Genomic DNA, 111959 nt, shown 5'->3' on the forward strand with positions numbered 1-111959 from the left:
CAGATCATCGGGCTGGACGACCTGCCGGCAAAACCCCTCACCATCGAGGACCTTTCGTCGCAGCGGCTGGGCGGCATGGCCGACAATTCTGGCAAAGGACACTTGGGCGACAAAGACCCCGTGGTGACCGGAGGCATCGTCCAATGATCGCCAGATTTCCATCGATCGCCAGACTGCTGAAGCGCCGCGCCAAGTCGGAAGACGGATCGATTGTGGTCGAAGGCGCCCGCAAGGCGACCGGCGGCAAGGGCAGGACCCGCATCGTGATGACGATGGCGGTGTTCTTCGGCATCTATTCAACCATCACCGGGCGGCTGGTCTATCTGGGTTTTCAGAACCCCGACCTGTCAGGCGGTCCGCAGAGCCGAGTGACGGCGTCACGGCCCGACATCGTCGACCGCAACGGCGAGGTGCTGGCGACGGACATCAAGACGGCATCGCTGTTTGCCGAACCGCGCCGCATTGTCGACGCCGACGAGGCGATCGAAAAGCTGGCGACGGTGCTTCCCGAGATCGACTACGAGCAGACCTACCACAAGCTCAAGAGCGGTGCCGGCTTCGTCTGGCTGCAGCGGCAACTGACGCCCAAGCAACAATCTGACATCATGCAGCTCGGTGTTCCCGGCTTCGGCTTCCGCACCGAAAAGCGCCGCTTCTATCCGGCTGGCGAAACTTCGTCCTACATTGTCGGGCTCACCAACATCGACAACCAAGGCATCTCCGGCATGGAGAAATACATCGACGAACAGGGGCTGAGCGATCTTCAGGCGTCGGGCCTGGCGGTGGCCAAGGATCTGAAGCCGGTGCAGCTCTCGATCGACCTGCGCGTCCAGCATATCGTGCGTGACGAGGTCGCCACCGGCATGGAGAAATACCGCGCAATCGCGGCGGGCGCCGTCGTTCTCAACATCAAGACCGGCGAAGTGATGGCGATGGCATCGGTTCCGGATTTCGACCCGAACAACCCCTACAATGCGCAGGACAAGGACCGCTTGAACCGCATGTCGGCCGGCCTTTACGAAATGGGTTCGACGTTGAAGAGCTTCACCACCGCCATGGCGCTCGATTCCGGCAAAGTGACGCTGGAAAGCCGTTTCGACGCTTCGCGCCCGATCAGGATCGGCCGTCAGACCATCCATGATTTTCACGGCAAGGCTCGGGTGCTGTCGGTGCCCGAAGTGTTCATCTACTCGTCCAACATCGGTTCGGCCAAGGAAGCCGAAGCGGTTGGCATCGAGGGGCACCGCGAATTCCTGCATCGCCTGGGGATCCTCGAGAAGATGCAGACGGAACTGCCGGAGGTCGCCCGCCCGACCGAGCCCAAGGTCTGGAAACAGGTCCATTCGATCACCATCGCCTTCGGTCACGGTGTGTCGACAACGCCGCTGCAGACGGCGGTCGGCTGCGCCGCGCTGCTGAACGGCGGCTATCTGATCCAGCCGACATTCCTGAGGCGCGCACAGGAGCAGGCGATGTCGGTGGCCAAGAAAGTGGTCAGCGACAAGACGGTCGAGGGCATGCGCTATCTCTACGCACTGAACGCCGAGAAAGGGTCAGGCAGGAACGCCAGGGTTCCAGGTTACCGCGTCGGCGGCAAGACCGGAACGGCCGAGAAGGTTGTCAACGGCCGCTATTCAAAGGACAAGAATTTCAACGCCTTCGTCGCGGCTTTCCCGATGGACGATCCGCAATACATCGTGCTTACGATCGCCGACGAACCGAGGCCGGAAAAACCCGGCATGGGTGCAACGGCCGCCTCGAATGCTGGCGTCATGGCTGCGAACATTGTCCGACGTTCGGCTTCCATGCTTGGCGTGAAGCCAGATTTCAGCCATGAAAATGGCGCAACGCTGGTTTCCTATCAGTGATTCTTAGGGCGCGCCGGCAACAGCGCGCTATTTTGTTGCGATGAACGGGGTTCGATGAAGCTGAAAGACCTAGCCGGTATCCTGCCTGTCGAGGGGACAGCTTCCTTCGATACGGAGGTTACCGGGATTTCGTCGGATTCCCGCCAGGTAGGACCGGGCGTGGTCTTCTTCGCGCTCATCGGTACCAGGGCCGATGGCGTGGCCTATGCCGCCGATGCCGCCAAGCGCGGCGCAGTGGCGATCGTGGCCGGCAACGGCAGTGCGGTCGCCGGACTACTGCCGGTGCCCGTTCTCGCCGTCGACGATCCGCGCCTTGCGCTGGCGCTGAGTGCCGCCCGCTACTTCGGCAGCCAGCCGCAAACCATGGTCGCGGTGACCGGGACCAGCGGCAAGACATCGGTTGCGGCCTTCACCAGGCAGATCTGGGAGCAGTCAGGCTTTGCCGCCGCCTCGATCGGCACGACCGGCGTGGTGGCGCCGGGCCGCAACGAATATGGCTCGCTGACCACCCCCGACCCGGTAGATCTGCACAGGCTGCTGCGGGAACTGGCGGATGCCGGCGTCACCCATGCATCGATGGAGGCCTCCAGCCACGGTCTCGACCAGCGCCGGCTTGACGGCGTGAAGCTTGCAGCCGGCGGCTTCACCAATCTCGGCCGCGACCACATGGACTATCATCCGACAGTCGAGGACTATCTTCGCGCCAAGCTGCGCCTGTTCGACACGCTGCTGCCGAAGGGTGCACCGGCCGTCATCTTTGCCGACGATCCGTGGTCGGAGCCGACGATCCGGGCGGCGAGGGCGGCGGGACTGGATGTGCTGACGGTCGGCCGTCACGGCGGGTTCCTGACACTGAAGCGGGTCGAGCACGAGCGCCACCGCCAGCGTGCCGAAGTGGAAGTCGATGGCGTTCTCCACGAGATCGACCTGCCGCTGGCCGGCGATTTCCAGATCGCCAATGCCCTGGTTTCGGCGGGCCTCGCCATCTCCACTGGAACACCTGCCGCCAAAGCCCTGATGGCGTTGGAGAAATTGAAGGGCGCACCGGGCCGGCTGGACCTTGTTGGCACCACTGCCAACGGTGCGCCGGTCTATGTCGATTACGCGCACAAGCCGGACGCGCTGGAAAACGTGTTGGCCTCGGTGCGGCCGTTCACCACCGGTCGCGTCATCGTCGTGTTCGGCTGCGGCGGCGACCGCGACCGGGGCAAGCGGCCCATCATGGGCGAGATCGCCACGCGGCTCGCCGATGTCGTCATCGTCACCGACGACAATCCGCGTTCGGAAGTGCCCGAAACGATCCGCTCCGCGATCCTTGCCGCTGCGCCCGGCGCCATCGAGATCGGCGACCGGCGCAAGGCGATCCACGAGGCGGTCGCCATGCTCCATGCCGGCGACACGCTGATCGTGGCCGGCAAGGGGCATGAAGAAGGCCAGACCATCGGCGCCGAGACGCTGCATTTTTCCGACCATGAGGAAGTCCGCGCCGCGCTCCAGGAGCGCGTCGCATGAACTTCCTGTGGACCTCCGAGGATCTCGTCGCCGCCATGGGGGGACGACCGCTCGGTCCGATGCCGGAAGGGATCAGCGGCATCTCGATCGACAGCCGCAGCCTTGAGCCAGGCGATGCTTTCTTCGCCATCAAGGGCGAGGCGATGGACGGCCATGATTTCGCGACCGCTGCCATCAAGGCCGGCGCCGGCGTGCTGGTCGTCGCCGAGGGCAAGCTGCCGTCGCTCGGGCGGCTGACGGCGCCGATGATCGTCGTGCAGGACGTGCTGGCCGCACTGGAAAAGCTAGGGCTGGCCGCACGCGCGCGCTCGAATGCCAAGGTCATCGCGGTGACCGGTTCGGCGGGCAAGACCACCACCAAGGAAGCGCTGCGCCATGTGCTGTCCGCGGTCGGCAAAGTGCATGCGTCGCCGCAGTCTTTCAACAACCACTGGGGCGTTCCGCTGACGCTGGCGCGGATGCCGGTGGATTGCGACTATGCCGTGTTCGAGATCGGCATGAACCATCCAGACGAGATCCGGCCGCTGGTCAAGATGGTCCGGCCGCATGTCGCCATCGTCACGCTGATCGCCGCGGCACATCTAGGCTTCTTCCGCAATCTGGACGAGATCGCCAAGGCCAAGGCCGAGATTTTCGAGGGGCTGGAACCGGACGGTGCCGCCCTTCTCAACCGCGACGATCCGCGCTGGAAGCTTCTGGACAAGTTGGCGAGAGCCGCCGGCGTCGAGTACATTTACGGGTTTGGCGAGAATGCCCGTGCGACCTTCAAACTGCTCAAATGCGCGCTGCATGCCGATCATTCTGTCATCACCGCCAAGATCGGCGGACAGGAGATCACCGCCAGGGTAGGCGCACCGGGCCGCCACATGGTGCAGAATGTGCTGGCCGTGCTGGGCGCCGCGCATCTGGTCGGGGCCGACATCGCCAGGGTGGCGCTGGCGCTGGCCGATCTTTCGGCCGAACGCGGACGCGGCAAGCGCCATGTGCTGCGCCACCCCAAGGGTCCGATCACGTTGATCGACGAGAGCTACAATGCCAATCCGGCGTCGATGAGCGCAGCAATGGCGCTGCTCAACGCGACGCCGGTGTCGGGCGAAGGCAGGCGCATCGCGGTGCTCGGCGACATGCTCGAACTCGGCGACCACTCGGCGAAGCTGCATGCAGCCCTTGCCGATCTCATCGTCGGCACAGACACGCGCACGGTCTTTCTCGCCGGCCCGGAAATGCGGGCGCTGGCCGACATCCTGCCTGATGAGATCGAGACGGAGTATCGCGCCGGCGCAGAGGATCTGAAACTGGTGCTTCTGTCGGCGCTGAAGCCCGGCGACGTGGTGATGATCAAATCGTCGAAAGGCATCGGGTTTTCCAAGTTGGTCGACGCACTGCTCAGCAAATTTCCGGCGGTAGCCACAACCGCCAAACAGACCTAGAGCCAGGTTTGGGGACCGAATCGCATGTTCACACTGCTCGTCGAATTCGCGGACAAGATCTCGGTCTTCAACGTCTTTCGCTACATAACCTTCCGTACCGGCGGCGCGCTGATAACAGCGGCGTTGATCGTCTTCATCTTCGGACCGGCTATCATCAATTCGCTGAGGCTGCGGCAAGGCAAGGGCCAGCCGATCCGCGCCGACGGGCCGCAGACGCATTTCAAGAAAGCCGGCACGCCGACCATGGGCGGGCTGATGATCCTGTGCGGCATCATCGGCTCGTCCCTTTTGTGGGCGAACCTGTCCAGCATCTATGTCTGGGTGGTGCTGCTGGTGACCCTGGGTTTCGGCTCGATCGGCTTCTACGACGATTATCTCAAGGTGACGAAGCAATCGCATCTCGGCTTTTCCGGCAAGGCGCGGCTGGCGCTTGAATTCGTGATAGCCGGCATCGCCGCCTGGGTGATCATGCACAACGGCCAGGCGCCGTTCTCGTCGTCGCTGACTTTCCCTTTCGCCAAGGAGTTCCTCGTCAATCTCGGCTGGTTCTTCATCCCGTTCTCGTGCTTCGTCATCGTCGGCGCCGGCAATGCCGTGAACCTGACCGATGGCCTCGACGGGCTGGCGATCGTGCCGATCATGATCGCGGCGGCGTCCTTCGGCGTCATCGCCTATCTCTCCGGCAATGCGGTGTTCGCAGAATATCTGCAGATCCATTTCGTGCCGGGCACCGGCGAATTGGCGGTGGTCCTCGGCGCGGTGATCGGCGCCGGCCTCGGCTTCCTGTGGTTCAACGCACCGCCGGCGGCGATCTTCATGGGCGATACCGGCTCGCTGGCCTTGGGCGGCCTGATCGGCACGGTCGCGGTTGCCACCAAGCACGAGATCGTGCTGGTCATCGTCGGCGGCCTGTTCGTCGTCGAGATCCTGTCGGTCATCATCCAGGTCGGATATTTCAAGATGACCGGCAAGCGGGTGTTCCTGATGGCGCCGATCCACCATCATTTCGAAAAGCTGGGCTGGACCGAAAGCCAGGTGGTGATCCGCTTCTGGATCATCGCCGTCATCCTGGCGCTGGTCGGCCTGTCGACCCTCAAGCTCCGATAGGAGGTCGCTTGATCCCCGCCGCATCTTTCGCAGGCAAGCGCGTTTCTCTCTTCGGGCTCGGCGGCTCGGGGATCGCCACTGCGCGCGCGTTGATCGAGGGCGGGGCGGACGTGCTCGCCTGGGACGACAATCCCGGCAGTGTCGCCAATGCCGCGGCCGTCGGTATCGCGACCGGCGATCTGCGCGGTGCAGACTGGGCGAAGTTCTCGGCCTTCGTGCTGTCGCCCGGCGTGCCGTTGACGCATCCGAAGCCGCACTGGACAGTGGAGCTGGCGCGCGCTTCAGGCGTCGAGATCATTGGCGACATCGAGCTGTTCTGCCGGCAACGGACCTTGCTGGCGCCGGCAGCACCCTTCATCGCCATAACCGGCACCAACGGCAAATCGACGACGACGGCGCTAACGGCGCACATCCTGAAATCGGCCGGACGCGACACGCAGATGGGCGGCAATATCGGCCGCGCGGTGATGACGCTCGATCCGCCGGAACCCGGGCGGCACTATGTCGTGGAATGCTCGTCCTACCAGATTGACCTGGCGCCCTCGATCAATCCGACCGCCGGCGTCCTGCTCAACCTGACGCCCGATCATCTCGACCGTCATGGCACGATGCAGCACTACGCCGCGATCAAGGAACGGCTGGCGGCCGGCAGCGAGACGGCAATCGTCGGTGTCGACGATTCCTGGTGCGCCCAGCTCGCCGACCGGCTGGAACGGGCAGGCCAGCACGTCATCCGCATTTCCAAGCGCCTGCCATTGACCGACGGCTATTTCGCCGATGGCACCGATCTGATGGAGGCGGTGCATGGCCGTTATAGTCGGATCGCCTTCCTCGAAGGCATCGGCTCGCTGCGCGGCCAGCACAATGCGCAGAATGCGTTGGCCGCTATCGCCGCCTGCCTCAAGGTCGGGCTCGAGCTGGGCGAGATCCAGTCGGGCCTGGAGAGCTTTCCCGGGCTGGCGCACCGTATGGAGCAGGTCGGCCGCAAGGGCCATGTGCTGTTCATCAACGATTCCAAGGCGACCAATGCCGATGCGGCAGCGCCCGCACTGTCCAGCTTTCCGCGCATCTACTGGATCGCCGGCGGGCTCCCGAAAGAGGGGGGCATCGAGCCGTTGCGCGGCCTCTTTCCGCGCGTCGCCAAGGCCTATCTGATCGGTGAGGCCGCACCAGCCTTCTCGGCGACGCTCGGCGAGGCGGTGCCTTACGAGATCTCCGGCACGCTGGCCGCAGCAGTCGAGCACGCCGCAAGCGACGCGGCCAGGGATGATGGCAACGGCGAGGTGGTGGTGCTGCTTTCGCCGGCCTGCGCCAGTTTCGACCAGTTCAAGAATTTCGAAGTGCGCGGCGAAGCCTTCAGGCAAGCTGCGAGCAGTATTGATGGCGTGAAGCTCATCGGAGGGACACGGTAATGCAAAGTCGTCTCGACAAAAGCCCGGTTGCCACCTGGTGGTGGACGATCGATCGCTGGTTCCTGGCTGCGTTCCTGTCGCTGATGGGGCTCGGCATCGTGCTGTCCTTCGCGGCAAGCCCGGCGGTGGCCCAGCGCATCGGCCTGGACAGTTTCCACTTCGCCACACGGCAGATCATCTTCACCATTCCCGCACTTGGCGTGATGCTGGCGGTCTCTTTCCTGGAATCGCGGCAGATCAGACGCATGGCCCTGGCGATGCTGTGCATCATGCTGGTGCTGATGGTGGCGGTGCTCTACATCGGCGTCGAGGTGAAGGGCGCGCGGCGCTGGGTGTCGCTCGCCGGCGTGTCGATCCAGCCGTCGGAATTCCTGAAGCCGGCCTTCGTCGTCATCTGTGCCTGGCTGTTTGCCGAACACAAGCGCCAGCCCGACATCCCGGGCAATCTGTTCGCCATGCTGCTGCTGGCCCTCGTCATCTCGCTGCTGGTGGCGCAGCCTGATTTCGGCCAGACAATGCTGGTGCTCGGCACCTGGGGGGTGATGTTCTTCATGGCCGGACTGCCATGGCTGTGGATCATCGCGCTGGGCGCTGCCGGCATCGGCGGCGTGTTTGCCGCCTATACGGTGTTCCCGCATGTCGCCGGCCGCATCGATCGCTTCATGACCGGCGAGGGCGACACGTTCCAGGTCGACATGGGCCGCGATGCGCTGATCAACGGCGGCTGGTTCGGCGTCGGGCCGGGCGAGGGCACCGTCAAGCGGGTGATACCCGACAGCCATGCCGATTTCGTCTACTCGGTGGCCGGCGAGGAGTTCGGACTGATCATGTGCTTCTTCATCATGACTATCTTCGCCTTCATCGTGCTGCGCGGCCTCAGCACCGCGCTCAAGGAGCAGGACGATTTCACACGCTATGCGGTTGGCGGCCTGGTCACGGTCTTCGGTCTGCAGTCGGTCATCAACATGGCAGTCAATCTGCAGCTGATGCCTGCCAAGGGCATGACCTTGCCGTTCATCTCCTATGGCGGCTCCTCGCAGATCGCCATCGCCATCTCGATGGGCATGGTGCTGGCGCTCACGCGCAAGCGGCCGGAAAAGCGCAAGCAGTTGGGATTCGCACCGTCGCAGCGCGCCATGCCGGCGGAATGAAATGTCGAAAGGCGCGATCCTTCTGGCGGCCGGCGGCACGGGCGGGCACCTCTTCCCGGCCGAGGCGCTGGCGCACGAGTTGATCAGGCGCGGCTGGACGGTGCATCTCGCCACCGATGATCGTGCCGAGCGTTTTGCCGGCCAGTTTCCGGCCGCAGGCATCCATCCGATCCAGTCGGCGACGATGAGTTCGAAAAATCCTTTTGCCGTGCTCGCCGCCTTCTGGAAAATCTGGGGTGGCGTGCGGCAGGCGTCCGCTGTGATCGGCCGGATCAAGCCAGCCGTCGTGGTCGGTTTCGGCGGCTATCCGACGCTGCCGCCGCTCTATGCGGCGACGCGGCGCAAGGTGCCGACGCTGATCCACGAGCAGAACGCGGTGATGGGGCGCGCCAACCGGGCGCTCGCCGGCCGCGTCGATGCCATCGCCGGCGGGTTCTTGCCGGAAGATTCAAGCGCTGCAGGCGCCAAGACGGTGACGACAGGTAATCCGGTCAGGCCGCAAGTGCTGGAGGCGGCAAAGACGCCTTATGCGATGTCGACCGGGGAGCAGCCGTTCGGCTTTCTGGTGTTCGGCGGCAGCCAGGGCGCACAGTTCTTTTCCGACGCAGTGCCAGCGGCGGTAGCACAGCTTTCCGACGCACAACGCAAGCGGCTGGTGATCACCCATCAGGCCCGCGCCGACGATATCGAGCGGGTGAAGGCGGCCTATGCCGCCCTTGGCGTCGAGGCTGAGGTGTCGCCCTTCTTCACCGACATGGCGGCGCGCATGGCTGCGGCGCATCTGGTGATGTCGCGATCCGGCGCTTCGACAGTATCGGAAATCGCGGTGATCGGCCGGCCGGCGCTGCTGGTGCCCTATCCGCACGCGCTCGACCACGACCAGGCGGCCAATGCCGCGGCATTGGCAGCGGCAGATGGCGCCGAAGTGCATCCGCAATCCTCGCTCTCGCCCGAGCGCATCGCTGCGCTCGTCGGCGCGCTGATGGACGATCCGGAGCGGCTGACCACAATGGCAGCGGCGGCGAAATCGGCCGGAAAACCAGACGCGGCACGGTTGCTCGCCGATCTGACAGAGGCTATTGCGTCGAAGAAAAGCATATCGGACTTCAGGAAGGAGACGCACGCATGAAGATGCCGCAGACGATCGGCCTCGTGCATTTCATCGGCATCGGCGGTATCGGCATGAGCGGCATCGCCGAGGTGCTGCACAATCTCGGCTACAAGGTGCAAGGGTCCGACCAGGCCGAAAGCGCCAATGTACAGCGGCTGCGCGACAAGGGCATCGAGTGCTTTGTCGGTCACCACGCCGACAATATCGGCGATGCCGAAGTGGTGGTCGTCTCGACGGCGATCAAGAAATCCAATCCGGAGTTGAAGGCCGCACGCGAGAAACTGCTTCCCATCGTCCGACGCGCCGAGATGCTGGCCGAATTGATGCGCTTCCGGCAGGCGGTGGCTATCGGCGGCACGCATGGCAAGACGACGACGACCTCGATGGTGGCGACGCTGCTCGAAGCCGGCGGGCTCGATCCGACCGTGATCAATGGCGGCATCATCAATGCCTACGGCACCAACGCCCGCATGGGCGACGGCGAATGGATGGTGGTCGAGGCCGATGAGAGCGACGGCACCTTCCTGAAGCTGCCGGCCGAGATTGCCGTCGTCACCAACATCGATCCCGAGCATCTCGACCACTACGGCTCCTTCGACAAGGTGCGCGAGGCCTTTCGCCAGTTCGTCGAGAACGTGCCGTTCTACGGCTTCGGCGTCATGTGCACCGACCATCCGGAGGTGCAGGCGCTGGTCAGCCGCATCGAGGACCGGCGCGTCATCACCTATGGCGAGAACGCGCAGGCCGACGTGCGTTTCACCAATCACCGCATGAACGGCCCGATCTCGGAATTCGACGTGGTGATCCGCGACCGCAAGAGCCGCGGCCAGTCGACGATCTCGGGCCTGCGCCTGCCGATGCCCGGCCGTCACAACGTCGCCAATGCAACGGCGGCGATCGCCGTAGCGCACGAGCTCGGCCTTTCGGCCGAGGCGATCAGGAAGGGCCTGTCGTCCTTCGCCGGCGTCAAGCGGCGCTTCACCCGTACGGGTTCGTGGAACGGCGTCGATGTGTTCGATGATTACGGCCACCATCCGGTCGAGATCACGGCGGTTCTGAAGGCGGCGCGCGATGCCACCAAGGGCCGCGTCATCGCCATTGCCCAGCCACACCGCTTCACCCGGCTGCACGACCTGTTCGACGAGTTTTCCGTCTGCTTCAACGATGCCGACACGGTGATGGTAGCGCCGGTCTATGCGGCAGGCGAAGAGCCGATCGACGGGGTGACGTCCGAAGCATTGGTGTCGCGCATCCGCTCCGGCGGCCATCGCGACGCGCGCTACATCGAAGGCCCCGCGGCGATTGCGCCGGTTATCCGCGATCTGGCGAAACCAGGCGATTTCATCGTCTTCCTTGGTGCCGGCAACATCACGCAATGGGCCTACGCGCTGCCCAAGGAACTCGGTGGTAATGCCTCATGATGCGCGGCCAGGCATTGATCGACAAGCTTGGCGGCCGGCTTGCCGGCCTGCGCGGCCGCATCACGCCCAATGCCGAGATGGACAAGATCACCTGGTTTCGCGCCGGGGGACTGGCCGACGCGCTGTTCCAGCCGGCCGACGAGGACGATCTCGCCGCGTTTCTGAGAGCAGTGCCCGAAGAGATACCGCTGACCATCGTCGGCATCGGCTCGAATCTGCTTGTCCGCGACGGCGGTATTGCGGGTTTCGTAATCCGGCTTTCGGCCAAGGGCTTTGGCGAGGCTGAAGTGATTGCGCCGACCACAATCAAGGCGGGTGCCGCCACGCCCGACAAGCGCCTTGCCGCTGTCGCCTATCAGGCTGGTATAGGCGGCTTTGAATTTTACCACGGCATTCCCGGTGCCATCGGCGGTGCGCTGAGGATGAACGCCGGCGCCAATGGCGTCGAGACGCGCGAGCGCGTCGTCGAGGTGCGGGCGCTCGACCGCAAGGGCAATGTGCATACGCTGAGCAACGCCGACATGGGCTACGCCTATCGCCATTCGGCAGCACCTGCCGGGCTGATCTTCACATCGGCTGTGTTCGAAGGGGTTTTGGCAGACAAGGCCGCGATCCAGGCGGCGATGGACGCCGTCCAGCATCATCGCGAGACCGTGCAGCCGATCCGGGAAAAGACCGGCGGCTCGACCTTCAAGAATCCGGAGGGCTCCTCGGCCTGGAAGGAGATCGACAGAGCGGGTTGTCGGGGGCTGATGATCGGAGGCGCGCAGATGTCGCCGATGCATTGCAACTTCATGATCAACACGGGAACCGCGACCGGCTACGACCTCGAATATCTCGGCGAGACGGTGCGCACGCGTGTGCTCGAAAAGTCGGGCATCCGGCTGCATTGGGAAATCAAGCGCATCGGCAATTTCCGGCCGGGGCACGAGGTCCAGGAGTTCCTCGGACAGTTGCTCTAAAGACTCACAACACAGTTTTCGCTGCCGTTTTTGCCGAAAGTGAATCTCTCGGAATCGTAAGGACTTGCCAGTGAATCAACTCTCTGATTCTCTGCCCTGAAGCGTTTCCTGATTTGAGTCGTTTCGACGCGTTGCCAGCGTTTTTCCGTCAGGGGCAACCTGCCGGGAGGCTCGGGGACTCGATGTTGCGGAACCATGAGAGCAGGGACTGCTCCGAGCGTTTGAGTGTGCGGCCCTTTCCGGGGCATGTGAGATGCAGACCCGCCGTGAAAGGGCCCGCCGTGAGAGGGAATGACGGGAAATGAAAAGCAAGCACGTGGCCGTCCTTCTGGGTGGGTTCTCGTCCGAGCGGCCCGTGTCTTTGTCTTCGGGGAAAGCCTGTGCTGATGCGCTCGAGAAGGAAGGCTACCAGGTCACTCGCGTCGACGTCTCGCGCGATGTCGGATCGGTGCTGGCTGAGCTCAAGCCTGATGTTGCCTTCAATGCGCTGCATGGCCCTTTCGGCGAGGACGGCACCATACAGGGCATCCTCGAATATCTTGCCGTCCCCTACACCCATTCCGGCGTGCTCGCCTCGGCGCTTGCCATGAACAAGGAACAAGCCAAGAAGATCGCCAAGTCTGTCGGCATCCCGGTTGCCGAATCGAAGGTGGTCAATCGCTTCGCCATCCAGAACAAGCATCCGATGAAGCCGCCCTATGTCGTCAAGCCGGTCAACGAGGGGTCGAGCTTCGGCGTCGTCATCGTGCACGAAGGTCAGTCGCATCCGCCGCAGGTCATCGGTTCGTCCGACTGGAAGTATGGCGATACCGTCATGGTGGAACGATACGTGCACGGGCGGGAATTGACCTGCGCGGTGATGGGCGATGTGGCGCTCGGCGTCTGCGAGATCATCCCGACCGGCCATTCCTTCTACGACTATGATTCAAAATACGTCGCGGGCGGATCAAAACACGAATGCCCTGCAAAAATTTCACCGAATATTTACCAAAAAATACAGACACTGACGCTCAAGGCTCACCAAGCTATCGGCTGCCGGGGCGTTTCCCGGTCGGACTTCCGTTATGATGATCGACACTCCGAGAACGGCGAAATTGTCTGGCTCGAGGTCAACACTCAGCCGGGCATGACGCCGACATCCTTGGTGCCTGAAATCGCCGCGCAGGCGGGACACTCGTTCGGCGATTTGTTGAGTTGGATGGTGGAGGACGCTTCGTGTCTGCGTTGAAGTGGGGACAGGGCAAGGGGAATGGCGCGGCCGGGCCGACGCTGTTCGGTGTTTCGTTCGACCATTTCGTGCTGCCGCGTCTGCTTCGCCGGCCGGCGCGCGTGCTGGCGCGTCTGGGCGAGGACGACTTCGAGGCGCCGCCTTTTTCCGCAGCCATGTTGTCGGCGGCGCTGCTCGTATCGGGCAGTGCCTATGGCGCCTATCTCGGTGGACATGTCGACGGCATCGTCCAGGGCATCACCGCCCGCACCGGCTTCGCCGTCGACCAGATCAAGGTCGTCGGCAACCGCGCAACCTCCGAGATCGACATTCTCGACAGGATGCAGCTCGATGGCTGGACGTCGCTGATCGGCTTCGACGCCGAAGCCGCGCGGGAACGCATAACCACGCTGCCCTGGGTCGAGGTTGCGGCGGTGCGCAAGGTCTATCCGCACACGCTGGAGGTGCGCATCGAGGAGCGTGAGCCCTTTGCGCTCTGGCAGCAGGGCAGCGAGCTTTCCGTCATCGAACGGTCCGGCGCCGTGATCGCGCCATTCTCCGGCGGCAGGCAGTCGCTGCTGCCGTTGATCATCGGCACCGGCGCGCCGGCCAAAGCGCCCGATTTCCTGGCCAGGATCAAAAAATACCCAGAGCTTGCCGCGCGGGTCAAAGGCTATATCCGCATCGGCGAACGGCGTTGGGACTTGAAGCTGGAGAACGGCATCACCGTCAAGCTTCCCGAGGATGGCGAGGACCAGGCGATCGCCGATCTGGTCAGGATGGACCGCGAGAACGGGCTGCTGACGCGCGACATCGCCGCCGTCGACATGCGCCTTTCCGATCGCCTCGTCGTCCAGTTGACGCCGGAAGCGGCGACGCAGCGCGAGGCTGCGCTCAATGAAAAGCCGAAAATGCCGAAGCGCAAAGCGGAGACGAAGATATGAGCTGGCTTGGCGGCAACAGCGATGCCTCGTCGCGCCGGTCCGGCATCATGACAGTGCTGGATGTCGGTTCGAGCAAGGTCTGCTGCGTCGTGGCCAAGCTCAAGCCGCGCGAGGACGGCATGCTGCTGCGCGGACGCTCGCATCGCATCCAGGTGATCGGCATCGGCCACCAGAAATCGCAAGGCGTGAAATCGGGTGTCGTCATCGATCTCGACAGGGCCGAGCACGCCATCCGTCTTGCCGTCGATGCCGCCGAGCGCATGGCTGGCCTGACCGTCGATTCACTGATCGTCAACATGACGGCGGGCCGGCTGAAGAGCGAAAGCTTCTCGGCAACCATCAATCTCGGCGGCCATGAGGCCGACGAGGCCGACATCAAGCGTGTGCTTGCCGCCGGCGCCAAGCAGGCGCTGCGGGCCGAGCGCGAGGTGATCCATTCGCTTCCCGTCGGCTTTTCGCTGGACGCCGAGCGCGGCGTGCGTGATCCGCGCGGCATGGTCGGCGACCAGCTCGGCGTCCACATGCATGTGCTGACGGGTGACGCGGCGCCGTTGCGCAATCTGGAGCTTTGCATCAACCGTTCGCACCTGTCGGTCGAGCGCATGGTGGCGACGCCCTACGCCAGCGGGCTTGCCGCACTGGTCGACGACGAACTCGAAATGGGTGCAGCCTGCATCGACATGGGTGGCGGCACCACGACGATCTCGGTGTTTTCGGAAGGCAAATTCGTCCATGGCGACGCCATCGCCATCGGCGGCAACCACGTCACGCTGGACATGGCCAAGGGCCTGTCGACCTCGCTCGACGCCGCCGAGAGGCTGAAAGTGATGCATGGATCGGCGCTGCCCGGCAGTTCGGACGACCGCGACCTGGTCTCGATACAGCCGATCGGCGAGGATGGCGAGGTGCCGCTGCAGATACCGCGTTCGGTGATGACGCGCATTATCCGCGCACGCATCGACGAGACGCTCGAACTGTTGCGCGACCGGCTGAACAGGTCCGGCTACGGCAACGCCGTCGGCAAGCGCGTCGTGCTGACCGGCGGCGCCAGCCAGCTTTCCGGCCTGCCCGAGGCAGCGCGCCGCATTCTCGGACGCAATGTGCGCATCGGCCGTCCGCTCGGTGTGGCGGGCTTGCCCGAGGCGGCCAAGGGGCCGGCTTTCTCGACGCCGGTGGGGCTTCTGATCTACCCGCAGATGGCGAATTTCGAGAGCCATCCGGCGAAAGGAATTTCTGGTCTCAGGATGACCGGAACGGGCGGAAAACTGCATCGAATGAGTCAGTGGTTGAGAGACAGTTTTTAAATTGACGGGGACAGCCCCATAGGCGGCCGCAGCGGCGAAGCGGCGGGAAAGGCAAAGGACGGAGACAATGACCATCAATCTGCAGAAGCCGGATATCACCGAGCTCAAGCCACGTATCACCGTGTTCGGTGTCGGCGGCGGCGGCGGCAATGCCGTCAACAACATGATCACCGCCGGCTTGCGCGGCGTCGAGTTCGTGGTCGCCAATACCGACGCGCAGGCGCTGACCATGTCCAAGGCGGACCGCCTGATCCAGCTCGGCGCGCATGTCACCGAGGGCCTGGGTGCGGGATCGCAGCCGGAAGTCGGACGCGCGGCGGCGGAGGAATGCATCGACGAGATCGTCGATCATCTCTCCAACACCCATATGTGCTTCGTCACTGCCGGCATGGGCGGCGGCACCGGCACGGGGGCCGCGCCGGTCGTTGCACGTGCAGCCCGCGAAAAGGGGATCCTCACCGTCGGCGTCGTCACCAAGCCGTTCCATTTCGAAGGCCAGCGCCGCATGAAGACGGCGGATCTGGGCATCGAGGAATTGCAGAAATGCGTCGACACCCTCATCGTCATCCCCAACCAGAACCTGTTCCGGCTGGCCAATGACAAGACGACCTTCGCCGACGCTTTCGCCATGGCCGACCAGGTGCTCTATTCCGGCGTCGCCTGCATCACCGACCTGATGGTCAAGGAAGGGTTGATCAACCTCGACTTCGCCGACGTCCGCTCGGTCATGCGCGAGATGGGCAAGGCGATGATGGGGACGGGCGAGGCTTCCGGCGAGGGCCGCGCCATGGCCGCCGCCGAAGCCGCGATCGCCAACCCGCTGCTCGACGAGACCTCGATGAAGGGCGCCAAGGGCCTGTTGATCTCGATTACCGGCGGCCGCGACCTGACCCTCTTCGAAGTCGACGAGGCGGCGACCCGCATTCGCGAGGAGGTCGACCAGGAAGCCAACATCATCCTGGGTGCGACGTTCGACGAGGATCTTGAAGGCGTCATTCGCGTCTCGGTGGTTGCCACCGGCATCGACAAATCGGCGGCTGAAATCGCCGCCGCGCCGATCGCCATCCGCACGGCTCCGCCAAAGCCGGTCAGTCGCCCGGCCGTTCCGGTCACGGAAAGCCGTCCGGCGCCTGTCCAGCAGGGCGGCTACGAGCCACGCGCCGCCGATCCTGTAGCCGAGGCGATCCAGCTTGCCGAGGCGAATGCCGCGGCGATGGCGCGTCCCGCGCCGGCTGCCCAGGCGGAAGATTTCCGTCCGCAGAGCAAGATCTTCCAGGCGCCGCCGGCGCAGCCGCAGCCGATGGTTCAGCCAATGGTTCAGCAAGCGATGCAGCCTGCGCCGCAGCGTGAAGTGCTTCAGCCGGCAGCGCCCCAGCGCATGCCGCGCGTCGAGGACTTTCCGCCAGTGGTGAAAGCCGAAGTGGAAGCCAAGGGCCGCCCGGCCGACCATGAGAACAGCGGCCCGATGGGACTGCTCAAGCGCCTGACCAACGGCCTTACCCGCCGCGAAGAAGAGCCTGCACGGCTGCAGCCGGCGCAGCCGCGCGAGCCGAAACTGCGCCAGGCGGCGCCCGAAGTGCGCCGCCTTGCCAGCCAGGATCCGCAGCTTTACGCGCCACGCCGCGGCCTGTTGGACGACCAGGGCCGGCTGACGCCGCAGAGCAGGGCTGTCCAGGAAGACGATCAGCTGGAGATTCCGGCATTCCTGCGCCGCCAGGCCAACTGACCTGTTAACGGTCCGTAACAGTTGTTAACAGGCAGACAAGAAATTGTTTGCCTGTTAATGTTAAAAGTGCTTGTAAAACAGGGAGTTACGAGACCGTATCCGCTTCGGATTGCGGTTACAGAGAGTAAGAAACCGTGATTTGGAGACTTTCTGCTGGACCACTATCTTCGCCCCGATCAATTTCGGTTAGCTGGGATTCGGGGAAGTGGCCCTGCTTGCCGATCAAAGAGCCGCGCCCTTGGGCTATTGAAGCGGACGTAGGCAGTATGGGCTATGGGGTTTGTTTTGCACGACTATCAGACGACACTTAAATCGCGTGCGACGCTGACCGGCACCGGCGTTCACAGCGGCAATCCCGTTACCGTTCATTTCCTGCCGGCAGACGCTGATACGGGTGTCGTGTTCCAGCTTTCGAATGGAACCGAAGACCGGGAGTTCCGTGCGCTCGTTTCCGAGGTCGGCGCCACCGATCTCTGCACCATGCTCGGCGATCCGGCAGGCGAGCATATCGCCACCGTCGAACACCTGATGGCCACGCTTTTCGGGCTCGGCATCGACAATGTCGTCATCGAGATCGACGGCCATGAGGTTCCGATCCTTGACGGCAGCGCCATGGCGTTCGTCGAGGCGATCGACCAGGCGGGCATCGATACGCTGCCGGTCAAGCGCCGCTATATCCGTGTGGTCAAGCCGGTTCGTATCGAGAACGGTGCCTCCTGGGCGGAGTTCAGGCCCTATGACGGCACGCGCTTCGAGATCGAGATCGATTTCGAAAGTCCAGCGATCGGCCGTCAGCTGTTCGCATCCGACATGAACGCCGACATTTTTCGCCGCGATATCGCGCGGGCCCGTACCTTTGGTTTCATGAAGGACGTCGAGCGGCTGTGGGCAGCCGGCTATGCGCTTGGCTCCTCGCTGGAAAACTCCCTGGTGATCGGCGACGACAACCGCGTGATCAATATGGGAGGCTTGCGCTATCCCAACGAGTTCGTGCGCCACAAGACGATGGACGCCATGGGCGACCTGGCGCTGGCCGGCGCCCGGTTCATTGGCTGCTTCCGTTCCTATCGCGGCGGCCACAGGCTGAATGCGGCAGCGCTGCGCCGCCTTTTGTCGGACCGTTCGGCGTTCGAGATCGTCGAGACGACACGCCGCGAGCGCGGTCGTACCGCCGAGATGAGCGCCGTCTATGCGCCTGTCTACGCGCCCTGGATGATCTGATTCTTAACGTTTTTCGGGTTTTATGGCTGCCGGCCGGTGTTGCATGAATGCATCATTGGCCGGCGAAATCACGCAAGTGTGCAGGCTGCGCCAGGCCGCCACAAAAATGTGCGATTGGCCGGAGATAGCGTTGCCGGGCACGGCGATTATGGTTATGCCTGCTGCCCCAGAGCGAAATGACGACTGAAATGACGCCGAAAGGGCGGAATCCAATCATGTTCTTCAAGCGAATTGGTCAATCGAAAACGCCGCATCGGGCTGTTTTCCTGGCGCTTTCGGTGGTTGTTCCATCGCTGTTCCTGTCGGCCTGCATGTCGTCCGAGAAGGATGTCGACCTGTCGACCTATGTCGAGCAGACCGAGCCGGCCGACGTTCTCTACAATCAGGGCCTCGCCAATCTGAATGCCGGGCGGCTGCAGGAGGCGAGCCGCAAATTCAGTGCGGTCGACCGCCAGCATCCCTATTCGGAATACGCCCGCAAATCGATGGTGATGGGCGCCTTTGCCGACTATCGCCAGGGCAATTATACCGAGGCGATCGGTTCGGCCAAGCGCTATCTCACGCTCTATCCGTCGACCGACGACGCGGCCTATGCCCAGTACATCATCGGGCTGAGCTACTACCGGCAAATCAGGGACGTCACCCAGGACCAGAAGGAAGCGCGTCAGACCGTGCAGACGATGCAGGATCTGGTGACGCGCTGGCCCGATTCAGAATATGTCGACGACGCCAAGGAAAAGATCCGCTTCGCCAACGACCAGCTCGCCGGCAAGGAGATGCAGATCGGCCGCTACTATCTCGAGCGCCGTGAATATATCGCCGCCGTCAAGCGGTTCCGCCTCGTGGTGGAGACCTATTCCAACACGCGTCATGTCGAGGAAGCGCTCGCGCGCCTTACCGAAACATATTATGCGATGGGGCTGACATCGGAAGCGCAGACTGCCGCGGCTGTGCTCGGCACCAACTATCCCGACAGCGTGTGGTACAAGGATTCCTACAAGCTCCTGCAGACTGGTGGGCTCGAGCCGCGCGAGAATGCCGGCTCGTGGATCGCCAAGGCCGGGAAGCTGATCACCGGCGCCTGAGCGGCGCCACCATGCTTTCCAGACTGTCGATCCGCGATATCGTTCTGATCGAGAAGCTGGACATCGATTTCTCGTCCGGTCTTTCGGTGCTGACCGGCGAAACCGGCGCCGGAAAATCCATCCTGCTCGACGCGCTGTCGCTGGCGCTTGGCGCCCGCGGTGACGCTTCGCTGGTGCGGCATGGCGCGGCACAGGGCCAGGTCATCGCCGTGTTCGACGTGCCGCGCAACCATCCTGCCCGCATGCTGCTTGCCGACAACGCCATCGAGGACGATGGCGACATCATCCTGCGGCGCGTGCAGACGGCGGACGGCCGCACCCGCGTCTTCGTCAACGACCAGCCTTCCAGCGTGACGCTGATGCGCGACGTCGGTCACGCGCTTGTCGAGATCCACGGCCAGCATGACGAGCGTGCCCTGGTCGACCCCGGCGCCCATCGCGAATTGCTGGACAGCTTCGGCGGTCATCTCGGCGCTGTCCGGGCGACCGGCGAGGCATGGCGGTACTGGCGGGCCTGCGAGCAGGAATTTTCGCGGCACCGCGCCAAGGTGGAGGCGGCGGCCCGCGAGGCCGACTATCTGCGCGCCGCGGTCGCCGAATTGACGAAGCTCGACCCCCAGCCCGGCGAGGAAGCCGACCTTGCCGAATTGCGCGCCTCGATGATGCGGGCGGAAAAGATCGCCTCGGAAATCCATGACGCGCAGGATGTGCTCTCGGGACCGTCCTCGCCCCTGCCGCAACTCGCCAGCCTGTTGCGACGGCTGCAGCGCAAGGTGACCGAGGCGCCAGGCCTGCTCGACGACGTGGTCAAATCGCTTGACGAAGCGATGCTATCGCTCGACGCGGCGCAATCGGGCGTGGAAGCGGCACTTCGCGCCACCGAATACGATCCGCGGCGGCTGGAACAGGCCGAGGAGCGGCTGTTTTCGCTGCGCGCCGCCTCACGCAAGCACAGTGTGGCGGTCGACGATCTGGCGCAATTGCGCGACACGATGGCGGCCGATCTCGCCGATCTCGACGCCGGCGAGGAGCGCCTGCACGGGCTGGAGAAGCAAGCCGCCGCCGCGCGCGAGACCTACGACATTGCCGCGGCACAGCTTTCGTCGCTTCGCCATGCGGCGGCGATCGGATTGACCAGGGCGGTGATGGCCGAACTGCCGGCACTGAAGCTCGAACGGGCCGCCTTCATCGTCGAGATGGCAAGTGAGGCCGAGAGCCGCATGGAAGACGGCATCGACCAGGTCGAGTTCTGGGTGCGCACCAATCCTGGCACAAGACCGGGCCCGATGATGAAGGTCGCCTCCGGTGGCGAGCTTTCGCGGTTCCTGCTGGCGCTGAAGGTGGCGCTGGCCGACCGCGGCTCGGCGCCGACCTTGGTCTTCGATGAAATCGACACCGGCGTTGGCGGCGCGGTGGCGGACGCCATCGGCCAAAGGCTGGCGCGGCTGTCGAAGCGCGTGCAGGTGCTTTCGGTTACGCACGCGCCGCAAGTGGCGGCACGCGCGGCGACGCATTTCCTGATCTCCAAATCCGGCGGCGCCGATCGTGTTGCCACCGGGATCGCCGAGATGGACCGCGCGGCACGCCAGGAAGAGATCGCGCGGATGCTCGCCGGGGCGACCATCACCGACGAGGCGCGTGCGGCTGCGGAGCGGCTGCTTCGCGAAAACACCGCAGCATAGCAGAGCTCATCCTTGGCGTTGTGGATCGAGTCAGGATGTGGCTCCATCCTGCTGCTCAGGAATGATTTTCCCAAAATCCTGATCTATTGTGACGCGCCACCACTACAGCGCCGCGCGTCCTTTCGGACGCGGGACGCTGAAGCAAGTTGATTTTTGCGCATGACCCCGAAAATCGTTCCGGTCTCCGGGTCAAGCGTCGAGGAGCAGTGCATGTCCGATAAACCAGTCGATTCGCTCAGCGAAAGCGAAGCAGCCAGCGAACTGAAGCGGCTGGCCGAGGAAATCGCCGGTCACGACCAGCGATACCACGCCGAGGACGCACCGACGATTTCGGACGCGGCCTACGATACGCTGCGTCGGCGCAACCTCGCCATCGAGCAGCGGTTTCCCGCCCTTGTGCGCGAGGATTCGCCGTCTCGGAAAGTCGGCGCGGCGGTCTCGGAAAAATTCCGCAAGATCGTCCATGCCATTCCGATGCTGTCGCTCGACAACGCTTTTGCCGAAGCGGACGTGATCGATTTCGTCGGCCGCATCCGCCGCTTCCTCAGGCTCGGCGCCGACGCGCCGCTGGCCATGACGGCCGAGCCGAAGATCGACGGCCTGTCGCTGTCGCTGCGCTACGAGGCCGGACGGCTGGTGACGGCGGCAACGCGTGGCAACGGTCAGGTCGGCGAGGATGTGACGGCCAACGCCCGCACCATCGCCGAGATTCCCAATGTGCTTTCGGGGGACTTTCCCGAAGTATTGGAAGTGCGGGGCGAGGTCTATATGCGCCTCACTGATTTCGCCGAACTCAATCGCCGCAATGCCGAGGCCGGAAAGCAGGTTTTTGCCAATCCGCGCAACTCGGCGGCAGGCTCCTTGCGCCAGCTCGATACTTCTATCACCGCCGGCCGGCCGCTGCGGTTTTTTGCCTATACCTGGGGCGCGGTGAGCGCCATGCCCGCCGACACGCAGATGGGCATGGTGGCCGCGTTCGAGCGTTTCGGCTTCAGGGTCAATCCGCTGATGAAGCTGTTCGACAGCGTCGAGGGGCTGCTCGAACAATACCGGCTGATCGAATCCAACCGGGCGACGCTCGGCTACGACATCGACGGCGTCGTCTACAAGGTGAACAGCCTCGCGCTGCAGCAGCGGCTGGGCTTCGTCTCACGCTCGCCGCGCTGGGCGATCGCGCACAAATTCCCGGCCGAGAAGGCGACCACGATCCTGACCGGCATCGACATCCAGGTCGGCCGCACCGGCGCGCTGACGCCGGTGGCGCGGCTGGTGCCGGTGACGGTCGGAGGCGTCGTGGTGACCAATGCAACGCTGCACAATGAGGACTACATCAAGGGCATCGGCAACAACGGCCAGCCGATCCGCGAAGGCCGCGACATTCGCATCGGCGACACGGTGAGCATCCAGCGTGCTGGCGATGTCATCCCGCAGGTCATCGACGTGGTCATGGAAAAGCGGCCGCCCGACAGTATGCCATATGCTTTCCCAGTGCTTTGCCCGGCCTGCGGCAGCCACGCCGTGCGCGAGGAGGGTGAAGCCGTCAGGCGCTGCACCGGCGGATTGATCTGCCCTGCGCAAGCGGTGGAGCGTCTGCGCCATTTCGTGTCTCGAGGTGCTTTTGACATCGAGGGGCTCGGTGAGAAGCAGATTGAGTTCTTCTTCCATGCCGAGGATCCGTCACTACGCATCTATTCGCCGGCCGACATCTTCACCCTGAAGGCACGGCAGGCAGAATCGCTGACCAAGCTCGAGAATGTCGACGGTTTCGGCGCGACCTCGGTACGCAAGCTGTTCGCGGCAATCGACGATCGGCGGCAGGTCGAGTTCTCGCGCTTCCTCCATGCGCTCGGCATCCGCCACATCGGCGAGACCAACGCCAAGCGGCTGGCCCGCCATTTCCTTTCCTTTGCCGCTTTCCGCGAAGCCGGGCAAAACGCCGTCATGCCGGCCGGCAAGGGTGACCCTGGCAACGCTGCCTGGCAGGAGTTGAACGGCATCAACGGCATCGGCTCGATCGTTGCCGAAGCGGTGGTCGATTTCTTCGCCGAAGACCATAACCGGCAGGCGCTCGATGCATTGCTGGCGGAAGTAACAGTGCTCGACGAGGAGCCAGTCGGTGGCGTGTCGTCGCCGGTCTCCGGCAAGACGGTGGTCTTCACCGGCGCGCTGGAGAAAATGTCGCGCGACGAGGCCAAGGCGATGGCCGAAAAGCTCGGCGCCAAGGTCGCCGGCTCGGTATCGAAGAAGACCGATCTCGTCGTTGCCGGACCCGGTGCTGGTTCCAAGCTCAAGCTCGCTGCCGAACTCGGCGTCGAGGTGATCGACGAAAATGCGTGGTTGGCGCGGATCGGCAAGGCGTGACGGTGGCATTTAACGGTTTCGGCCAAAAGGCTATTCCCTTCCTCAAGGCACTCGATTTTCATCAGAGCCGGGAGTGGTTTCTGGAAAACCGCGACCTCTTCGAACGCGAGTTGCGCGACCCCTTCGGCGATCTGGTCGAAACGCTGTCCGAGCGTTTCGCGGAAGCGGGGTTGGGTTTGCGCGGCGATCGCAAGAAGTCGCTGTTCCGGATCAATCGCGACGTGCGTTTCGCCAGGGACAAACGACCCTACAACCGGCATCTGTCGGCAATCCTTTCGCCCGACGGCACCAAGATGGAACAGGGCGTGTTCTTCGTCCATATCGGGCTTGAGCGCTGCTTTGCCGGCGTTGCCTGGTGGCAGCCCGGACCGCCGCTTTTGCTGGCGATGCGCAACGCCATCGCGACGCGGCCGGGTGAATTCCGGGCGCTGATCAAGGCGCTGAAGCAAAACCGTCTCGAACTCGATGCGGAAGGCTGCATGAAGCGAGCGCCACGCGGCTTCGAGCATGTTACGGAGGCCGATCTCGCGGCGGCCATCCGCAACCGGCATTTCGCCGTCCGGCACGAAATCGACCCGGCGGGAATCCACGGGCCGGCATTGGTCGACGAGCTCGTCGATTTCACTTTGCGCGCCAGGCCGCTGCTCGACTGGGGCAGGGTGATCGAAGGCAAGATCCCGGTAGACTAGCTCCGGACCGATGCGCAGGCCTGAACGTGCAACACGGCTGCGGCGATCATTTCCGCTGATCATTGGCTCAAGCGAATTGGTGTGACAAGGCAAGCGGCGCTCCCTACATACGACCGTTCCCTAGGAATGATCCCCAAGGAGTGGCTGATGTCGGCGGAAGCAATCTCCGAAAACCGCGCGAAAAGCGATTTCTGGCAAGGCGTGCGGCTCTCGATGCCCATCGTGGTGGCGGCGGCGCCGTTCGGGCTGCTGTTCGGGGCGCTTGCCGTCGACAATGGTTTTTCGGTGCTCGAAGCCGTCCTGATGAGCGCCATGGTTTACGGCGGCGCCAGCCAGATGGTCGGCATCGAATTGTTCGGGCAGCATGTCGCGCCATGGCTGATCGTGCTGTCGATCTTCGCCGTGAATTTCCGCCATGTGCTTTATTCCGCCGGTATCGGCCGGCGCATCGCGCACTGGCCGCTGGTCCAGCAAGCGGTAGGCTATTTCCTGCTCACCGATCCGCAGTTCGCGGTGGCTGAGCGTAAGGCGGAGGCCGGCGAGACGGTCGGCTTCTCCTGGTACATGGGGCTTGGCCTGCCGGTCTATGTGTTCTGGGTAACCGAAAGCGCGCTCGGCGCGTTGTTCGGCAAGCTCATTCCCGATACGCATGCGCTGGGCATCGATTTCCTGCTGCCGATCTATTTTCTCGGACTGGTCATGAGCTTTCGCAAACGGCCACTGTGGCTGCCGGTGGTCGTCGCCAGTGCTGCTGCCTCCATCATCGCCTACAAGACGGTAGGCTCGCCCTGGCACGTCTCCATTGGCGCCGTAGCCGGCGTGCTGCTCGCGGTCATCCTGCCGCCGCACCACAGTGGTGTGGAGGCGCGGCCATGAGCACAACCTTGTGGATCATCATCGCCGGTGCGATCGCCACCTATCTGACCCGCATCGGCGGCCATCTGGTGATCTCGCGCTTCGAAAACATCCATCCGCGCGTCGAGGCCGGGCTAAACGCCGTGCCTGCCGCGGTGCTGACGACGCTGGTGGCGCCCGCGGCGCTTGGCGCCGGGCCGGCGGAATGGGCGGCATTGATCGTCGCCGGGCTGGTCTCGATGCGCAGCGGGCTTATGGCGATGTTTTTGGCCGGCGCCGCTGTGCTGGTCCTCGCCCGCCAGTTCGTCGGTTAACCAGACCGGCTGAGTACGCCAGTCCTACTTGCGCATGATGTCGGAGATCGCCGGGTCAAATCGACCTCCTGCAAAGAGCGTGCGCATCGTCTCTTCCGGATCGAGACCAAACGTTTCGGCGGCCGTCACCGCAATCAGCGCGTCGAGGTCGAGCGTCGGTGCGAGGTCGCGTCCTTGGTAGAGCGCACCGGTAGACAGTCCCGGCCATTCGGCCAGCACCCGCCCGCCATTCACCGCTCCACCAGCGATCATCGCGGCCGATGCGGTACCGTGGTCGGTGCCGCCAGTGCCGTTGACGGCGGCAGTGCGGCCGAACTCAGTGGCGACCAGCACGGTCGTATCCTTCCAGATATCGCCGAGCCCAACGTGCAACGCATCGATGAGCGCGTCGAGCGCTCTGAGCTGGTTGGCCAGCCTGGCTTGCTGGCCGCTATGCGTGTCCCAGCCGCTGGTTTCGATCATGGCAACGCGCGGTCCGTCGGCCTTGGAGAGGAAGCCCGCGGCGGTGCGGCCGACGCTCGCTGCGTCCTTGGGGAATGATCGTGTTCAGCCCGTCCGCGGCGCCGCGCTGGATGATGAAAACGAAGCGGCGGTCGGTTTCCACATTGGCGAAGACGATGCGCGGCGCGATCAGCATCGAGCCGAGGCCGGCGCCGGCGAGAGTGAGGAATTGACGGCGTTTCATCTTGGTCATCTCCTCTGAAAGTCATCTTCGCTGGAAGTCTGGCGACACGAGCAGCAGCGCGATGCCGGTGCGCCGGCTCTCGGCGCGGTCGATCTCGGCCATCGTCAGCTCGCTGAGCGAGCCGGCAAAGAGTTTTTGCGCGAGATCTCGCGGATCGATGTCGCCACTCTGTGCGGCGAGGCGCTGCGCCGCCTCGACCCGGCGGACCAGTGCGTCGGGCGCGGCCCAGCTCCCGGCAACGTCGTCATAGCCGGCCGGCGAACGCGGCCGCCATACCGGTTGGCCGAGTTGGTTGAGCAGTTGCGCCAAACGCGGCTTGCCGATGTCGCCGCGGCCCAGCCCGCGCAGCGCCGAGATCGTCCATTCCCACGGCGTCTTGAACTTCGCGGCCGCCGGTTGCCAGGCTTCTGGACTGTCGATGAGCGCGCGGTAGACGGCGACGAGATCGCCGTTCGACCGGCGAAAGGCTTCGGCGAGCCGTGTCACGACCGCTGCCGGCGGCTCGTCGGCGATGAAGTGGCGCGCCAGCTTGGCGGCGATATGCATTGCGGTCGCCTCGGCCGCCGCGAGGTCGCCGAGCACGGCGAGCGCCTGTTTGTCGCCGCCCTGGTCGTAGGTCTTGCCCATGATCGTGCGTTGGCCTGGTTCGTGCAGCCCAGGTCGAAAGGTGAAGGCGCCGGCCTGGCCCCGCTCTCTGGCGCGTCCGGTGCTGAAACCGGTCAGCGCCAGCGCCAATTCGGTCACGTCGGCCTGGCTGTAGCCGGAGCGTGCACCGAGTGTGTGCAGTTCCATGATTTCGCGGGCCAGGTTCTCGTTGATGCCGGGTTTGCGCTTGGCGTTGCGTTTTGCTGCGCGGTTGGCAAATCTCGAGTTGGGACCGATCGAGCGCACCTGGTCGAGATAGAGCAGCATCGCCGGGTGGCGCTCCGCGGCGAGTAGCATATCCTCGAAGCGGCCGAGCACATGTGGGCGGATCGCCTCGCGCTCGAAGGCGCCGGCGATCAGGGTCACCTGCGGTTTCTCCGCCGAGATGGCGAAATGGTTCGACCAGAAATGCACGAGCCGTTCCACGAAGGGGGTCGATGTTGCGAGCGCTGCGCGTGCTCGCATGTCGACCTCGTCGCGATAGAGCGCTTGAGCCTCCTGGCGCGCCGCCTTGCGGGCGGCCATCTTTGCGGCCCCATCGGCGTCCTTGGCCTCGAGCTTCGCCTCGGCGTAGCCGTCACCGAGTGTGGCCGAGTCCTGCGCGCCGGAAAAGACGGCTGGGTTTGCATCGTAGTCTTCGAACTGCGCTATCAACCAGGATTTCGGGTCGGCCGGTGTCTCGTCGTCGGGCCGGGCGCCCAGGCCGAAGCGGTTGAGCGCAACCGCGACCTCGCTCGGACGTGCCAATCGTGCCTCCGTCAGCATTGCTTTCAGAGGCTTCAACGCGGCAGTGACCGGAATCCGTCCCTCTTTTCAGCTCTATTTTTCGTCCGCTCGGCGCAGCATGTTGCTGCGGCCGCGCAGGCCGTCGACAAGCCGCGCCCTGTCGGCTGGCGTCAGTGTCGTCGCGAAGCTCACGATTGCCTGTTCGAGCCGGCCGCGCAGCGCCATATCGGCTTGCCGGACCGAGGCGAGCGTCTCACTGACAGCCGCTGCGTCGATCGGCTCGGCCTTGATCAGGCGCGCGACCTGCTCGCGGCCGGCCCGAGCCGCTTCGATGTCGGCAGCCGACTGGCGCCGGGCATCGGCGAGTGTCTGGCGGAACGCCTTGCGCTGCTCGGGCGACAGGCCGGCCGCGGCGAAGCGCAGGCCGCGCTGGTCGCCCGCCCCGTCGCGCTGCGCCCCCTGCGTGCGCCACATATAGCCAGCGCCGGCGGCGGCGCCGAGCACGAAGATGTTCAGCGCCAGCGAGACGGCAAGCAGGATCCTGATGCTGCGTTCGCTCATTGCACGTCCCCCTGCATGTCGCCGAATGCGGTCAGCGCATAGGCGTCGCCATCGTCAGGGGCGCTGTTGAGTGACAACAGCACGGCGACTGCCAGCACACCGGCCAGCGCGCCCGCCAGTCCAATGCCGGCCAATCCGGCACACCGCCAGATGAGCCGTGTGCGGCGCCACAGCGCATGCGGCGCCGTAGCGATGATCCTTCGCGCGAGCGCGCCGTCCGGAGCTGCGACGCGATGGCGCGACAGCAGATCGTCGAGCTCCGCCGCCGGGGCAAGTGCGACTTCGGCTTGCACCGGATTGGCGGCGATGAAGTCCAGCGCCGCCGCGCGCTCGTTTTCAGGCCAGCGCTGCGGCGACCCGCCATAGGCGGCAACGAGCTCGGAAAACCTCTCTGGAGTCATGTCATTTCGTCCCTGTCTCGTCCGAGCCTGGAGCGCAGCTGCCGCCGCGCCCGCGACAACAGGCTTTCCAATGCCTCGATGCTGATCCCCATGACCTCTGCCGCATCGCTGTTCGAAAGCTCCTGATAATACTGCAGCACGATCGCCTCGCGCTGGCGCTCCGGCAACTCGGCCAGCGCGCGCCGCACCTGGTGCTGATCGTCGGCTGCGAGCATATCCGCTTCTGCGCTTGGGCGTTCGTCGGGGCGATCGGGAAGTTCCGCCACCGGCGTCTCCCGCCTGCGCAGCCGGTCGTAGCAGAGATTGAGTGCGACGCGATGCAGCCAGGTGTCGAACTTCGCCTCGCCGGCGCGCCAGCCCGGAGCCGCCCGCCAGATGCGCAAGAAGGTCTCCTGCGCGACATCCTCGGCCTCGCCGCGGTCGCCCAGCATTCGCGTGGCGAGACGGATCAGCCGCGGCAGCTTGCGCTCGACCATGGCTTCCACCGCAGCCGCATTGTTCTGAGCGATCAGCGCCAGCAGCCGCTCGTCGGTTTCGCCCACGTTCTGCCTTCTCGTTCCACCACGCCAGACCTTGTGCCGACACGACCGTCATCCTGCACCCGCCATGTGTCTTCAACGGGTTTCAATGCGAAATCCGTCGGCGACCCGTGCCAGGGCGATAGATATGGTCCTGATCTGGCGGGCACTCGGTTGGCGGAATGTTCGGTTGAAGGGCGCCCCGCCAATCATTCCTGGAAGGTCGCCTTTCTACGGTATCCTCCCGTCCATCTCCGGGAACAGGACGACGCTTTCCTGAGCGGTCGGTTCGTTGCGGGCGCCGATAAAGATGGCCGGCTTGCTTGCCCTATTCATGGCGACGTGGAGCACGTTGGCGGGAATATAGAGATAGTCGCCGGGATGCACGACGTCCCGAAATTGCAGGTCGTCCCCGCTCCACATCTCCAGTTCGTCTCCGCTCAGCATATAAAATGCTGTTTCGTGGCGCGCGTGGACGTGGGCCTTGGTCCGTTTCCCCGGAGGCATCGTGACGACGCCCAGCCAAAGCGCCTTCGCGCCGACGGTCTCAGCACTTATTCCCGGCAGATAGTCCGAGCCCTGTTCGGCCCGATAAGCCTCGCCACCCCCGACGATTACAGCCTTTCCGCCGCTGGGCGCCACACTGTCCGTTCCGGACGGTTGCTTCAACATCGTCATTTCGACCTCCGTTTATGTTAGTTTGTCCGAAGAGCGGCCAAAATGACCACACGCGTCCGGCCGAAGTCCTTAAAGGGGAGGCGAAAAGTTTCGAATTCTTCCGAAGCCGATAAGCGGAATGTCGCAGCACCGCGATGCTTAGCATTCGGCCCGTTCGTGCTCGACATGCTGCGCGGGGCGCTTGTTCGCGACGGCCGCCCAGTCGCGCTCGGGCAAAAAGGCTTGTCGTTGCTTCAAGCCCTGCTGGAGGCACCGACGCAAGTGCTGAGCAAGACGGCACTCATGGAAGCGGCTTGGCCCGATGCCGTTGTCGAAGAAAGCAATCTCTCTGTGCAGATTGCCGCCTTGCGTAAGCTGCTCGGGCCACAGCCGGACGGCAGCGCGTGGATCGCCACGATTCCGCGCACCGGATATCGTTTCGCCGGCAGCGTTCGTGTCCTGGATGGCGCTGCAGACGGCGTCCTCTCAAGTCCCGGCCAGCCGGCGGGACTCACCGAAAGACCGTCCATCGCGGTCTTGCCGTTCGCCAATGTCAGCGGCGACAGGGAACAGGCCTATCTGGCTGACGGCATCACGGAGGACATCATCACAGCACTGACGAAGTTCCGCTGGTTCCGGGTGATCGGCCGCAATTCCAGCTTCGTCTACAAGGACAAGCCAGTCGACTCCAAACAGGTGGCCCGCGAGCTTGGCGTCCGTTATGTGCTGGAAGGCAGCATGCGCCGGTCCGGCCAGCACATCCGGGTCTCGACGCAATTGGTCGATGCGGCCTCGGCCAATCAGATCTGGGCCGAACGATACGAGATGGAACTGACGGAGGCGTTCGCCGTCCAGGATGCCATAGCCGAGCGGGTGGCCGGCGCGATCGAGCCCGAACTTCTCAAGACGGAATCGCTTCCAGCCACTGCACGCAGCAGCGGAAATGCGACGGCCTGGGACCTGGTGCGGCAAGGTACCTGGCATTTCCACCACGTCGGCCGTCAAACTCACTTGAGTGCCCGCAAGCTGTTCCGGGAGGCATGCAGGCTCGATCCAGAACTCGCAGAGGCCCATCTCTGGCTCGGCCGGGTGAGCGCCGGCATCGTCGCTTACGGCTGGAGCGACAAACCGGAACAGGATATCCGGGAGGGCCTGGATGCAGCCTTGAAGGCGGTTCGGCTCGACGAGAAGAATCCCTATTCGCACTACGCGCTGGCCATCTGCAGCATCTACGCCAATGCACCGGAACAGGCCGTTCTTGCCGCGGAAAAGGCGATCGAAATCAGCCCAAGCTTCGCCCTTGGTCATCTGGTGTTGGGGATGGGACAGTTTTTTCGTGGCAGCGCATCCGAAGCGATAGCGCCGCTCGAACAAGGCCTTATGTTGAATCCTTACGATCCTCAGAACTTCGTCTGGTTCAATGTTCTGGCGCTCGCCTACTTGTTTGCAGGACAGGCAAACGAGGGTCTTGCCGCAGCCATCAAGGCGCGCAAGATCGCTCCCGCATGGCGCCCTACCCACGAAACACTCGCCTGCTGCTACGCTTCGCTCGGCCGCCTGCCGGAGGCTGGATCTTGCGTTGAGCTGATGCGGGAAATGGAAAACCCTTCAGGCGATGCCTTGGCGCCGCTCAGGCTGCGCAATCCACATCGGGCAGATGAGATGGCGCATCTGTTGCAGAAAGCCGGTCGGCAGCAATAAGGCTACAGGCCATTCCCTGCAGATTGGCATCGTCTGGGTGATGTCCTTCGCGCAGCTGTTTGGGTAGCACAAGCCAAAGTCCGCTTCGCACTCAGGGTGCTGGTCTCCGGCCGGTGCCGCCGTGCTGATCCTCGCCCGACAGTTCGTCGGGTAGCCAGACCGATGCGGCTGAGAACACACGCGCCGGTTTTCAAAAATCAGGCGATTCATGATATGCGGCACGTCGTCTATGGGTGGTTTCCTGCCGCGGACGACGCGGCCTTTTGCTACCGGCTACCGGAGCGGCCCCCGCAATCTACTTCAGAATCGCAGCGAGTTCGATCAGGTCGCTTGCCATGTATTCCCAGCCATCGAGCGGTTTGACAACGGCAGCCTTCGACGGGTCATTCGCATTTACGCGAACGACATACGCCGTTTTCAATCCGCATCGACGCGCGGCGTCCAGATCGTAGTCGTGGGCGGCAATCAGCATCGCCCTATCCGGCTCCACGCCCAGCAACTCGCAGGCACGAAGATACACCTGCGGCATCGGCTTATAGGCCTCGGAGACATCAGCGCCGAGGATCGTATCCCATGGCAGCCCGGCGTGTTTTGCCATGTCCACCAGAAGTCGGGTGTTCCCATCGGACAGTGGTGCGACGATGAAACGTTCCTTCAATCTGGAAAGGCCCTCCACCGAATCCGGCCACGGCTTGAGGCGATGCCAAGCCATATTGAGGTTTTCAAGTTCCGCGCTCGGTAAAGCTGATGGCGTCAACCCGAACCCTTTCAGGCACGCTTCCAGGTTCTCCATGTTGAGCAGATCGAGCGGAACAAAGGGGCGATGACCGCAGCGAACGGCTTCAACCGATGCGTCATAGCGTCCGACCCAAGCATCGGCAAAGGCACCAGCGTCGATATGCAAGGTGTCATGGCGCTTCAGAAAGGAACTCACCTCCGCCGCTATGCTGCCGCGCCAATCGACAACGGTTCCCAAAACATCGAAGAACAATACCTCAATTTTCGTCACTTCAGCTCTCCATGCTCGTCGATTTGGTGGCGGCCCCGTCAGTCACGGTAAGAGGGATCGATCTTATCGAGCTGCCGCTTGAGATAGTCGAAATGCGCGAAAGCCTGGTCGTTGTAGGGCAGCCAGCCATCCGCTGTTTTCTGCGCCAGATCGTCGGACATCACATTGAGCGGTTGCCCCGTCGAATAGGCGAGGACGAGGATATTTGCCGCCCGCTCCACGAAATACAGTTCCTCGAACGCCTCCGCGACAGTGTGGCCGGTGACGGTGACGCCATGATTTCCCATGATGAGCACGCTCTTGTTTCCGAAGGCCGCAGCCAGCCGCTGGCCCTCGGCCGCATCGTCAGCAATCCCGCCGAAGCCAAGGTCCACCCCGAGTTTCCCGAAGAAACGAGCCGTGTTCTGGTCAATGGGCTTTATGTCGGGATCCTTCAAGCTAGCTAGCGCCGTGGCATAGGGTGGATGGCAATGCAGCATCACACGGACCTCGGGACGCCGGTGATGCACCGACCCGTGAATCGTCCAGGCGGATGGATCAGGCGCGTCCGGCCGCGTCATCACATCCCTGTCTTCCGCGTCGAGGAGCAAGAGGTCGCTCGCGCGGATTGCCCCGAAGTGGTGCCAGCGTGGGTTCATGAGAAATCGCGTTCCGTCAGAGGAAACGGCGGCGCTGAAGTGGTTGCCGACGGACTCATGCCAATCGAACTGAGCGGTCAGACGAAAAGCCGCTGCCAAATCGACCCGCAGAGACTGTATCTTTTCTGCGCTCAATTCTGTGTCTGAGGTAGGGGCGTTCATTTTTCCTCGCGATTGCAGTAAGATTTATGTTGTGGTCGATGTCCAAGGACAGGCCTGCGCTTTTTATTGAAGAAAATACCGCATTATCAAAGTCTTAGAAGACCGAAAAAATTGATCTAGTATAAGTTTGGGATTATGTGATGCGCCGCGACCTGCCACCGCTCCGTCTTCTCACCACTCTCGAAGTCGTGCTTCGCACGGGAGGGGTGCAGAACGCCGCCGCCGAGCTGAATGTCACGCAACCCGCCGTCAGCCAGGCTTTGAAAAGCCTTGAGGATCATATCGGCGCAAAGCTGCTGGATCGTCGTTTGCGGCCAGCCGCCTTGACGGAAGCCGGGCAGATCCTGTTTCGGGCGGTGTCGAACGGGTTAGATCAGATCGAACGGGCCTTAGATCAGATCAAGGCGATGGAAAGGCTAGAGCAGAATGTCGTGACAGTCGCCTGCACGATCTGCACTGGCACGTACTGGCTGATGCCACGACTTGCCGCGTTCTACGGTCAGCATCCCGACGTGACGGTTCGGGTCGTAACCTCGTCTGGCGTTCCGCGATTTGCTCCCGAAACCGACCTGCTCATCCGTTACGGTTCCGGCGAATGGACCGACGGGGAGAGCGAACTTCTGTTCAGTGAGCGCCTTGTCCCCGTCTGCAGTCCGCAAGCCGTCGCGCGGTTAGGTGCTGGCGATCTCGAAACAGCGACCTTGCTGCACGTCGAGGCCGAGGACGATTGCTGGCCCGGCTGGAGCGACTATTTCGAGGCGGTCGGGCTTCCGGGAAACCGGCAAAGCGATCGGACCTTCAGCAACTATGTGCAAGCCACCCAGGCGGCCATTGCGGGCATGGGAGTGATGCTGGGGTGGATCTCGAACACAGGGGATCTCGTGAAGGAAGGCCGGCTCGCAGTTTTCCGGGACCAGCCTATCTTTCCTGATGGCGCGTTCTATTTGGTCAGCCCCACGCGCGCGCGGATGAAAGCAGCTTCCGCACTGCTGGTTCATCATCTTCGAGGTTGCGTCGCTAATCCTGATTTTCCTGATGGTCAGCCAAGGGTCGATAGCTGACCCCTCGCCTTGCCGAAATCAAATCTTCTGGTCGTGCGGCAGTGGCGCGGTTGCTTTTTCCAGCCAGGCCAGCGTTTCGCCGTCGAGCATCGGTCCGATCTCGGCCAGCACGCGGGCGTGGTATGTGTCGAGCCAATGCAGTTCGTCGCGCGTCAAAAGGTCGGATCGCACCAGCCTGGTGTCGATCGGCGCCAGCGTCAGTGTCTCGAAGCCATGCATGGCGATGTCGCCGCCCTCTATCTGCTCGGCCGGTGTCACCAGAATGAGGTTCTCGATGCGGATGCCGTAGGAGCCTTCCTTGTAGTAGCCCGGCTCGTTGGACACGATCATGCCTGCCAGCAGCTTTTCAGTGCCGGTCTTTGCGATGCGCTGCGGGCCCTCGTGCACGGCCAGATAGGAGCCGACGCCGTGGCCGGTGCCATGGGCGAAATCGCAGCCATGTTTCCACAGAGCCAGGCGCGCCACAGCATCGATCTCGGAACCGCGCGTGCCCGGGGGAAAGCGCAGCATGGAAATACCGATCATGCCCTTCAGCACCAGCGTGAAGCGTTCGCGCATTTCCTCGGTCGGCTTGCCGATCGGCACGGTGCGGGTAATGTCGGTGGTGCCGTCCTGATACTGTCCGCCCGAATCGAGCAGGAACAGCTCGCCAGGCTGAAGTTTTCGGCTGGTGGCGCGGGAAACGCGGTAGTGCATGATGGCGCCGTTCGGGCCGGCGCCCGAGATGGTATCGAAGGACACATCGCGCAGCGGCATTTGCGTTTCCTCGCCGGTGCTTCGGCGGCACTCCTCGAACTTGGTGACGACCGCGATCTCGTCGAGCTTGCCGGGTTCCTGGCGGTCGAGCCAGCAAAGCAGCTTGGCCACCGCGGCGCCATCGCGGCGATGTGCGGCGCGGGCGCCGTTGATCTCGGCCTGGTTTTTCGTCGCGCGTGGAATGCGGGCAGGATCGGGTGCAGTGATGACGGTGCCGCCATTGTCCTCGACCAGCATCCTGAGCTTCTCCGCCGCCAGCACCGGATCCAGCGCGACCTTCGCGCCGCCCTTGGCCAATCCTGCGATCGCCGCTTCGAATTCACTGGGTTCGTGCAATTCGGCGAGCTGCGTCAGATAGGCCGCGACGATGCGCGAAAACTTGCGCTGGTCCATGAAAAGGAGATGCGACCCATCGGCTGCGAGCACGGCGAAGCCGAGTGCCAGCGGCGTGTGCGGCACGTCGCCGCCGCGGATGTCGAAGGCCCAGGCGATGGAGGACGGGTCGGTCAGCACGGCATGGGTGGCGCCATCCTTGCAGATGGCCTCGGCCAGCCGTGCCAGCTTGTCCTTGGCCAGTTCGCCGGCAAAGGCGATCGGATGGAGCTCGACCGGTGCCAGCGGTGGTTCGGGCTGGTCCTTCCAGATGACGTCGATTGGATTCTTCTCGAGCGGCACCAAAACCGCCCCCGATTTTTCGGCCGAAGCTTTCAGCGCTTTCACGTCGCCGATCGTCTGCAGCCACGGATCGAAGCCAAGCCGCACGCCCTTGCCGAGATTGTCCTTGATCCAGGTGGCGGGCGGATTGTCGACCAGGCTTTCGATCGAGAAGATGTCGAGATCGACCTCCTGGCGTACCTGCAGCGTGTAGCGCCCGTCGACGAACATGACGGCACGGTCGCCGAGCACGATGGCGACGCCGGCCGAACCGCTGAAGCCGGTCAGCCATTTCAGCCGCGCCGAACGGTCGGCGACATATTCGCCCTGATGCTCGTCGGCACGAGGCACGATGAAGCCATCCAAGCCGTTGGCCGCCAGCCATTGACGCAGCAGCGCCACACGCGGCTTCGCGACAGCGGGGTCGCCGGCGGAATCAAAGGTCTGGAACATCATGGCCTCTCCTTGGGTGCTGGCGCGACCGTAGCGCATGACCCCGAAAATCGGAATCGACTTTTGCTACGCTGGCCGCCGGCCGGATTCGATCCAGCAGGGCATCGCTTCGGGTCTGCGCTGCCCCTCATCTGCCTGCCGGCATCTTCTCCCCGTATAGTGACGGGGAGAAGGGGCTGACCGCAACCTCGGCATCCTTTCCGCAACGCTGGAGATTGGCGAAATCGTTCGCGAAGGCGTTTTTCTCCCCGTCACTATACGGGGAGAAATGCCGAGCAGGGCAATGAGGGGCAGCGCCGACATCGACGGTGGTCATTCTACGTGAGCTGGGAGGCCCTCTTTTGTCTGCAGTGATTGCCCTGTTCGGTCCAGCATCGCTTTTGCGCATAGACGCCATGCAGAATCAGCGATTTCCAAAAAGGTCAGCAGAGCTTACCTTTTTGACGTGGAGGAACGAGTCTTATTGCCCTGCAAAGGAGACCATCATGTCCACAATTTCAGCCAGACGCGGATTTTTCAGAAGCGCTGTGAATGCTCTCATCGAAGCGCGTCAGCGCGAAGCGAGCCGCTATGTGAGCGGCGTTCTGCTTGGCTTTGACGACGAAACGCTGAAAGCGAACGGCTACGATCGCGAAGAACTGAAGAAGGCGGCAAGGCGCTACGTCTGAGCGAATTTACGGCCTGCGTTTGAGGGCGCTGCGCGTCACCGCTTGAGGTGGATCGTCACCCAGCCCTCGCGATGCAAAGTCCTGACATGGCGGAACTGCTGGCCGACATAGGCCGAGACCACCGCGTCGCGCTGCCGGTCGAGAATGCCTGACAACACGATCGAGCCGCCCAAAGCCACATGCCCGGCCATTTCGGGTGCCAGCCGCATCAGCGGCCGCGCCAGTATGTTGGCGACGATAAGGTCGAAAGGGCCGCGCGCGGCAAAGATCGGATGGTGGAAGCCAGGCGCCGTCACCGTTTCGACGAGCGCCTTGACCCGGTTGAGCCGTGCATTGGCGGCGGCGACCTTTATGGCGACCGGATCGATGTCGGTCGCCAGCACCGGGATATGGGCGAGCTTGGCCAGCGCGATGGCCAGCACCGCACTGCCGGTGCCGAGGTCGAGCGCGTTGCGCGGGCGCTCGCGCCGCACGACCTGTTCCAGCATTTCAAGGCAGCCGGCGGTGGTGCCGTGATGGCCGGTGCCGAAGGCGAGGCCCGCCTCGATCTCGATGGCGAGTTCGCCGCTGTGGCGCTTCCTGCGGTCATGCGCGCCGTGGACGAAGAAACGGCCGGCACGCACCGGCTTCAGTCCCTCCAGCGAACGCGTCACCCAGTCGATATCTGGCACGGGCTCGCGCGCAATCGGCCTCGACAAGGCAAGCCCGGCAAGGATCTCTTCCACGCGCGCCTCGACGGCGTCGACATCGCCGTCGGCATAGAGCGACACTTCCTGGATGTCGCGATCCTCATCGACTTCGAGGATGGCAATCGGCAGACCCTCGTCCTCGAAGGCCGTTTCGAACGCCGCGAAGATACGGTCGGCCTCGATCTTTCCAGTGGTGAAATAAAGCCGCGTTTGGGTCATCAAACGATGATCTTGTTTGAGCATGATCTTTTCCGAAAACCGGTCCCACTTTTCGCTGTCGCGGACCTTCGGTTCGGGTTCATGCTCTAACCTTCCGCCGCGAGCCGCTTGAGCTTGGCGATGGCGGTGTCCGGGCTTTCGCCATAAGCGATGGTGCCGGCGTAATCGCCCCTGGCGTTGAGCAGCAGCATCGTAGCACTGTGATCCATCGTGTAGTCGCCGTCGCCCGTGTCGACCTTTTTCCAGTAGATGCCGAAGGCTTTGACCATGGCATGGACCTTTTCGGGATCGCCGGTGATGCCGAGGATGCGATCGGAGAAATTGCTGGTATAGGCGTTCATGATTTCGGGCGTGTCGCGCTCAGGGTCGACCGTAACGAAATAGGCGCGCAGGTTCTTGCCGTCATCGCCCATCGTCTTCAGCCAGCCGGCCAGTTCGAACAGCGTGGTCGGGCACACTTCCGGGCAATGGGTGAAGCCGAAGAAGACGACGCTCGGGTGGCCGCGAAAGGCAGCCTCGGTGACCGGAGCCCCCTTCTGGTCGACCAGCGTGAACGGCGCGCCGTATGGTTCGCCGCCAAAGCGGTCGCGGTACCATTCAAAGGTGAGCCAGCCGATGCCCGCCGTCATCAGGACGAGAATGCCGACCAGAATTGAACGCATCATCAATTGGTGTCCATTGCGATTTTCATGGGCACGTGGCGCCATGGAGATTGTTCGGCGAACACTCTTAACGGTTTGACCTCGTGCGCGCAAAGATGTCGCGTTGCCGCAACCGGCATTCCTGTCAAAAAATGATCCGCTTGCAAAGCGCTGCCGCCCGTCCCACCTGAGGTCGGCAAAACTCGAACCGCAGGAGGCTTCCTTGCAAGGACTGATTGGGCGAAAACTGATCGGCGGCGCTTTGGCCGCGTGCCTTGTCATCGGTGCTGGTGCGGCTGTCGCCCAGGAGGTTGGCAAAGTCGGCGTCGACTGGCTCGGCAACGACATCATCGTCGAGGCGATCAATGATCCGAAGGTCGAAGGCGTGACCTGCCACGTCTCCTATTTCGACCGCGGCGTGATCGATCGCCTGCAAAAGGGCAACTGGTTCGAGGACCCGTCCGATTCCTCGATCTCGTGCCGCCAGACCGGGCCGATCACCATCAGCGACATCGACATGAGCGAGGCCGGCGAGGAGGTATTCAAGCAGGGCATCAGCCTGATCTGGAAGAAGCAGGTGGTGAACCGCATCTACGACAAGACCAATGAGACTCTGATCTATCTGTCGCACTCGCGCCAGGTGCAGGACGGTTCGGCGAAAATGTCGGTCACCACCGTGCCGCTCTACGGCCAGAACGTGGTGTGGACCAACGGCAAGCCGAAATAGGCTCTGGAAACAGGTGACGGACGATTGGTCCCGCTTGCGGGACCAATCGCTCGGGCGTAAAGCGCCGGCATGGACCGTCCCGAAAACCTTGTCCTGAAAGACCCCGAGCCGCGCATCCACCCGACCGCGGAATTGAAGGCGTGCAAGCTTGGACGCTACGCCTCGATCGGCGAGCGGGTCATCTTGCGTGAAGTCATAGTGGGTGATTTCTCTTATTTCGAGCGCCACGCCGAGGCGATCTACACGACCATCGGCAAGTTCTGTTCGATCGCCGCCAACAGCCGCATCAACGCGCTGGAGCATCCGATTGAGCGGCTGACCCAGCACAAGGTCAGCTACCGCCCGAACGAGTATTTTCGCTGGCTGGGCGTCGACGCCGGATTTCGGGAACGACGGCGGGCGCAATCCGTCAGCATCGGCCACGATGTCTGGATCGGCCATGGCGCGGTGATCATGCCTGATGTGACCATCGGCAATGGCGCGATCGTCGGCGCCAATGCTGTGGTGACGCGCGACGTACCTGCTTATGCGATTGTGGCCGGCGTTCCGGCCAGGCAATTGCGCCAACGCTTCGCGGCGGACATCGCCGCGCGGATCGAAAGCCTAGCCTGGTGGGACTGGCCGCCCGAGAAACTGGCCAAGGCAGTCCCCGACATGCAGGCAATGCCGATCGAGGCCTTCCTCGACCGCTGGGAAAACGAAATATCCTGATTTGGCAGGCGCGTGCACTGTTATGTCCGTGAAATCCCTCCTTGCAAGGGAACCCGGAGCGGTTGCCGGTTGTTTCTCTTGCCATGATCGAGAAGCTTTTCACCAGGATCGCCACCTACGTTGCCCATCTTGCCGGTCTGCCATCGACATTCGCCCTCTGTTTTCTGGTCATCGTTGTCTGGGCGGCAAGCGGGCCGATATTCGGGTTTTCGGATACGTGGCAACTCGTCATCAATACCGGCACGACGATCGTCACCTTCCTGATGGTGTTCCTCATCCAAAACACCCAGAACCGCGATGGCACGGCGATTCAGACGAAACTCGATGAGTTGATCCGAGTCGGCAAAGCTCACAATACTTTTATCGGCATCGAGCACCTGACCGAATCCGAGGTCGAGGAGATCCGCAAAAAATGTGAACAGGCGGCGAAACGGCATGACCAGAAGATCGCCGATGCGGCGGTCAAGAAAGCCGCTGCGCAAAAAGGCGGCTCGAAGACACATGGGGCGTGAGCGTCAGCTTTCCATGAACGCCGCGAAAGCGTCCTTGTAGTTCGGGTGCCAGCGCGACAGAGCAGGGCGGTTCTCAATGATGTCGCCGATCGCCCAGGCCATGCGCTTTTCGTCCATAGGCCGTGTCGCCTCGTTGTCGGGGCACAGGATGTAGAAGTCGCCACGCACCAGCGAGGCCAGCATGAAGTCGATCACCTGCTCGCCGGTCCAGGCGCCGGCGGGCTTTTCGGTCGCACCCTCGGTCAGGCCGGTGAAAGTGAACCCCGGAATGAGCAGATGCGCCGCAACCTTTGCGCCGGGCTCGTTGCGCAGCGCATGTGCCAGGCCTTCGGTGAAGGTCTTCACGCCTGATTTGGAGACGTTGTAGGCAAGGTTGCCGGGCGGCGTGGTGATGCCTTGCTTGGAGCCGGTGTTGACGATCAGACCCGGCCCTCCGGCCGCCAGCATGCGCGGCGCGAAGGCCTCGACGCCATGAACGACGCCCCAAAAATTGATGTCCAGCAGCCGCTTCCAGGCGTCGCGGTTCTCCCAGGGTTTGCCGGGATTGTTGCCGACGCCGGCATTGTTCATCAACAGCGACACGCCGCCGAAGGCACCGAACGCCTTTTCGGCCAGTCGGTCGAGTTCGTCGGCTTTCGAGACGTCGGTGGCGACCGCGAGTACCGCGCTGTCGCCGGCAATCGTTGCAACGGCGCCGGCAGCCTCATCGAGCCGGGCGCCGCCAATATCGGCCAGCACGATTTTCATGCCCATCGCCGCCAGCCGCTTGGCCGCGGCAAGGCCGATGCCGCTGGCGCCGCCGGTGACGACGGCAACGTTGCCGGGGGCAAGGGCAGGCAAAGCGCGCTGGATTTCGGCATCGGTGGTCATGGCTATAGCGTCCTCGTTCAAGCTGCGCCGAACTTAGCGCGGCGAGGGGCTCGCGCAAGCCCGCTTTGGCATCCTTGGGTTGACCACATCGGCAGGCGCTGCGCATGCTGTCCGGGTAAGAAGGAGATTACCGATTGACCGACTGGATCGAGATCCTGAAAGAACAGACCGCCACCGGCGACCAGATGAGCCGCGAGGTGCCGCAAATGCTTGCCAATCCCGACATCAGCGAAGCGCAAGTGAAGACGCTGTTTTCGGCGCTGGAAAAACAGGCGGAATTCGTCGAGAAGCTGCGCATGGCGCTGGAAAAATTCGGCCATGATTTTTCGGTGATCAAGGCGGCCGAGCGGCTTGAGGAGCGCTATGCCGACCTTGCGGCCTCGGTGGCGGAAAAGCTGAAAGCGATGCGGGAATAGGCAGACCTATTTTTCGACCAGCCTCTCGAACCGCCTGTCCGGTATGAACCAGATCATGGCAACCAGCACATAGAGCGCGACGCTAATCCATTGATTGACGAAGGTCAGCGGAATGGCGGCGATATAGAGGACCACCGAGATCTTTTCCTTGCGGTCGGTGCCTACCGCTTTGGCGAAGGCAGTGTCGTTGCCATGCAGCCGGTGCAGCATGACGACAAGAATGAAGTAGGCGGCCGCGCAAAGCGCCAGGACAACACCGTAAACGGCGACAGGCACCGGCGCGAAATGGTTTTCGCCCATGAAGGCGGTGGTGACGGGCATCAGCGACAGCCAGAACAGCAGATGCAAATTCGCCCACAGCACGCGGCCATCCACCCGCTGCACGGTGTGGAACATGTGGTGCAAATTGTTCCAGTAGATGCCGACATAGATGAAGGACAGCACGTAGCTGAAAAACGTGGGCCATAGAGGTGCCAGCACGGAAAATTCCGCGCCATGCGGCACCTTCAACTCGAGCACCATGATGGTGATGATGATGGCGATAACGCCATCGGTAAATGCCTCGACTCGTCCCTTGCCCATGGATTTCCTCCACTGCGCCTGGCTCATCCTAGGCGATCGAAGTGGCTGGAGGGAAGGCCTGGGCGCTGTCGTTCAGCCGTTCGGCGTCTCGGGCGAAAGATGCGCGCGCTGGTGCGGCACGCCGAGGCCGGTGTCCGGCGGCTCGCCGGCGGCCGGCCTGTCCTCGATCATGTGCAGGGTGCGCCAGCGGCCTAAGCGGTAATAGGCGGCTGCCAGCGCGAGCGAGGTGATCGAGCCGACCGGAAAGCTCCACCACAGCGCTTCCTCGCCTATCACGCTTCGGAAGAAATAGGCGAAGCTGGTGCGCACCAGAAGCACCGAGATCACCAGGATGATCAGCGGCGGCATCATCGCGCCGGTGGCGCGCACGGTGGCGAAGAGCACGATGGTGACGCTGAACAGGATGAAGGACCAGGACGCGACCTTGTTGATGTGGGTGGCGATGTCGATCGCGGCGCTGTCGCTGCTGAGGAAGAGGCCGAGCATCGGGCGGTCGAAAACGAAAAGCAGCGCGACCAGCGCGCCGGTCAGAACGAGGTTGAAGGCAACGCCTGATATGGCGATGCGGCTGATGCGGTCCCAGCGCCCGGCGCCGACATTCTGCGCGGCCATCGAGGAGACCGCGGCGCCGATCGCCAGCGCCGGCATCTGGATATAGGTCCAGAGCTGCGCGGCGATGCCGTAGGCGGCGGCGACCTGCGAGCCGTAGGAATTGACGATGCCCATCACCGTCAGCGCAGCGGCCGAGATCACGATCATCTGCAGGCCCATCGGCACGCCCTTGAAGACGACGATGCGCAGCAATTTCGGGTCCGGCCGCAGCAGAGCGAGGTTGGCGCCGGCCAGCCGCAGCGGGTGCTTGCGCGCATAGAGCACGAACAGAATGGCGATGACGCTCACCGTCTGACCGATCAGCGTCGATGTGGCCGATCCAGCGATGCCGAGTTCGGGGAACGGGCCGATGCCGCGGATGAGCAGCGGGTTCAAGATGATATCGAGCACGACCGCGAGCGCCATGAAGATGAAGGGCGTGCGCGATTCGCCGGCGCCGCGCAGCACCGTCATGACGAAGGAGAGCAGGTTCATCATCGGCACGGCGACGAATATGATGCGCAGATAGGAACGGGCCAGCGGCAAAGCATCGGCCGGCGTGCCCAGCGCATTGAGAATGGCGTCGACCCAGATCCAGCCGCAGACCGCAAGCACCACCGAGACGGCGAAGAAGAAGGTGGCACTGGTGCCGATGATGCGCCGGGCCTCGGGCAGGTCTCGGGCGCCGACCGATTGCGCGATCAGGATGGTCGCCGCCATGCCGATACCAAAGACGGTGCCGAGGATCAGAAACAGCACGAGATTGGCGTTGGACGTGGCCGTCAGCGCCGATTCGCCGAGGAAGCGGCCGACCCAGACGGCGTTGATCGAGCCATTGAGCGACTGCAGCACGTTGGAGCCGAGCACCGGCAGGGCGAACAGCAAAAGCGTGCGCGGGATCGGGCCACTGGTCAGGTCGCCGGTCCGCTGGCGCGCGGGCATCTTCTCGTCCATGGCGGCAGCTCAGTAAAGGACCATGTGAATCAGGCCCGCGATGGTATCGCAGGCCTGTTTCCTATGCACATTTTTCCAGGCTGGTGGGTGCGCCCGACCGGCACAGTTACTTCGCGGCGAGGGTATTACCCGAGAGGCCGGCCGCATCATCAATCGCTGTCGCGTGCGATCAGCTCCAGCGGCCAGATCTCACGGATGATCCGCGCGCCCTCAGGCCCGGCGAAGGCCGGGATCGACGCCAGCAACATTTCGGCCAGCCGCCGTCCCATCGACTCCAGGGGAGGGCGGAAGCCGGTCAGCGCCGGTGAAAAATAGCGGCACAGCGGCGTGTCGACGATGACGATCACCGCAATGTCGTGACCGGGCTTGATGCCCATCTCGGCCAGCGCCTTGCAGCCGCCCAGTGCCATCGCGTCATTGTTGAAGATGATAGCGGTCGGCGGGTCCTTGGAGCGCATCACCTGCGGCGTCACTTCGTACCCCCCGGCCTCGTTGATGAAGCCATCCGCGATCAGCCCGGGGTCGACCTCGATGCCGTGACGGCGCAAGGCCTTGCGATAGCCGGCCAGGAACAGATAGCCGAAATTGAGGTCGAGGGACGGGCGGATGGCGGCGATGCGGCGATGGCCGCGCGCCGCCAGGCGGTCGACCGCCTCAGCCCCGGCCTTTTCGAAGTCGAGGTCGAGCGACGGATAGGTCTTGCCGCCGGATCGGCTGCGGCCGAGCGTCGCGAACGGAAAGCCGACCTTGGTCAGATAATCGATGCGCTCGTCCTCCCGCCGCGTCCAGGCCAGCACCACCGCATCGGCCCGGCGCGTCTCGACCACCCGGCGCAGACGCTCTTGCTGGTAGTCGCCCGGCGCGCCCATCACCACGATCAGGTCGAGCCCGCTTTCGGCGAGTTTCGCCTGCAGCCCGGTCAGGAACGGAATGAAGAACGGTTCGCCATATTGCTGGTCGCCCGGATGCGGCTGCAGCATGAAGGCGATCGAATGGGTGGCGCCGCGCCGCAGGCTGCGGCCGGACTGGTTCGGCGAATAGTTCAGCTTTGCCGCCGCATCGAGCACGCGCTGGCGCGTGTCGGCATTGACGTCGGCACGGCCGTTGAGCGCGCGCGACACGGTGCCGATCGAAATGTTCAGGTGACGCGCAAGGTCGTGGATGCTGGACGCCAAAGGACAGTTCTCCCCCTTGCCTGGCTATCACCGGCCGCTCTTCAGGCCAAGGCAATAAAGGTGATTTTCGCGAGCGGCCAATTGACATTCTACGCCTTCCGGTGTGTTCTCGTAAACGTTTACGGAAAACGCTTACGGTCATGCCGTGAATGCCGTGACGATCGGTCTGGAGGGGCCGAGCGGAGGAGGAGCGCTGGATGATGAATTTCGTCCTGGTCGGCTGCGGAGCTATGAGCAAGCACTGGCTCGATGCCGCGAGGCAGATCGACGGGCTCGCCATTGTCGGCCTTGTCGATCTCGATGCCGAGCGGGCGAAGGCAAGGGCGCGCGAATACGAGCTTGCTGGCGCCATTGTCGGAACCAATCTTGACGCTGTCCTCGACCAGATCAAGCCCGACGCAGTGTTCGACGTCGTGGTTCCGGCGGCCCGGCGCGAGGTTGCGCTCTCCGCGTTTGCCCATCATTGCCATCTCCTGACCGAAAAGCCGCTCGCCGACAGCCCGGACAACGCGCGCGCCATCGTTGCGGCCGCCCGCCGCGCCGGACGTGTTCATGCCGTCGTGCAGAACCGCCGCTATGTCGCCAATGTCAGGCGTATCAGGCGCTTTCTCGAATCCGGCGCCATCGGTGCTGCGACCAGCATCCACGCCGACTTCTTCGTCGCGCCGCATTTCGGCGGTTTTCGCGAGGAGATGGCCCATGTGCTGCTGCTCGACATGGCGATCCACACTTTCGACGCCGCCCGCTACATGGTCGGTGGCGAGCCGGCCAGCGTCTATTGCCAGGAATGGGAGCCGGCCAATTCCTGGTACCGGCAGGGATCATCGGCCACCGCCATCTTCGAGTTCGGCGGCGGCAAGTTGTTCACTTATGCCGGTTCCTGGTGCGCCGACGGGTTCCGCACCAGTTGGGAGAGCACATGGCGCATCGTCGCCGAGCGCGGCAGCCTGGTCTGGGACGGCGAGGACGGGTTGAAGGCTGAAGTCACGCGGCCTATCCGCGAAGGCCTGTTCGACCGCACCGAGCCGCTCGCGGTGCCGCCGCTCGATCCCAATGACCGCGTCGGCGGCCATCTCGGCATCATCCAGGATTTCGTGCGCGCCGTCGAAACCGGCACCGAGCCGGAGACGCGCGGCGCCGACAACATCAAAAGCCTGGCCATGGTCTTCGGCGCGATCGAAAGCGCCGAAACCGGGCGCCGGGTCGCGATCGCACAGGAAGGGTGACGATGCCAAACCCGCTTCTCGACATCAGGATCGGTACTATGGTGCGGGCCAATCTCGATGACCCGGCCGCCTATATCAAGGCGATCCTGCCGCTCGGCTTCGAGAGCATCCAGCCCTTCTTCTGGCAGACGCTGGGCGGCAAGGATCTTCCACGGCTGGCCGGCCAGATCCGCGAGGCGATCGGCGACGCCGACGTCGTCGTCTCCTCGCTCGGCGTCTTCGGCAATCCGCTGGAAAGCGGCGATACTGATCGCGGCGTGCTTCACGCATGGGAAACGGCCATCGACCATGCGCATCTGTTCGGCACCTCGATGATCAGCGGCTTCACCGGCCGCCTCCGCGGCAAGCCGCTGCCCGACAGCCTGCCGCGCTTCCGCGAGGTCTGGGGACCACTGGCTCGGCGCGCCGCCGACAAGGGCGTGCGCATCGCCTTCGAGAATTGCGCGATGGACGGCAACTGGGCTGATGGAGACTGGAACATCGCCCACAGTCCGGACGCCTGGGAGCTGATGTTCAACGAATTGCCCGATGACAATCTCGGCCTGGAATGGGAGCCCTGCCACCAACTCGTCTATCTGATCGATCCGATCCCGCAGATCCGCAAATGGGCGCCGCGCATCTTCCATGTCCACGGCAAGGACGCGACGGTGCGCTGGGACGTGATCCGCGAGCATGGCGTGTTCGGCCGGCTGCCGTTCGTGCAAATGCGCACGCCTGGCTTCGGCGACAGCGACTGGACGCGAGTGATCGGCGAGTTGCGGCTGGCCGGCTACAAGGGCGCCATCGACATCGAGGGCTGGCACGACCCGGTCTATCGCGGCGACCTCGAGATTACAGGGCAGGTGCGGGCGCTGGATTACCTCAAGCAATGCCGGGGAGGTGCCGCGTATCTGCCGAACCCGGCCTGAGGATCGGCCGGCGCGAGGAGCCGGCCAGCGAAGCATTGCGGCGAGAAGCCGAAGCATTCGTCGAAAACCCCTCGGCTTGCGAGGGAACAAAGGGAGGAACGTGCATGAGCATCACGATGAGAAGGACAGTTCTGCGCTCGACCGTCCTGGCGGCCGCCACGGCGCTCGCCGCCGCAATCTCCACCTTGCCTGCCCAGGCGCTCGATGCCCAGTGGTGCAAGGACGTCCACATCCGCTTCTTCGTCGGCGGCGCCGAGGGCGACGCCTTCGGCACCATCGTCTACAATGGCGCCAAGCAGGCCGAGGCCGATCTTGGGCCAAAGGTCGACTACATCTTTTCCCAGTGGGATGTCGAGAAGATGGTGCAGCAATTGCGCGAGGCCGTCGCGGTCAAGCCCGGCGGCATCGCCATGATGGGCCACCCGGGCGATGCTTCGATCATGCCGCTGGCCGAACAGGCGCACAAGGACGGCATCAGGATGATGTACCAGAACGTGCCGGTGCCGAAGGTCACGGCGGCGTTCGGCGGCGGCTATGTCGGCGCCCAGCAGGAGCAGCAGGGCCGCGCGCTCGGCGCCGAGGCGTTCAAGCTGGCCGGGCTCAAGGCCGGCGACAAGGCGATCATGATCGGCCCGTTCGAGAACGAGAACCGCGGCGCGCGCGAGCGCGGCACTGTCGCTGCCCTCAAAGAGGCGGGCGTCGAGGTCATACAGCTCTCCTCGCCGCCGAGCGGCGAATGGGCTTCCGACCCCAATCTGGCCATTCCGGTGATTACCGCAGCACTCCTCAACAATCCCGACGTCAAGGCGGTCGGCTATCCCGGCGGACAGATGCTGGGCAACGTCCCGACTTACATGCAGGCGGCGGGCAGGAAGGCGGGCGATATCTTCAATTTCGGCTTCGACACCAGCCCGCAGATCGTCGAGGGCTTCAAGGGCGGCTGGGTCCAGCTGACGGCCGACCAGCAGCCGTTCCTGCAGGGTTATCTGCCGATCCTCAGCCTCTGCCAGCAGGTGGTGCTGGGCCTAGCGCCAATGAATGTCGACACCGGCGCCGGCTTCGTCACGCCTGAGAATTACGAGATCGTCGCCGAGCTCGCCAAGCAGGCGCTGCGCTGACTTTCTAACACGGCATGCCGGTCGGACAGGCCGACCGGCAGCCGGAACCAAGCGAGGATCGCAATGGCCGAACGCCTTATCGAACTGCGCGACATCAGCAAGTCCTATGGCCAGGTCTATGCGCTGGGCGGGGTCAATCTTAGCGTCGACCGCGGCGAGGTGGTCGGCCTGATCGGCGACAACGGCGCCGGCAAGTCGACGCTGATCAAGATTCTCTCCGGCGTGGTCAAGCCGACCAGCGGCGAGATCCTCATCCGCGGCAAGCCGGTGACCGGATGGAGCGCGGCGCGCTCGCGCGACGCCGGCATCGAGACCGTGTTCCAGGATCGGGCGCTGGCCGTGCAGCAGACGATCGTGCGCAACATCTTCATGGGCCGCGAGCTCACCGGCTGGTTCGGCTGGCTGAAGGTCGGCAAGGAGATCGAGGAGGCGAGCCGGCTGATGCGCGAGATCGGCTTCACCTCGAAAGTGTTCACGCCGCAATCGATCGTCGGCCAGCTCTCCGGCGGAGAACGCCAGGGCGTGGCGATCGCCCGCGCCATCTATAAGCAGGCCGACCTGATCATCCTCGACGAGCCGACGACGGCGCTGTCGCTGACCGAAACCGCCAAAGTCTTCCATTTCGTGCGCCAGGTGCGGGCGAGCGGCCGATCGATCCTGTTCATCGGCCACAACATCCATCACGTCTTCGATATTGCCGACCGCTTCGTCGTGCTCGATCGCGGCAAGGTCGCGCTCACCGCCGACCGCAGCCAAGTCAAGTCGGCCGAAGACCTCATCAACTTCATGGAAGACGTCGCGCATCCGGGCGGATTGCCGGGACTGCACGACGCCGGCGACGCGGAGCAGAGAGCACGATGAGCAAGACAATGGAGCCCGATCTGCACGAGCCGTCCGCCGGCATCTCCCGTCCCGGCAATCCCCGGAAAGAGTGGAAACACCCATCTGATCACTGGATGCGCGGCTTCATCCTCGACAACCGCGCCGCTCTCGGCACGCTTGCCGTGTTCGTGGTGATGATGACAGTGTTCATGATCGCCAACCCGACCGTCTTCACCACCTGGTATCTCTACAGTTCCGTGCTCACCACGCTGCCGGTAGCGCTGTTCGTGGTGGTGCCGCTGGTCTTCGTCGTCACCTGCGGCGAGATCGACCTGTCGTTTCCGGCGACGATGGGTTTTGCCTCATGGGTCTTCGCGCTGGTCGTGCAGGCCGGCTACGACCCGTTTCTCGGCATCGCCGCCGCCATTGCGACGGGCACGTTGCTCGGCTTCCTGGTCGGGTCGCTGGTCGTCTATGGCGGGCTGTCGTCGCTGATCGCCACGCTTGGCATGAATTTCCTGCTGCGCGGCCTGATCCAGATTATCAACGAAGGCAAGTCGACGGCGCTGACCAGCCTTGCCGACAGTTGGGCCTACAAGATCTTCTCCAGCCAGCTCTACGGCATCCCGGTGCAGATCTTCTGGGCCATCGGCTTCGTCGTGCTGTCGGCGCTGCTCTACAACAGGCATCGCTTCGGCGCGCAGGTGAAGGTGGTCGGCGACAATCCCGACAGCGCCCAACAGATGGGCATCGATGTCAAGCGCGTGCGGGTGAAAGTATTCGTCTTCGTCGGCATCGGGGCGGCGATCGCCGGCACCTTCTCGGTGATGATCAACTTCACCTGGTGGCCGACGGCTGGCGATGGCTATCTGCTGCCAGTGCTGGCATCGGTGTTCGTCGGTGGCACGCCAACCTGGGGCGGGGTCGGTACCGTGGTCGGCGGCGCCATCGGCGCAGTCACCGTGTCGTTCATCCAGACCGGCGTCGTCGCGGCAGGCCTGAGCGGCTTCTATGTCCAGTTCTTCAACGGGCTGATCATCATCCTGTCGCTGCTCGGCCACAAATGGAACCAGGCGCGGTATCGGTGAGCGGAGGGGCGGATGCTCACACCCCGGTGACAAACCCGTCCAGCACACGTTTCTGGCCGGCCTTGTCGAAATCGATGGTCAGCTTGTTGCCGTCGATGGCCGCAATGTTGCCGTTGCCGAATTTCTGGTGGAAGACTCGGTCGCCGACATTGAAGGGGGATGGCGTGTCGGCAACGGATTTGGCGACCAGTTCGCCGTCGATGGTGCGGCCTTTGATCGAGGTGCGGCCGGCGCCATAGCCACTGTCGGTCTCGCCATAGCCGATGCGCTCGACCTGGTGGCCGGAGCGCGAGCCCCAGTTGCGGTCGGTCGCTTCGGTGCGGTTCTGTTGCGCGCGCTGCCAGCCCGGAGTCGCATAGGTGCTGGAGAAGGCGCCGGATTTCTCGGTGCCGACATTGTCGAATCGCGAAGCGCCGTAAGGATTCTGCCGTCCTGCCCCCTGGCCGCCCCGTCCGGAGGCGAAGGAGCCGCCGCCATAGGCATTGCCGTAACCGCCATATGAGTTGCCGCTCTCGGCGACCTCGACATGGGCTTCCGGCAATTCATCGAGGAAGCGCGACGGGATCGTCGATTGCCACAGGCCGTGGATGCGGCGGTTGGAGACGAACCACAAATGCAGGTTCTTCTTGGCGCGGGTCAGCCCGACATAGGCCAGCCGCCGTTCTTCCTCCAGCCCGGAGCGGCCGCCCTCGTCGAGCGCGCGCTGGTGTGGAAAAAGACCTTCCTCCCAACCAGGGAGAAAAACCGTCTCGAATTCGAGGCCCTTGGCCGAATGCAGCGTCATGATGTTGACGGCGTCGAGTTCGGCGTTCTGCTCGGCGTCCATCACCAGTGCGACATGTTCGAGGAACGAGCGCAGCGATTCATACTCTTCCATGGAGCGGATCAGTTCTTTGAGGTTTTCCAGCCGGCCGGGCGCTTCCACCGAGCGGTCGTTCTTCCACATGTCGGTGTAGCCGCTCTCCTCCAGGATGGTCTCGGCCAGCTCGATGTGCGGCGTGGTCTCCAGCGCCTTCTGCCAGCGTTCGAAATTGGCGGCGACTTCGCGCAATGCTGCGCGCGGCTTTGGCTTCAGTTCGTCGCTCTCGGCGAGTTTTTCCGCAGCCTCCAGCATCGGGATGCGAAGCGCCCTGGCGGTGTCGTGGATCTGGCGGATGGTGGCTTCGCCCAGCCCGCGCTTCGGCACGTTGACGATGCGCTCGAAGGCGAGGTCGTCTGCCCCTTGCGCGACGACGCGGAAGAAGGCCAGGGCGTCGCGGATTTCGAGGCGCTCATAAAAGCGCGGGCCGCCGATGACGCGGTAGTTGAGCCCCAGGGTGACGAATCGATCCTCGAATTCGCGCATCTGGAAGGAGGCGCGGACGAGAATGGCCATATCGTTGAGATTGTGCTTCTGCCGCTGGTAGGCTTCGATGGTTTCGCCAACGGCGCGGGCCTCTTCCTCGGAATCCCAGGCGGCATGGACATGCACCTTCTCGTCGTCCTCGGCGACCTTTTCGGTGAACAGCGTCTTGCCGAAGCGGCCTTCATTGTGGGCGATGAGATGGGAGGCGGTGCCGAGGATGTGCGCGGTGGAGCGGTAGTTGCGCTCCAGCCGGATGATCGCGGCGCCGGGGAAATCCTTGTCGAAGCGCAGGATGTTGTCGACCTCGGCCCCGCGCCAGCCATAGATCGACTGGTCGTCGTCGCCGACGCAGCAAATGTTTACGGTGGCTGGGCGCGGGTTTCCCTCCCCCTTGAGGGGAGGGTGGCCGGGCAAAGCCCGGCCGGGTGGGGTCCGTGCGGCAGTGCTCGACGCTCTGGCGGTGCCTTCTGAGGCGACCCCCTCCGCCCACTTCGCGGGCACCTCCCCCTCAAGGGGGGAGGATTGCGGCCGCTGGGCCAGCAGGCGCAGCCACATGTATTGGGCGGTGTTGGTGTCCTGGTACTCGTCGACGAGGATGTAGCGGAAGCGCTTGTGGTATTCCTTCAGCACGTCCGGATTGGCGCGGAAGATGCGGATCGGGTGGCACAGGAGGTCGCCGAAGTCGCAGGCGTTCAGCGTCTTCAGCCGCTCCTGATAGGCTTTGTAGAGCTCGCGGCCCTTGCCGTTGGCGAAGGCGCGGGCGTCGCCCTCGGCAATGTCGGCGGGGCCAAGCCCCTTGTTCTTCCAGCCGTCGATCATCTGGGCGAACTGCTTGGCCGGCCAGCGCTTGTCGTCCAGCCCTTCGGCCTGGATGAGCTGCTTGATCAGGCGCACGACGTCGTCGGTGTCGAGAATGGTGAAGTCGGATTTGAGTCCGGCAAGCTCGGCGTGGCGGCGCAGCAGCTTCACGCCAATCGAGTGGAAGGTGCCGAGCCACGGCATGCCCTCTATCTGATGGCCGACCAGCAGGCCAATGCGCTGCTTCATTTCGCGCGCGGCCTTGTTGGTAAAGGTGACGGCGAGGATCTGCCAAGGCTCGGCCCTCTTGGTCTCAAGGATGTGAGCGATGCGGGTGGTCAAGACGCGTGTCTTGCCGGTGCCGGCGCCGGCCAGCACCAGAACCGGGCCTTCGGTGGTTTCCACCGCCAGCCGCTGCTCGGGGTTGAGCCCCTTCAGATAGTCGGGTGCATTGTTGTGGCCGCTGCGGGCAGCCATGGCGCGCGCGGCGATGCCGGACGGGGCCGTGGGCCGCGCATTCGGTTCGTCAAAAAAGGGCATGTCTTCCGAAAAGCCGGACATTGTCCCCGAATGTAGTGATTCGGCAGCGAAAGGCCAGAAGTGTCTCCGTTTTGTTCTCAATCCAGGCGGGGGAGTTACAAATCCGGTAGAACACCACCTATAGCGCCGGCCTGCTTGACAGCCATGGCGGGCCGGAGAAAGTGGGACAGCGCACCAGTCGAAGGGTGTCATCCTGGACCAGCCGCCGGTCTGGCGGACCTGGGCTTGCGTCAGCAGCGCCTCACTGATCCGTGACTGGACCATGCGGGCTTCCACCCTATGTTGCGCGGCGGAAGTACTTCCCGAAGCTGAGGAGAGCGCTATGACGAAACCTAGACCTGCCAGCCCAGCCGTCACGACACCCGCCATTACCCAGGCGATGATCGACGCCTATGACGAATACACGCATCTGACGCTCGACCGGCGGCGCTTCATGGAACAGTTGACCAGGCTTGCCGGATCAGGTGCGGCGGCGGCCGCAATCGCGCCGCTGCTGGCTGCGAATTCGGCCCGGGCAGCGATCATTGCCGAGGACGATTCACGCGTGACCGGCGAGGACATCAGCTATCCCGGCAGCGGTGGCGAGATGAAGGGCTATCTGGTCAAGCCGGCCGGCCAGTCCGGCAAGCTCGGCACCGTCATCGTCGTGCATGAGAACAGGGGGCTCAACCCGCATATACGCGATGTGGCGCGGCGCGTGGCGCTGGAAGGATTTGTGGCGCTTGCCCCGGACTTCCTGTCGCCGCTCGGCGGCACGCCGGCCGACGAAGACAAGGCGCGTGAGCAGTTTTCCAAACTCGATCCGGCGCAGACCATCGCCAATGCGGTCGCAACGGTCGCTTTCCTCAAGGGATACGCGGATGGCAACGGCAAGGTCGGCGCGGTCGGCTTCTGCTGGGGCGGCGGCACGGTGAACACATTGGCTGCCAACGCGCCGGATCTGGCCGCCGCTGTCGCCTATTACGGCATGCAGCCGAAGGCCGAGGATGTGCCGAAGATCAAGGCGGCGTTGCTGCTGCATTACGCCGGGCTCGACACCCGCATCAATGCCGGCATCGACGCCTTCAGGAAGGAGCTCGATGCAGCCGAGGTCGAGTACACGATCTATGTCTATGAAGGTGCCAATCATGCCTTCAACAATGACACGTCCGCGGCCCGCTACGACAAGAACGCGGCGGACCTCGCCTGGGGACGGACGAGCGCCTTCCTCAGGGAGAAGCTGGCATAGAGCGGCGGACTCTCAGGTCGAACCGTGCCGCCGCTCCATGTTTTGGTTTGAGCATCGGATTTTCCCAAAACCGGCTGCCACTTTTGGGTCCGATGCTCTAGTCACGCGCCGGTTTGTGGAAAGCGACACCGGCCACCACCAGCGCGATGCCGAGGCAATTGGTAGGGCTGGGTATCTGGCGGAGCACGATGACGCCGATCAGCGTGGCGGTGACCGGCAGCAACGACAGCATCAGCGCGAAGCTCGATCGCGGCAGCCGCGACATGGCAATCTGGTCGCAGATATAAGGGATGACCGAGGAGCATATGCCGACGCCGATGGCGGCGATGAGCAGTGGCGGCGCCGAGAAGGCCGGCAGCGCATCGGTGAAGCCGATCGGCAGCACGATGAGACAGGCGACCGCCATCGCGGCACCCAGGCCGGCGATGCCGTCGCCAGCGCCGGCGCGGGCAACGCGATGGCCAAGCACGATATAGCCGACGAACAGCGCGCCGTTCAGGAAGGCCCAGAACAGGCCGATCGGGTCGCTTGACCATTTGACATCGATCAGCAGCAAGGTGCCGATGACGGCGACGGCAAGGGCTGCGAGATTGCGCGGGCTTCTGACGCCTACCAGCGCGACGCCGATGGTGCCGACGAATTCGATCGCCGCGACCAGCGAGATCGGCAAACGGTCGAGTGCCAGGTAGAAGGCGCAATTCATCACGCCGAGGCAAGCGCCAAAAGCGAGAAGCAGCAGTCGTGTCGGCCGGTCGGCGCGGGCGAAGACCGTCCAGGGCCGGGACAGCGGCGCGAAGACCAGGGCGGCCGTGACGATGCGCAGCCAAGCCATGCCGAGCACGCCGACATGCGGGAAAAGCAGCACGGCGAATGCCGGCCCGAGATAATGGAACACGGCGCTGACGCCGAACCAGACATGCGGCGGCAGCGAGGCCGCCAGCTTGCCAAAAACAGGGCCGGCGAGCGCAGGGACTGCGCCTGGGGCTTGCGCTTGATCATCCATAGGATCATTATCGCAGGCAATCTTTCCGGTTTATATGGATAATGACTAGCCAAAGAGCTCATTGATTTTCCAAAACCGAGGAGTTTTCCCTGAAACGCCTTCGAAACGAAAATTCCGACCTGGATGCGGCTGATCTGAAAATCCTTCGCCTGCTGGAAAAGGATGCGCGCACCAGCACCGCTGAACTGGCGCGCTCGGTCGGCCTGTCGGCGCCGAGCGTGGCCGAGCGTATCCGACGGCTGCAGGAGAGCGGCGTGATCGAGGCCTATACGGTGCGGATCAATCCGGCCGCGCTCGGCATGAAGCTGTCGGCATGGCTGCGGATCAGGCCAGTGCCGGGACAACTGGCTGTAGTGGCCGAGATCATCCGCGATTTGCCGGAGATCGCCCAATGCGACCGGGTGACCGGCGAGGACTGTTTCATCGCGCTGGCGCATGTCGGCTCGGTGGCCGAACTCGAACGGGTGATCGACCGCATCATTCCGTTTGCGATGACCAACACCGCGATCATCCAGTCGTCACCGGTGGTGGCGCGTTCGCCGCTGGCGGCGGTGAAGCACCAGCCCTGATGCTTGAGGGCGAATGAGCATCTGTCAGCAAGGCACCATTGGCGAAGCTGCCAATCTCCCCCTTGCGGGGAGATCGGACTTGGCTTCGGCTTTCGCCAACGACCGACGTTGGAAGGCAAGCGGGCGGGCAAACCGGAGAGTATTTCTTCCCGCACCGATCAGGCATGGCCGCGCTTCATCCGCGCCTGCTTCAGGATGGCGCGCCAGCGGATCATGGCGAAAGGGATCGGCTCGTTGTTGTTGGCGATGTGGAAGATCTCGTTGTTGAGGTTCTTCAGCGAGCGCCAGAAATCATAGTCGGTAATGCGTGGGTCGGCCGCCAGCCTGTCCGCCTCGACCTTGATATCGGTTTTCATGCACGTTTCCCGAACCGCTTCAGCCCCCGCCGGTCGTGCGGACGGTTTTCGGACGCCGCGCTGAGTCGTTCAACGCCTCAATTCGGCTTGTTCACGTTAAAACCTTGGTAAGGTTAACGGGACTGCGGTTCAAGCGTCTTGCGGCGAATACCGATCGAACGGCCGGCGCGTTCAGGCATCGGCAGCGCCGCATGGGCGGCGCGCATCGCTTCCACCTTGGCCAGGACATCGGCGGGGAAAGGCGCCACCTTCGGTCCGGACATGTCGACATGCAGTGACAGTGATTCGGAAGTGGCAGCGAGCCAACCGTCGACATGGCGGATTTCCTGGTAGGCCCTGAGCCGCTTATCGTCATGGTCGAGGAGTTGGAAGGAGACATTGACGTTGTGGTCGAGATGCAGCTCCCTGACATAGCAGACATGGACTTCCGCCGTGTAGATGGTCAGCCGCCGCCGCTTCACATAATCCGGCCCCAACCCCATCATTTCGAACGCTTCGTCGGAGCAGCGGTCGAACAGCACGTTGTAATAGGCCATGTTGAGATGGCCGTTATAGTCGATCCAGTCCTTCTCGATGTCCATGGCACGAGAGACGAAGGGGGCAGGGGTGGACATCGAAAACTTCCTTCTCGCTGGACAGGACGTGGTTGGTGAGACTACCCATCCATAAGTCCATAACAAGGGTGGACACTGGTCCATTCGCGGAGGAATAGATGGCTCTGAGCGACCTCAATCCGGTCGAGCGCAACGAAGAAGGCATCGCCGCTGTGCTTGGCATCCTCAAGCAGCGGCTCGGCGAGCGGTTCCAGACCGGCGAGGCGATCCGCGCCCAGCACGCGCATACCACCACCTACATTCCGACCCAGGCGCCGGATGGCGTGGCGTTTCCGGAGACGACGGCGGAGGTGCAGGAGATCGTGTCGACCTGCGCCGCGCACCGCGTGCCGGTGATCGCCTTCGGCGTCGGCTCCTCGCTGGAAGGCCATACCAACGCGCCGGGCGGCGGCATCTCGCTGGATATGTCGCGGATGAACCGCATCCTCGCGGTCAACCCGCAGGACCTCGACTGCACGGTCGAGCCCGGTGTGACGCGCGAGGATCTCAACCGCCATCTGCGCGACACCGGCCTGTTCTTTCCCATCGATCCGGGCGCAAATGCATCGCTCGGCGGCATGGCGGCAACGCGCGCGTCGGGCACCAATGCGGTGCGATACGGCACGATGCGCGAGAATGTTCTGTCGCTGACGGCGGTGATGGCCGACGGCGAGACGGTGACGACCGGCAAGCGCGCAAAAAAGAGCTCGGCCGGCTACGATCTGACGCGGCTCCTGATCGGCTCTGAAGGCACGCTCGGCATCATCACCCAGCTGACCCTGAAGCTGCAGGGCATTCCGCAGGCGATTTCCGGTGGCGTCTGCCCGTTTCCCAGCGTCGAGGCGGCCTGCAACGCGGTGATCGCGACAATCCAGATGGGCATTCCGGTGGCACGCATCGAACTGGTGAATGCGCTGCAGATGCGGGCGATGAAGAGCTATTCGAAACTCGATTATCCCGAAAGCCCGTGCCTGTTCGTCGAGTTCCATGGCAGCGACGCCGGCGTTGCCGAGCAGGCCGAAACCTTCGGCATGATCGCCGAGGAATATGGCGGCGGACCATTCCTGTGGACCAGCGTCGCCGAAGAGCGAACGAAACTGTGGAAGGCCAGGCACGATGCCTACTGGTCGTCGCTGACGCTGCGGCCGGGCGCCAAGGGGCTGTCAACCGACGTCTGTGTGCCGATCTCGCGCTTTGCCGAATGCGTCACGCAAACCGAAGCCGACATCGCCGAGATGGGGCTGATCGCGCCGATCGTCGGCCATGCCGGCGACGGCAATTTCCATGTACTGGTGCTGATGGACGCGGACGATCCGAAGGAAATCGCCGCGACGGAAGAGTTTGTCGCGCGGCTAAACATGCGGGCGATCGGCATGGATGGAACCTGTACCGGCGAGCACGGCATCGGACAAGGCAAGGTCGGCTTCCTGCGCCATGAACTTGGCCACAGCGTCGACATCATGCGCACGATCAAGCAGGCGCTCGACCCGCTTGATATCATGAACCCTGGGAAGATACTGCCAGCCGACTAGAGCTTTTTGCTCTTAGGGCGATCGATTTGCCTCTTTATCAACACGCTGATGCGGGTAGAGTGCGGCTGATTTTCAATCAACTGCTTGGGAGTTGATGCTCGCACGCCTGTTCGTTTTCTTCGGTGGCTTTTTCGTGCTGGTGCTGTGTGCGGCGCTGGTGGTGCCGTATTTTGTCGACTGGACAAGCTACCGTGCCGATTTCGAACGCGAGGCGAGCGCCATTCTGGGCCGCAAGGTCACCGTTCAGGGCGATGCGACAGCGAAACTGCTGCCGTTTCCTTCGGTGACCTTCTCGAATGTCACCGTTGCCGGCGGCCCCGGTGGCCAGCCGGCAATGACCGTCGAGACCTTTTCGATGGATGCGGAACTGGCGCCCTTCCTGAGCGGCGAGGTGCTGATCTTCGACATGCGGCTGGTGCGGCCGAGGGCGACGATCGACATTGCCGCCGACGGCACGGTCGACTGGGCGATACGCCCGTCCTCGCCCTTCGATCCCAGCCAGATCTCGATCGAAAAGCTGACGGTGACCGACGGAGAGATCGCGCTGCGCCATGCCGCCGGCGGGCGCAGCCACCTGCTTTCGGAGATCAATTCGACGATCTCTGCCAAATCGCTGGCTGGACCATGGCGGATGGATGGTTCGCTGCGGCTCGACGGCCTGCGCAGCACGGTCGTCGCCTCCACCGGCAAGGCCGGCAGCGATGGGCAGATGCGGCTCCGGCTCAAGGCCGATCCGGACGCCTATCCGCTGATCATCGAAGCGGATGGCAATGCCGGAATCGTCAACGGCGCCGCCATTTATTCGGGTCAGTTCAAGGTCGCAGGTACCGACAAGAATGGTGCCGACAAAAGTCCGGCGCGGCTTGGCGACACCGACGGTGAGGCGATGAAGGCCAGCGCGGCCAAGCCGGAGCCGGGGTTCAGGGTGAACGGCAAGTTCTCGCTCGATCACCGGAAGCTTGGTGTCGACGAATTCCGCTTCGAGACCGGGCCGCTCGATAATCCCTACACCGCCGACGGCAGGGCTGCCGTCGAGCTTGGGCCGCACCCAAGCTTTTCGATCGAGGCCGATGGCGCGCAGGTGCAGTTCGATGAAGCCGTCGGCGCCGCGACCGGCACCGGACTGACGCTGTCGGCGCGCGTCGCGGCGCTGGAGCAGGCGCTGCTCGATCTGCCCAGGCCGACCATACCGGGCACCGTCGAGGTGAAGCTGCCGGCGGTGGTGGCCGGCGACACGACGGTTCGTGACGTGCGCCTTTCCGCCGAGCCGGCCGATGCCGGCTGGTCGGTGAAGTCGCTGGGCGCGACGCTCCCGGGCCGCGCCAGGCTGGAAGCAAACGGTATGCTCAGTGTCGAGGATGATTTCGGCTTCACCGGTTCGCTGCTTCTGGCGGTGGGGCAACCTTCCGGCTTTGCCGCCTGGCTGTCGAAAGATGTCGACGAAGCGATCCGCCGGCTGCCGGCCGCCGGCTTCAAGGCCAAGGTCGACCTGACCGGGAAGCGGCAGGCCTTCAGCGACCTCGAACTCGTTCTTGGCAAGGCGAAATTTTCCGGTCGCATCGATTCCAGCCAGCCCGACGACGCCAGGCCGTCGGTGCTGATGCGGCTCGAAGGCGGCGAGCTCGATGTCGACGGCCTCGCCGCCTTCGCCTCGATCTTCATCAGCGACAAGGGCGCCAACCGTTTTTCCGACCGCGACCTCGATTTCCAGATCAAGGCCGGGCCGGTCAGTGCCGGCGGGCTGACCGCCGATACGGTCGATACGGCGCTCAGGCTCCGCGACGGGCTGCTTGAAATCGACCGTCTCTCGGTCGGCGGGCTTGCCGGCGCCTCGATCAGCGCCACCGGCCGGATCAAGGATTTCCCAGCGAGCCCGACCGGTAAGCTCGATGCCTCGGTGGTCGCCGTCGATCTCAAGCCGTTGGTCGATGTCGCGGCGAAGCACTATCCGGACAATGCCGTGCTGAAAGGGCTGGCGGGGCGTGTGGCCGCCTATCCCGAGCTGTTCCAGAATGCGCGCATCGATCTGGTGACGAGTGCCGCCGCCAATGGCGACGGCACGACGGGACTGGCGGTCAGCGCGCAAGGCAGGGCAGGCGGCTCGGCGTTTTCAGGATCGCTGTCCGGCAAAGGACTGGCCGATCGGCTTCTCGAGGCGCCGGTGTCCGTGACCTTCAACGCCAGGAATACCGACGCCACCGCGCTTCTGGCGCTTTACGGCCTACCGGCGCTGCCGCTCGGCATGCTTGGCGAGGCGACGACCGATGTTTCGGCGAAAGGCACGCTTGGCGGCGGCATGGCGACGAGCTTCAACCTCATCGGCAACGACTTCAAAGCCGGTTTCGACGGGACATTCGCCGGCACGCCACAAGGCCCCACAGCCAAGGGCAAGGTCAGTCTGGAGGCTGCCGACATCGAGCCGTGGCTGATGACGACAGGCGTCGGCTTGCCGGGCATGGGGACAGGCATGTCGACGTGGCTCGCGGCCGACGCCGATTTCGGCAACGGCCTTCTGGTGCTGTCCGGCCTCAGCGGCGCCATCAACGAGTTGGCGGTTTCCGGCGACGTCAATGTCGACGTCAAGGACGGGCTGCCGCATCTTGCCGGCGCGCTGGTACTCGATGAGCTGGATCTCGACCCGATGGCGGTGGCGCTGTTTGGTGACCAGGCCTTCCTGGGCGCCGGCAGGGCTTGGCCGACCGCCCCGTTCAGCCAGAAGTCCAGCCTGCCGTTCACCGCCGAACTCGACCTGACCACGGCCTCGCTGGTCGCCGGCCCGCTTGCCACGGCCTATGACGCGGCGCTTTCGCTGAAGCTCGACCAGGAAGGCATCCGCGTTTCGGACCTCAAGGCAAAGTTCGCCGGCGGTGCGCTTTCCGGGCTGTTCGAGCTGAAGAACAATGACGGCACCGGGCTTTTCTCCGGCCAGATGAAACTTGCCGGCGCCGATCTGGCCACCGTGCTGCCAGAGGCCGGATTCAGCGGAAGCGGCGATTTCTCGGCGGCGCTTTCGACCAGTGGCAAATCGGTCGATGCGATGGTTACGGCGCTGTCCGGTTCCGGCACGGCGGCGCTGAAGAGCTTGACCATTGCCGGCGTCAATCCCGACGCCTTTGGCGCCTTCATCGCCAAGGCCGACGCGATCGGGCGCGATATCGATGCGGCCAAGACTGCCGGGTTCGCGCCGCAGATCGCCGCGGACGGCAGTTTTCCGGCTGGGGATACCGACATCGCCTTCACAATTGCCGGCGGCACGCTGAGGGCACCGCCGGTCAACCTGGAAAATCCGGCGGCGAAGCTGTCCGCCGACATCACGGCGGACCTGAACGCCAGCACGGTCGCCGCCAGTGGTTCGATCACTTATCGGCCCGGCGACGAAGCGCTGGTCGGCTCCGATCCGACTGTGAATTTCAGCGTCGACGGGCCGTTCGGCGCCGCGAAGCGGCAATTCGACAGTGAGCCGCTGGCGCAGTTCCTGACCCAGCGCGCGCTGGAAAAGGAACAGCAGCGGGTCGAGGCCATGCAGGCGGCGCTGCTTGAAAAACAGCGGCTGCGGCGCGAGGTGCGTTACTACGCGGCCCTGCAAGCCGAGCGTGAGAGGGCAGCCGAGGAATTGCGCAAGCAGCAGGAGGCGGCGCGGCTGCAAGCCGAGGCAGATGCCAGGGCGAAGGCTGAAGCCGAGGCAAAGGCTCGAGCCGAAGCGGAGGCCAAAGCCAGGGCCGAGGCGGAGGCAAGGGCGAGGGCTGAAGCCGTGGCCAAAGCCAGGGCCGAGGCGGAGGCAAGGGCGAGGGCTGAAGCCGTGGCCAAAGCCAAGGCCGAGGCGGAGGCAAGGGCGAGGGCTGAAGCGGAGGCCAAAGCCAAGGCCGAGGCGGAGGCAAGGGCCAGAGCGGATGCCGAAGCGAGAGCCAAGGCGGCGCAAAAAGCGGCGGACGAGGCGGCGAAAGCCGAGGAACAGCAACGCCGGAAAGCGGAAGAGGCGAGGCGGATCGCTGCGGAACAACAGGCAAAGCTCGACGCCCGGCGCAGGGCGGCGGCTGAGCAGGCGCAGAAAATCGAGCGCGCGCGTCAGCCGCCGGCCAATGACAACCAGCCGCCAGCAGGATCCGCGCCAAAACCCACGCTTGAACCTTCGTCGATCGACAATCTGCTGAAGTCGCTGGGCGGCGGATAGCTCCACCTAGACCGGTTTCATCCCTCGCTTCGCCCAATCCAGGACGTAGAGCCTGAGCGCCGAGGACAGGTTGGCATCGCGCGGCCGGGCCTCGTCGATTTCGGCGACGAGGGCGGCGAGCGTCAGTTTGCGCGCGGCCGCGATGGCGACGAGATCGTCGAAAAACGGCTTTTCGAGCGAATAGCTGGTGCGATGGCCGCGAATGGTCACCGAGCGTTTCTCGACCGGGCTCACCGGACGTGACTCATTTCACTTCAAGCATCGGATTTATCCGAAAACCGCGGCGCACTTTTCGGTCCGATGCTCGGGGAATCCGGATCGCCAGAGGCTTCGCGGCGATGGCCGGCGACAAACTTTTCTGCCTTGTCGGCGATCAGACTGTCACGCTCACGGTCGGCCTTGGAACGGCCGTGCAGCGTCCGGTTCTGTTCGGCCAGGCGCCCCTTCTCGGCTCGTGCCTTCTGTTTGCGGGCCTGGCGGAGATTGACGATGTCGGCCATATCGCGCGGCCCGTCGGATCACTTCTTGCGGAAGGCGTCGAGCGACACCACTTCGGCGCCCTTGGCGGCGGCGTCGGCCGCGGCAGGCTTCTTTTCGGCCTCAGCGGTCTTCTTCTTTTCCGGCTTTTTCTCGGCGACGGCGGCCAGCGGTTCGGAAGCGGGCTGGCCGGCCAACTCCTCTTCTGCCGAGGTCTCCGTCTTCACGTCGAATTCGAGCTCGAAATTGACGGACGGGTCGTAAAAGCCGCGCACGGCCGAGAACGGGATTTCCAGCTTTTCCGGCACGTCGGAGAAAGACAGCCCGACCTCGAAGCCGGTGTCGGTCACCTTCAGGTCCCAATACTGGAACTGGATGACGATGGTCATCTGTTCGGGATAGCGCTCGCGCAAGCGGGAAGATACGCGCACGCCCGGGGCGCCGGTCAGGAAAGTGATGAAGAAATGATGGTTGCCGGGAAGCCCAGTGCGCGCGACCTCGGCCAGGACCTTGCGCATGACGCCGCGCAATGCCTCCTGGGCCAGAATGTCGTAGCGAATGTGGTCGTCGGCCATGTGGCTGTCGGGTTCCGTTGAATCGTCCGCATAGCTGTAATCAAGCTTGAGCGCGGCGTAAACCGGATATAGACGCCGGCAGCGCAGATGCGAGAGGGCATGCCTCAGATTTGATCGCTCAGGCGCCAGCGAGCGCGCTGTGCTTTTGCGCGTCGGCCGCCGGCTGCCGCTTGCCGAAGGCGCGCAGGAAGGTGCGCACGCCATGTGTCGCCGATTGCAGCACCTCATCATCGGTCGGCGTGCCGCCAAGCATGAAGGTCGTCTGCAATTCGGCATTGGCAAGGGCCAGGAACTGGCGGGCTGCGACGTCGGGATCCTCGATGTCGAGGAAACCGGCATGGGCGAGGCGGGCGAAACGGGCGGCGATAGCCGGCCATGTCCTGCCCGGTCCCTGTTCGCGCCATTCGGCAAAGAGCTCGGGATAGCGCTCGCCCTCGGTCTGGATCAGCTTGCGCAGGAATTTTCCATCGCGGTTGCAGATACAGTTGCGGTTCATACGCACAGCAAAAGCGATCAGATCGGCCTCGAGATCCTTCGGCTGATCCGGAAAGGTGGAAATGGTGGCGAAGATGCCGGCATTGCAGCGCTCGGTAAGGTCGCGGACGATGGCGACGAAGAGTTTCTCCTTATCGCCATGGTGGTTGTAGATCGTCTGGCGCGAAACGCCGGCCTCGGCGGCAATCATGTCGATATTGGCGCCGGCGAAGCTTTCGCGGCAGAACACCTCGCCGGCAGCGTCCATGATGGAGGCGCGCTTGGCCTCATGGCCGCGTGGCGGGATGGTGTCAGGAGAAACGTCGTGCTTCATGAAAACTATATAGAGGTGATTGACGAATTAGACAAGAGTGTCTAAATTTATGGACTTAGCTTAAAGGAATTTCCTCCGCAGGAAGTCGGAATTTCACGGGATGATACGTCCTAGGATTACACGCCGGTCGGCAAACCAGATTTGAAAGAAACCCGCTATCATGAGTCCCCAATTCCTCCACATCGCGGTCGTGCTCGGCCTGTTGTCCGCCATCGGCCCGTTCGCCATCGACATGTATCTTCCGGCGCTGCCTTCGATCGGCGCGGATCTGCAGGCCAGCACCGCTGCCGTGCAGATGAGTTTGCTGATCTTCTTTCTGTCCATGGGTTTTGGCCAGATCGTCGTCGGACCGATCTCCGACATGGTCGGGCGCAAGCTGCCGCTCTATGGCGGCCTCGCACTGTTCATGGTCGGCGGCATCGGCTCGGCGCTGGCACCCTCGGTCGAATGGCTGATCGCCTTCCGTTTCCTGCAAGGGCTCGGCGCCAGCGCAGGCATGGCGGTGCCGCGCGCCATCGTGCGTGACCTGCACACCGGCACCGAGGCTGCCAAGCTGATGTCGCTCTTGATGCTGGTGTTTTCGGTGTCGCCGATCCTGGCGCCGCTGACCGGTAGCGTCATCATCGAGAATTTCGGCTGGCGTGCCGTATTCTGGACGGTAACGGGTGGGGCGGTGCTCGCCACCATCCTGCTGGCGACCTCGCTCAAGGAGACGCGGCCGGTCGAGGCGCGTGCAAGCAGTTCGTTCGGCACCGCGCTCTCGGCCTATCGCTTCCTGATGGGCGACCGCAACTTCCTTGGCCTGGCGGCCATCGGTGGCTTCGGGCTGGCGAGCTTCTTCGTCTATCTCTCGAGCTCCTCTTTCATCCTGATAGATCACTACGGGCTGTCGCCGTCGGTCTACAGCGTGTTCTTCTCGATCAACGCGGTCGCCTTCATCGGCATGTCGCAGTTGACGGGGCTGCTGTCCGAACGGTTCGGGCTAAGGCCGGTGGTGCGGGTCGCGGTGGTCGGCTATGCGACGACGATGGTGGTGCTGTTCGCGGTGATGGCGTCCGGCGTCGACCGGCTCGATGTGATGGCGGTGCTGCTGTTCGTCGGCTACGGGTTCCTCGGCCTGGTGATCCCGACGACGTCGGTGCTGGCGATGGAGGAGCATGGCGCGATCGCCGGCACGGCCTCGGCGCTGATGGGCACGCTGCACTTCGCCATCGGTGCGGTGGCCATGGGCATCGCCGGCGTGTTCTTCGACGGCACGCCGCTGCCGATGGTGGCCGGCATCACGCTTTGCGCGGTGATCTCCTTCATGCTGGCCAAGGTGACGCTCGGCCGTGGGCGGGAGGTTGTCGAAGCGCCGGCAGAGTAGATGCTTTCCAGCGAGAGCATGAAAAGGCCGGGTCAGTCCCGGCCTTTTTCATGTCGCAGTTCCCAGGACAGCAAGACAGCGTCGCGAAGGAAATAGCGCAAGAGCGTGGCCAGCGAGCATGCTGCCGTAATCGTATCGAAGGGAAGAAGTGGAGGTTTCTGTTGCCAGGTACCTCCGAACCCCGCCTAGAAGTGCGAACCACTAGGGCTTGAATTGAAGCTATCGCACCGCTTACGCGGCGAGACGTGCTTCCGCATAGTTGTCGTTGGCAACTATAAGTTTAGCCCGATAACGGTGGTACAATGCCGGGCAAAAGTACGATCTTTACACCTTCGTCGATCCTATTTCGCCCCCAGCAAAAGCCGCTCTTCGATAAAGCGGTTTTTGGTGGAGGCGCCGGGTACCGCCCCCGGGTCCGAACGGCTTATTTCATCGCCTGTTTATCGCCATAGTCGGTCGAGCCGACGAAACAGATATAGGGACCGATCGTGGAAAATGAAAGGCCTCAATTGATGCCTTCTCGTTGTGTCAAACAGCCTCGCGAAGGCTTGACTTGTCAACGGTCTCAACCGAAGCTTGCGGCGGTGAGGAGTTACCGACTTAGCGTACATTTTGCGGCAGCGCGCCACGACCCTCATCGACCCGATCCCGTGGCGCCGACGAGGGGAATTTTGATGGCCGACTATCTCGCAGACGTGAAGAAATACGACGCCGCGGCAGATGCCGACGCGGTCGCCAAGATCGTGAAACATTTGGGCATTGCGCTGAGGAATCGGGATTCCTCGCTGGTATCCTGCACGGACCCCAAGGAACTCGATCGCGTCAAAACGAACTGGGTCGCCAAAAAGCTCGGCATCGCCGACGGCAGCAAGGCGGACGCCGCCATCGAAAAGACCTGTAAGGCGATGGAGGCCGACAACACCAAGAGCCGCGTGACGTTCTATTACCTGGTCGCCAAGGATCTGGGTAAGCTCGCCAGCCTCTGACAACCGTCCTGCATCAGGCATCCTGCATCGGCGGAATGCTGGCGCGATTTCCACGCCGGCCCACAATGTAGGCGCCTGTGGGAACATTCTGCACTTTGACATGTTCGGCCGGCAGCCAGTCGGTTATGATGGCCGGTAACCCGAATCCAGCCCCGAATCGAGCAGAAGCCGATGCGCCAGTATCTCGACCTCTTGAAGCACGTGCTGGAAAACGGCACCGATCGCGGCGACCGCACCGGCACCGGAACGCGCTCGGTGTTCGGTTATCAGATGCGCTTCGACCTTGCGCGCGGCTTTCCGGTCACCACCACCAAGAAGCTTCACCTGAAGTCGATCGTGCATGAACTTCTGTGGTTCCTGGCCGGCGACACTAACATTAGATATCTCAACGATCACGGCGTCTCGATCTGGGACGAATGGGCCGACGAGAATGGCGACCTCGGCCCGGTCTATGGCAAGCAATGGCGCTCCTGGCCGGACGGCCATGGCGGCGCCATCGACCAGATTGCCAATCTCTTGAAGGAGATACGCAAGAATCCTAATTCCCGACGGCTGATCGTTTCGGCGTGGAACCCGGCCGAAGTGGAAGCCATGGCGCTGCCACCCTGTCATTGCCTGTTCCAGTTCTATGTCTCGGAGGGCAGGCTTTCCTGCCAGCTTTACCAGCGTTCCGCCGATATCTTTCTCGGCGTGCCGTTCAACATCGCTTCCTATGCGCTGCTCACCTTGATGGTGGCGCAGGTGACGGGGCTGAAACCCGGCGACTTCGTCCATACGCTGGGCGATGCGCATCTTTACGCGAACCATTTCGAACAAGCGCGCGAACAGCTGCGGCGCACGCCCAAGGCGCTGCCGACGCTATGGATCAATCCGGAGGTGAAGGACCTCTTTGCCTTCAGCTTTGAAAATTTCCGGTTGGAAAACTACCTCGCCGATGCGACGATCAAGGCGCCCATCGCGGTGTGAGCCGCAAACATCGGGCTTCTACTTTACCCTGTCTCGAAATTGCTCCGTGGCGGTGCTGGGTCGTCCGCCGCGAGTACTGTATCCGATGCTTTGATCCACGTCGGCCTGCAACGTTGCGCTGTATGCACTGCTATTTATCGTGAGCGGTGGCGGCAACACGCAATGCCATTAGCGGGGCCATTGTTCGGGCTGAGTCTGGCAAATGCCGTTCCCTTGTTATATTCAGATGGATATATCGATTGGCTGGCGCCGATCGGATTTTTTCAAGCCCCAGGAGAGTTCATGCTGGTGCGCAAGGGTTTCGGATTGAAGGCACCCGCCATTGGCGGTCTCGCAGCGATGTTGATCGCCGCCATGCCGATTGCCCATGCGGATGACAGACTGATCGTCTTCGCCGCGGCAAGCATGAAGAACGCACTGGATGCCGTGAACACCGCCTGCGAGGCCGATGTCGGCGAGGCGGCGATCATTTCCTATGCGGCAAGCTCTGCATTGGCCAAGCAGATCGAGGGCGGCGCGCCAGCCGATGTCTTCATCTCAGCCGACCTCGACTGGATGAAATATCTGTCCGACAAGAAGCTGACCAAGCCGGATACCGAAGTGAAGTTGCTCGGCAACCAAATCGTGCTGGTGGCGCCGAAGGATTCGTCGGTCGAAACCAGGATCGAAAAGGGTTTTGATCTTGCTGGGCTGATCGGCGACGGCAGGCTTGCCATGGGCGATTTCAAAGCGGTGCCGGCCGGCAAATATGGCAGGGCCGCACTTGAATCGCTCGGCGTCTGGTCCTCGATCGAAGGCAAGGTGGCACAGGCCGAGAACGTGCGCGCAGCGCTCAAGCTGGTCTCGACAGGCGAGGCAGCACTCGGCATCGTCTACGCCACCGACGCGTCCGCCGAGCCCGGCGTCAAAGTGATCGGCACCTTCCCGGAGGATTCGCACCCGTCGATCGTCTATCCGGTTGCCGAGATGGCGGATTCCAAGGACAAGGATGCGCTGGCATTCCTGGAATGCCTGCAATCCGCCAAGGCAGGCGAGGTCTTCAAGGCGCAAGGTTTTACGGTCCTTACGCCGAGCAACTGAGGCACACCAAAAGATGAATTGGTTGCTGGACCTCACTCCCGACGAATGGAATGCGGTCCGGCTGTCCGTCAAGGTGGCGACCGTGGCGATGATCGCCAGCCTGCCGCCCGGCATATTGATCGCGCTTGTGCTGGCCCGTGGCCAATTCTGGGGCAAAACGCTGCTCAACGGGCTGGTGCATCTGCCGTTGATCCTGCCGCCGGTGGTTGTCGGCTATCTGCTGCTGCTCTCCTTCGGCAGGCGCGGCCCGGCCGGAGCCTTTCTGGCCGAGCATTTCGGCATTGTCTTCTCCTTTCGCTGGACGGGTGCCGCATTGGCCTGCGCTGTCATGGGCTTTCCCTTGATGGTGCGGGCGATCCGGCTGTCGATCGAGGCGGTCGATCGCAGATTCGAGGCGGCGGCCGGGACGCTTGGCGCCAATCCGCTGTGGGTGTTCGGGACGATCACGCTGCCGCTGATCCTGCCCGGCCTGATTACCGGCGCGATCTTGTCTTTCGCCAAGGCGATGGGCGAATTCGGCGCAACGATCACCTTCGTTTCCAACATCCCAAACGAGACGCAGACGCTGCCGTCGGCGGTCTACACGTTCACGCAGGTGCCGGGCGGCGATGCCGGAGCGCTCAGGCTGACGCTGATCTCGATCGTCATCTCGATGGCAGCACTTGTCGCATCGGAGGTGCTGGCGCGGCGCGTCGGCAAGCGGATGGACATCGAATGACGGTCGTGGTCGATATCAGCCATCGGCTTGGAGATTTGGGGCTCGACGTCCGCTTCGGGAGCGCCGGGCGGCTGACCGCGCTGTTCGGGCCCTCGGGCTCCGGCAAGACGACGCTGATCAACATGATTGCCGGACTGATCCGGCCTGACAAAGGGCGGATCGAGGCCGATGGCCGTGTGCTGGTCGATACGGATGCGCACCTGTTCGTGCCGAAGCACAAGCGCCGCATCGGCATGGTGTTCCAGGACGCGCGGCTGTTTCCGCATATGAGCGTGGCCAGCAATCTGCGCTACGGCCGCTGGTTCACGCCGACGGCGGAACGCTACGCCGACATCAATGCCGTGGTCGACCTGCTCGGCATCGGTCCTTTGCTCGACCGGCGGCCGGCAAAGCTTTCCGGCGGCGAGAAACAGCGCGTGGCGATCGGCCGGGCGCTGCTCGCCAGTCCAAGATTGTTGCTGATGGACGAGCCGCTGGCTTCGCTCGACGACGCCCGCAAGGCAGAAATCCTGCCTTACATCGAGCGGCTGCGCGACGAGACGAAAATCCCGATCGTCTATGTCAGCCATTCGATCTCGGAAGTGGCGCGGCTGGCAAGCGATGTGGTGGTCCTGGCGCAGGGCAAAGTCGCTGCGTGCGGCCCGACCGGGGCGATCATGCAGCGGCTCGACCTGTTGCCGGCGGAAGAGCGCGGCGAGGGTGGCGCGGTTCTGGACACCGCGGTGCTGCGCCACGACGAAGTCTTTGGCATGACCGTGCTTGGCTCGGCGGCGGGCGAGATCCGCGTGCCGCTTCTGGCAATGCCGGTCGGTGCGCCGGTGCGCATCCGCATCCGTGCCCGCGATGTGATGATCGCCATCGAACAGCCGACGGGTCTCAGCGCGCTCAACATCCTGCCGGGCACGATCGTGGCGATAGAGCCGGGTGAAGGGCCTACGGTCGAGATCGGCATAGACTGCAATGGCGCAACCGTGGTTGCCCGGGTCACCGAGCAATCGCGACAGACGCTGAAACTCCGGCCCGGCCGAAATGTCTACGCGGTGGTCAAGACGGTAAGCTTCGACCGGGCGAACACGACCGCCGGCCTGCCTGTCGAGGCGGATGGATGACCGGCGGATGATTGTCGCTATATTATTTTAGAATAGCGGTATCGCCGGAGAGCTTCTAGGATGGATGTGGCGTGACTGCGGAGGAGCAAATGCCGTCGCTGAGCTTGCGGATAAACCTCGATCCAGAAGGGCGCATCGGGCCGGGCAAGATCGAGCTTCTGGAGCAGATCGCCGCTTTCGGCTCGATCTCGGCTGCGGCGCGCGGCATGGAAATGTCCTACAAACACGCCTGGGATCTCGTCGAGGACATGAACCGGGTGTTCGGCAAGCCGCTGGTCGCGGCGCAGACCGGAGGGAAAAAGGGCGGCGGCGCCCAGTTGACTCCGGTGGGGCTTGCGGTGGTCAGCCGCTTTCGAGCCATCGAACGGGCTGCGGCTTCCGCGGCGGCCACTCATATGGAGGCACTACAGGCGGAGATCGATGCTGGGTGAGGTCGGTGGAATCTGTACCGGCCGAGCCTAAAGCGCGTCGCATTTGAACGGATTCATGCGACGCGCTTTAGGTTCTTTTTTATGCATGTCGTTATCGCAAAACCGCTGCGCACTTTTGCGCGACATGCATTACTCCTCCGGCTCGCCGGGCTTGCGCAGCAGATAAGTGTCCATGATCCAGCCCTTTTTCCGCCGGGCTTCGTCGCGGGTTTTCACGATCTCGTCGCCGACATCGCCGAGGCGACCGGAAATGAGAATCTCGTCGGGCGTGCCGAGATAGGCGCCCCAGTGGATGACGAGGTCCTTGTCGTCCAGCCTATTGAAAGCGCATTTACCGTCCAGCATGACGACGGTGCTGCCGGCACTGTCGGGCAAACCTTCCTCGGTAAGCCGGCGGCCGGTGGTGATCTGAATTGCGTCGCCGATGCGGTTCAGCGCTATCTTATGGCCGGCGGCGAGCGCCTGGACAGCAGTGATGCCGGGGATCACCTCGAGCTCGAACTCGACATTGCCTCTCATGCGCACACGCTCCAGGATGCGCAGCGCGCTGTCGTAGAGCGAGGGATCGCCCCAGATCAGGAAGGCGCCGCAGCCATCTTGCGAAAGCTCGTCGCGGATCAGGTCTTCATAGGTCGCGGCGATCGCCTCATGCCAGTCATCGACGGTCGAGCGGTAGGAGGGCGCCGGCTCGGCGCGCACCGGCACGTCGAATTCGACACGGCGCGAGCCTGGATTGGTGACGAAGCGGTCGCAGATCTGGCGGCGCAGTTCTGCAAGATCGTTCTTTTTCGCGCCCTTGTCGGGAATGAACAGCACGTCGGCGCGGTTCAAGCCGCCGATGGCCTGCACGGTCATGTGGTCGGGATTGCCGGCGCCGATGCCGATGACGAGAAGCTTGCGCATGGGCGAACTCCTGCCCGATCGGAACGTCGCTGTCCAGACAAGCCTGGCACGGTGATGGCACGGTGGTCATGGCTTGTGCGCAAGCGCCGACGAGTGCACGGAAGGGCTTTGAAATGCCACGTTGAAACGGCTAGAGCGACGTGCGGCCAATCGAACGCACAAAGTACGCTCTAACACCTTAAATCCCAGCATCGTGCGTTTCGAAAATCGATTCCGATTGTCGGGCTGGTGCGATAGAGTCATACCGGCATCTCGCCAAAGGAGCTTCCATGTTCCGTTATGTCCTGACCGCCGCGCTGGCGCTCTCGGCCACGCCCGTATTCGCCAATGATTCGATCGCCGAATTGGGAACGGGCGGTCTGATCCTGTCGCGCAGCGACGCGGTCGCCATGGAGAGTGAGGACCTCTACATCTCGCCGGAAAAGGTGACGGTCGACTACGTCTTCCGAAACAACACGGACAAGGATGTCGACGCGATCGTCGCCTTTCCGATGCCCGACATCGAAGGCGATCCGAACGAGATGCCGGCGATCCCCGACGGCCAGAGCAACAATTTCCTCGGTTTCGAGGTGACGATCGACGGCGTGCCGGCAGAACCGCAGCTCGAGCAGAAGGCGTTTGCGCTCGGCATCGACATCAGCGCCGATTTGAAGGCGCAAAACGTGCCGTTCTACCCGTTCGGCGACGCGGCCAGGGCGGCATTGGCAAAGCTGCCGCAAACGGTTACCGACGACTGGATCGATCGCGGCCTCATCATCGAGGACACCACCGACGACGGTTCAGGCATGAAGACCGCCTATGTGCCGTTCTGGCAATTGCGCTCGACCTACTGGTGGCGCTCGACCTTTCCAGCCAACAGCGCAGTCCAAGTCGCACACCGCTACAAGCCGAGCGTCGGCGGCACGTCCTCGGTCAGCTTCTTCTATGACGGCCAGTTCCAGGGCCAATACGCCGCCTACAAGACCCGTTACTGCATGGACGGCACGTTCGAGAATGCGATCCGCAAGGCGGCAAAGGGTAATCCCGACGGCACCCCGAGATACTTCGAAAACCGCATCGCCTATATCCTGACCACTGGCGGCAACTGGGCGACGGGCTCCATCGGCAAGTTCAAGCTGACTGTCGACAAGGGCCATCCGAAAAACCTGGTCTCGTTCTGTGGCGAAAACGTCAGGAAAGTCGGGCCGACGCGTTTCGAGATGACGGCAGAAAATTTCTACCCTGAGCACGACATCGACATATTGCTGCTGGCGCCTTCGGGCGATGGCGGGAGCGGCGGCTGATGGACGTCGCGATCTATGTCGCCATCGCCGAAAACGGCGTGATCGGGCGCGATGGCGGCTTGCCGTGGCGGCTTTCCAGCGATCTCAAGCGGTTCAAGGCCGACACGATGGGCAAACCTATCATCATGGGTCGCAAGACCTATGAAGGCATCGGCCGGCCGCTGCCGGGCAGGCTCAACATCGTGGTGACCCGCGACAGGGCCTGGCGCGCCGAGGGCGTCGAAATCGTGCATTCGCTCGACGAGGCGATCAGTCTGGCGAAGGTGCGCGGGCGCTGCATGGCCGGCGCCGACGAAATCTGCGTCATCGGCGGCGGTGAGATCTATGCCCAGGCGCTGCCGCTGGCCGACCGCTTGCATGTCACCCATATCCTTGCCGCGGTCGACGGCGACGCCCATTTCCCGCCGATCGACCCGGATTTGTGGCACATTGTCCGCACGCAGGACGTTCCGGCCGGTGAAAAGGATAGTCATGCGACACGCTATTCGGTTTACGAGCGACGCCGCGACGTGCATTGAGAGACATTAAAGGGTCGCGACGGTCCAAAACGGACGGTGACGACGACCGATCGCGTTGAAAGCGTGCCGTCGCATCCCTATAGAAGAACAACACTGGATTTTGCGTCGTCAGACCGGCGCGTGGGGGAACGAAAGGACATTCATGCCCTGGAATGACAAAAGCGGCGGTGGCGGCCCATGGGGCGGCGGCAACAATCCAGGACCCTGGGGGCAGGGACCGAAGGGGCCTGGCGGTCCGCAGGGCTCGCCTCCCGATCTCGAAGATATCATCCGGCGCGGCCAGGACAGGTTGCGGCGCGCGTTGCCAGGTGGCGGTGGCGCCAGCCCAGCCGTGTTCGGGCTGATCGCGGCGGCGCTTGTCGTGCTGTGGGCGTTCAAGGCGGTCTATACCGTGCAGCCCGACGAGGTTGCGGTCGAACTCAGGTTCGGCGTGCCAAAGGCGGAGTTCTCGCAGCCAGGCCTGCATTTCCATTGGTGGCCCATCGAGACGGTCGAGACGGCCAACATTGCCGAGCAACTCGTCAACATCGGCGGCGGCACGGCCTCCGGCAACGGCTCAGGGCTGATGCTTTCGGGCGACCAGAACATCGTCAACGTCCAGTTCTCCGTGGCCTATCAGGTCTCCGATCCGAGGGCCTATCTGTTCGACGTGTCCGATCCCGACGGCATGCTGCGGCAGGTCGCCGAAAGCGCCATGCGCGAAGCGGTCGGTCGGCGGCCGGCGCAAGACATCTTCCGCGATGATCGCGAGGGCATTGCGGCGTCCGTGCGCGAAATCATCCAGACGACGCTGGACGGCTATCAGGCCGGCCTGAACGTCAACGCGATTTCGATCGAGGATGCCGCACCGCCGCGCGAAGTGGCCGACGCGTTCGACGAGGTGCAGCGCGCCGAGCAGGACGAGGACAAGTTCGTCGAGCAGGCCAACCAGTATTCCAACCAGAAGCTCGGCCAGGCGCGCGGCGAGGCCGCACAGATCCGCGAGGAGGCGGCCGGCTACAAGAACCGGGTCGTGCAGGAGGCCGAAGGCGAGGCGCAGCGCTTCATCTCGGTCTATGACGAATACGCCAAGGCGCCGGATGTGACGCGCCAGCGGCTTTATCTGGAAACGATGGAGAGGGTTCTGAAGGATTCCAGCAAGGTCATTATCGAGCAAGGCAGCGGACCAGGGGTCGTTCCCTATCTGCCGCTGCCTGCCCTGCAGCAGAAGGCGCCGGCGCCGGTCCTCGGAGGAACCCAGTGATGGCCAACCGTCTTCCCATCATCGCCGTCATCGCCGCGGTTATCCTGTTCCTGCTCTATTCGTCGGTCTTCGTTGTCAATGCGCGCCAGCAGGCGCTGGTGCTCAGGTTCGGCGAAATCGTAGACGTCAAGAGCCAGCCGGGCATCTACTTCAAGGCGCCGTTCGCCTTCTTCGACGCCGACAGCGTGCAGTTGATCGAAAACAGGGTGCTGCGCTTCGACCTCGACAACATCCGCGTCCAGGTTTCAGGCGGCAAGTTCTATGAGGTCGACGCCTTCATCGCATATCGGATCTCCGATCCGCGCGTGTTCCGCTCCGCGGTGTCCGGCCAGATCGAACTGGCCGAGGCACGGTTGAGGACGCGTCTCGACGCCGCCTTGCGTCGGGTTTACGGTTTGCGCGACTTCGAGGCGGCGCTCTCGGAAGAGCGAGCCGTGATGATGCGTGAAGTGCGCGACCAGCTGAGGCCCGACGCCACGTCGCTCGGCCTGCAGATCGAGGATGTCCGCATTCGCCGAACCGATTTGACGGCGGAAGTCTCGCAACAGACATATGATCGCATGAAGGCTGAGCGTCTGGCCGAAGCCGAGCGGCTGAGGGCGCGCGGCAACGAGGCGGCGCAACGCATCAGGGCGCGCGCCGACCGCGAAGTGGTGGAGATCGTCGCCGAGGCACGGAGAGAGTCTGAAATCCTGCGCGGTGAAGGCGAAGCTCAACGCAGCGCCACCTTCGCGAATGCCTACCAGCGCGATCCAGCCTTCTTCGACTTTTACCGGTCAATGAATGCTTACGGCACGGCGCTGGACAATACTGGGACGACGATGGTGCTGTCGCCGAATTCGGAATTCTTCCGTTTCTTCCGCAATCCCGCCGGCGCGGCTGCGCCGGCAGCGCCGCCCGCAGCACCTGCTGCACCGGCAGCGCAGCCAGGCACCGGCCAGTAACGGCCGGTGCAGGATTTTCTGGCGGCAATAGGCTTGGTTCTCGTGGTAGAGGGCCTGGTCTATGGCGGCTTTCCCGGCCTCGCAAAGAAACTTGCCGGCGAAGTTCTGTCGATGCCGGAGAATGCGCTGCGGGTCGCCGGGCTGATTGCCATCGCCGTTGGCGTCGGCCTCGTCTGGCTGGTGCGTGGATGACGGTTTATGATTTCGGGATAACGGAGGTTTTATCCTCCGCCGATAACCATGGCCGCAAACGTGCCGTATTTCTTGCCAACATGGTTCGACGCAGCGTTTTCGGCGAGCGCTTTTCTTCTCAGAGACACCGGGAGACTTCTCGATGACATCCAACAGGTTTTTGCGCGCGGCGAGGCGGACGTTCACCGCGGGTGCTGCAGCACTTCTTATCGGCGCCGCTACCGTCCCGTCGCTGGTGACGCCTGCGGCCGCCGCAGACGGCCCGGCTTCGGTCGCTGATCTCGCGCAAGGCCTGCTCGGCGCTGTGGTCAACATATCGACCTCGCAGAGGGTGAAGGGCACGGAAGGCCCGGGCGCGGTACCGATGCCGCAGCTTCCGGAGGGCTCGCCCTTCCAGGATTTCTTCGAAGATTTCTTCAAGAACCGTCCCGGCGAACAGGGCAACCCCTCGCAAAAGGTGCAGTCGCTGGGCTCTGGCTTCGTGGTCGACGCCGAGCAGGGCATCGTGGTGACGAATAATCACGTGATCGCCGATGCCGACGACATCGAGGTGAATTTCTCCGACGGCGTGACGCTGAAGGCGACGCTGGTCGGCACCGACACCAAGACCGACGTGGCGGTGCTCAAGGTCGATCCAAAAGGGCACAAACTGACGGCGGTGAAATTCGGCGATTCCAGCAAGATGCGCGTCGGTGACTGGGTGATGGCGATCGGCAATCCGTTCGGCCTCGGCGGCACCGTGACGGTCGGCATCGTCTCGGCCCGCAACCGCGACATCAATTCCGGTCCCTATGACGACTTCATCCAGACCGATGCCGCGATCAACCGCGGCAATTCCGGCGGGCCGCTGTTCAACAGCGACGGCGAGGTGATCGGCATCAACACGGCGATCATCTCGCCGTCCGGCGGCTCGATCGGCATCGGCTTTTCCATTCCCTCGCAACTCGCGTTGGGCGTCGTCGACCAACTTCGCCAGTTCGGCGAGACGCGGCGCGGCTGGCTCGGCGTGCGCATCCAGCCGGTGACGGACGACATTGCCGAAAGCCTCGGCATGGCGACTGCCAAAGGCGCGCTGGTTGCCGGCGTCATCAAGGGCGGGCCTGTCGACAACGGCACCATCCTGGCGGGCGACGTCATCATCAAATTCGACGGCAGGGACGTCAATGAAATGCGCGACCTGCCGCGCGTTGTCGCGGAGAGCACGGTCGGCAAGGCTGTCGACGTGGTCATCGTGCGCAAGGGCGTCGAGCAAACCGTGAAGGTGACGCTCGGCCGGCTCGAAGATGGCGAAAAGCTTGCCAGCGGCGAGAACGGCAACACCGAAAAGGACAATGGCGACGAGGCGCCTGCCGTTTCGACGGTTTCCGTGCTCGGCATGACCGTCGGCGAGCTCAACGACGAGACGCGGACGAAATTCGGCATTGCCGCCGAAGTCTCCGGCGTTGTCATCACTGATGTCGCTAAGGATTCGGCCGCTGCCGAACGCGGCATCCAGGCCGGCGAGGTGATCACCGAGATCGCGCAGGAATCGGTCGCCACGCCCAAGGATGTCATGGACCGGATTGCCGCGTTAAAGGAGCAGGGACGCAAGAACGCGCTGCTGATGCTGGCTTCAAAGACCGGCGAATTGCGGTTTGTGACGATCCGGATGGATTGAGTCCGGTAAAGGCGCAACACTTTGATTTTGAGGGAAAAGGGCGGCTAGCGAGCCGCCTTTTTTCTTGCTTGCCAATCCTTGCCTGTCAGCCTGTAGAAAACATGCCGCTTGAGCATGGCGTGGCTGTCCGGAATGCCGGGGTGGTCGAAATCGCTGGCCGGGTCGGCGGTCATGCCCAGGCGTTCCATGACGGCGGTGGACCGGCTGTTATCCTTGACGGCGAAGGAAACCGTCTCCTTGAGGCCAAGCGTTTCGAAACCATAGGCGAGCCAGGCTTCGGCTGCCTCGGTGACATAGCCATGGCCCCAGAATTCGGGCGCCAGGCGCCAGCCTATCTCGACGGTGCCGGCCGGCAAGAAGGGCAAATGATCGGTTCGGGTTATGCCGACGAAGCCGATGCAATGGCCGGTGACTGCGATCTCGGCGGCTGTGAAGCCGAAACCGTCGCGGTCGATGACGGCGCGCAATTCATCCATCTTGGCGTCGGCCTGCGCGCGGTCGCGGCGAAACGGAAAGAATTCCATGACGCGCTCGTCGGAGTTGATGCGGTAGAAGAGCTCACGGTCGCAATCTTCCCAGTTGCGCAGGATCAGGCGCTCGGTGCGGATCGGCGTCACTCTACAAATTCCTCCCGCCGGTAGCCCTGCAGATAGAGAAGCGCGGTCAGGTCGCCATGGTCGATGCGGAATTTTGCCTCCGCCGCCACGACCTGCTTGGCATGAAGTGCCACACCGGCGCCGGCAAGGCGGATCATGTCGAGGTCGTTTGCGCCGTCGCCGACAGCAAGGGCGTCGGCGGTCGTCAGCCCGAGACGCGCCGAAATCTCGAGCAGCGCGTCGGCCTTGGCGGCACGCCCCAGGATCGGCTCGGCCACCAGCCCGGTGAAGCGACCGTCCTGCTCGATCAGGCGGTTGGCGCGGTTCTCCTGAAAGCCGAGCATGGCGGCGATGCGTGAGGTGAAGACGTCGAAGCCACCCGACACGAGTGCAGTCCATGCGCCGTCGGCCCGCATGGTCTGGACAAGCGCGCGGCCACCGGAAGCCAGCGTCAGGCGGTTGGTGATGACGCGGTCGACCACGGCAGTGTCGAGGCCTTTCAGCAGCGCCACCCGTTCGCGCAAAGCCGGCTCGAAAGCGATCTCGCCATTCATCGATCGCGCCGTGATGGCGGCGACGTAATCCTTGACGCCGATCTCGTCGGCAAGCTCGTCGATGCACTCCTGATCGATAACAGTCGAATCCATATCGGCGATGAGGATTTTCTTCCGCCTTCCCTCGGCCTGCTGGACGATAACGTCGACCGGTTCGGGTGCGAGCACGGCGCGCAGGCTGGCGGTCGTTTCAGCCGCTTCGGCCGCCTCGGGCAAAGCGAACTCGCAGGCGATGTCTTCGGCCAGCCAGCGAACGGTGCTTGCGCCGACCGACAGTGACACCATATTCGCAAGCGCCGGCGACAATGCGCGGCCGGCGGGATGGGACACAAGCGTGGCGATCAGCGGCATCGAAAATTCCGGCGGGCAGGCGGGCGAGGGCCGCGTTAACAACGCGATCCTGATAGCCGGGCCGACTGCCAGCGGCAAGTCCGCCCTGGCACTTGACCTCGCCGGGCACAACGGCGGTGTCATCGTCAACGCCGATTCCATGCAAGGCTATTCGGTGCTCGACGTGCTGACGGCGCGGCCGACTGTTGCCGAACTCGCCCGCGTCCCGCATTTTCTCTACGGTCATGTCCATCCCTCCACCGCCTATTCCACCGGCGCCTGGCTGCGCGATGTGATGAAGCTCATCGACGAGGGCACGTTCTTCGAAAGGCCGGTGATTTTCGTCGGTGGTACCGGACTTTATTTCCGGGCGCTTGCGGAAGGCATTTCGGAAATGCCCGACATTCCGCAGTCGATCCGTGATCGCTGGCGCTACGAACTCCAGGAGCAGGGCGCGGCCAAGCTGCACCGCATCCTGCTGCGCGAGGATTCGGCAGCCGGTATGATGCTGAAGCCGACCGACGGCCAGCGCATCGTGCGAGCGCTGGAGGTGCTCGACGCGTCGGGCCGTTCTATCCTGGAATGGCAGGCGGCGCGCGGCCGCCCACTGATCGACAGGGCGAGCACGCGCTTCTTTGTGATCGAACAGGACCGAGCGGCACTGGTGGAGCGGATCGAGGCGCGGTTCGACCGCATGCTGGAGAAGGGTGCTCTCGACGAGGTCAGGCGGCTGACCGATCTTGGCCTCGATCCCGACTTGCCGGCGATGAAAGCGATCGGCGTTCGCGAACTGCAGGCCGCAATGGCCGGCGAGTTGAGTTTTCCCGAAGCGATCGAACGCGCGAAGATTGCGACGCGACAATACGCCAAGCGCCAGGCGACCTGGTTCAGGCATCAGTTGGGTCCGGAATGGCTGCGATTGCGCCCCGATGATCGTGCGGGATCCACGATCTCGGATATCCTTTCCAGTGCAACCTGAAAAGTTGACTTTGAGGGGAGGCTTCCCGTTGAAGTTGTCCTAATTAACCCTCCGTAAGCCCGTCCATGCCATAACGTCTTTGGAAATTTTCCAACGGGGAGCAGATGCGTTTTCACAAGGCGGAATCAGCCTTTTTCGTCTTCATCTTCGTGATCCTGGCCGCCGGCCTGGTGACGCTTCACGCCTATGGGCTTCTGCAAGCCTTCGCCGAAGAGGTTCATACACCCGCCAGGGTCGACGAGATCATTTATCTCAACAAGCTGTTGTTTGGGACCGGCGTCCTTTTGGCGACTGCCTTGTTCTTCGGGATTTTCTTCATCTACCCGCTGATCCGCAAGCAGGCGACAGAAGAAGGCAAGCTGCGCGCCATGACGGTTTCGCTCAGCGCCCGTTCGGAAACGCTGGAGCACGCGGCGCTGACCGACGGCCTGACCGGCATGCAGAACCGGCGCTATTTCGACGATGCACTGAAGGAATATCTCGAGGAATTCCGCCGCATCGAGAAGCCGGTCGGGCTGATGATCCTTGATCTCGACCATTTCAAGCAGGTCAACGACACCCACGGACATGATGTCGGCGACCAGGTGTTACGCGCGGTCGCCAGCTGTCTCAGGGACATGACACGCTATCACGACGTGGTGGCGCGCCTGGGTGGCGAGGAGTTCGCAGTGGTCACGCCCAACATGGACGCCGAACTTCTGTCCAAATTCGCCGAGCGCATCCGCAAGGCGATCGCCAACATGTCGATACTGTCAGGCAATGTCCGGCTGAAGATCACCACGAGCGTCGGCCTTGCCGTCTGGGACCGTAAGGAAACCGCCGAAGAGTTTTATCGCCGCGCCGACCGCCAGCTGTACGAGGCCAAGAGGCAAGGCCGAAACCGCGTCTGCGCCTGAAATCCCAAAATTCCTCAGACGCCCCCTGACGACCAAGAAATCTCGCGTATTGTCAATAGTTGACATCTATTGCTAAATCGTGCTGTTCAACCTATTATCTCGATAGGACGCCACCATGCCAAATTATGCTCTGAATGATCACTACGAGAACTTCATCAGGAAGCAGCTCGAATCCGGCCGCTACAATAATGCCAGCGAGGTTGTCCGTGCGGGCCTGCGCATGCTCGAGGATTTCGAGGCGGAGCGCGAGAAGTGGCTCCGCGAGGAGATACCTTCCCGCTTGGCCGAGTTCCAGCAGGATCGGACGAAGGGTATCCCGGCCGACACGGTCTTTTCCCGATTGGAAGCGCGTCACCGCGCGAACCTGGCGAAAGCCAAATAGGGGATGGACTATCAGGTTGTCTTTCATCCAACGCGGAGGCAGAGCTACAGAGGCTCTATGACGATATCGCGGAACGAGCCTCGCCCACGATCGCTTGGAATTTCGTTGCCGGTGTCCGCGACCATTGCCTCGGGCTCTCGACGTTCCCGCAACGGGGCACCGAGCGGCTGGAGGTCATGCCTGGTCTGCGCATTATCGGCTACCGGCGCACCGTCAGCATCGCTTTTGCCGTCGAGGGCGAGCGGGTGCTGATTTTGGGCATTTTCTATGGCGGCCGGAACATCACGCCGGAATTCTTCGAAGAACGTCTTTAGACGCTTGGCGCCGGCTTCCAAACCCTCTCGCTGTTTTTTGGACTGGCCGCCATCAATCGTTTTGCGGGCGTAAGCCGAAGGTTGCGGGTTTCAGGCCATAACGCATGTCGAAATCGTCGTCGGGTTGGACGCGCGGGACGGGCGGCTTGCGGTAGTCGGGATCGCCGGCCTGACGCGCGGAATCCACGACTTCGGCGAAGGCCATCGCCTGCTGCGGTTTCGGCACGTTGCGCAGCCTTTCGACGATCGCCACCAGGTCGACATCATTGCCGATTTCGGACGGCAACGCTTCCTCGCGCTTGGCCGTGCCGGGAATCAGCTCATCGGACATTTTTTCGAACTTCAGCCGCATGGTCGTCGCCACGCCCTCACCGAAGGCGATGGCTTCGCGCTGGCCCATCGAAGACAGGAATGCCAGCGTCGAGGCCGAGGAATCGGCGATCGCCGAGCGGATGATCGCCTGGTCCTGCTCATTGGCAAGCCGCATGGCGAAAAAGGTCGAGCACTGCGACAGGATGGTGGGATCGAGCTCGCCCGGGCGCTGCGTGACGATACCGAGATAACAGCCATATTTGCGGCCTTCCTTGGCGATGCGCGACAGGGCGTGTCGGGTCGGCGCAAAACCAAGGCGCGGATCGGCCGGCATGTAGCGGTGTGCCTCCTCGCACAGCAAAAGCAGCCGCAGCCGGCCTTCGCTCCACAGTGCAAGGTCGAAGGCCAGGCGCGCCAGCACCGAACAGACGGAATTGACCACTTCCGACGGCATGCCGGCCATCTCGAAGCAGGTCACCGGGCGCCCGTGGTGCGGCACGCGGAAAATATTGCCGATCGTCTCGTGGATCGTATCTTCGATCAGCCGCGAATTGAACATGAAGCGGTAGCGCGGATCCGAGGCTGCCGATTCGATGCGCGTCTTCAGCGACTTGAGGGTGGGGCGGTCGTTCTTGCTTTCCAGCAGTCCCATGCGCTCGTCGATCTGCTTGATAAGATCGACAACGCGATAGGGCACCGGGGTGTCCGCGGTCAGTGCATCAGTGCCGCGCTTTAGATACGTGCCCGAATTCGGGTTGCGATACAGGTTCTTGGCCGCGGGAATGAGATCGCGCAAGGCATCGACCTCTTCCGGCACGGTCTCGCGCCCGCGAAACAGCACTTCGGCAAATTCCTCGAGCTTGAACATCCAGAAGGGCAGGTCCAGCGTCGTCGAATCGACCCTGACGCAGTGCTCCGGCAGGGACGCGGCGAACTCGTTGTGCGGATCGAGGATGAGAACGCGCAGGTCGGGTCGAGCGGCGATCGATTTGCGCAAAAGCAGCGAGACAGCAGTGGATTTGCCGACGCCTGTGGTGCCGACAATGGCGAAATGGCGCGCCAGCGTGTCGTCGATGGCGATGTTGGCGTCGATCGCCTCATCCTGTGACAGCGTGCCGATGGTGATCGAATGGCGCCCGGCGAGGTCGTAGACCGCCTGCAAGTCGCGGCTGCGGATGCGGTGGGCGATGGCGCCGATATGCGGATAGGTGGTGATACCGCGGTCGAAAATCGGTTTGGCGCCGGGCTCGGCGCCGTCGCGCACCTCGCCGATGAGCTCGATACTGACCTCGATCGGGTTCTGGCCCGCATTGTGCCAGGCGCGATCCGATTTGCCGACCTCGTAGACCAGCCCGACGGTTCGCGTGGCGCCAAGGTTGATGGAGATCATCTTGCCGACGCTCCAATGGCCGGTGACCGTGCCTTCGACATCGGCGGCATGGGCGCTGATGGTGGCGCGCGCGCCGTCGCACTGGACGACATTGCCCAGAACGCGCTTGTCGTTCTGCTCCGCCTTGCGGCGCTCCTGCAAAGTCGGCTCTCCGACGGAGGCTTCGCGGTCGACGAACATGGACAGGCTGTTTCCCATTTCCCCAGGCAATCGACCTTACACCGACGGGGTTAAGGGGGGATGAGGTCGGATGGTGTAGGGGACATTAAACCATTCGCAAAAATTGGACCGATCGGCCCCTTGCTCGACTCCAAAATTTCGATATACCGGATGAATGGCTGATATAGCGAACGATATCTCCTCGACCATCGGCAAGAGAATACGCTCCGAAAGAACCTTGAGGGACTGGTCGCTGGCGGAGCTCGCGGACCGGTCCGACGTTTCGAAAGCCATGCTCAGCACGATAGAGCGTGGCAAGACGAGCCCGACCGCGGCACTTCTCGTGCGAATCGCCGCGGCCTTCGGCCTGACGCTTTCCACCCTCATCGCGCGGGCCGAGCTGCAAGGCGGCGGGCTGCTTCGCGAAAACGATCAGCCGCTTTGGCGCGATCCCGCAACCGGCTATGTCCGGCGGCATCTTTCGCCGGTTTCGGACATGCCGCTCGAACTGATCCGGGTCCAATTGCCGGCGGGGGCCAAGGTGAGCTTTCCGGCAGCGTCCTATGCCTTCATCAGACAGCAGATATGGCTGATTTCCGGACGGCTGGAATTCACCGAGGGCGACATCGTCCACGGCCTCGAACCGGGTGACTGCCTGGCGCTTGGCGCGCCATCGGATTGCACCTTCCATGCTCCGGGACCGGCCGCCGCCGACTATCTGGTCGCGCTGGCCAGAGGCTGAGGCAATGATGCGTCGCCCGAAACGCACCGACAATGGCGGGCCGCCTCTTGACGACTATGAGGGGCCGCCATGGGGCAGGGCGACGCCTACATCTTCCTTGCCTGGCAGGCAGCCCACGCCAAAGCCCGGAAAGCGCCAGGCCGTGACGTCATGTTGATGCGGCTGGACAAGGCCGAGCGGCTGGGCCTGACCTATGAGGAATACACGCTCGAACTGCTGGAGCGCGGGCGGCATCTGCAGGAAGAAGATGCGGAGCGCATCGCAGAAATTCGTCGGGCCAGGAGGCGAAGGCGTGTCAACCTTTCCGACTGACGGCAGCGACGATCGCGACTTCACAGACGTTTCATCTTGTTCAAGGATCAGCGCACGCATGAGTTCCATCGAGATCAAGGCTCTGACACAAACCGCGGAAACGCACGCAATGCTGGTCGATATGCTGATCGAGACGGTTGCGGCCGGTGGATCGGTCAGTTTCATGCATCCGCTGGCGCCGGGCGCGGCAGGTGCCTTCTGGAGGAAGTCGCTTATTGCGGCTGCAAGGGGCGAAAGAGCTGTGCTCGGCGCCTGGGACGGCGAGGCTCTGGTCGGCACCGTTACCTTGCTGCTCGACTGTCCCCCCAACCAGCCGCACCGGGCCGAGATCGCCAAGCTGATGACCCGCGTCGACCATCGCGGCAAAGGCGTGGCCACCCGCCTGATGCGGGCGGCCGAAAGCCTCGCCGTCGAGAAGGGCCGCACACTGCTGGTCCTGGATACAGCGACAGAGGAGGGCGCTTCCGGTCTCTATGACAGGTTGGGCTTCACGCTTGCCGGTGAGATACCGGACTATGCATTGAAGCCGCATGGTGGACTTACCGGTACCCTTATCTACTGGAAGCGCATCGGCCAGTGCCGGTGACAGCCCGAATTTCTATCCCGTGTGGTGGACCTCCTGCAGCCCGTAGACCGGCGTCGCGATGCCCTCGTGCCGTGCTTTCAACTGCAGCGACAGGAACTGCGAATAGTGGCGTGACTGGTGCAGATTGCCGCCATGGAACCAGAGTGCTTCCTGTTGCGTCGGCTTCCACATGTTGCGCTGTTCGCCCTCCCAAGGACCGGGATCCTTGGTGGTGTTCGAGCCGAGACCCCAGCACTTCCCGACCTTGTCGGCGACCTCTTTCGAGATCAGCTCCGCCGCCCAGCCGTTCATCGAACCGTAGCCGGTGGCATAGACGACGACATCGGCCGGCAGTTCGGTGCCGTCGCTGAGCAGGACCGAATGTTCCTTGATCTCGGTCACGTCGACGCCGCTCTTCAGCTTGATGGCGCCGTCGATGATGAGCTGTGAGGCGCCGATATCGATATAGTAGCCGGAACCACGCCTGAGATATTTCATGAACAGGCCGGAGCCGTCTTCGCCCCAGTCGAGCATGAAGCCGGCCCTTTCCAGGCCCTCGTAGAAGGCAGCATCGCGCTCCTTCATTTTTTCGTAGAGCGGAATCTGGAATTCGTGCAGGATCTTGTAGGGCAGGGAGGCGAAGATGAGATCGGCCTTGGCCGTGGTCATGCCGTTTTGCACGGCCTGCTCCGAATAGAGCGCGCCGAGCCCGATATCCATCAGCGTGTCGGATTTGACGATATGGGTGGTCGAGCGCTGCACCATGGTGACCTCGATGCCGGCTTCCCAGAGTGCGGCGCAGATATCGTGCGCGGAATTGTTCGAACCGACGACGACGACCTTCTTGCCAACGTAGCCGTCCGGACCGGGATGTTTGGCAGAATGGTGCTGATCACCCTTGAAATTCTCCATGCCCTTGAACTTCGGGATGTTGGGCCGGCCAGACATGCCGGTGGCCAGCACCAGCTGCGTCGGCTTCAGCGTTATGTCCTTGCCATCGCGATGGACGACGACCGTCCATTCCTTTTTCTCGTCATCATAGGCGGCGCTCTTGGCCTGTGTGGAGGGCCAGTAGTTCAGCTCCATGACCTTGGTGTACATTTCCAGCCAGTCGCCGATCTTGTCCTTGGGCGAGAAGACCGGCCAGTTCCTGGGGAAGTCGATATAGGGCAGATGATCGTACCAGACCGGGTCGTGCAGGCAGAGCGACTTGTAGCGCCTGCGCCAGGAATCGCCGGCACGCTCGTTCTTCTCGACGATGATGGTCGGCACGCCGAGTTGCCTCAGCCGGGCACCGAGCGCGATGCCGCCCTGGCCGCCGCCGATGATCAGCGTGTAGGGCTGACTGACAAAGCCAAGTTCGGCGGCTTCTTTCTCACGCTCCTCTTTCCAGGTCGGCCGGTTTTTTTCCGTGACCATGCTTGGCGCCCAACGGCCGGGCGAAGCCGGCGGGTTCTTCATGACCCTTCAGCTCGACCATGGTGGTGAGCAGCGTCCATATCTTGCCGTTCTTCAGCCTGATATGGCCGAAGCCGCGCGCAACTTCCGTTTCGAAACTGATCCAACCTTCGAGCAGCCCGTCGCTCTCGGTGGCGTCTTCGCCCTTGGCGATCGCCCAGTTCGAAGGTCTTGTCTTCGCCAGCTGGCTCGTCAGCATGTCGTGCACCTGGTCGCGACCTTCCATGGTCTTGATGTTCCAGGTGAAGGTCACCAGGTCGCGCCAGTAGCAGTCTTCCTGAAAGCACCCGACCGCCTTGTCGACGTCGCCGGCGGCAAGCGCTGCGCCGAATTGGTCGAGCAGGTCGGACAGTTTCTCGGCTGGGGCCTTGTCGAGCATCAAATTTCCTCCCGTGAAGTCCTGGTCGTTATCGCGGCTTGCCGGACCCTCCCAGCCCGGTTGACCGGAGTATCGCGGCAAACTGTGCGCCGCGTCACGTCGTCAAATAGTTTGGCGTGGTTTCAATGGCTTATCGGGCCGATCGCGGAGCTTTGTACTGCCGGCGATCGTACCGGAGCGGTGTCTTGTGGCAAAAATAGCTGGCTCGATGCGATGATGGACAACCGGCGCGTCTGATACGGCCGGGTTCAAAGCCTTTTGGCGTCGTGCACATTCGCCGTTGACAGCGGCGCAAAACCAATTCTATTGTCCGCCACCATGAAAACGGCACTCATTCTCGTAGTAGGAAAGCGCGTGGGCAAGGCGGTGTAACCGCCGGGCGAAAACCTCCCATGCGCAGACACAGGCTCCCTCGGGGGCCTTTTTTATTGCCCGAAACACGACTAAACGACCAGCAATCGCCCGATGGCGGACAGTACGGGACCAGACCGATGAGCAGTGGACGGAACGAACGGCGCGAAATGCCAAGAACCGAAATGACTGGCGCCGAAATGGTGGTGCAGGCGCTGAAGGACAATGGCGTCAAGCATGTTTTCGGCTATCCGGGCGGCGCGGTTCTCCCGATCTATGATGAAATCTTCCAACAGGACGAGGTCGAGCACATCCTCGTCCGTCACGAGCAAGGCGCGGGTCATGCGGCGGAGGGCTATGCGCGCTCGACCGGCCAGGCCGGCGTCATGCTGGTGACCTCGGGGCCGGGAGCCACCAACGCGGTGACGCCGTTGCAGGATGCGCTGATGGATTCGATCCCGCTGGTCTGCCTGACCGGTCAGGTGCCGACCTCGCTGATCGGCTCGGACGCGTTCCAGGAGTGCGACACGATCGGCATCACGCGCCCCTGCACCAAACACAATTGGCTGGTGAAGGATGTCAACGAGCTCGCGGCAATCATCCACGAGGCCTTCCACGTCGCGACGACAGGACGCCCCGGTCCGGTCGTCGTCGATATCCCGAAGGACGTGCAGTTCGCCAAGGGCATCTATGTGCCGCCACAGACGGCGCCGCGCACGAGCTATCAGCCTAAGGTCCAGGGCGATCTGGAAAAGATCAAGGCGGCGGTCGAGCTGATGGCCAACGCCAAAAGGCCGATCCTCTATACCGGCGGCGGTGTCATCAATTCCGGCCCGGAAGCCAGCCATTTGCTGCGCGAACTGGTCGACCTAACCGGCTTCCCGATCACCTCGACGCTGATGGGCCTTGGCGCCTATCCGGCTTCGGGCAAGAACTGGATGGGCATGCTCGGCATGCACGGCACCTATGAAGCCAACATGGCGATGCATGATTGCGACGTCATGATCTGCATCGGCGCGCGCTTCGACGACCGCATCACCGGCCGGCTCACCGCGTTCTCGCCGAACTCGAAGAAGATCCATATCGATATCGATCCGTCGTCGATCAACAAGAACGTCCATACCGATGTGCCTATTATCGGCGATGTCGGCCGGGTGCTGGAGGATCTGGTGCGGCTGTGGCGGGCGACCGCCAAGGCCGACAAGAAGGCGCTGCACCCGTGGTGGGAGCAGATCGCGAAATGGCGCGCACGGGATTCGCTTGCCTACAAGATGAACCACGATGTGATCATGCCGCAATATGCCGTCCAGCGGCTCTACGCGCTGACCAAGGACATGGACACCTACATCACCACCGAGGTCGGCCAGCACCAGATGTGGGCGGCGCAGCACTATCATTTCGAGAAGCCGAATCGCTGGATGACCTCCGGCGGGCTCGGCACGATGGGCTACGGCCTGCCCGCGGCGCTCGGCGTGCAGATCGCGCACCCGGATGCGCTGGTCATCGACATTGCCGGCGATGCCTCGGTGCAGATGACGATGCAGGAGATGAGTGCCGCGGTGCAGCACGAAGCGCCAATCAAGATCTTCATCCTCAACAACCAGTATATGGGCATGGTGCGGCAGTGGCAGCAGCTTCTGCACGGCAACCGGCTGTCGCATTCCTACACCGAAGCGATGCCGGATTTCGTCAAGCTTGCCGAAGCCTATGGCGGCTACGGCATCCGCTGCGAGAAGCCGGACGAACTGGACGAAGCGATCAAGGAGATGATTTCGGTGAAGAAGCCGGTGATCTTCGACTGCCGGGTGGCGACGCTTGCCAACTGTTTCCCGATGATCCCGTCGGGCAAGGCGCATAACGAGATGCTTCTGCCGGACGAGGCGACCGACGAGGCGGTGGCCAACGCCATCGACGCCAAAGGCAGGGAACTGGTGTAACGCCTAACGCCCGAGCCGAGGCAGGGCTGTCGGAAGAAGCCGTGCGGAAACAGAAAAACAGTTCAAAAGTTTGAAATCGAGATTCATGTCATGAACGCACAGCTTCAACCGACCGGCTCGGCCTACTTCATCGCCAAGGAAACTGAAAAGCCGGAGACTCACACGCTGTCCGTGCTGGTCGATAATGAGCCGGGCGTGCTTGCCCGGGTCATCGGCCTGTTTTCCGGACGCGGCTACAATATCGAGAGCCTGACGGTCTCCGAAACCGAACATGAGAAGCATCTGTCGCGCATCACCATCGTGACGCGCGGCACGCCGCATGTGCTGGAGCAGATCAAGCACCAGCTCGAGCGCATCGTGCCGGTGCACCGTGTCGTCGATCTCACCGTGCGCTCGCACGAGCTCGGCCAGGAACGGCCGCTGGAGCGGGAACTCGCGCTGGTGAAAGTGGCCGGCACCGGCGAAGGCCGCGTCGAGGCGCTGAGGCTGGCCGATGCCTTCCGCGCCAGCGTCATCGACGCCAACACCGAGCATTTCATCTTCGAGATCACCGGCAAAGGCTCCAAGATCGACCAGTTCATCGCCATCATGAAACCGCTCGGCCTGGTCGAAATCTGCCGCACCGGCGTGGCGGCGTTGAACCGCGGCCCGCAAGGGATGTGATCATCCGGCGCTTTGGGTCCAGTGCTCTGGCACCGCCTGTATCTATTCTGTCGGCTTGATCCTGACCTTCTGGCCCGGCTGCCGCCGCGAGGTGGCCTTTGTGCGTCTGAGGTAAAAGGACAATATTGCTGACCTGCTTGGGAGAAGCCAATGACCCTCGATGCGTTCCTTGCCTTGCTGGTCTATGCCTTCGTGACCTCGATCACGCCGGGTCCGAACAACTTCATGCTTCTGGCTTCCGGCGTGAATTTCGGTTTCGCCAAAACCATTCCGCACATGCTGGGCATCAGCATCGGCTTCCTCGTGCTGTTGCTTGCCGTCGGCTTCGGGCTGGGCGCGGTGCTGACTGCGTTTCCGGTGCTGCACACCGGATTGAAGATCGCGGGCGGCGTCTACCTGCTCTATCTCGCCTCGAAGATCGCCGTGTCGCGTTCGCTCAGCGGCAAGGGCGAGGCCAAATCGCGACCGATGCGGTTCATCGATGCGGCAGCGTTCCAGTGGGTCAATCCCAAGGCGTGGGTGATGGCGATCACCGCCACGGCCGTCTATGCCATTCCGGAGCATCCGTTTCTCTCGGTGGCGTTGATCTCGATAGCCTTCACCGTCGTCAATTTGCCGAGTGTTTCGGTGTGGGCAGGTTTCGGCATGGCGCTGCGCGGTTTTCTGTCGGACCCGGTGCGGCTTAAATGGTTCAACATCGCCATGGGCGTGCTGCTGGCAGCGACGCTGTGGCCGATGCTGCGGTAGCTGACGCTTGTTGTGCACTGCACATTAAATCTTCGTAATGCCGGGTTTTGGCCCTTTTTCGCCTTCGGCGCCCTCTATCTATTCTATTTGGTGAAACCGCGGCACGAGGCTGCGAGTTACGCCAGATGTGACCACCGAACCACGGCGTGTCGGATAAAAGGCCTTTGACGATGCGTGGAAAGATCGTGCTTGCGGTCGCCTGCCTTGTCGCGGCCGGGCTGTACCTTTCGCCCGCGGCGACGGACAAAGTCTGGCAGATGCTGTCAGCGGGCCAGGCGGCGCCTGACAAATCGGCGGCCGCAAATGCAGCACGCTCGACCTCGGTGGTTGCCGCCACCGCTTCGACGGCCGACTTCCCGATCCGGCGCTACGCCATCGGCTTCGTATCCTCCCCCGCCGTAGTCAGCGTCAACGCACGGATCTCGAGCCAGATCACATCGATCGCCGTCAAGGACGGGCAGATGGTGAGGGCTGGCGACCTCCTGTTCTCGCTGGACGATCGCGCGCTGAAGGCGCAACTGGCCCGCGATCAGGCGACGCTCGCCAAGGACCAGGCGCTGCTTGCCAATGCCACGGCCGATCTTGAGCGCGCCAAGAATCTCGTCGCCAAGCAGGCCGGCACGCAGCAGACCTACGACCAGGCGATCGCCGCGCAGAAGTCCGCCGCGGCCACGGTCGATGCCGACAAGGCAACGATCGATGCGGACGAGGTCCAGCTTGGCTTTGCCACGATCACGGCGCCGATTTCCGGCAGGCTGGGTGCGGTCAACGTCGCGATCGGCGATCTCGTCACCACCAGCAACGGCAACAGCACGTCGGCCCCGCTGGTGACCATCACCCAGGTGGACCCGCTGCAGGTGAACTTCAACCTTCCGGAAAGCGATCTTGCCTTGCTGCACAAGGCGCTGGCGGAGCCGCAGGAAGGTGCAGTCACGCTGACCAGGGACGGCGATCCGACGCCGATCGGCAAGGGGACCCTCGATTTCGTCGATTCCAGCGTCGACACCGCCTCCGGCACAATCGCGACGCGGGCCAGCGTGCCCAATGCCGATCTTTCGTTGTGGCCAGGCCAATATGTCAATGTCGTGCTCGATGCCGGCATCATGCCGCAAATGACCTCGGTTCCCACGGTTGCGGTGCAGCCTAGCCAGAAGGGGCCATTCGTCTATGTGATCAAGCCCGACAACACGGTGGAGGTGCGGCCCGTGCAGGTCGCACTGAGCGAAGGCGACAAGAGCGCTATCGGCGAAGGGCTGAAAAGCGGCGAACGTGTCGTCGTCGAGGGCCAGGCAAAGCTGAAGAACGGCTCACCAGTCCACGAAGGCGAGGCCAGTGATCAGGCGTCTCCTAGGGTTGCCGAGGCTGGCAAGGCGGGCGGGACGCGGCCATGATCTCCGAATTCTGCATCCGCAGGCCTGTCGCCACCCTGCTCATGTCCTTTGCGCTCGTGCTGGGCGGGCTGTTCGCTTACAAGTTCCTGCCGGTGGCCGCTCTGCCTAGCGCCGAGTTTCCGGTGGTTAACGTCTCGGCCTCGCTGCCCGGCGCCTCGCCGGAAACCATGGCGACCTCGGTGGCAACGCCGCTGATCAAGCAGTTTACCACCATCGCGGGCATCGATTCGATCTCGACCACCAATTCGCTCGGCTCCACCTCGATCGCCATCCAGTTCGTGCTCAATCGTGATATCGATGCGGCCGCTGCCGACGTGCAGGCGGCGATCGCACGAACGCAGCGGCAATTGCCGCCTGAGATGACCAGCCCGCCGAGTTACCGTAAGGTCAATCCGGCCGATGCGCCGATCCTCCTGATGTCGCTGGTCAGCGACACGGTCCCGCTGACCGATCTCGATGGCTTTGCCGAGAATGTAATCTCGCCGGCGCTGTCGACGATCGAAGGCGTGGCGCAGGTCTCGATCTTCGGCCAGCAGAAATACGCGGTGCGCGTCCAGATCGATCCGACTGCGCTCGCCGCACGCGGCATTTCGATCGACCAGCTGCAGACGGCGATCGCCTCGGCCAATAGCAACACGCCGCTCGGCGTGCTGCAGAACGACAAGCAGCAGCTGACGATCACCGCCAATACGCAGCTGAACAACGCGGCGGGATTTTCCAAAATCATCATAGCCACCAGGAACGGCCGTCCGGTTCGGCTCGGCGAGGTGACCCGCGTCATCGATTCGGTCGAGACCACGACGACGGCCAGCTGGTACGACGGCACCCGCGCGATCATCATGGCCGTGCAGCGCCAGCCCGATGCCAATACCGTCGACGTCGTTGACCGCGTCAAGGCGATGCTGCCGTCCTTCCAGGATCAAATGCCGGCGGCGGCCAGTATCCGGTTGCTCAACGACCGCTCGACTTCGATCCGCGAGGCGGTCGACGACGTGCAGTTCACACTGCTGCTCACCATCGTGCTGGTGGTGATGGTGATCTTCCTGTTCCTGCGCCGGGTATCGGCGACGATCATCCCGGCGGTGGCGGTGCCGATCTCGCTGATCGCCACGCTCGGCGCCATGTTCCTGTTCGGCTTTTCCATCGACAACATCTCGCTGATGGGGCTGACGCTGGCGGTCGGCCTTGTCGTCGATGATGCGATCGTGATGCTGGAGAACATCTTCCGCCACATGGAGGAGGACGGGCTCTCGGCCCTCGAAGCGGCGCTCAAGGGCGCCCGCGAAATCGGCTTCACCATCATCTCGATCTCAATCTCGCTGGTTGCTGTGTTCATCCCCGTGCTTTTGATGGGTGGAGTGATCGGGCGCATCTTCAACGAGTTCGCGGTGGTGGTGACGGTCGCCATCCTTGCGTCGATGTTCGTGTCGCTGACGCTGACGCCGATGCTGTGCTCGCGGCTTTTATCTGTGAAGGCCGAGCGCGAAGCAGCGCAGGGCGAAGGCCACAGGCACAATGTCTTCATGCGGGGCTATGACTGGCTGCTGACGTTTTGCCTGCGGCACAGTTTCGTGGTTTTTCTCGTCTTCGTTGGGACGGCCGCACTGTCGGTCTGGCTGATCCAGACCTCGCCGAAAGGCTTCTTCCCGCAGGAGGATATCGGCCAAATTTCGGTGACGACCACCGCGCGCCAGGACATTTCGTTCGACGCCATGGTGAAGTTGCAGGGGCAAGTGGCCGATGTCTTCACCCATTCACCCTATGTCTCGCATGTAGGGTGGTCGGTAGGCGGCGGAGACAGCGCGCTCAACCAGGGCCGGCTCTATGTGCAATTGAAGGACAAGGACCAGCGCCCCGATATCGACAAGGTGCTCTCGGATCTGCGGCGGCAGCTGGCCAATGTCCCCGGCATCGAAACCTTCATGCAGCCTGTGCAGAATCTGCGGCTCGGCGCGCGCGCTTCGGCCAGCGCCTATCAGCTCGTCGTGCAGGGCCTCGACATCGGCGCGGCGGACGCTTGGGCGCAGAAGCTCACCGATGCGATGGCCGCCGACCTTAGCGCCTTCACCGACGTCACCAATGATTTGCAGAACAACGCCTTGCAGGCGTCGCTGGTGGTCGACCGCGACAAGGCGGCGACGCTCGGCGTTGACACCGATACGTTGCGCTCCAGCCTCTATGGCGGGTTCGGCACCGAGCAGGTGTCGACCATCTTCGGTTCGGCCGACAGCTATGAAGTGATCATGGAACTCGACCCGAGGATCGAGTGGTCGCCAGAAAGGATGCTGGCGATCAAGGTGAGGACGGCCAGCGGCAGCCTGGTGCCGCTCGGCGCCTTCGCTCGTGTCGATCGGACCGCCGGTGCCTTGACCGTCAACCAACTCGGCCAGCTTCCGGCGGTGACCATTTCCTACAATCTGCCGCAAGGCGTCGCGCTCGGCGACAGCGTGAGCCGCATCAATGCGCTGAAGGAAAAGATCGGCATGCCGGCGACGATCTCGACCACTTTTTCGGGCACGGCGAAAACGTTCCAGGATTCGCTTGCCAACCAGGGCCTGCTGATCGGCGGCGCAATCCTGACCATCTACATCGTCCTCGGCATCCTCTACGAGAGCTTCATCCATCCGCTCACCATCCTGACCGGACTTCCGTCCGCGGTGCTCGGCGCGCTTGTTGCGTTGCGGCTTGCGGGGATGGATCTTTCGGTGATCGCTGTCATCGGCATCCTGATGCTGATCGGCATCGTCAAGAAGAACGGCATTATGATGATCGACGTCGCGCTCGAACTCAGGCGCGAGGGGATGTCGCCGCTCGAGTCCATTCACAAGGCCTGCCTGATGCGCTTCCGGCCGATCATGATGACGACGCTGGCGGCGCTGATGGGCACGATCCCGATCGCGCTCGGCACCGGCGCCAGCGCCGAACTGCGCCAGCCGCTCGGCGTGGCAGTGGTCGGCGGCCTCGTCGCTTCGCAAGCGCTGACGCTGTTCGTCACGCCGGTCATCTTTGTCTACATGGAGCATTTTTCCGGCTGGCTTGTCGGGCTGTGGCCGAAGCGCCGGGACGAGCAGCCACCGGTCGAAGCTGTCGACCAGCCGTCGCTGTTCGAGCACGGAGAAGAGTCGCAGGGCGAGCCGCAGAAGGCGGCAGCCGAGTAGAAGTCGATAGGGCTGGCCCAAGCCGTGGCGCTTGCGGTGGAATGCTTGCAGCCGTAATTTACGGCCATGTCCCGTAACCACGACCACGACAACGAGCTTGATCCTTTTGCCGCCCGGGTGCGCGCGCTGGAGACGATCCTCACCCAGAAAGGGCTGATCGATCCGGCCGCGATCGACGTGATCGTCGACACCTATGAGACAAAAATCGGTCCGCGCAACGGCGCCAAGGTGGTGGCGAAGGCGTGGGTCGACCCTGACTTTGCCGCCCGGCTGAAACGCGACGCCACGGCGGCGATCGGTTCGCTCGGCTACACCGGCCGGCAGGGCGAGCACATGCAGGCCGTGTTCAACACGGCGGACACGCACAACCTCATCGTCTGCACGCTGTGCTCCTGCTACCCGTGGTCGGTGCTCGGCCTGCCGCCGGTCTGGTACAAGGCCCCGCCCTATCGTTCGCGCGCGGTCATCGATCCGCGCGGCGTGCTCGAGGAATTCGGGCTGATCTTGCCGGCAACGACAAAGATCCGGGTATGGGATTCTACCGCCGAACTGCGTTACCTGGTCGTGCCGATGCGGCCGAACGGCACCGATGGCTGGAGCGAGGAGCGGCTGGCCGATCTGGTGACGCGCGACGCGATGATCGGCGCCGGACTGGCGCGGGAGCCGGCATGAACGGGCCGCAGGATCTCGGCGGGCAGATGGGGTTCGGGCCGGTCGCACCCGAAAAGGACGAACCCTATTTCCATGCCGAATGGGAAAGACGGGCGCTTGGCGTGACGCTGTGCGCGGGCGCCATGGGCGCCTGGACCATCGACGAGAGCCGGCATGCGCGGGAATCGCTGCATCCCGCCGACTACTATGGCTCCAGCTACTACGAGATCTGGATCAAGGCGCTCGAAACCTTGCTGAAGCGGCATGGTTTTGTCAGCGACCGCGATCTGGCCGCGGGCAAGGCGGTCGACCCTGCCGCAACGCCAAAGCGGGTGCTGAAGGCCGAAAACGTGCCGGCAGTGTTGGCTAAGGGCGGCCCCTGCGACCGGCCGGTTGCCACACCGGCGCGGTTCAAGGCTGGCGACCTCGTGCGGACGAAGAATTTCCATCCGACCGGCCACACAAGGCTGCCGCGCTACGCACGCGGCAAGCAGGGCGCCGTCGAGGCGGTGCGCGATGGTTTTGTCTTCCCCGACACGAATGCGCATGGGCAAGGCGAAAACCCGCAATGGGTCTATACCGTGGTTTTTGACGGCGCGGAGATCTGGGGCGAGGGCGCCGACCCGACGCTGACCGTGTCGATCGACGCCTGGGAGAGCTATCTTGAGCCGGCGTGAGGCGAAGTCAGTCACCGCCACGCTGCCTGCTGGCGTCGATGCGCCGGTGTTCGCAGAGCCATGGCAAGCGGAAGCCTTCGCCATGACGGTTGCGCTGCACGACAAGGGCCTGTTCTCCTGGAGCGAATGGGCAGACGCCTTGTCCGCCGAGGTCAGGAAACCGGGTGTCGCAAGCGATGGCCACGATTATTACGAGCACTGGCTGGCGGCGCTGGAGAATTTGCTGTCGGCCAAAGGCGTTGCCGGCAAGGGCGACGTCGATTCGCTCGCTGCCGCCTGGGAACGCGCCGCGCATTCGACGCCGCATGGCAAGCCGATCCTGCTCGACAACGATCCCGGCCCGACCGAAGGTCGTGGCGGCCCGACCGGCTAGGTCGTGGCGGCTCGACTTCGTTCTCTTTACGTTCCGACCTCTGCCTGATAAATAGCGTCATTGGAGGCGGTGCGGCCCGCTGCCGACGAACTTGATTAGTGGCCGTCGGCCTTGTCTTTCCCTCGCGAATCCGGTCTCTCGCGCTGATGGAATTCTCTCCTCAACAGGACGACGCGCTGAAAGCGGTCGCCACCTGGCTCAAGTCTGGAAAGCCGCAGCTCTTCCGGCTGTTCGGCTATGCCGGCACCGGCAAGACGACGCTGGCGCGCTATTTCGCCGAACATGTCGACGGCCAGGTGCAATTCGCAGCCTTCACCGGCAAGGCGGCGCAGGTGCTGCGTTCCAAGGGCGCGGTCAATGCCCGCACCATCCATTCGCTGATCTACCGGCCGAAGGGCGAGGAATCGGTAGCAGACGAGGTGACCGGCAAGACTTCGATATCGCCGACCTTTTCGCTCAACCGGCAGAGCCCGATCTCGCGGGCCAAGCTCGTGGTCATAGACGAATGTTCGATGGTCGACGAACAGCTCGGCCGCGACCTGATGAGTTTCGGCACGCCGATCCTTGTTCTCGGCGATCCCGGCCAGTTGCCGCCGATCTCGGGCGGCGGCTTCTTCACCGAGCATGAGCCGGATATTCTTCTCACCGAGATCCACCGGCAGGCGCGCGACAACCCGATCATCCGGCTGGCGCTCGACGTGCGCGAGGGGCGCGAATTCATGCGCGGCGACTATGGCACGGCGCAGGTGATCGGCAAGGAAGACGTCACCCAGGAACTGGTGCTGAAGGCGGACCAGGTGCTGGTCGGCACCAACAGGACGCGGCGTCGCTATAATCAGCGGCTGCGCGAGCTGAAGGGGTTCAATGCCGACTTTCCACAAGCGGGCGACAAGCTCGTCTGCCTGCGTAACGACCCTGCCAAGGGATTGCTCAACGGCTCGCTGTGGAAGGTGATGACCTCGTCGCGCGAGACGGTGAAACCCGGCATCAATTTGCTGGTCTCGCCGGAGGAGGACGATCCGGACCGCGGCGTCGCCAAGATCAAGCTGCTCAAGGCAGCGTTCGAGGACCCGGACGCCGACATTCCCTGGCAGCAGAAAAAGCGCTTCGACGATTTCGACTACGGCTACGCGCTGACCGTGCACAAGTCGCAAGGCTCGCAGTGGAACGAGATCGTGCTTTTCGACGAAAGCTGGGCGTTCAAGGAAACCCGTCAGCGCTGGCTCTACACCGCGATCACGCGCGCGGCCGAACGGCTGACGATTGTCAGATAGGCGGATCGAGCCAGGACTGTGACTGCGTCAGCGTGGCGCAAGCGGTCTGGCGCCGAGCCATTCCCAGGCGGATGCTTCGTCCTCTGCCTCGAAATGCCTGATCTCGACGGGCGAGGAAGCAGGCTGCAAGCTCTGTGCGCTGGGTACCCAGTTCGGCTCGCCGACCGCAGCGCAGCGGCCGACATGCTCCACGGCATGGGCAGTGCCCTGTTCAAGCGTTTCGTCCGACACATCGACCCAATCGACGCCATCATGGTCGATCAGGCGCACCAGCACGTCGATTTTCGGGTGCAGCGCGTAAGCCGCCTCCAGCAAACCGAACAGGTTTTCCGCATCGGCCGCCGTGACATGGCCGACGACATCGATGGCGAACAGGTCGTCGCGGTCGGTGTCGATGCGGCGAACCGCCGGCACGGCTTCAAGATAATTCACGGGTCTTCCTCTTGCTGGATATTATACGTCCCTCTGGAACACCGGAAACCCCCTGTCTGTTCCCGCCAAAGGCGGTATAGATGGCCGCAAATACACCCGGACCCGAGAACCCATGCCTGCAAAACTCTCCGTCAATCTCAATGCCATCGCCATGCTGCGCAACCGGCGCGACCTGCCGTGGCCAAGCGTCACCGGGCTCGGACGCATCGCACTTGCCGCGGGCGCGCATGGGCTGACCGTGCATCCGCGGCCCGACGAGCGGCACACCAGGCATTCCGACCTGCCGGAGATCAGGGCATTGATCGACGACGAATTCCCCCAGGCGGAGTTCAACATCGAGGGCTATCCAAGCGAGGATTTCCTGGCGCTTGTTGAAAAGCACCAGCCGGAGCAGGTGACGCTGGTGCCCGACGACCCTGCCCAGGCCACCTCCGACCATGGCTGGAACTTCGCCGCCGAGGCGGCGTTCCTGACACCGATCGTCAAGCGCCTGAAAAAGGGAGGCTTTCGCGTATCGTTGTTTTCCGACCCGGATCCGGCAGGCATGAAGGCCGCGCGCGACACCGGCGCCGACCGGATCGAGCTCTACACGGGTCCATATGGCAGCTATCATTCTGATTCGGTAAAAGCGGCAAAGGAGCTGGAAAGATTGGGAAAAACCGCGGATGCCGCGCTTGCCGCCGGGCTTCAGGTCAATGCCGGCCACGATCTGGTGGTGAGCAACCTGCCGGCATTGGCAAAGCGCATCCCGGCATTGGCCGAAGTGTCGATTGGACATGGGTTGACAGCCGATGCGTTGGAGTATGGCATGGCCGGCACGGTCAAAAGATTTCTGAAGGCCTGTGGGTGGTAGGGATGGAAGCCGCGCTTTGCGGACATGGCAGCCATCACGTTGGGGCACTTGATATTGCATCGCAGCAAGCGTAGAGCACCGCGCGCTTATCGGAGTGTCGTCCATGGCCCTTACCAACAGTGGTAGTGAGGCAGAACCCGTCGAACAATCAAGCCATCCTGAGGTCGAAAAGCACAGCACCAAGGTTTTGATGCTGGGCGCTCTCGGCGTGGTCTATGGCGATATCGGCACCAGCCCGATCTATGCGCTTCGCGAAGCACTGCATGCTTCGTCCGGCACCGATCCGCGCAGTGCCGTTCTGGGCATTCTGTCGCTGATCGTCTGGGCACTGACGATTATCGTGACAATCAAATACGTCGCCTTCGTGCTTCGGGCGGATAACAAGGGTGAAGGCGGTACCCTGTCGCTTATGGCGCTGGCCCGGAAAGCTTATCCGGCTGGTTCCGGCATCATTCTTGCCATTGGTCTCTGCGGAGCCGCACTGTTTTTCGGCGACGCGATCATAACGCCGGCCATCTCGGTGCTTTCAGCGGTGGAAGGGCTGAGCGTCGTGACCCCGGCGTTCGATCCGTACGTGGTTCCCATTACATTGGTGATTCTTGCCGTCTTGTTTGCCGTGCAGCGCTTCGGGACCGGCAGAGTGGCCTCCGTTTTCGGGCCGGTGACGGCGCTCTGGTTTCTGGCGATCGGCATTTTCGGGTTGGTGCATATTCTTGACGATGTCTCGGTACTTCTGGCAATCAACCCCTATTATGCAGTCGTCTACCTTGCCGAAGCCAAAGCGGGTGCATTTCTCACCGTCGGCGCGGTTTTTCTGGCGGTTACCGGTGCTGAAGCGCTTTACGTCGATCTCGGACACTTCGGTCGCCGTCCAATCGTGCTAGCCTGGTTCTGGATCGTCTTCCCCTGCCTGCTGCTCAGCTATTTTGGGCAAGGCGCATTCGTTCTTGCTCACGGGGGGCTGCCCGACAATCCGTTTTTCCAGATGCTGCCAGATTGGGCACTGATACCGATGGTCGGGCTCGCAACAGCAGCGACTGTCATCGCCAGTCAAGCCGTTATCTCCGGGGCGTTTTCGCTGACCAGGCAAGCGGTGCAGCTCAATCTTCTGCCCAGAATCGAAGTTCAGCATACTTCCGAAATGCAACTCGGCCAAATTTACATGCCGCGCGTGAATCTCATTCTCGCGCTCGGCGTAATGCTGTTGGTCGTGGGCTTTGGCAGTTCGAGTTCCCTGGCTTCCGCCTATGGAATTTCGGTGACAGGCGAAATGCTGATGACGACTATTTTGCTGTTCGTGGTGATGCGGTGGCAATGGAAATGGCAGACCGCGCTCGCTGCGGCGCTCGCGCTGCTCTTTGGCACGATAGACACCGGCTTCTTCCTGGCAAATATTGTGAAATTCATGGAAGGCGGATGGGTTTCAATCGCTGTTGCCAGCATCATGGGGCTGATCATGGGGACCTGGATACGCGGGAGTCGCTATCTGTTCGACAAGACGCGCAGGAACGAGATTCCGCTCGATTTCCTTGCCGGCAATTTGTTGAAGAAGAAACCGCAGCTGGTGTCCGGTACGGCCGTGTTCCTGACCAGCGATCCCGTCAGCGCGCCAACCGCGCTGATGCACAGCCTGAAGCACTACAAGGTGCTGCACGAACAGAACGTCATCCTCTCGGTGGTGACGGCGCAGCAGCCCATGGTGCCCGACAGTGACCGGGTCAAGATGGAAACGATCAACGAGCTGTTCATGCGGGTGACGCTGACCTTCGGCTACATGGAGCAGCCCAACATCCCGCGTGCGCTGGCGATCTGCCGCAAGCAGGGCTGGAAGTTCGACATCATGACGACCTCGTTCTTCCTGTCGCGGCGCTCGCTCAAGGCGTCACCCAACTCCGGCATGCCGGTGTGGCAGGACAAGCTGTTCATCGGGTTGGCGCGCACGGCAGCGGATGCGACGGAGTATTTTCAGATCCCGACCGGACGTGTGGTTGAGATCGGAACGCAGGTGGCTATCTAGGGCATGCCGATATTCAGGTGGGGCCGGGCTGCGAACGGCTGATACCTGCGCTTCCGGTGCTCACGTACCCGAAAGTACGCTCCGCTCCGGTTCTCGGAACCCACCATTCTCGACTCGGCCTGACCTGAATCTCGACATGCCCCTGACCACGGCCGACTTCAGCCGGTTAGCGCTGCCTTGTTCGCTTCAAGAAATTGCTTCAGCGATTTCGGCTTCCTGCCTGAAAGTGTCTCGATCGCGTCGGTCACCATGCCGATGCGGCCGGAGCGCGTGTTGGTGTCGAAGGAGGTGACGACGGGGGCAAAACCTTCGGGAACGCCGGCAGCCTTCAGGCCCTCGGTCAAGGCTTCATCCGAAAGCTGAACGACCTCGATGGGCTTGCCGGTGACGTCGGTCACCAGGGCCGCGATCTCGGCGACCGTGTAGGCCTGCGGACCCGTCAGCGTGTATGTGGTGCTTTCAGTATCGCCCGAGGCAAGGCCGGCGGCGATCGCCACGGCCATGTCGTCGCGAGCGCCATGGGCGATGCGGCCGTCGGCCGCCGATGTGTACCACTGCCCCGAGGCAATGGCATGCGGCAGCGACATGAACAGGTTCTCCTGATACCAGCCGTTGCGGAAAATCGTGTAGGGGATGCCGCTCGCCTTTATCGCGTGCTCGGTCCCGTAGTGATCGCCCGCAAACAGCACCGGCGATCCCGGCTCAGGATTGGGCATCGAGGTGTAGAGCAGATGCGAGACACCAGCCTTCTTGGCGGCTGCGACTGCATTCTCGTGCTGCTTGAGGCGCTTGCCCCCAAGGTCGATCTCGCCGGTCGAGATGATCAGGACCCTGCCGGCGCCCTTGAATGCCTCGACGAGCGACGCCGTGTCATCGAAATCGGCTTGCCTGATGGCAACGCCGCGCGTCGCCAAGTCGGCGAGGTTTTCCGGATTACGGGTGGCGGCGATGATGCGTGCGGGCGGAACCTTGAGCGTGTCCAGCAGATGATGGATGACGCCGCGGCCGAGCTGGCCGGAGGCGCCGGTGACGAGAAGGGTTTCGGTCATGGGAAGTCCTGTCGTTGCGCCGGAGCGGCGGGTGCTTATATAAGTCTCAAAAAGAGACCAGCACTAAAATAGGAATTGACCGACCTCCGTAAAGAAGGCAGTTTTGCGGGAGGTAGGCAGGCGCAGGGAACCAGCGATGGACAGCAAAATCGTCGGTCTGAGATCGAAACTCGAGATTTACAAAGCGGGCAGCGGCGGGGGCAACATTGCGGACTGTCCGGTTCGCGATGTGATCCAGGGCATCAGCAACAAATGGAGTTCGCTGTTGATGATGGCGCTGGCCGAAAAGCCGTACCGGTTCGGCGAATTGCGGCGGCTGGTGCCCGACATTTCACAGCGCATGCTCACCCAGACGCTGCACGATTTACAGCGCGACGGTTACGTCCATCGCGAGGTGTTCCCGACCAAGCCGCCGAGCGTCGAATACAGCCTGACCGATCTCGGACGCTCGATGTTCGGACCCCTGCACCAGCTGCTCCAGTGGGCCGAGCTCAATCATGGCGCTGTGCGCGACGCGCGGAACGCATTCGACGCTACCGAGACCTAACCATCAGTGCCGGAGCGGCAACGCCAAGCGCGACGGCTTGATTTGGCGATACCGCTGAAGGATTGTCCGGCTTGGGCGAGAAGATTCGGCGGGCAATGGGCATTTCTCTGGACATCGCGATTGCCGGCGCCGGCCCGGCCGGACTGGCCGCGGCACTCTATCTGAAACGTGCCGGGCATCGGGTCACCGTCTTCGAGCGCTTCGACGAGCCAAAGCCGGTCGGATCCGGGCTGATCCTGCAGCCGACCGGGCTGACGGTGCTTGCCGATCTCGGCCTGCTCGACGACATCCTGGCGCTGGGCAGCCGCATCGACCGTCTGCATGGCGCCGATGCGAAAACCGGCCGCACCGTACTCGACGTCCGCTATGATGCGCAGCGCCGCAGTCGTTTCGGGCTGGCGGTGCACCGGGCGGCCTTGTTCGGCGTGCTTTTCCGTGCCGTTCGGCGCGAGGCGATCGCCATCGAAACCGGCGTCGAGCTCGAGACGCTGGAAACCGGCGAACGGACAACGCTGATCTGCGGCAACGGGCGAAGGACAGGGCCATTCGACCTAATCGTCGGTGCCAGCGGTTCGCGCTCCAAACTGCGGCAGTGTGTGCAGAATCCGGGTGAACCGCGGCCGCTCGCCTATGGCGCGTTCTGGGCGTCGCTCGGCTGGCGCGGCGACGGTTTCGACGAGCACGCCCTGCTGCAGCGCTACGACAGAGCGAGCGTGATGATCGGCGTGCTGCCGATCGGGAGGCCGGAACCCGGCGCTGAGAAGATGGCGGCATTCTTCTGGAGCCTGAAGCCGGCGGACGCAGAGCAGGTAAGGGCAAAGGGTCTCGACGCATGGAAGGCGAGGTTGGTTCGGCTGTGGCCCGAATGCGAGGCGTTCACGCGCCAGATCGACAATTTCGACCAGCTCTCGCTGGCGCGTTACGGCCCTCAAGATGCCGGCCGGAAGGCGATGGGCGGTCATCGGCGATGCCGCGCATTCGACCAGCCCGCAGCTCGGGCGAGGGGCGAACATGGCGCTGCTCGATGCAGCAGCGCTCAATTACGCGCTCATAGGAACGGATCGTGTCGATACTGCGCTCGAGGCCTACGTCCGGGCGCGGCGATGGCATGTCCGGGTGTTTCAGGCGCTGTCGCTGATGCTGACGCCCTTCTACCAGTCGGATTCGACCGTGATGCCGTTCGTCCGCGACTGGCTGGTGGCGTCGGTGGCGAAAATCCCGCCGGCGCCAAACATCCTTGCCTCGATGGTTGCTGGAACCATCGTCGATCCGTTTAGGCGGATCGGTATCAAGGAAGCGCGGTGGCCGCCTCGTTGCGGCGGATGAGTTTCGAAAGGTGCGAACCCTTCGCTTGCAGGAATGCATGAAGGCGCTGTGGATAGTCTGGGGTGACAGCGTCCTTCACCGACTTGCGTTCGTGCAATCCCTTCCGCCAGGCCTCGACAAGCGGCTTTCCGCTCAGGATGCCGAAATCGCCGATCCGATCGAAGGTGTCGAAATAGCGGAAGATTGGTCCATAGACAGCATCGACCAGTGAAAAGCGCTCGCCGGCAAACCATGGCCCAGCTCGGCCAGCCGTCAGTTCCTCTTCGAGACGGTCGAACGTCGCCGACAGACCTTCGCCTTCGGCAAGGAAGGCGGCCTCGGTCGGCGCGGAATAGAATCGACCGATGGCGTTGAGGACGGCCGAGCCAAACTCGACCCACGCGCGGTGCCGGGCCCGGGCCAGCGGGTCGGCAGGGTGAAGTGGGGGCCGTTGCGTTTCCTCGAGGAATTCGAGGATGACCGCCGATTCGAAAATCACCGTTTCCTCGCCATTTTGCTGCACGCGCAGCAGCGGCACCTTGCCGAGCGGCGATATCGCCTTGAACCAGGCCGGCTTGTTGGCGAGATCGATGGTGAGGCGTTCGAACGGCACGTCTTTTTCGGCGAGTGAGATCGCCGCGCGCTGCACATAGGGACAAAGGTGGTGGCTGACGAGAACGAGCTTGTCGGACACCAGGCTGCCCGTCTCCGGGATGTCGGCGATCTTGCAGATTTCATGTTTCATGGCAGTGCCTCCGATATCAATGCAATTGCATTTACATAGATGCATTTGCATCGATCGTCAAGCTTGATGCAATTGCATCTATCGCCTATGCTGCAATCATGACGGAGAAAACCAATCCTTCGCCGGCGGCCATCAAGGCCTGGGCGCGCCTAATGCGCGTTTCGCGCCAGCTGGTGGAAAGAGCTGAAGACGCGCTGAAGGACAGCAACTTACCGCCGCTTGCCTGGTACGACGTGCTGCATGAGCTTGCCGAAGCGGGCGAGGGCGGCTTGCGGCCGTTCCAGCTGATCGAGCGCACATTGTTTGCGCAATACAACGTCTCGCGGCTGCTGGCGCGGCTTGAGGCGGACGGGCTGGTCGAGAGGCTCAGGGTTGCCGATGACGGGCGCGGACAGACGGTCCGCATCACCGGCAAGGGGCGCGAGATGCGCCGCCAGATGTGGGCCGTCTACGGACTGTCGATCGTGGAGCTGGTCGGCGCCAGGCTTTCGGATGATGACCTCGACACCTTGTCGGCTCTGCTTGGGCGGCTGCGTCATCCAGCCGCCCTGGGGTGATGTGGCCTTTGGCGCTGAAGATCGTTGCAGCGACGTCAGACACTTCCCCGGAGGAACGCCAGTGCCGCCAGCACGCCAAGCATGACGCGAACCAGGTTCAGATTGGCCCATTTGACGATCAACGCCCGGGCCTGCGGATTGGTGCCGGCCGCGTCCATCACCTCCAGCAATCGGTTTGTCGGCATCATTGCGATCAGCGTCCATGGCCAGGGCAGGATGATCAACACCGCCCCGACGAGATAGGCGAGACTACCGGTCTGCCACCAGCAACGACACCAAGAACACATGCGATGACGGCTATCGACGTCAAAAAGCGGAGATAGGGCTTGCACCGGGTCCGACAATACGTCATAGACATGCCGAACCGTAACGTACGGTACGGCCCTGGCTGCCGCCGTTATCGAGCAGGAAAACAGCTTGTTGCAGGCAACCGTCGACATCGACACCGGCGAAGCACTGACGGAGCGGCAGAAAGCCGTGCTCGACGCCGCACTTCGCCTGCTGGTCGAGGAGGGCGATCAGTTGACCATGACCGCCGTGGCGCGGCGGGCGAGCTGTTCCAAGGAGACGCTCTACAAATGGTTCGGCGATCGCGACGGGCTGTTGACGGCAACGGTGCAATGGCAGGCCTCCAAGGTGCGGGTGGTGCCGGTCGACGGCAAGGGGCTTACCCTTGCTTCGCTGACGGTGAGCCTCGCACGTTTCGCTTCGAACTGGCTCAAGGTGATTTCGAGCGACACATCGATCGCGCTGAACCGCGTCGCCATTGGCCATGCTGGCTCGGGGAACGACGATCTTGGCGCCATCGTCCTGGAGAACGGCCGCTTCGCGCTGGCCCGGCGCCTGAAGCCGGTGCTGGAGGCCGGCCGGCAGGCCGGGCTTCTCGAGTTCTCGGATGCCGAAGCGGCATTCCGCACCTTTTTCGGGCTGGTCGCCCGTGACGTGCAGGTTCGCCTGCTGCTCGGCGACCGGCTGGAATTGACTGATGCAGCGATCGGCGGCGATGCCGTCCGGGCGACGCAGCAGTTTCTCGCTCTTTATGGAGCAAAAACCGGGCCGCAAGGCCTCTGAATTCAAAACGGGAAGGAAAGAAAAATGCGTGTCTATTACGATCGCGACGCCGATCTCAACCTGATCAAGGGCAAGAAGGTCGCCATCATCGGCTATGGCAGCCAAGGCAGGGCGCATGCGCTCAATCTCAAGGATTCCGGCGTTAAGGACATCGCCATCGGCCTCAAGGCCGGATCGGCAACCGCCCAAAAGGTCGAGGCCGACGGGCTCAAGGTGATGAGCGTGGCGGAGGCCGCCAAATGGGCCGACCTGATGATGATGGCGACGCCAGACGAGCTGCAGGCCGACATCTACAAATCCGAGATCGCGCCGAACATCCGCGACGGCGCGGCGATCGCCTTCGCCCACGGCCTCAACGTGCATTTCGGCCTGATCGAGCCGAAAGCATCGGTCGACGTCGTCATGATCGCGCCGAAGGGGCCTGGCCACACGGTGCGCGGCGAATACCAGAAGGGCGGCGGCGTGCCGTGCCTGGTCGCGGTCAACCAGGACGCTTCGGGCAATGCGCTCGATCTCGCTCTGTCCTACGCTTGCGGTGTCGGCGGCGGCCGTTCGGGCATCATCGAGACCAATTTCCGCGAGGAATGCGAGACCGACCTATTCGGCGAGCAGGTTGTGCTGTGCGGCGGCCTGGTCGAGCTGATCCGCGCCGGTTTCGAGACGCTGGTGGAAGCCGGCTATGCGCCGGAAATGGCCTATTTCGAGTGCCTGCACGAGGTCAAGCTGATCGTCGACCTGATCTATGAGGGCGGCATCGCCAACATGAACTACTCGATCTCGAACACTGCTGAATGGGGCGAATATGTTTCTGGCCCGCGCATCATCACCGCCGACACCAAGGCCGAGATGAAGCGCGTGCTGAAGGATATCCAGACCGGCAAGTTCACCTCGGAATGGATGCAGGAATACCGCGCCGGCATGTCGCGCTTCAAGGGCATCCGCCGCAACAACGACAGCCACCAGATCGAGGAAGTCGGCGCCAAGCTGCGCGCGATGATGCCATGGATTTCCAAGAACAAGCTGGTCGACAAGGCCAAGAACTGATCGAACTCCACGTTCGTTTTCTTGCGCGTCCTCGGGCTTCGCCCTCCGGGCGCGCGGAGATTTCGAAGAACAGGCTGGTCGACAAGGCCAAGAATTAATTCACGATTTTATCAATGCCGAGAAAAACCGGCGGAGCGCTCCGCCGGTTTTTTTAAATCAAAGGCCGTGTGATCTCGCCGGTCTTTGAACAGACGCGGTATTCTCGCCGTCGTGGTATGCATGCGCAGGCATGCGTTGCCGAGGGGGCAGATTTGGAACTCAAACTTCTGTTGGTCGGGTTCGCCTGCGTGGTCGCCGGCATGCTGAGCGTTGCTACGCTGTTGAAGTGGAGAGAGGTGAGGGCGGTCAGCCGCTGGTTTCCGACCCCTGGAAAGATCGTCTCGTCACGAGTGGAGGCTCGCGAGGTGACCAGTTCGGGATCCGGCTCGCAACGCAGAGGTTCAACCGAGACTCGAAGCTTCCCGGCGATCACCTTCGAGTACAAGGTGGGCGGGAAAACGTTCTGCAGTTCGCGCTACAGCGTGCAGGAGAATGTCGGAAACTTCGCCGTTCCCGAAACCCTTGCGCGGTTTCCCAAGGGAGCCGACGTAACCGTTTTCTATGACCCTTCCGATCCGGCCAAGGCCGTGATCGAGCGCAACATGCCCGATGGCGCCCTCAAGTTCATGGTCCAGCTTTCGGCGGGGCTGTTGATTGGCGCCGTTGTGTTGGTCATCTCCATCGGCGGCGTCCTGGAGGCGATCAGGCCGCATTTGCCCAAGCCGCAGAACCTCGGCGCGGGGGCCCTGCTGCTTGTGATGGGGCTATTTACCTTGCGCATGCGCATTGCCCAGAAGTCGCTAGCGGAACAGGCGGCCAGATGGCCTGTCACCACGGGACGCATCGACGCATCGGGCCTGCAGAAATTCCAGATCCGCGACAGGTTGAAGGGCGGTGGGTACCGGCCTTGGCGAACGGTCTTCAAATCCCGCGTCGTCTATAGCTATAGCGTCGCCGGCCAGCGCTATGCCGCCGACCGCGTCGCTTTCGGCTCGAATCTGACGGCCTCGCTGCCAAGCCTCGTCAGCGGTCAATCGCAGCGCTACCTCCAGGGCGACAAGGTCGAGGTCCACTACGATCCCGCCAATCCCGCTGCGGCCGTTCTCGAATGCAGGGTGCGAGGACTTTGGGTCCTGTGGGTCTCCGCCTCTGTCTTCCTTGCCGGGGCCGCACTGCTCGTCGGGGTATTCTAGGAGATTTCTCTCCTAACTTCGTCGACTGCTCAGAGGACGCGGTTCGGGGGATTTAGCCGTAGTGCCAGTGGGGCTTTGGCTCGGTGCCGGTGAACATGATGCCGATGCGGTCCTCGCGGCGCCAGCGGACCACTGCCTTGTAGGCGATGCCGTCGGTCGGCACATAGAGCAGGAATTCGTCGGGCACGCGAGCATCGATCGAGACCTTCAGTTCGGCGCCGCCGTCATGCATGTTGCGCACCGTGCACGTGACCTCGGACCTGGTCATGCCGGTCAGGATCGTCGCGCCCTTGAAGACGCGCTGCCTGCGTTTGTCCCGGTGTTCGTCTTCAGCCATCGCGCGCCAATCCCCGGCGATCGTCGCATTTCATGTGGTGCGATCGGCAAGATAACTAGGCCTGCCGGATAAACATAGCGTTATCGTCGGCGGCGAAACGATTTCGCGGTGCCCTGGCCGGACAAAGAACAGTTCAGAAGAAGGCTGAGCCAGGCGGAAACGGCGCCGCGAGGGGCGGCGCCGTCTGGAATGCATCAGTCGATCAGCGATAGGGCGACCAGCATTGCTGGCGCGGGCCGTTATAGGGTTGGAACGTGTTGTCCCAGGTGCGATACGACCGGTAACGATTGTAGCACCAGCGGACATGGGCGCTCGAATAGTAACCGTTGTTGTAGTAGCCCCGGTTGTAGTAGCCCTGGTTGTAGTAGCCCTGGTACAGGCTGCCAAGGCCGAACCCAAGGCCCAAACCGAGAAGCGCGGCGGCGCCGTTGTCATCGTCGTCGTAGTAACGGCCGTAATAGCCGCCACCGTAGTAACGGCCGTAATGGCCGCCACCGTAGTACCGGCCACGATTATGGCGCCAGTGCCGCCCACCGTTCCAGTTGCGGCGCCAGTGCCGCCCACCGTTCCAGTTGCCACGGTTCCAATTGCCACGGTTCCAGTTCCGGGAGAAATTACGGCCACGCATCCAGACGTTATTATTGCCGCCAGCCCAGCTATCGCGCACCGGCACGATTTCGCGTGCCGCGGCAGCAGTTGGGAGCGGGACGTCAGGCTGAATGGGCCCGGCCATGGAAGGCGCCGAGAGGCCGGAAACAAGACCCAAGGTCAACATGCCCGATCGAATGGTAGTCAAAAAGAGCGGTTTCATTTCACTCTCCGAAGATTCAGGCCCCACTCAGACTAACCCTTAATCATGGACCTTTGCGTCTGAACGGAAGATGAACGGAAAGGTTCCATCAACCATGAATGGGCATCGCCCAGCCCCCTTGTTTTCGGCTGCGCTTGTGGGCAAAGGTCACCGCCATGTCCCTGCGCCTCGCCACCTTCAATGTCGAAAACCTGATGAACAGGTTCGATTTTTCCGGATACCGCAACCAGCTCCATGAAGATCGCACGCTGGCGCTCTTCGATATCCAGAGCGAGGCCGAATACAAAATGCTGGAACAGGCGCGGGCGCTCGCGCTATCCGACGACACGCGCCAGCTGACGGCACTGGCCATCGCAGCCACCCGCGCCGACATCATCTGCATGCAGGAGGTCGACAATATCGAGGCGCTGAAGGCTTTCGAATACGGCTATCTGTTCAAGATGGTCGGGCATGGCTACCGCCAGAAATACACCACAGCCGGCAATGATTCGCGCGGCATCGACGTCGCCGTGATGATGCGCAACGAGACCGCGCAGGGCCAGCCGATCGAATTCGTGCGCATGACAAGCCACGCCTATGTCACGTTCGAACAATTCGGCCTGCACACGCCGGAACTGGCAGCGCTTGGGCATCAGGCCAACCAGCGCATCTTCCGGCGCGACTGCCTGGAAATCGACCTGACAGTCGGTGGCGTGCCGCTGACGCTGTATCTGGTGCACTTCAAGTCGATGGGCTCGCCCCGCAACGGTCTCGACGGGCGCCAGGCGACAATGCCGCTGCGCATCGCCGAGGCGCAAGCGGTGCGCCGGATCATCGAGGAGCGTTTCGGTGGGGATCATGCCGCCGATAAAAGCTGGGCGATCTGCGGCGACATGAATGACTATCGGCAGCGCGTGAAGATCTCCGGCGACGCCTTTGACGGCTACCGCTTCGAGGTGATCGATGAGAGCCAGTCCTGCCTCAACGTGCTCACCGCCGGCGGCTTTTGCGAGAATGCGGTCGAGCGGCGCCCGGAGATGGACCGTTGGACCTTATACCATACGCGCGGACCGCAAGAGCGGCATCTGTGCCAGCTCGACTACATCCTGTTGTCGAAGGCACTGGCAGCCAAGAATGCGACCGCCGTTCCCGACATCATCCGCAACGGCCAGCCCTGGCGCACGATCTTTCCGGCGGGCCAGGAGGTGGACCGCTTTCCGCGTGCCGGCTGGGACCGGCCGAAGGCCTCGGATCATTGTCCGGTGGCGATCACGCTGGAAATGGCCTGAGGATCGTTTCGTTGAGCTTCGACCTGCCGCGCAACATCATCCTGCCGGTCGACGCCGTCGACGTCAGGCTCGACCCCGGCCCGCATCCGTTCGAGCGCGATAATGCGCAAGCGATCGCCGAGAATTGGCGGCGCGAGACCGCAGCCAACCCGGCGCTGTTCGACGGCACCGTGGTGCTGCTTTCGGCGCTCCGCTATCGCGGCAGCAGCCTCGTCGGCCGCTGTCATGCGGTGCGCTACTCGACCTTCATGCTTTGGCGCGGCAATCGCCAGGTGGCTGGGGCCGAGCACGCCTATGCCCATGCCATGCTGGTCGCCGGCGACAATGCGCTGGTGGCGATCCGCATGGCGTCGCACACGGTCAATGCCGGCCGCGTCTACTTCGCCGCCGGCTCGTTCGAGCCGACCGATTTCCGCGATGGCCTTGTCGATGTCGACTTCAACATGATCCGCGAGGTGCGCGAAGAAACCGGCCTCGACCTTGCCGGCGCGACACGCGGCAGGCGCTACTATGCCCTGTCGACGGCAACCGGCACGGTGATCTTTCGCCGCTATCGCGAGACGGCATCCGCCGACGAGGTCGCGCAGCGCATCAGTGCCTTTGTCGCCGCCGAGGCAGAGCCGGAAATCGACGGGCCTGTCATCATCCGCAATGCCGATGACCTGCCGGACGGGCTGATGCCGCATATGAAGCCACTGATCGAGTGGCACTTTGCCGACAAGGACTAACGCATCGGCCCGAAAATCGGAATCGATTCTCGGAAAGCACGATGCGCCGATTCAAAGTGTTAGAGGGTACTTTGTG

Annotated in this window: 108 protein-coding genes, 1 other RNA gene and 4 pseudogenes (2 of these 113 running past the window's edge); 76 read left to right on the forward strand and 37 right to left on the reverse strand. The window is 63.1% G+C overall.

The window, feature by feature from the left end; genetic code table 11:
* The 21 genes from ftsL to AC0L3N_RS15370 form a co-directional block, all read left to right on the forward strand.
* Positions 1 to 147, forward strand: the final stretch of a protein-coding gene (gene ftsL, locus AC0L3N_RS15270) for a cell division protein FtsL (protein ID WP_473548373.1). The gene continues 249 nt to the left of window position 1, outside the view; the window shows 147 of its 396 coding nt (coding positions 250–396); its start codon lies off the left edge, out of view; its stop codon occupies positions 145 to 147.
* Positions 144 to 1868, forward strand: a complete 1725-nt coding sequence (locus AC0L3N_RS15275) for a peptidoglycan D,D-transpeptidase FtsI family protein (RefSeq protein WP_473548374.1) — start codon at positions 144 to 146, stop codon at positions 1866 to 1868. Before ftsL ends, AC0L3N_RS15275 begins: the two co-directional genes overlap by 4 nt.
* A 54-nt stretch (positions 1869 to 1922) precedes the next feature.
* Positions 1923 to 3380: a UDP-N-acetylmuramoyl-L-alanyl-D-glutamate--2,6-diaminopimelate ligase gene (locus AC0L3N_RS15280; protein WP_473548375.1), complete on the forward strand. Its 1458-nt coding sequence runs from the start codon at positions 1923 to 1925 to the stop codon at positions 3378 to 3380.
* Entirely contained in the window at positions 3377 to 4810 is a 1434-nt protein-coding gene (locus tag AC0L3N_RS15285; RefSeq protein WP_473548376.1) for a UDP-N-acetylmuramoylalanyl-D-glutamyl-2,6-diaminopimelate--D-alanyl-D-alanine ligase, read from the forward strand. The genes AC0L3N_RS15280 and AC0L3N_RS15285 overlap by 4 nt, the downstream gene beginning before the upstream one ends.
* 24 nt (positions 4811 to 4834) lie before the next feature.
* Positions 4835 to 5917: a phospho-N-acetylmuramoyl-pentapeptide-transferase gene (gene mraY / locus AC0L3N_RS15290; RefSeq protein ID WP_095483331.1), complete on the forward strand. Its 1083-nt coding sequence runs from the start codon at positions 4835 to 4837 to the stop codon at positions 5915 to 5917.
* A gap of 8 nt (positions 5918 to 5925) precedes the next feature.
* Complete coding sequence (gene murD, locus AC0L3N_RS15295; protein WP_192361194.1) at positions 5926 to 7329, forward strand: UDP-N-acetylmuramoyl-L-alanine--D-glutamate ligase; 1404 nt, start codon at positions 5926 to 5928, stop codon at positions 7327 to 7329.
* Positions 7329 to 8480, forward strand: a complete 1152-nt coding sequence (gene ftsW / locus AC0L3N_RS15300; RefSeq protein ID WP_095494759.1) for a putative lipid II flippase FtsW — start codon at positions 7329 to 7331, stop codon at positions 8478 to 8480. Before murD ends, ftsW begins: the two co-directional genes overlap by 1 nt.
* A gap of 1 nt (position 8481) precedes the next feature.
* Positions 8482 to 9609: an undecaprenyldiphospho-muramoylpentapeptide beta-N-acetylglucosaminyltransferase gene (gene murG / locus AC0L3N_RS15305; protein WP_473548377.1), complete on the forward strand. Its 1128-nt coding sequence runs from the start codon at positions 8482 to 8484 to the stop codon at positions 9607 to 9609.
* Positions 9606 to 11012: a UDP-N-acetylmuramate--L-alanine ligase gene (gene murC / locus AC0L3N_RS15310; protein ID WP_473548379.1), complete on the forward strand. Its 1407-nt coding sequence runs from the start codon at positions 9606 to 9608 to the stop codon at positions 11010 to 11012. Before murG ends, murC begins: the two co-directional genes overlap by 4 nt.
* Complete coding sequence (murB, locus tag AC0L3N_RS15315) at positions 11009 to 11974, forward strand: UDP-N-acetylmuramate dehydrogenase (RefSeq protein ID WP_473548381.1); 966 nt, start codon at positions 11009 to 11011, stop codon at positions 11972 to 11974. Before murC ends, murB begins: the two co-directional genes overlap by 4 nt.
* 301 nt (positions 11975 to 12275) lie before the next feature.
* Positions 12276 to 13202 carry a D-alanine--D-alanine ligase gene (locus AC0L3N_RS15320; RefSeq protein ID WP_473548382.1) on the forward strand — a complete coding sequence of 309 codons (927 nt, stop codon included), beginning with the start codon at positions 12276 to 12278 and terminating at the stop codon, positions 13200 to 13202.
* Positions 13190 to 14125 (forward strand): cell division protein FtsQ/DivIB, encoded by a 936-nt coding sequence (locus AC0L3N_RS15325; protein WP_473548383.1) that lies wholly within the window; start codon positions 13190 to 13192, stop codon positions 14123 to 14125. The genes AC0L3N_RS15320 and AC0L3N_RS15325 overlap by 13 nt, the downstream gene beginning before the upstream one ends.
* Positions 14122 to 15429: a cell division protein FtsA gene (ftsA, locus tag AC0L3N_RS15330; RefSeq protein ID WP_473548384.1), complete on the forward strand. Its 1308-nt coding sequence runs from the start codon at positions 14122 to 14124 to the stop codon at positions 15427 to 15429. Before AC0L3N_RS15325 ends, ftsA begins: the two co-directional genes overlap by 4 nt.
* Before the next feature lie 67 nt (positions 15430 to 15496).
* The gene (ftsZ, locus tag AC0L3N_RS15335) at positions 15497 to 17155 is read left to right on the forward strand and encodes a cell division protein FtsZ (protein ID WP_473548385.1); all 1659 of its coding nucleotides are present in this window, start codon (positions 15497 to 15499) and stop codon (positions 17153 to 17155) included.
* Between the two features lie 273 nt (positions 17156 to 17428).
* On the forward strand, positions 17429 to 18376 hold the full coding sequence (lpxC, locus tag AC0L3N_RS15340; protein WP_473548387.1) for a UDP-3-O-acyl-N-acetylglucosamine deacetylase: 948 nt from the start codon (positions 17429 to 17431) through the stop codon (positions 18374 to 18376).
* 215 nt (positions 18377 to 18591) lie between these two features.
* The gene (locus AC0L3N_RS15345) at positions 18592 to 19461 is read left to right on the forward strand and encodes an outer membrane protein assembly factor BamD (RefSeq protein WP_473548388.1); all 870 of its coding nucleotides are present in this window, start codon (positions 18592 to 18594) and stop codon (positions 19459 to 19461) included.
* A gap of 11 nt (positions 19462 to 19472) precedes the next feature.
* Positions 19473 to 21143, forward strand: a complete 1671-nt coding sequence (gene recN, locus AC0L3N_RS15350) for a DNA repair protein RecN (protein ID WP_473548389.1) — start codon at positions 19473 to 19475, stop codon at positions 21141 to 21143.
* Between the two features lie 210 nt (positions 21144 to 21353).
* Positions 21354 to 23504, forward strand: coding sequence for an NAD-dependent DNA ligase LigA (gene ligA / locus AC0L3N_RS15355; protein WP_473548391.1), 2151 nt, complete (start codon positions 21354 to 21356; stop codon positions 23502 to 23504).
* Positions 23501 to 24193 (forward strand): DUF2461 domain-containing protein, encoded by a 693-nt coding sequence (locus AC0L3N_RS15360; protein ID WP_473548392.1) that lies wholly within the window; start codon positions 23501 to 23503, stop codon positions 24191 to 24193. Before ligA ends, AC0L3N_RS15360 begins: the two co-directional genes overlap by 4 nt.
* A gap of 147 nt (positions 24194 to 24340) precedes the next feature.
* Entirely contained in the window at positions 24341 to 25069 is a 729-nt protein-coding gene (locus AC0L3N_RS15365) for an AzlC family ABC transporter permease (RefSeq protein WP_473548394.1), read from the forward strand.
* Positions 25066 to 25362, forward strand: coding sequence for an AzlD family protein (locus AC0L3N_RS15370; protein WP_473548395.1), 297 nt, complete (start codon positions 25066 to 25068; stop codon positions 25360 to 25362). The genes AC0L3N_RS15365 and AC0L3N_RS15370 overlap by 4 nt, the downstream gene beginning before the upstream one ends.
* Positions 25363 to 25386: 24 nt before the next feature.
* On the opposite strand, the gene AC0L3N_RS15375 is transcribed toward AC0L3N_RS15370, so the two are convergent.
* The 7 genes and pseudogenes from AC0L3N_RS15375 to AC0L3N_RS15405 form a co-directional block, all read right to left on the reverse strand.
* The gene (locus tag AC0L3N_RS15375) at positions 25387 to 25824 is read right to left on the reverse strand and encodes a DUF1501 domain-containing protein (protein ID WP_473548396.1); all 438 of its coding nucleotides are present in this window, start codon (positions 25822 to 25824) and stop codon (positions 25387 to 25389) included.
* Entirely contained in the window at positions 25793 to 26047 is a 255-nt protein-coding gene (locus AC0L3N_RS15380; protein ID WP_473548397.1) for a hypothetical protein, read from the reverse strand. The genes AC0L3N_RS15375 and AC0L3N_RS15380 overlap by 32 nt, the downstream gene beginning before the upstream one ends.
* Positions 26048 to 26068: 21 nt before the next feature.
* The gene (locus tag AC0L3N_RS15385; protein ID WP_473548398.1) at positions 26069 to 27439 is read right to left on the reverse strand and encodes a DUF1800 domain-containing protein; all 1371 of its coding nucleotides are present in this window, start codon (positions 27437 to 27439) and stop codon (positions 26069 to 26071) included.
* Positions 27440 to 27511: 72 nt separating this feature from the next.
* Positions 27512 to 27979 carry a periplasmic heavy metal sensor gene (locus AC0L3N_RS15390; protein WP_473548400.1) on the reverse strand — a complete coding sequence of 156 codons (468 nt, stop codon included), beginning with the start codon at positions 27977 to 27979 and terminating at the stop codon, positions 27512 to 27514.
* The gene (locus AC0L3N_RS15395) at positions 27976 to 28380 is read right to left on the reverse strand and encodes a hypothetical protein (RefSeq protein WP_473548401.1); all 405 of its coding nucleotides are present in this window, start codon (positions 28378 to 28380) and stop codon (positions 27976 to 27978) included. Before AC0L3N_RS15395 ends, AC0L3N_RS15390 begins: the two co-directional genes overlap by 4 nt.
* Positions 28377 to 28925: pseudogene (locus tag AC0L3N_RS15400) on the reverse strand (RNA polymerase sigma factor); the annotation flags it as partial. The gene AC0L3N_RS15395 and the pseudogene AC0L3N_RS15400, both read right to left, overlap by 4 nt.
* A 204-nt stretch (positions 28926 to 29129) precedes the next feature.
* On the reverse strand, positions 29130 to 29576 hold the full coding sequence (locus AC0L3N_RS15405) for a cupin domain-containing protein (RefSeq protein ID WP_473548402.1): 447 nt from the start codon (positions 29574 to 29576) through the stop codon (positions 29130 to 29132).
* Positions 29577 to 29741: 165 nt separating this feature from the next.
* Here AC0L3N_RS15405 and AC0L3N_RS15410 point away from each other — a divergent pair, with 165 nt between their 5' ends.
* Positions 29742 to 31256: a winged helix-turn-helix domain-containing tetratricopeptide repeat protein gene (locus tag AC0L3N_RS15410; RefSeq protein WP_473548510.1), complete on the forward strand. Its 1515-nt coding sequence runs from the start codon at positions 29742 to 29744 to the stop codon at positions 31254 to 31256.
* A 295-nt stretch (positions 31257 to 31551) separates the two neighbouring features.
* Here the strand turns inward: AC0L3N_RS15410 and AC0L3N_RS15415 are convergent, their stop codons facing one another.
* Both AC0L3N_RS15415 and AC0L3N_RS15420 read right to left on the reverse strand, forming a co-directional pair.
* Positions 31552 to 32265 carry a haloacid dehalogenase type II gene (locus AC0L3N_RS15415; RefSeq protein WP_473548404.1) on the reverse strand — a complete coding sequence of 238 codons (714 nt, stop codon included), beginning with the start codon at positions 32263 to 32265 and terminating at the stop codon, positions 31552 to 31554.
* Positions 32266 to 32303: 38 nt separating this feature from the next.
* A complete protein-coding gene (locus AC0L3N_RS15420) occupies positions 32304 to 33065 on the reverse strand; it encodes a class II aldolase/adducin family protein (protein ID WP_473548405.1) in 762 nt (253 codons plus the stop codon).
* Between the two features lie 140 nt (positions 33066 to 33205).
* On the opposite strand from AC0L3N_RS15420, the gene AC0L3N_RS15425 reads away from it, so the two are divergent.
* A complete protein-coding gene (locus AC0L3N_RS15425; RefSeq protein ID WP_473548406.1) occupies positions 33206 to 34126 on the forward strand; it encodes a LysR substrate-binding domain-containing protein in 921 nt (306 codons plus the stop codon).
* Between the two features lie 18 nt (positions 34127 to 34144).
* On the opposite strand, the gene AC0L3N_RS15430 is transcribed toward AC0L3N_RS15425, so the two are convergent.
* A complete protein-coding gene (locus tag AC0L3N_RS15430; RefSeq protein ID WP_473548407.1) occupies positions 34145 to 35989 on the reverse strand; it encodes an aminopeptidase P family protein in 1845 nt (614 codons plus the stop codon).
* A 485-nt stretch (positions 35990 to 36474) separates the two neighbouring features.
* On the opposite strand from AC0L3N_RS15430, the gene AC0L3N_RS15435 reads away from it, so the two are divergent.
* The gene (locus AC0L3N_RS15435; RefSeq protein ID WP_473548409.1) at positions 36475 to 36657 is read left to right on the forward strand and encodes a hypothetical protein; all 183 of its coding nucleotides are present in this window, start codon (positions 36475 to 36477) and stop codon (positions 36655 to 36657) included.
* Between the two features lie 35 nt (positions 36658 to 36692).
* Here the strand turns inward: AC0L3N_RS15435 and AC0L3N_RS15440 are convergent, their stop codons facing one another.
* Positions 36693 to 37565: a 50S ribosomal protein L11 methyltransferase gene (locus AC0L3N_RS15440; protein WP_473548511.1), complete on the reverse strand. Its 873-nt coding sequence runs from the start codon at positions 37563 to 37565 to the stop codon at positions 36693 to 36695.
* Between the two features lie 86 nt (positions 37566 to 37651).
* The gene (locus tag AC0L3N_RS15445; RefSeq protein WP_473548410.1) at positions 37652 to 38230 is read right to left on the reverse strand and encodes an SCO family protein; all 579 of its coding nucleotides are present in this window, start codon (positions 38228 to 38230) and stop codon (positions 37652 to 37654) included.
* 208 nt (positions 38231 to 38438) lie between these two features.
* On the opposite strand from AC0L3N_RS15445, the gene AC0L3N_RS15450 reads away from it, so the two are divergent.
* The 3 genes from AC0L3N_RS15450 (at position 38439) to AC0L3N_RS15460 (ending at position 40156) form a co-directional block, all read left to right on the forward strand.
* Positions 38439 to 38933, forward strand: a complete 495-nt coding sequence (locus AC0L3N_RS15450) for a CreA family protein (protein ID WP_473548513.1) — start codon at positions 38439 to 38441, stop codon at positions 38931 to 38933.
* Positions 38934 to 39002: 69 nt separating this feature from the next.
* Positions 39003 to 39644: a DapH/DapD/GlmU-related protein gene (locus AC0L3N_RS15455; RefSeq protein ID WP_473548411.1), complete on the forward strand. Its 642-nt coding sequence runs from the start codon at positions 39003 to 39005 to the stop codon at positions 39642 to 39644.
* 83 nt (positions 39645 to 39727) lie between these two features.
* Positions 39728 to 40156 carry a low affinity iron permease family protein gene (locus tag AC0L3N_RS15460; protein WP_473548412.1) on the forward strand — a complete coding sequence of 143 codons (429 nt, stop codon included), beginning with the start codon at positions 39728 to 39730 and terminating at the stop codon, positions 40154 to 40156.
* Between the two features lie 3 nt (positions 40157 to 40159).
* Here AC0L3N_RS15460 and AC0L3N_RS15465 read toward each other — a convergent pair whose 3' ends face one another.
* The gene (locus AC0L3N_RS15465; protein WP_473548414.1) at positions 40160 to 41026 is read right to left on the reverse strand and encodes an SDR family NAD(P)-dependent oxidoreductase; all 867 of its coding nucleotides are present in this window, start codon (positions 41024 to 41026) and stop codon (positions 40160 to 40162) included.
* A gap of 134 nt (positions 41027 to 41160) precedes the next feature.
* Between AC0L3N_RS15465 and AC0L3N_RS15470 the strand changes: the two genes are divergently transcribed.
* Complete coding sequence (locus AC0L3N_RS15470) at positions 41161 to 41442, forward strand: hypothetical protein (RefSeq protein ID WP_095494736.1); 282 nt, start codon at positions 41161 to 41163, stop codon at positions 41440 to 41442.
* A 6-nt stretch (positions 41443 to 41448) separates the two neighbouring features.
* Here the strand turns inward: AC0L3N_RS15470 and AC0L3N_RS15475 are convergent, their stop codons facing one another.
* The 3 genes from AC0L3N_RS15475 to AC0L3N_RS15485 all read right to left on the reverse strand — a co-directional run bounded on the left by AC0L3N_RS15475 (position 41449) and on the right by AC0L3N_RS15485 (position 44744).
* Complete coding sequence (locus AC0L3N_RS15475) at positions 41449 to 42024, reverse strand: TMEM175 family protein (protein ID WP_473548416.1); 576 nt, start codon at positions 42022 to 42024, stop codon at positions 41449 to 41451.
* Between the two features lie 72 nt (positions 42025 to 42096).
* Positions 42097 to 43569, reverse strand: a complete 1473-nt coding sequence (locus AC0L3N_RS15480; protein WP_473548417.1) for an MATE family efflux transporter — start codon at positions 43567 to 43569, stop codon at positions 42097 to 42099.
* Positions 43570 to 43718: 149 nt separating this feature from the next.
* On the reverse strand, positions 43719 to 44744 hold the full coding sequence (locus AC0L3N_RS15485) for a LacI family DNA-binding transcriptional regulator (RefSeq protein ID WP_473548418.1): 1026 nt from the start codon (positions 44742 to 44744) through the stop codon (positions 43719 to 43721).
* A gap of 197 nt (positions 44745 to 44941) precedes the next feature.
* Here AC0L3N_RS15485 and AC0L3N_RS15490 point away from each other — a divergent pair, with 197 nt between their 5' ends.
* The 5 genes from AC0L3N_RS15490 (at position 44942) to AC0L3N_RS15510 (ending at position 49906) form a co-directional block, all read left to right on the forward strand.
* The gene (locus AC0L3N_RS15490; RefSeq protein ID WP_473548419.1) at positions 44942 to 45970 is read left to right on the forward strand and encodes a Gfo/Idh/MocA family protein; all 1029 of its coding nucleotides are present in this window, start codon (positions 44942 to 44944) and stop codon (positions 45968 to 45970) included.
* Between the two features lie 2 nt (positions 45971 to 45972).
* Positions 45973 to 46878: a sugar phosphate isomerase/epimerase family protein gene (locus AC0L3N_RS15495; protein WP_473548420.1), complete on the forward strand. Its 906-nt coding sequence runs from the start codon at positions 45973 to 45975 to the stop codon at positions 46876 to 46878.
* A 104-nt stretch (positions 46879 to 46982) separates the two neighbouring features.
* On the forward strand, positions 46983 to 47996 hold the full coding sequence (locus AC0L3N_RS15500; RefSeq protein WP_473485273.1) for a substrate-binding domain-containing protein: 1014 nt from the start codon (positions 46983 to 46985) through the stop codon (positions 47994 to 47996).
* A 63-nt stretch (positions 47997 to 48059) separates the two neighbouring features.
* Positions 48060 to 48857, forward strand: a complete 798-nt coding sequence (locus tag AC0L3N_RS15505) for an ATP-binding cassette domain-containing protein (protein ID WP_473548421.1) — start codon at positions 48060 to 48062, stop codon at positions 48855 to 48857.
* Complete coding sequence (locus AC0L3N_RS15510; RefSeq protein ID WP_287247395.1) at positions 48854 to 49906, forward strand: ABC transporter permease; 1053 nt, start codon at positions 48854 to 48856, stop codon at positions 49904 to 49906. The genes AC0L3N_RS15505 and AC0L3N_RS15510 overlap by 4 nt, the downstream gene beginning before the upstream one ends.
* Before the next feature lie 16 nt (positions 49907 to 49922).
* On the opposite strand, the gene AC0L3N_RS15515 is transcribed toward AC0L3N_RS15510, so the two are convergent.
* On the reverse strand, positions 49923 to 52610 hold the full coding sequence (locus tag AC0L3N_RS15515) for an ATP-dependent helicase (protein ID WP_473548422.1): 2688 nt from the start codon (positions 52608 to 52610) through the stop codon (positions 49923 to 49925).
* A 301-nt stretch (positions 52611 to 52911) separates the two neighbouring features.
* Here AC0L3N_RS15515 and AC0L3N_RS15520 point away from each other — a divergent pair, with 301 nt between their 5' ends.
* Positions 52912 to 53817, forward strand: a complete 906-nt coding sequence (locus AC0L3N_RS15520) for a dienelactone hydrolase family protein (protein ID WP_123151934.1) — start codon at positions 52912 to 52914, stop codon at positions 53815 to 53817.
* A 97-nt stretch (positions 53818 to 53914) separates the two neighbouring features.
* Here the strand turns inward: AC0L3N_RS15520 and AC0L3N_RS15525 are convergent, their stop codons facing one another.
* Positions 53915 to 54820 carry an EamA family transporter gene (locus AC0L3N_RS15525; protein WP_473548423.1) on the reverse strand — a complete coding sequence of 302 codons (906 nt, stop codon included), beginning with the start codon at positions 54818 to 54820 and terminating at the stop codon, positions 53915 to 53917.
* Between the two features lie 89 nt (positions 54821 to 54909).
* Here AC0L3N_RS15525 and AC0L3N_RS15530 point away from each other — a divergent pair, with 89 nt between their 5' ends.
* On the forward strand, positions 54910 to 55389 hold the full coding sequence (locus AC0L3N_RS15530; protein WP_473548514.1) for an Lrp/AsnC family transcriptional regulator: 480 nt from the start codon (positions 54910 to 54912) through the stop codon (positions 55387 to 55389).
* A gap of 158 nt (positions 55390 to 55547) precedes the next feature.
* Here the strand turns inward: AC0L3N_RS15530 and AC0L3N_RS15535 are convergent, their stop codons facing one another.
* Positions 55548 to 55745 carry a hypothetical protein gene (locus AC0L3N_RS15535; RefSeq protein WP_023676715.1) on the reverse strand — a complete coding sequence of 66 codons (198 nt, stop codon included), beginning with the start codon at positions 55743 to 55745 and terminating at the stop codon, positions 55548 to 55550.
* 113 nt (positions 55746 to 55858) lie between these two features.
* Positions 55859 to 56359 (reverse strand): thioesterase family protein, encoded by a 501-nt coding sequence (locus AC0L3N_RS15540; protein WP_473548424.1) that lies wholly within the window; start codon positions 56357 to 56359, stop codon positions 55859 to 55861.
* Between the two features lie 98 nt (positions 56360 to 56457).
* Here AC0L3N_RS15540 and AC0L3N_RS15545 point away from each other — a divergent pair, with 98 nt between their 5' ends.
* Positions 56458 to 57870 (forward strand): FAD-binding oxidoreductase, encoded by a 1413-nt coding sequence (locus tag AC0L3N_RS15545; protein ID WP_473548425.1) that lies wholly within the window; start codon positions 56458 to 56460, stop codon positions 57868 to 57870.
* Positions 57871 to 57964: 94 nt separating this feature from the next.
* Complete coding sequence (locus tag AC0L3N_RS15550) at positions 57965 to 62041, forward strand: AsmA family protein (RefSeq protein WP_473548426.1); 4077 nt, start codon at positions 57965 to 57967, stop codon at positions 62039 to 62041.
* Between the two features lie 6 nt (positions 62042 to 62047).
* Here AC0L3N_RS15550 and AC0L3N_RS15555 read toward each other — a convergent pair whose 3' ends face one another.
* The 4 genes from AC0L3N_RS15555 to AC0L3N_RS15570 form a co-directional block, all read right to left on the reverse strand.
* Positions 62048 to 62275, reverse strand: coding sequence for a ribbon-helix-helix domain-containing protein (locus AC0L3N_RS15555; RefSeq protein ID WP_023798778.1), 228 nt, complete (start codon positions 62273 to 62275; stop codon positions 62048 to 62050).
* Between the two features lie 20 nt (positions 62276 to 62295).
* Positions 62296 to 62541, reverse strand: coding sequence for a DUF4169 family protein (locus AC0L3N_RS15560; protein ID WP_123151928.1), 246 nt, complete (start codon positions 62539 to 62541; stop codon positions 62296 to 62298).
* Between the two features lie 18 nt (positions 62542 to 62559).
* On the reverse strand, positions 62560 to 63093 hold the full coding sequence (locus AC0L3N_RS15565; RefSeq protein ID WP_123151927.1) for an SspB family protein: 534 nt from the start codon (positions 63091 to 63093) through the stop codon (positions 62560 to 62562).
* 118 nt (positions 63094 to 63211) lie between these two features.
* A complete protein-coding gene (locus AC0L3N_RS15570) occupies positions 63212 to 63901 on the reverse strand; it encodes a TetR/AcrR family transcriptional regulator (protein ID WP_123151926.1) in 690 nt (229 codons plus the stop codon).
* Positions 63902 to 64061: 160 nt separating this feature from the next.
* Between AC0L3N_RS15570 and AC0L3N_RS15575 the strand changes: the two genes are divergently transcribed.
* On the forward strand, positions 64062 to 65267 hold the full coding sequence (locus AC0L3N_RS15575; RefSeq protein ID WP_473548428.1) for a multidrug effflux MFS transporter: 1206 nt from the start codon (positions 64062 to 64064) through the stop codon (positions 65265 to 65267).
* A gap of 147 nt (positions 65268 to 65414) precedes the next feature.
* Here the strand turns inward: AC0L3N_RS15575 and ssrA are convergent.
* Positions 65415 to 65772, reverse strand: a transfer-messenger RNA (tmRNA) gene (ssrA, locus tag AC0L3N_RS15580).
* Positions 65773 to 65941: 169 nt separating this feature from the next.
* On the opposite strand from ssrA, the gene AC0L3N_RS15585 reads away from it, so the two are divergent.
* The 6 genes from AC0L3N_RS15585 (at position 65942) to AC0L3N_RS15610 (ending at position 70557) form a co-directional block, all read left to right on the forward strand.
* Positions 65942 to 66253, forward strand: a complete 312-nt coding sequence (locus AC0L3N_RS15585; protein ID WP_123151924.1) for a DUF2853 family protein — start codon at positions 65942 to 65944, stop codon at positions 66251 to 66253.
* Positions 66254 to 66424: 171 nt separating this feature from the next.
* Positions 66425 to 67219 (forward strand): thymidylate synthase, encoded by a 795-nt coding sequence (locus AC0L3N_RS15590; RefSeq protein WP_473548430.1) that lies wholly within the window; start codon positions 66425 to 66427, stop codon positions 67217 to 67219.
* Between the two features lie 282 nt (positions 67220 to 67501).
* Complete coding sequence (modA, locus tag AC0L3N_RS15595) at positions 67502 to 68299, forward strand: molybdate ABC transporter substrate-binding protein (RefSeq protein ID WP_473548431.1); 798 nt, start codon at positions 67502 to 67504, stop codon at positions 68297 to 68299.
* A 13-nt stretch (positions 68300 to 68312) separates the two neighbouring features.
* Positions 68313 to 69017, forward strand: coding sequence for a molybdate ABC transporter permease subunit (gene modB, locus AC0L3N_RS15600; protein ID WP_473548432.1), 705 nt, complete (start codon positions 68313 to 68315; stop codon positions 69015 to 69017).
* Positions 69014 to 70126, forward strand: coding sequence for a molybdenum ABC transporter ATP-binding protein (gene modC, locus AC0L3N_RS15605; RefSeq protein ID WP_473548433.1), 1113 nt, complete (start codon positions 69014 to 69016; stop codon positions 70124 to 70126). Before modB ends, modC begins: the two co-directional genes overlap by 4 nt.
* Before the next feature lie 89 nt (positions 70127 to 70215).
* Entirely contained in the window at positions 70216 to 70557 is a 342-nt protein-coding gene (locus tag AC0L3N_RS15610) for a winged helix-turn-helix domain-containing protein (protein WP_095494709.1), read from the forward strand.
* Positions 70558 to 70686: 129 nt separating this feature from the next.
* On the opposite strand, the gene cobF is transcribed toward AC0L3N_RS15610, so the two are convergent.
* Positions 70687 to 71460 carry a precorrin-6A synthase (deacetylating) gene (gene cobF, locus AC0L3N_RS15615; RefSeq protein WP_123151920.1) on the reverse strand — a complete coding sequence of 258 codons (774 nt, stop codon included), beginning with the start codon at positions 71458 to 71460 and terminating at the stop codon, positions 70687 to 70689.
* A 269-nt stretch (positions 71461 to 71729) separates the two neighbouring features.
* On the opposite strand from cobF, the gene AC0L3N_RS15620 reads away from it, so the two are divergent.
* The 6 genes from AC0L3N_RS15620 to AC0L3N_RS15645 all read left to right on the forward strand — a co-directional run bounded on the left by AC0L3N_RS15620 (position 71730) and on the right by AC0L3N_RS15645 (position 77297).
* The gene (locus AC0L3N_RS15620; protein WP_123151919.1) at positions 71730 to 72743 is read left to right on the forward strand and encodes a DUF4424 domain-containing protein; all 1014 of its coding nucleotides are present in this window, start codon (positions 71730 to 71732) and stop codon (positions 72741 to 72743) included.
* Positions 72743 to 73261, forward strand: a complete 519-nt coding sequence (locus tag AC0L3N_RS15625) for a dihydrofolate reductase (RefSeq protein WP_123151918.1) — start codon at positions 72743 to 72745, stop codon at positions 73259 to 73261. The genes AC0L3N_RS15620 and AC0L3N_RS15625 overlap by 1 nt, the downstream gene beginning before the upstream one ends.
* Positions 73262 to 73403: 142 nt before the next feature.
* A complete protein-coding gene (hflK, locus tag AC0L3N_RS15630) occupies positions 73404 to 74504 on the forward strand; it encodes an FtsH protease activity modulator HflK (protein WP_123151917.1) in 1101 nt (366 codons plus the stop codon).
* The gene (gene hflC, locus AC0L3N_RS15635) at positions 74504 to 75448 is read left to right on the forward strand and encodes a protease modulator HflC (protein WP_473485295.1); all 945 of its coding nucleotides are present in this window, start codon (positions 74504 to 74506) and stop codon (positions 75446 to 75448) included. The genes hflK and hflC overlap by 1 nt, the downstream gene beginning before the upstream one ends.
* Before the next feature lie 6 nt (positions 75449 to 75454).
* Complete coding sequence (locus tag AC0L3N_RS15640) at positions 75455 to 75640, forward strand: DUF2065 domain-containing protein (protein ID WP_473485296.1); 186 nt, start codon at positions 75455 to 75457, stop codon at positions 75638 to 75640.
* Between the two features lie 142 nt (positions 75641 to 75782).
* Positions 75783 to 77297: a DegQ family serine endoprotease gene (locus tag AC0L3N_RS15645; RefSeq protein WP_473548434.1), complete on the forward strand. Its 1515-nt coding sequence runs from the start codon at positions 75783 to 75785 to the stop codon at positions 77295 to 77297.
* 44 nt (positions 77298 to 77341) lie between these two features.
* Here the strand turns inward: AC0L3N_RS15645 and AC0L3N_RS15650 are convergent, their stop codons facing one another.
* Positions 77342 to 77914: a GNAT family N-acetyltransferase gene (locus AC0L3N_RS15650; RefSeq protein ID WP_123151914.1), complete on the reverse strand. Its 573-nt coding sequence runs from the start codon at positions 77912 to 77914 to the stop codon at positions 77342 to 77344.
* The gene (gene serB, locus AC0L3N_RS15655; protein WP_123152095.1) at positions 77911 to 78798 is read right to left on the reverse strand and encodes a phosphoserine phosphatase SerB; all 888 of its coding nucleotides are present in this window, start codon (positions 78796 to 78798) and stop codon (positions 77911 to 77913) included. Before serB ends, AC0L3N_RS15650 begins: the two co-directional genes overlap by 4 nt.
* Here serB and miaA point away from each other — a divergent pair.
* From miaA to AC0L3N_RS15675, 4 genes are all read left to right on the forward strand, one after another.
* Positions 78788 to 79756, forward strand: a complete 969-nt coding sequence (gene miaA / locus AC0L3N_RS15660; protein ID WP_473548516.1) for a tRNA (adenosine(37)-N6)-dimethylallyltransferase MiaA — start codon at positions 78788 to 78790, stop codon at positions 79754 to 79756. The genes serB and miaA overlap by 11 nt on opposite strands.
* Before the next feature lie 104 nt (positions 79757 to 79860).
* Entirely contained in the window at positions 79861 to 80652 is a 792-nt protein-coding gene (locus tag AC0L3N_RS15665; RefSeq protein ID WP_473548435.1) for a GGDEF domain-containing protein, read from the forward strand.
* Positions 80653 to 80767: 115 nt separating this feature from the next.
* Positions 80768 to 81034, forward strand: coding sequence for a type II toxin-antitoxin system ParD family antitoxin (locus tag AC0L3N_RS15670; RefSeq protein ID WP_292424314.1), 267 nt, complete (start codon positions 80768 to 80770; stop codon positions 81032 to 81034).
* Between the two features lie 65 nt (positions 81035 to 81099).
* Positions 81100 to 81348 (forward strand): type II toxin-antitoxin system RelE/ParE family toxin, encoded by a 249-nt coding sequence (locus AC0L3N_RS15675; protein ID WP_473548518.1) that lies wholly within the window; start codon positions 81100 to 81102, stop codon positions 81346 to 81348.
* A 52-nt stretch (positions 81349 to 81400) separates the two neighbouring features.
* Here AC0L3N_RS15675 and AC0L3N_RS15680 read toward each other — a convergent pair whose 3' ends face one another.
* Positions 81401 to 83230: an ATP-binding protein gene (locus AC0L3N_RS15680; protein WP_473485300.1), complete on the reverse strand. Its 1830-nt coding sequence runs from the start codon at positions 83228 to 83230 to the stop codon at positions 81401 to 81403.
* A gap of 154 nt (positions 83231 to 83384) precedes the next feature.
* On the opposite strand from AC0L3N_RS15680, the gene AC0L3N_RS15685 reads away from it, so the two are divergent.
* From AC0L3N_RS15685 to AC0L3N_RS15695, 3 genes and pseudogenes are all read left to right on the forward strand, one after another.
* A complete protein-coding gene (locus AC0L3N_RS15685; RefSeq protein WP_473548436.1) occupies positions 83385 to 83951 on the forward strand; it encodes a helix-turn-helix domain-containing protein in 567 nt (188 codons plus the stop codon).
* 4 nt (positions 83952 to 83955) lie between these two features.
* Positions 83956 to 84263: pseudogene (locus tag AC0L3N_RS15690) on the forward strand (hypothetical protein).
* 58 nt (positions 84264 to 84321) lie between these two features.
* Complete coding sequence (locus AC0L3N_RS15695; protein ID WP_123151911.1) at positions 84322 to 84849, forward strand: GNAT family N-acetyltransferase; 528 nt, start codon at positions 84322 to 84324, stop codon at positions 84847 to 84849.
* 12 nt (positions 84850 to 84861) lie between these two features.
* Here the strand turns inward: AC0L3N_RS15695 and AC0L3N_RS15700 are convergent.
* Positions 84862 to 86665, reverse strand: a pseudogene (locus AC0L3N_RS15700) (NAD(P)-binding domain-containing protein).
* 491 nt (positions 86666 to 87156) lie between these two features.
* On the opposite strand from AC0L3N_RS15700, the gene AC0L3N_RS15705 reads away from it, so the two are divergent.
* The 9 genes from AC0L3N_RS15705 to AC0L3N_RS15745 all read left to right on the forward strand — a co-directional run bounded on the left by AC0L3N_RS15705 (position 87157) and on the right by AC0L3N_RS15745 (position 97887).
* Complete coding sequence (locus AC0L3N_RS15705; protein ID WP_473548437.1) at positions 87157 to 88953, forward strand: acetolactate synthase 3 large subunit; 1797 nt, start codon at positions 87157 to 87159, stop codon at positions 88951 to 88953.
* 90 nt (positions 88954 to 89043) lie between these two features.
* On the forward strand, positions 89044 to 89616 hold the full coding sequence (gene ilvN, locus AC0L3N_RS15710; protein ID WP_123151908.1) for an acetolactate synthase small subunit: 573 nt from the start codon (positions 89044 to 89046) through the stop codon (positions 89614 to 89616).
* Between the two features lie 150 nt (positions 89617 to 89766).
* Complete coding sequence (locus tag AC0L3N_RS15715) at positions 89767 to 90363, forward strand: LysE family translocator (protein ID WP_473548439.1); 597 nt, start codon at positions 89767 to 89769, stop codon at positions 90361 to 90363.
* 170 nt (positions 90364 to 90533) lie between these two features.
* A complete protein-coding gene (locus AC0L3N_RS15720; RefSeq protein ID WP_473548440.1) occupies positions 90534 to 91754 on the forward strand; it encodes an efflux RND transporter periplasmic adaptor subunit in 1221 nt (406 codons plus the stop codon).
* Positions 91751 to 94912, forward strand: a complete 3162-nt coding sequence (locus AC0L3N_RS15725; protein WP_473548441.1) for an efflux RND transporter permease subunit — start codon at positions 91751 to 91753, stop codon at positions 94910 to 94912. The genes AC0L3N_RS15720 and AC0L3N_RS15725 overlap by 4 nt, the downstream gene beginning before the upstream one ends.
* Before the next feature lie 66 nt (positions 94913 to 94978).
* A complete protein-coding gene (gene nthA, locus AC0L3N_RS15730) occupies positions 94979 to 95584 on the forward strand; it encodes a nitrile hydratase subunit alpha (protein WP_123151904.1) in 606 nt (201 codons plus the stop codon).
* Positions 95581 to 96240, forward strand: a complete 660-nt coding sequence (nthB, locus tag AC0L3N_RS15735; protein WP_123151903.1) for a nitrile hydratase subunit beta — start codon at positions 95581 to 95583, stop codon at positions 96238 to 96240. Before nthA ends, nthB begins: the two co-directional genes overlap by 4 nt.
* On the forward strand, positions 96227 to 96613 hold the full coding sequence (locus AC0L3N_RS15740) for a nitrile hydratase accessory protein (protein WP_165848851.1): 387 nt from the start codon (positions 96227 to 96229) through the stop codon (positions 96611 to 96613). Before nthB ends, AC0L3N_RS15740 begins: the two co-directional genes overlap by 14 nt.
* Positions 96614 to 96759: 146 nt before the next feature.
* Positions 96760 to 97887: an ATP-dependent DNA helicase gene (locus AC0L3N_RS15745; protein ID WP_473548520.1), complete on the forward strand. Its 1128-nt coding sequence runs from the start codon at positions 96760 to 96762 to the stop codon at positions 97885 to 97887.
* A gap of 27 nt (positions 97888 to 97914) precedes the next feature.
* Here the strand turns inward: AC0L3N_RS15745 and AC0L3N_RS15750 are convergent, their stop codons facing one another.
* Positions 97915 to 98319, reverse strand: coding sequence for a SpoIIAA family protein (locus AC0L3N_RS15750; RefSeq protein ID WP_123151902.1), 405 nt, complete (start codon positions 98317 to 98319; stop codon positions 97915 to 97917).
* Between the two features lie 112 nt (positions 98320 to 98431).
* Between AC0L3N_RS15750 and AC0L3N_RS15755 the strand changes: the two genes are divergently transcribed.
* Both AC0L3N_RS15755 and AC0L3N_RS15760 read left to right on the forward strand, forming a co-directional pair.
* Positions 98432 to 99172 (forward strand): pyridoxine 5'-phosphate synthase, encoded by a 741-nt coding sequence (locus tag AC0L3N_RS15755; protein WP_473548442.1) that lies wholly within the window; start codon positions 98432 to 98434, stop codon positions 99170 to 99172.
* Positions 99173 to 99275: 103 nt separating this feature from the next.
* Complete coding sequence (locus AC0L3N_RS15760) at positions 99276 to 101189, forward strand: potassium transporter Kup (protein WP_123151900.1); 1914 nt, start codon at positions 99276 to 99278, stop codon at positions 101187 to 101189.
* Between the two features lie 158 nt (positions 101190 to 101347).
* Here AC0L3N_RS15760 and AC0L3N_RS15765 read toward each other — a convergent pair whose 3' ends face one another.
* A complete protein-coding gene (locus AC0L3N_RS15765; RefSeq protein WP_473548444.1) occupies positions 101348 to 102238 on the reverse strand; it encodes an SDR family oxidoreductase in 891 nt (296 codons plus the stop codon).
* Between the two features lie 136 nt (positions 102239 to 102374).
* On the opposite strand from AC0L3N_RS15765, the gene AC0L3N_RS15770 reads away from it, so the two are divergent.
* Together AC0L3N_RS15770 and AC0L3N_RS15775 are read left to right on the forward strand one after the other, a co-directional pair.
* A complete protein-coding gene (locus tag AC0L3N_RS15770) occupies positions 102375 to 102785 on the forward strand; it encodes a winged helix-turn-helix transcriptional regulator (RefSeq protein WP_029352119.1) in 411 nt (136 codons plus the stop codon).
* 95 nt (positions 102786 to 102880) lie between these two features.
* Positions 102881 to 104111 (forward strand): annotated as a pseudogene (locus AC0L3N_RS15775) (FAD-dependent oxidoreductase).
* Here AC0L3N_RS15775 and AC0L3N_RS15780 read toward each other — a convergent pair.
* Positions 104074 to 104835 (reverse strand): glutathione S-transferase family protein, encoded by a 762-nt coding sequence (locus tag AC0L3N_RS15780; protein ID WP_473548445.1) that lies wholly within the window; start codon positions 104833 to 104835, stop codon positions 104074 to 104076. The pseudogene AC0L3N_RS15775 and the gene AC0L3N_RS15780 overlap by 38 nt on opposite strands.
* A gap of 98 nt (positions 104836 to 104933) precedes the next feature.
* On the opposite strand from AC0L3N_RS15780, the gene AC0L3N_RS15785 reads away from it, so the two are divergent.
* Positions 104934 to 105392: a MarR family winged helix-turn-helix transcriptional regulator gene (locus tag AC0L3N_RS15785; RefSeq protein ID WP_473548446.1), complete on the forward strand. Its 459-nt coding sequence runs from the start codon at positions 104934 to 104936 to the stop codon at positions 105390 to 105392.
* A 35-nt stretch (positions 105393 to 105427) separates the two neighbouring features.
* Here AC0L3N_RS15785 and AC0L3N_RS15790 read toward each other — a convergent pair whose 3' ends face one another.
* Entirely contained in the window at positions 105428 to 105679 is a 252-nt protein-coding gene (locus AC0L3N_RS15790) for an anthrone oxygenase family protein (protein WP_473548448.1), read from the reverse strand.
* A gap of 133 nt (positions 105680 to 105812) precedes the next feature.
* Here AC0L3N_RS15790 and AC0L3N_RS15795 point away from each other — a divergent pair, with 133 nt between their 5' ends.
* The 3 genes from AC0L3N_RS15795 (at position 105813) to AC0L3N_RS15805 (ending at position 108739) form a co-directional block, all read left to right on the forward strand.
* Positions 105813 to 106463: a TetR/AcrR family transcriptional regulator C-terminal domain-containing protein gene (locus AC0L3N_RS15795; protein WP_473548521.1), complete on the forward strand. Its 651-nt coding sequence runs from the start codon at positions 105813 to 105815 to the stop codon at positions 106461 to 106463.
* 24 nt (positions 106464 to 106487) lie between these two features.
* Complete coding sequence (gene ilvC / locus AC0L3N_RS15800) at positions 106488 to 107507, forward strand: ketol-acid reductoisomerase (protein WP_258123577.1); 1020 nt, start codon at positions 106488 to 106490, stop codon at positions 107505 to 107507.
* A gap of 251 nt (positions 107508 to 107758) precedes the next feature.
* Positions 107759 to 108739: a DUF3592 domain-containing protein gene (locus AC0L3N_RS15805; protein WP_473548449.1), complete on the forward strand. Its 981-nt coding sequence runs from the start codon at positions 107759 to 107761 to the stop codon at positions 108737 to 108739.
* 52 nt (positions 108740 to 108791) lie between these two features.
* Here AC0L3N_RS15805 and AC0L3N_RS15810 read toward each other — a convergent pair whose 3' ends face one another.
* Together AC0L3N_RS15810 and AC0L3N_RS15815 are read right to left on the reverse strand one after the other, a co-directional pair.
* A complete protein-coding gene (locus tag AC0L3N_RS15810; RefSeq protein WP_123151893.1) occupies positions 108792 to 109076 on the reverse strand; it encodes a PilZ domain-containing protein in 285 nt (94 codons plus the stop codon).
* Between the two features lie 202 nt (positions 109077 to 109278).
* The gene (locus tag AC0L3N_RS15815; protein WP_473548450.1) at positions 109279 to 109887 is read right to left on the reverse strand and encodes a BA14K family protein; all 609 of its coding nucleotides are present in this window, start codon (positions 109885 to 109887) and stop codon (positions 109279 to 109281) included.
* 155 nt (positions 109888 to 110042) lie between these two features.
* On the opposite strand from AC0L3N_RS15815, the gene AC0L3N_RS15820 reads away from it, so the two are divergent.
* On the forward strand, positions 110043 to 111155 hold the full coding sequence (locus AC0L3N_RS15820; protein ID WP_473548451.1) for an endonuclease/exonuclease/phosphatase family protein: 1113 nt from the start codon (positions 110043 to 110045) through the stop codon (positions 111153 to 111155).
* Between the two features lie 11 nt (positions 111156 to 111166).
* Complete coding sequence (locus tag AC0L3N_RS15825) at positions 111167 to 111883, forward strand: hypothetical protein (protein WP_473548452.1); 717 nt, start codon at positions 111167 to 111169, stop codon at positions 111881 to 111883.
* A gap of 59 nt (positions 111884 to 111942) precedes the next feature.
* Here the strand turns inward: AC0L3N_RS15825 and AC0L3N_RS15830 are convergent, their stop codons facing one another.
* On the reverse strand, positions 111943 to 111959 hold the final stretch of the coding sequence (locus AC0L3N_RS15830; RefSeq protein WP_473548453.1) for a hypothetical protein. The gene runs 265 nt beyond the window's last position; only the last 17 of its 282 coding nucleotides appear in the window; its start codon lies beyond the right edge, outside the window; the stop codon is at positions 111943 to 111945.

The organism is Mesorhizobium sp. WSM4807, from assembly GCF_055811615.1.

Excerpts from the sequence above, each read along its gene's own strand:
- AC0L3N_RS15275 (WP_473548374.1), top strand. The coding sequence starts at position 144 with ATGATCGCCAGATTTCCATCGATCGCCAGACTGCTGAAGCGCCGCGCC.
- AC0L3N_RS15280 (WP_473548375.1), top strand. The coding sequence starts at position 1,923 with ATGAAGCTGAAAGACCTAGCCGGTATCCTGCCTGTCGAGGGGACAGCT.
- AC0L3N_RS15285 (WP_473548376.1), top strand. The coding sequence starts at position 3,377 with ATGAACTTCCTGTGGACCTCCGAGGATCTCGTCGCCGCCATGGGGGGA.
- mraY (WP_095483331.1), top strand. The coding sequence starts at position 4,835 with ATGTTCACACTGCTCGTCGAATTCGCGGACAAGATCTCGGTCTTCAAC.
- ftsW (WP_095494759.1), top strand. The coding sequence starts at position 7,329 with ATGCAAAGTCGTCTCGACAAAAGCCCGGTTGCCACCTGGTGGTGGACG.
- murG (WP_473548377.1), top strand. The coding sequence starts at position 8,482 with ATGTCGAAAGGCGCGATCCTTCTGGCGGCCGGCGGCACGGGCGGGCAC.
- murC (WP_473548379.1), top strand. The coding sequence starts at position 9,606 with ATGAAGATGCCGCAGACGATCGGCCTCGTGCATTTCATCGGCATCGGC.
- murB (WP_473548381.1), top strand. The coding sequence starts at position 11,009 with ATGATGCGCGGCCAGGCATTGATCGACAAGCTTGGCGGCCGGCTTGCC.
- AC0L3N_RS15320 (WP_473548382.1), top strand. The coding sequence starts at position 12,276 with ATGAAAAGCAAGCACGTGGCCGTCCTTCTGGGTGGGTTCTCGTCCGAG.
- ftsA (WP_473548384.1), top strand. The coding sequence starts at position 14,122 with ATGAGCTGGCTTGGCGGCAACAGCGATGCCTCGTCGCGCCGGTCCGGC.
- ftsZ (WP_473548385.1), top strand. The coding sequence starts at position 15,497 with ATGACCATCAATCTGCAGAAGCCGGATATCACCGAGCTCAAGCCACGT.
- lpxC (WP_473548387.1), top strand. The coding sequence starts at position 17,429 with ATGGGGTTTGTTTTGCACGACTATCAGACGACACTTAAATCGCGTGCG.
- AC0L3N_RS15345 (WP_473548388.1), top strand. The coding sequence starts at position 18,592 with ATGTTCTTCAAGCGAATTGGTCAATCGAAAACGCCGCATCGGGCTGTT.
- recN (WP_473548389.1), top strand. The coding sequence starts at position 19,473 with ATGCTTTCCAGACTGTCGATCCGCGATATCGTTCTGATCGAGAAGCTG.
- ligA (WP_473548391.1), top strand. The coding sequence starts at position 21,354 with ATGTCCGATAAACCAGTCGATTCGCTCAGCGAAAGCGAAGCAGCCAGC.
- AC0L3N_RS15365 (WP_473548394.1), top strand. The coding sequence starts at position 24,341 with ATGTCGGCGGAAGCAATCTCCGAAAACCGCGCGAAAAGCGATTTCTGG.
- AC0L3N_RS15370 (WP_473548395.1), top strand. The coding sequence starts at position 25,066 with ATGAGCACAACCTTGTGGATCATCATCGCCGGTGCGATCGCCACCTAT.
- AC0L3N_RS15375 (WP_473548396.1), bottom strand. The coding sequence starts at position 25,824 with ATGATCGAAACCAGCGGCTGGGACACGCATAGCGGCCAGCAAGCCAGG.
- AC0L3N_RS15380 (WP_473548397.1), bottom strand. The coding sequence starts at position 26,047 with ATGAAACGCCGTCAATTCCTCACTCTCGCCGGCGCCGGCCTCGGCTCG.
- AC0L3N_RS15390 (WP_473548400.1), bottom strand. The coding sequence starts at position 27,979 with ATGAGCGAACGCAGCATCAGGATCCTGCTTGCCGTCTCGCTGGCGCTG.
- AC0L3N_RS15395 (WP_473548401.1), bottom strand. The coding sequence starts at position 28,380 with ATGACTCCAGAGAGGTTTTCCGAGCTCGTTGCCGCCTATGGCGGGTCG.
- AC0L3N_RS15405 (WP_473548402.1), bottom strand. The coding sequence starts at position 29,576 with ATGACGATGTTGAAGCAACCGTCCGGAACGGACAGTGTGGCGCCCAGC.
- AC0L3N_RS15410 (WP_473548510.1), top strand. The coding sequence starts at position 29,742 with ATGCTGCGCGGGGCGCTTGTTCGCGACGGCCGCCCAGTCGCGCTCGGG.
- AC0L3N_RS15420 (WP_473548405.1), bottom strand. The coding sequence starts at position 33,065 with ATGAACGCCCCTACCTCAGACACAGAATTGAGCGCAGAAAAGATACAG.
- AC0L3N_RS15425 (WP_473548406.1), top strand. The coding sequence starts at position 33,206 with ATGCGCCGCGACCTGCCACCGCTCCGTCTTCTCACCACTCTCGAAGTC.
- AC0L3N_RS15430 (WP_473548407.1), bottom strand. The coding sequence starts at position 35,989 with ATGTTCCAGACCTTTGATTCCGCCGGCGACCCCGCTGTCGCGAAGCCG.
- AC0L3N_RS15435 (WP_473548409.1), top strand. The coding sequence starts at position 36,475 with ATGTCCACAATTTCAGCCAGACGCGGATTTTTCAGAAGCGCTGTGAAT.
- AC0L3N_RS15440 (WP_473548511.1), bottom strand. The coding sequence starts at position 37,565 with ATGACCCAAACGCGGCTTTATTTCACCACTGGAAAGATCGAGGCCGAC.
- AC0L3N_RS15445 (WP_473548410.1), bottom strand. The coding sequence starts at position 38,230 with ATGATGCGTTCAATTCTGGTCGGCATTCTCGTCCTGATGACGGCGGGC.
- AC0L3N_RS15455 (WP_473548411.1), top strand. The coding sequence starts at position 39,003 with ATGGACCGTCCCGAAAACCTTGTCCTGAAAGACCCCGAGCCGCGCATC.
- AC0L3N_RS15460 (WP_473548412.1), top strand. The coding sequence starts at position 39,728 with ATGATCGAGAAGCTTTTCACCAGGATCGCCACCTACGTTGCCCATCTT.
- AC0L3N_RS15465 (WP_473548414.1), bottom strand. The coding sequence starts at position 41,026 with ATGACCACCGATGCCGAAATCCAGCGCGCTTTGCCTGCCCTTGCCCCC.
- AC0L3N_RS15475 (WP_473548416.1), bottom strand. The coding sequence starts at position 42,024 with ATGGGCAAGGGACGAGTCGAGGCATTTACCGATGGCGTTATCGCCATC.
- AC0L3N_RS15480 (WP_473548417.1), bottom strand. The coding sequence starts at position 43,569 with ATGGACGAGAAGATGCCCGCGCGCCAGCGGACCGGCGACCTGACCAGT.
- AC0L3N_RS15490 (WP_473548419.1), top strand. The coding sequence starts at position 44,942 with ATGATGAATTTCGTCCTGGTCGGCTGCGGAGCTATGAGCAAGCACTGG.
- AC0L3N_RS15495 (WP_473548420.1), top strand. The coding sequence starts at position 45,973 with ATGCCAAACCCGCTTCTCGACATCAGGATCGGTACTATGGTGCGGGCC.
- AC0L3N_RS15500 (WP_473485273.1), top strand. The coding sequence starts at position 46,983 with ATGAGCATCACGATGAGAAGGACAGTTCTGCGCTCGACCGTCCTGGCG.
- AC0L3N_RS15505 (WP_473548421.1), top strand. The coding sequence starts at position 48,060 with ATGGCCGAACGCCTTATCGAACTGCGCGACATCAGCAAGTCCTATGGC.
- AC0L3N_RS15510 (WP_287247395.1), top strand. The coding sequence starts at position 48,854 with ATGAGCAAGACAATGGAGCCCGATCTGCACGAGCCGTCCGCCGGCATC.
- AC0L3N_RS15515 (WP_473548422.1), bottom strand. The coding sequence starts at position 52,610 with ATGTCCGGCTTTTCGGAAGACATGCCCTTTTTTGACGAACCGAATGCG.
- AC0L3N_RS15520 (WP_123151934.1), top strand. The coding sequence starts at position 52,912 with ATGACGAAACCTAGACCTGCCAGCCCAGCCGTCACGACACCCGCCATT.
- AC0L3N_RS15525 (WP_473548423.1), bottom strand. The coding sequence starts at position 54,820 with ATGGATGATCAAGCGCAAGCCCCAGGCGCAGTCCCTGCGCTCGCCGGC.
- AC0L3N_RS15535 (WP_023676715.1), bottom strand. The coding sequence starts at position 55,745 with ATGAAAACCGATATCAAGGTCGAGGCGGACAGGCTGGCGGCCGACCCA.
- AC0L3N_RS15540 (WP_473548424.1), bottom strand. The coding sequence starts at position 56,359 with ATGTCCACCCCTGCCCCCTTCGTCTCTCGTGCCATGGACATCGAGAAG.
- AC0L3N_RS15545 (WP_473548425.1), top strand. The coding sequence starts at position 56,458 with ATGGCTCTGAGCGACCTCAATCCGGTCGAGCGCAACGAAGAAGGCATC.
- AC0L3N_RS15550 (WP_473548426.1), top strand. The coding sequence starts at position 57,965 with ATGCTCGCACGCCTGTTCGTTTTCTTCGGTGGCTTTTTCGTGCTGGTG.
- AC0L3N_RS15560 (WP_123151928.1), bottom strand. The coding sequence starts at position 62,541 with ATGGCCGACATCGTCAATCTCCGCCAGGCCCGCAAACAGAAGGCACGA.
- AC0L3N_RS15565 (WP_123151927.1), bottom strand. The coding sequence starts at position 63,093 with ATGGCCGACGACCACATTCGCTACGACATTCTGGCCCAGGAGGCATTG.
- AC0L3N_RS15570 (WP_123151926.1), bottom strand. The coding sequence starts at position 63,901 with ATGAAGCACGACGTTTCTCCTGACACCATCCCGCCACGCGGCCATGAG.
- AC0L3N_RS15575 (WP_473548428.1), top strand. The coding sequence starts at position 64,062 with ATGAGTCCCCAATTCCTCCACATCGCGGTCGTGCTCGGCCTGTTGTCC.
- AC0L3N_RS15585 (WP_123151924.1), top strand. The coding sequence starts at position 65,942 with ATGGCCGACTATCTCGCAGACGTGAAGAAATACGACGCCGCGGCAGAT.
- AC0L3N_RS15590 (WP_473548430.1), top strand. The coding sequence starts at position 66,425 with ATGCGCCAGTATCTCGACCTCTTGAAGCACGTGCTGGAAAACGGCACC.
- modA (WP_473548431.1), top strand. The coding sequence starts at position 67,502 with ATGCTGGTGCGCAAGGGTTTCGGATTGAAGGCACCCGCCATTGGCGGT.
- modB (WP_473548432.1), top strand. The coding sequence starts at position 68,313 with ATGAATTGGTTGCTGGACCTCACTCCCGACGAATGGAATGCGGTCCGG.
- modC (WP_473548433.1), top strand. The coding sequence starts at position 69,014 with ATGACGGTCGTGGTCGATATCAGCCATCGGCTTGGAGATTTGGGGCTC.
- AC0L3N_RS15610 (WP_095494709.1), top strand. The coding sequence starts at position 70,216 with ATGCCGTCGCTGAGCTTGCGGATAAACCTCGATCCAGAAGGGCGCATC.
- cobF (WP_123151920.1), bottom strand. The coding sequence starts at position 71,460 with ATGCGCAAGCTTCTCGTCATCGGCATCGGCGCCGGCAATCCCGACCAC.
- AC0L3N_RS15620 (WP_123151919.1), top strand. The coding sequence starts at position 71,730 with ATGTTCCGTTATGTCCTGACCGCCGCGCTGGCGCTCTCGGCCACGCCC.
- AC0L3N_RS15625 (WP_123151918.1), top strand. The coding sequence starts at position 72,743 with ATGGACGTCGCGATCTATGTCGCCATCGCCGAAAACGGCGTGATCGGG.
- hflK (WP_123151917.1), top strand. The coding sequence starts at position 73,404 with ATGCCCTGGAATGACAAAAGCGGCGGTGGCGGCCCATGGGGCGGCGGC.
- hflC (WP_473485295.1), top strand. The coding sequence starts at position 74,504 with ATGGCCAACCGTCTTCCCATCATCGCCGTCATCGCCGCGGTTATCCTG.
- AC0L3N_RS15645 (WP_473548434.1), top strand. The coding sequence starts at position 75,783 with ATGACATCCAACAGGTTTTTGCGCGCGGCGAGGCGGACGTTCACCGCG.
- serB (WP_123152095.1), bottom strand. The coding sequence starts at position 78,798 with ATGCCGCTGATCGCCACGCTTGTGTCCCATCCCGCCGGCCGCGCATTG.
- AC0L3N_RS15665 (WP_473548435.1), top strand. The coding sequence starts at position 79,861 with ATGCGTTTTCACAAGGCGGAATCAGCCTTTTTCGTCTTCATCTTCGTG.
- AC0L3N_RS15670 (WP_292424314.1), top strand. The coding sequence starts at position 80,768 with ATGCCAAATTATGCTCTGAATGATCACTACGAGAACTTCATCAGGAAG.
- AC0L3N_RS15680 (WP_473485300.1), bottom strand. The coding sequence starts at position 83,230 with ATGTTCGTCGACCGCGAAGCCTCCGTCGGAGAGCCGACTTTGCAGGAG.
- AC0L3N_RS15685 (WP_473548436.1), top strand. The coding sequence starts at position 83,385 with ATGGCTGATATAGCGAACGATATCTCCTCGACCATCGGCAAGAGAATA.
- AC0L3N_RS15695 (WP_123151911.1), top strand. The coding sequence starts at position 84,322 with ATGAGTTCCATCGAGATCAAGGCTCTGACACAAACCGCGGAAACGCAC.
- AC0L3N_RS15705 (WP_473548437.1), top strand. The coding sequence starts at position 87,157 with ATGAGCAGTGGACGGAACGAACGGCGCGAAATGCCAAGAACCGAAATG.
- ilvN (WP_123151908.1), top strand. The coding sequence starts at position 89,044 with ATGAACGCACAGCTTCAACCGACCGGCTCGGCCTACTTCATCGCCAAG.
- AC0L3N_RS15715 (WP_473548439.1), top strand. The coding sequence starts at position 89,767 with ATGACCCTCGATGCGTTCCTTGCCTTGCTGGTCTATGCCTTCGTGACC.
- AC0L3N_RS15720 (WP_473548440.1), top strand. The coding sequence starts at position 90,534 with ATGCGTGGAAAGATCGTGCTTGCGGTCGCCTGCCTTGTCGCGGCCGGG.
- AC0L3N_RS15725 (WP_473548441.1), top strand. The coding sequence starts at position 91,751 with ATGATCTCCGAATTCTGCATCCGCAGGCCTGTCGCCACCCTGCTCATG.
- nthA (WP_123151904.1), top strand. The coding sequence starts at position 94,979 with ATGTCCCGTAACCACGACCACGACAACGAGCTTGATCCTTTTGCCGCC.
- nthB (WP_123151903.1), top strand. The coding sequence starts at position 95,581 with ATGAACGGGCCGCAGGATCTCGGCGGGCAGATGGGGTTCGGGCCGGTC.
- AC0L3N_RS15745 (WP_473548520.1), top strand. The coding sequence starts at position 96,760 with ATGGAATTCTCTCCTCAACAGGACGACGCGCTGAAAGCGGTCGCCACC.
- AC0L3N_RS15755 (WP_473548442.1), top strand. The coding sequence starts at position 98,432 with ATGCCTGCAAAACTCTCCGTCAATCTCAATGCCATCGCCATGCTGCGC.
- AC0L3N_RS15760 (WP_123151900.1), top strand. The coding sequence starts at position 99,276 with ATGGCCCTTACCAACAGTGGTAGTGAGGCAGAACCCGTCGAACAATCA.
- AC0L3N_RS15765 (WP_473548444.1), bottom strand. The coding sequence starts at position 102,238 with ATGACCGAAACCCTTCTCGTCACCGGCGCCTCCGGCCAGCTCGGCCGC.
- AC0L3N_RS15770 (WP_029352119.1), top strand. The coding sequence starts at position 102,375 with ATGGACAGCAAAATCGTCGGTCTGAGATCGAAACTCGAGATTTACAAA.
- AC0L3N_RS15780 (WP_473548445.1), bottom strand. The coding sequence starts at position 104,835 with ATGAAACATGAAATCTGCAAGATCGCCGACATCCCGGAGACGGGCAGC.
- AC0L3N_RS15785 (WP_473548446.1), top strand. The coding sequence starts at position 104,934 with ATGACGGAGAAAACCAATCCTTCGCCGGCGGCCATCAAGGCCTGGGCG.
- AC0L3N_RS15790 (WP_473548448.1), bottom strand. The coding sequence starts at position 105,679 with ATGTGTTCTTGGTGTCGTTGCTGGTGGCAGACCGGTAGTCTCGCCTAT.
- ilvC (WP_258123577.1), top strand. The coding sequence starts at position 106,488 with ATGCGTGTCTATTACGATCGCGACGCCGATCTCAACCTGATCAAGGGC.
- AC0L3N_RS15810 (WP_123151893.1), bottom strand. The coding sequence starts at position 109,076 with ATGGCTGAAGACGAACACCGGGACAAACGCAGGCAGCGCGTCTTCAAG.
- AC0L3N_RS15815 (WP_473548450.1), bottom strand. The coding sequence starts at position 109,887 with ATGAAACCGCTCTTTTTGACTACCATTCGATCGGGCATGTTGACCTTG.
- AC0L3N_RS15820 (WP_473548451.1), top strand. The coding sequence starts at position 110,043 with ATGTCCCTGCGCCTCGCCACCTTCAATGTCGAAAACCTGATGAACAGG.